We start from the raw sequence: 110,740 nt of genomic DNA, 5'->3' as shown, positions 1-110,740 counted from the left end.
AACAAATACACAATTGCCTATCCAACAGGAAGCGTATTTGATGATTATGTGAAAAATGTACTACAGCCAAAAGGTTATTACTCGGTTGAGCAAGTAAAGCTATATCCGTCGCCAACAGAAGCTTTAATTGCATTACAAAACGGTAATGTAGATTTAGTGTTTGTTGATAACGTAATGCTGGTCAATTATCAAAAAACTTTAAATCTCCCAGTGAGTAGCAGCTATCAAGTGGTAGGTTTTGATAGCCTAGGATTTGCCTTCAAGAAAGGTTCCAAGCTGCGTGATGACTTTAACCTGTATCTTGCTGAGCTCGGACCAGAAAAGTTAAAGGCTATTATTGATCGCTGGACTCAATAAATTGAAATTATTCATATAGATTGGGTTAAAGTGTTTCTTAAGTCGATTATTTCAATCATTTATAAGGAAAAATATGTCCCATCATGACAAGCTAATGGCTGCTTTTGAGGTGTACCAATCAGAGAATGAAAAGTTCCACGGAAAAGGAGTCAAAGCTTCTGCAGCAAGAGCTCGTAAAGCTTTGCAAGAGATTGCTGGTTCTTGCAAAGAGCGCCGTAAAGAAATTACTGCAGAAAAAGAAGCGCTCGAAGGTAAGCCAAAGGGTGAAGGCATGTCACAAGACGCTGCTCGTCACGCTCATATTAGAAAGTAAACTTTTACTAGATAAGCAAAAAGTCACCTACGGGTGATTTTTTGCTTAGAGGTCTACACCTTCTAGTGCGGGGCCTTCAAGATGGCGAGTATCGGCCCATCTCTCGATTGACCAACCATCATCTTGCTGATGTGTAATCCAATTTAGTGAAGCATTTGGCACTGAGGCTACTCGCTCTGTACTTAAAGCTTGCTTGCTAGCAATTCGATACATCATGTCGAGCGTGCCGCCATGACTTACAAGCAAAATGGTTTTTCCTGAATGTTGCACTTGTATTTTGTCTAAAACAGTTTGAACACGCAATGCAAATTGCTGAATACTTTCACCACCTTCGAGTTCATGCTCTAAGTCACGAGTAATATGGGCTTGCCAAATTGCAGGTTGTACTAATGGCGCCTCTTGAATAGAGAGTCCCTGAAGCGCGCCAAAATGGCGCTCTCGTAAAGTGCTATCAACTTTTGCCTCTATGCCAAATAATTCAACAATAGCATTTGCAGTATCAGCCGCTCTTTTAAGGTCGCTGGTATATAAAACATCGAATATGAGATTTGCATTCTTAAGTGCTTGTGCCATTTGGCGAGCTTGCAGAATGCCTTTTGCATTCAGTGGAATATCAGTATGTCCTTGCAGGCGCCTTTCAGCATTCCAGGTAGTTTCGCCATGGCGAATAAGGCAGAGTTTTGTGGTCGGCATATTGCGGTATTCAGTGAAATTATTTTTTCATGGTCCAAGCGCGTGGATTGTGCTCAAAGCCCAGGTGCTCATAGTAGGTATTTGCTTTCGGAGCTGCAAGTAACACAATCATGCAGCTAGGCTTCAAGCGCTTCCGAGTTTCTTCAATGAGCTGCTTTCCTATTCCCTGTCGCTGGTAATTTTCATCTACAGCAAGGTCGGCTAAATAGGCCACATAGGCAAAGTCTGTTAGGCTGCGACTGATGCCAACTAGTTTTTCACCATCCCATGCTGAAATAGTGAGATTCGCATTGGCAAGCATTGCTGCAAAGGTTTCGGCACTATCGATTGGACGGCGCTCCCCAAGAGTGGATCGAATATAGAGGTCGATAGCCTGTTCTGGGCTAATACTTGCGTGCTCGGTATAAGTAATCATTTTCTTACTCTGATGGGTATGTGAGCGAATCGCCATTACTCAGGATCCCAGAGTCTAGCGCTTCTGCTCTGAGACCGCCCCTATTCTCAAAAACGTTCATGAAGTCAGGTCTTTTTAGTAAGTTGGCCGGTCGCTGACAGGGTTCGCATAATTCAGTGCCCTTGAATGCAATGCCCCCTAAATAGAAAATCTTGCCAACTAAGCTATTTAGCTCATCCTCAGAGATGCCACTAATCACAAGATTTCTTCGGGTATCGCCCTCGCCAAAGAGGGTTTGCTGCTTAGCGCGTAATTGGGCATTAGCATTTTCTATCCCTGAGAGGGTAATAAGGGAAATGTGGCGTATTTTTGGCTTGGTCTTAGAGAAGGCGCCTAGACCTAGTGCGTAGCGATCTCCGACAATTCCTTCGCCGGCAATGATCTCCGCTCTTTCAAGCGGCACCATCAGCTCGCCCGCTCGAGGAGCAATATACATGGAGTGAATTTGAGGGAATGCCTTCATGATGACAGGATATTACATAAGAAAAAGCCCCGGTAATTTCGGGGCTTAGTACTTAGGCTACAGCTGCCGTTGCAGTGGGTATTGCGACCGGAGGGCGCTTATTGAGAGCCCTCTGTATCTTTGCCTTCTCTTTGGGCTTAGTGCTAGATTCGAGCAATTTACTAAGTTGAGTAACGGTAAGTGGCCCCCAATTTAGCTTTACCAGTTTTACTCACCATGGGGTCGTTTTTTCTATTTCTTTGATTTTGGCCAACAGCCATATATTTTCCTAGAGTCTTGGAATGATGAACCTCTGAGCATGCTCAGCAGACTCCCCTATGTAGGGCGCGAAATAGTGATCACAGATCAGAATAACAGTTAAGTGATCTAGGCGCTATGATTGAAAGATCTCTATCAGCTTTATCCTTAAAAGGCGTGGTTTACTACATGTCTAGCTCATGATAAATATTCCCAATCTTATTTTTGCCGCCATTATGGGTGGGCTCATGTCATTAAGCATTACTTTAGTAACCACTTTGGTTCGTTTAGGCTTTGCGCAGAATTTCTTTTGGCTATGGCTTGAGCTTTGGGCAGTTGCTTACCCTGTTGCGATTATTTGCATTTTGATCTATCGCCCATTTGCTAGCAAGCTCACTGCAAGTTTAGTTAAGAAGCTGGAGCGATGAGTGGGCGAATAACTTTATTGAATAAGAGATTTTTTATGACGTATTTCAAATATATTGTATTGCTAGGCATGGTTGGCTTGAGTGCTTGCGCTGCGGTTTATACCGATGCATCAGATTCGAATCATGTGACCTTTCTAAATAGTGATGGCGAATCTATTGCCTCACTTACACCAAAGGCCAATGCGTATTGCGCACAATATGGCAAGACTGCATCGTTTAGAAAAAACGATACGCAGTTACTTGCGGTATTTGATTGCAATTGGCCGCAATCAAGCCCACGCTAGAGCTAACCAGCGAGGTCTGATTGATAGATAAGACCTGCATGCTCTCTTAGGGCATGGAACTGAATGGATTCCCAGCGCTGTTGAGCAACATCGAGTTCAGATTTATGGCTAGCTAAAAATACAGAAGCGCCCACAACATCTTCTGCCATACGGTGAATATTCTCCAGCATGAACTTTTTGAGTGCTACAGGATCTTCGGAGCTTACCCAGCGAGCCAAGTTATAACGTGCCGGTAATAAGCGTACTTCCGCCCCGTATTCAGTTTGTAGGCGATGGCTCACCACTTCAAACTGAAGCTGTCCAAATGCCCCAAGCAACATGGTGCCGCCAGTCATAGGGCGAAATACTTGAATCGCACCCTCTTCACCAAGTTGCATTAGACCGGTGCGCAATTGTTTGGAGCGTAATGGATCTGCGGACTCGACCATACGGAAAATTTCTGGAGCAAAAAATGGTAAGCCTGTAAATTGCAATTGCTCGCCTTCGGTTAGCGTATCGCCCAACCGAAGTAGGCCATGGTTTGGCAATCCAATAATATCTCCAGGAAAAGCTTCATCCAAAATATCGCGTCGTTGCGATAAGAAAGATAGTGCATTATTAGTGCGCACTTCTTTGCCGTTACGACAAATCTTCAGTTTCATGCCACGCTGAAAATGCCCTGAGCAAATACGCAAGAAGGCAACACGATCTCGATGAGCTGGATCCATGTTCGCCTGAATCTTAAAGACCACAGCAGAAAATTTATTCTCTGCAGGACTTACTTCGCGCTGTAAAGCTTTGCGTGATCCTGGTGATGGTGCAAGTTCAACTAAAGTATTGAGAATTTCCCGTACACCAAAATTATTAATGGCTGAGCCAAAGAATACCGGCGACTGACGACCGGCTAAAAAGGCTTCCCGGTCAAAGGCAGGCATCGCATTTTTAATTAAATCTACTTCAGCAAGCGCATTATCAAGATCAGTGCCGAGGCGCTCTTTTAGGGCGGGATCATTAATATCAACAATTGCATGAGAATCTTCAGTCACGCGATCCTCACCTGCTTTGAACATGCGCATTTGAGAGTTGGCAATATCAATCACGCCGGCGAAAGATTTGCCCATACCTACTGGCCAAGTAAAAGGAACCACTTCAATGCCTAGTGCAGTTTCAATTTCATCCATCAACTCCATGGGTGGCTTTACTTCGCGGTCCATTTTGTTGATGAAGGTCACAATTGGCGTGTTACGTGCACGACAGACTTCAAGTAAGCGCAAGGTCTGTGACTCAACACCATTAGCAGCATCAATCACCATCAATGCAGAATCAACCGCAGTCAGTACGCGATAAGTATCTTCGGAGAAGTCTTGGTGGCCTGGAGTATCTAGAAGATTAATAATGCAATCGCGATATTCCATTTGCATTACTGAGCTGGCTACAGAAATACCACGCTGCTTCTCAATTTCCATCCAGTCAGAGGTCGCATGTCGACTAGCTTTACGAGCCTTTACACTGCCCGCAATCTGAATTGCTCCCGCGTATAGCAAGAGTTTTTCAGTAAGCGTGGTCTTGCCGGCATCTGGGTGAGAGATGATGGCAAAGCTACGGCGTCTTAAAACTTCTGCGCCGGGAGTGCTGGTGGTGGTATCGATGGTAATTCTGCGCTTAATCTAATTGACAGAATTATAGACGCGTAGAGCCACTTAAAATTGCTCTTCTGGCCTTACAAAGCGCCATTTGCCGGGCGGTAGGGCGCCTAGCGAAATTCTACCCATGCGCACGCGCTTGAGACCTAAAACCCGGAGGCCAACCATTTCACACATGCGACGAATTTGACGCTTGCGGCCCTCGCGCAAAACGAAACGAAGTTGATCTTCGTTTTGCCAGCTGACTTGGGCTGGCTTTAAAACGACCCCATCTAATTCCAAACCATGTTTGAGGCGATCTAAATCTTCAAAAGAGAGTGCGCCTTCCACTCGGACTAAATACTCTTTTTCGATGGGGCTATTTTCACCAATGAGGAGTTTTGCGATACGGCCATCTTGAGTTAAGACCAACATGCCAGTGGAATCAATATCAAGCCGACCTGCGGGCGCTAAGCCGCGGCTATTAAAGCGTGGGTTGCGACCCTTGTCTAAGGGGCTTGCAAAGTAATTCTCGGGAGTGATGAGCGAAGCTGCTGGTTGATACTCTTGTTCGTCATCATAGTGAGAGATGAAGCCGACTGGTTTATTCAAAATGACTGTAATGCGCGATGCCTGCTGTGCTTTAGCGCCAGACTGGAGCTCAATCTTCTGATGACGAAAAGCCCGAGAACCTAGCTCATTGACCACTTCACCATCAACAGTGACTAAGCCTTGCTCAATATAAGAGTCTGCCTCACGTCGGGAGCATAGACCCAACTCAGAGAGTAGCTTGGATACACGTATTTTTTCTTCCATCATCATATTATCGGGCAAATGCCCTATGAAAGACTAGGTTCTGACAATATGAACGCTGCAAGGAGCCTCTTCAGCAATCTTTGTCATAGAGGTTCGCCAAGGCGTTACTTTATTTGGCGGCTTATGAGATGCCCCAATGAGAATCAGTGATGCATCGTTATCTTTGGCAAATTCCACAATTCGACTAGCTGGATCAAGCGCTTCCAATACATGATATGAAATCCGCTCCGGTGGCAATTTCAAAGGCTTTGCCCATTCCATAAGTTGCACGAGATGCCCGCGCACAATACCGCTAGCAGTTTCACTTTCTTGATTGCCTTCAAAAGTCGGAGTACTTGCAATCGTACTGATACAAACAAGCCGGCTTTCGGGGTAGGCCTGCAGTAAGTTCTTTGCAGTTGTTTGCATGCGTACACGCAAGTCTTCATCAGACTGGCGCGTATCAATCGCTGCAATCATCAGAGGCGCATCATCATTACCAATGCTGGGGCGGGGACTCGGGGAGGGCTCGTAACCCGCCGCACGGAACATGCGCTGGAGGTTTTCCCAAAAGCTCAGGGGATCAACTCGATCAGCGCGCTCTGTTAGGATGACGCTCTCATGATCGCGCAAGACTTGACGTAAACGAGTAGCGCTCTGATAGCGATCTGCTGCACGGGGCTCAAGACAACGCAAAACAACTTCTTGTAACCAGCGGGGAATTTCTTTTCGAATGGCACGCGGAGGAAATGCCTGCGCCCACATTCTTTTGCGTAAGCCGTACATCGACTGAGGGTTTCCAAAGGGAAGCTCGCCCGTGAGTAGCTCATACAAGATGACGCCAATAGAAAAAATATCGCTACGATAGTCTGAGCGAATGCCAATCACTTGCTCTGGTGCAATATAGGGTGCCGAGCCAACCCCTTTGCGCATCTCTTCCGCGAGTAAGTCTGGAAAACGCGCATGATGCGATAAGCCAAAGTCAATTAACGTGATCTTTCCTTGATCATCAATCAGAATGTTTTCGGGCTTAATATCTAAATGAATGGCATCTTGCGCATGTAGAGATTGCACCGCTTGCGCTAAATCAACACCAATCTTCACAACCTCATCAATTGTAAAAACTCTACCTTCTTTAATAAAGTCCTCAAGTGGTCGCCCTGCCACGCGCTCCATAGCAATGTAGGGGCGTGTTGCCATATTTCCAGAGCCGAGATACTTGGGAACGTAAGGACTCTTCAGTGAGCGCAGAATAGTGAGCTCAGTTTCAAAGCCAATGAGACTTTCCACGGGCTGATCACGACCTACCCTAGGAATCTTCAGGAGAATAGGGACATCAATCCCTTCTTTGCTTGCGGAGTAGAGGCTGGCCATACCGCCGCGATGCACCTCTGCTCCCAATACAAATCCATCAACTACTTTGCCTTCTTGGAAAATTTCATCAACTGCTTCAATATCGGTATTAATCGACATAGGTAAATTATTTACCTGTAATCAGACGGTTGGCAAGATCTTCTGGTAACCCAGCGCGACGCACTTTTTCAGCTGCTGTAAATTGATCGTATGGAGTTCGGTGAAAGGTAAGCACTTCTAATCCTGGTTCAAATATAGCAAAGCAAGCTTCTGGATTTCCATCTCGTGGTTGACCAAGTGAGCCAACCACGCCAACCCACTGACGATGATGCATCACTGGAATTCCATCGCCGGGGTATGGTGCAAAACGAATCAATTTACCGACAGCGCTTTGATAGAAAAGTGCTTGTTCATGAGCATGGCCAACAAAGGTATACGTCTTTCCTGAGCTTTGTACGCAACGCCAAGCGCTCATGCTGTCAGTAATGTAATTCCAGTCAGCAGGATTGTGAGCTGATGCATGAACAAAACACATCGTCTCCTCTTGAACCATGAGTGGTAATTCTTTTAGAAATCGAATTTGCTGAGGATTGAGCTGAGCCTTAGTCCACTCTATTGCTGCATTTGCGCTTACATTCATTTGCTTGCTGCGGTCTTCAAAGATTGCCTGATCATGATTTCCCAAAACAGCAATTGCTTTTTTATTGGCGACCATTTCACCAATGCGATCAATCACAATGCCGGGGTCAGCGTTATAGCCAACAATATCACCCAAGAAGACCATGCGAGTAACGCCAAGCTCTTGAGCCCGCTCCATGCAGGCTTCAAAAGCTTCTAAATTGCTATGTAGATCAGCAAATAAGCCAATGCGTTCATTCATTCTTTAATGATAGGGCAAAAGTAGCCCTAGCAGAAGTGCTAGTAGGGACTCGCCTCATTGTGAGGCCTGTTTTTAAAGCGCTTATGAACCCAGTAGTATTCGGCTGGCCTGAGTCTAATTTCTTCTTCAAAAATTGTGTTGAGTCGCGCTGTATCGGCTTCAGGATTTTCGGTGGGGAAATTTTCAAGGGGCTTGCTAATAGTGCAAACATAGCCAGCCCCATCTTTTTTGAGAGTAGTGATCATCATGCAGACCTGCGCCCCTGTGATTTTAGCAAGACGCGATACAGCTGTGATCGTATTAGTTTGAATATTAAAGAAGGGAACGAAGGTAGAGTCCTTGAGGCCTAAATCAATATCAGGCGCAATGATAATGAAGCTGCCCTTGCGGATCTCTCGAATGAGCGCAAGCGAGTTTCCTTGGCGATCAATTGAATTTCCACCGAAACGATTGCGCCATTCAATAATCTTCTTATTGAAGAAAGGGCTTTTCATTCTTTGAAAAAAGCCAGAAGTACGAGGCCAACCTTTTTCCTTGGCAAGTGCACTCAGAATAATGCTACCTTCAATGCCAATAAAATGCATGTTCACTAAAATACGTGGCTGTCTATCATTTAGATCAACCTCAGAGCGAACCTCAATCATCTCGGCAAGCTGTTTTTTGCTGCCCAGCCAAATAATACTTTTTTCAACTAAGCTGCGTCCCAGCAGTCGCCAATGCTGCTTTCTAAGTTGATCAACTTCTGTTGCGCTTAGCTCAGGGAAACAGAGCTCCAAGTTTTTCTGGACTACGCGATTGCGATCGTTGGGAATGTGGGCTGCCAGATAGCCTAGGCCATAGCCAATAGAGACTAAAGTCTTGTAGGGCAGCGATACCAGAAATCTAAGAAGTGCTACCCCAGAGTAGTTTGAAAAATTTTTAAACAAAACTCAATTTATTCGGTGTCATAGCGAGATAAAGATTTGGCGTAGCGCACATTCATTTCTTCGGCAGAGCTAGTAGACATACCTAAATCATTGACTAAGCCGGTCTCGAGACGGTAGGTCCATCCATGCACCGTGAGATCTTGTCCTCTAGCCCATGCATCCTGAACAATGGTGGTCTCACATACATTTACTACTTGCTCTATCACATTCAGTTCGCATAAGCGATCTTGACGTTTTGGAGATGGGATCACTTCGCCAAGATAGCGCTCATGTTTTTGATGCACATCCTTCACATGACGCAACCAATTGTCAGCAAGGCCAACCCGTTTATCGGTTAGGGCGGCATGGACGCCAGAGCAACCGTAATGACCCACTACCAAGATATGCTTAACCTTCAATAAATCGATAGCAAACTGAATCACAGATAAGCAGTTCAGATCGGTATGAACCACCACATTGGCAACATTGCGATGTACAAAAAGTTCGCCAGGCAGCAAGTTCACAATATCGTTTGCGGGTACACGGCTATCTGAACAGCCAATCCATAAATATTCTGGCGCCTGCTGTGAAACTAAGCGCTTAAAAAAATTAGCATCCTTAGCGATCATGGCTTCCGCCCATTCGCGATTATTGGCAAATAGCTGGTCTAAGGCACTGGAATTCTTCATAATCATGGTTTGAGTTTAAAGTACTTTAATGATGCCTATTTGGTTAAAGCAAACCCCCACTGGCATTGTTCTTCATCTACATTGCCAGCCGGGCGCAAAGCTGACTAAGGTAGTCGGTCTGCATGACGGCTGTCTCAAGATATCTCTGCAGGCTCCTGCCCTCGAAAACAGGGCAAATGAAATGCTGCTGTCTTGGCTTTCTAAGCAATTGAGAGTGCCGCAAAAACAAATTCAGCTCTTATCGGGACAAAGCAGCCGGGTAAAGCGAGTCGAAATCTGGGGTTCTATCACTCCAGAGCAGATTACTGAAGCCCTAAGCCCCTAGGGTTACCAAAATATTGCGTACAGAATTCCTAAAATTAAAACCCATTTTCCGATGTAATACACGCTGCGATGTTTTGCTTTGAGCTTTTTGGCCTGCGCCCTGAGGTGGTAAAAATATTTAAAAAGAACGTTTACAAATCCTACCTTTTCGCCTTCAACATTTTGGGAAGAGGCTGCGCTCATGATGTAACGCCCAAACCAGCGATTTAATAATTGCACCAATTTAGTGTGAACCGGCCGTTCTACATCGCAAAATAAGACAATTCGTTGGTGATCTGTTTCGTTGGCCGCAAAGTGGATATAGGTTTCATCAAACATCACAGACTCACCATCCTTCCAAAAATAGCGCTCATTATCGACATCAATAAAGCACTTGGGATCATTTGGGGTGACAAGGCCAATGTGATAGCGTAGCGAGCCCGCATAAGGGTCTCGATGCCTTACCAGCGTTGCCCCGGGGGGTAGTGAGGCAAACATTGCTGCCTTGATCGAAGGGATTGATTTAAGGAGGGCAACAGTTTTAGGGCATTGGAGCTGCGCTGACGGCATTTCTTTGCCATACCAATAGAGGTGAAAGCGTTTCCAGCCTGTCCGAAAAAAAGAGTTAAATCCAATATCGTTATATCCCGTAGCAGCTGCTATGGCGCCATCTGCGTTCAAAGCAAGCGCTTCATCACGGATGATCTGCCAATGATCTTGTAGGGGCTTCATTTCGGGAAAATCCGCAACGGGAATAAATGCCCCTGCCTTGGTTTTTGAAAACAAGTAGAGCAGACTATTAATTGGGGCTAAAAGTACTTGGTAGTCTGTTAGAGAGCGAACCAAGCCAAATCGCACCTTTCCTCTAAAGTAAACATAAACAGCCGATACAATAAAGATTAGAAAAATGACGTGACGAAGTTCCATGGAATGTACCAATTAGCGTTAATACCAATATTTTAATTTGTATGGGGTGCCATTTCATCCCTATTTTTGAAATGAATATGCTCCAATGTTGATTGGGGTCAAAAATGCACCCAATGAGTGCTGCAAAGATGATTTGTTAAGGAAATTCGTATGAATAGATTCGTAAAATGGCTTTTCAGCCTGATATTGATTGGTTTGGCAGGCCTAGTGGCGTATACCTGGATTATGCTTAATTGGAGCTACGGGAGTGGAGAGCGTGCTGGCTATGTACAAAAGTTTTCCAATCGAGGTTATGTCTGTAAAACCTGGGAAGGCGAGTTAGCCATGGTTTCAATGCCTGGAACCATGTCAGAAAAATTCCTCTTTACGGTCCGTGAAGATGCTGTGGCACAAAAAATTAACGCTAATTTAGGTAAAAAAGTTGCCCTGAAATATGAGCAGCATATCGGATTGCCTACAAGCTGTTTTGGCGATACCGAGTATTTTGTGTCTGATGTGACAGTTATAGAAGAGTAAAAAATAGGCAATAAAAAAATTTGCTGTAACGCAGCTTTATTTTTGTAATTTTTTGTGGTTAAAATCATGTAAGCGCAAGGTGCGCTGATATCAATATCTATAAGGAGCTTCACTTGAACAAAGCAGAACTAATCGCAGCGATTGCTGACGACGCTGAGATCTCAAAAGCCAAAGCTGAATTTGCATTGAATTCTGCTATTGAGCAAATCATTAAAGCTGTTACTAAAGGCGACTCAGTACAGCTGATCGGTTTCGGTACTTTCTCTTCTGGTAAGCGTGCTGCACGTATGGGTCGTAACCCAAAAACTGGTGAGCCACTCAAAATTGCTGCTGCTAAAACTGTTAAGTTTTCTGCTGGTAAAGCATTTAAAGATTCAGTTAACAAGCGTAAGAAGTAATTCTTGCTTTGTTGAAGAAAAAGCCCGGCATGCCGGGCTTTTTTGTTTTCATGGAGAGTGCAAATTTTTTGCACACCTACCCAAGTTTAGTTTTAGCTTTGTACCAAGCGTCGATGGCGATGAATACTCATCAAAATACCGGCTCCAAATCCCAGAGTCACTAAAGCAGTTCCTCCATAACTGATGAAGGGTAGTGGAACTCCAACTACGGGCAATAAACCGCTTACCATGCCGATGTTGACAAAGGCGTAGGTAAAGAAAATCAGTGTCACAGATGCGCCTAGTAGGCGAGTGAATAGATTAGGTGCGCTAGCAGAAATGGCCAAGCCTCGTTTAATCAAAGCGAAGAAAAGTGCCAACATAACTAAGTTGCCCAATAGGCCAAATTCTTCTGAGAACACAGCAAAGACAAAGTCGGTATGCTTTTCTGGAATAAATTCGAGATGGGCTTGAGTACCCTGAAACCAACCTTTACCAAAAAACCCACCTGAGCCGATTGCAATCATCGACTGAATTGTATGAAAGCCTTTTCCAAGGGGGTCGCTACTCGGGTCAAGCAAAGTGCACACTCGGTGTTTTTGATAGTTATGAACTAGTGGCCACGCAACATCATGCGCGCAAATAGTGCTACCAAAAATAATGATGAGGACGATTCCAAATGCGCCAATACCGATGAACGGCAGGATCCATTTCCACGGTAATCCAGCAAGAATGATCACATACATGCCTGCGGCAAACACCAAGAGCGCGGTGCCTAAGTCAGGTTGACGCGCAATGAGCATCACTGGTATCCCAAGGATAATTGCCGCCACTCCATAGTCCCAAGATTTTTGAATGCCCTCCCGTTTTTGAAAGTACCAGGCCAGCATGAGTGGCATAGCAATTTTCATGAGCTCAGATGGTTGAATTACGAAGCCAATATTGAGCCAACGTCTTGCGCCTTTTTTAATCAGTCCAAATATAGCGACTGCAATCAGTAGCGCAACCCCAACACCATAAATCCATACTGCAGCCATCTCTAGCCACTTTGGTGGAATGCGAGAAACAATCCACATGACTGCGAAAGAAAGTGCTAAATTGCGCAATTCATCCTCAAAACGAACAGGCGTATTTTGACTTGCAGATAAAAAAGTAATAAATCCAATGCCTGCCAACCCAAGCAGAATATAGCCTAGCTGGCGATCGAGCCCGCTGAAAATGCTGAGGAATATTTTCTTTGCTTTATTTATGGCGCTCTTTTCCATTCAGGAATCTCCTTGGGCCATTTACCTTCAAGATAAAAATCTAGCGCCTTACGCGCAATCGGCGCAGCATATTGCGCACCAAATCCTGCATTTTCTACCACCATCGCAATGACGATTGTCGGTTTTTCTGCAGGGGCAAAGGCAACATATAAAGCATGATCACGTAAAAATTCTGCTGTAGATCCGTGGTTATATTCTTTCGAGTTCAAGCTAAACACTTGCGCTGTTCCAGTCTTGCCGCCAACTTGATAGCCCGTACCTTTAAAAACAGAGGCAGACGTTCCAGAATTATTTACCTCGACCATCGCTTTCTTAATGAACTCAATATTCTCGGGTACGAGATCGATTCGATAACTTTCTTTGGGCGTTGTCAGGGTGCGATTTCTTGTAAAGGGGTCTTCAATCGCTTTTACTAGGTGCGGCTTCATGACGATACCGTTATTTGCCATGTTTGCCATCGCATGGGCTAACTGCAAGATGGTAAATGCGTTATAGCCCTGACCAATTCCCAAGGAAATTGTTTCGCCTTCGTACCATTTTTGCTGCTCTGGTTTTTTGAAAGTATTTTTCTTCCACTCGGTGGATGGCAACACACCTTTTGATTCACCTTGTAGGTCGATGCCAGTAATTTGACCAAAGCCAAATGGTTTCATGAAGTCATGCATCATGTTGACACCCATATCACGCGCTAAAAGGTAGTAATAGGTATCACAAGATTCAACAATCGACTTTTGCATATCAACAATGCCGTGCCCACCTTTCTTATCATCACGGAAAGTGTGGTTACCAAAATCAAAATAACCCGGGTCGGATATGGTTTGTGACGGTGTGCGCTTTTTAGTTTCTAAAGCTGCCAGCGCCATAAATGGTTTGTAGGTTGACCCTGGCGGATAAATGCCTTTAAGCGGGCGGTTATAGAGTGGCTTTTGTGGCGAGTCATTCAGCTCTTTCCACGTGACTGAGTCGATGCCCTCCACAAAGTCATTGGGATTGAAGTTAGGCTTAGAAACAAATGCCAAGATATCCCCAGTCTCGGGCTCAATCGCAACAAATGCACCACGGAAATTTCCATAGAGCTGCTCAACTAAGTATTGCAGCTTGATATCAACCGAAAGGACCACATTTTTTCCTGGTACCGATGGTGAGCTAGAAAGTGTACGCACGGGTTTGCCGCCTGCAGTAATCTCCACTTCATCATATCCTGGCCTACCTCGTAATACCGTCTCATAACTTTGCTCGATACCAATTTTCCCAACATACTGAATGCCCGGCAAAAATGAAGTTTGTAGCGCATCAGGATCACCCGCTTTGGAGTTATCAATTTCAATTTGCATCCGCTCGATATCTCGCTTAGAGGCTCGCCCAATATAACCAATCAGATGCGATGCGAGCTCGTTATAGGGATACTCTCGAAAGCTTCGGGCGCGTATCTCGACACCCGGAAAGCGATAGCGATTAACCATAAAGCGGGCTGTTTCAACTTCGGTGAGCATCGAGCGGAGGGGAAAGGTGCCCATTTTGCGAGAATCTTCAAGTGAGCGCTTGAAATTTCTTCGATCTCTGGGAGAAATCAATACGATTTGCGAAAGCTCATCGATTAGTTCATCAACATTGCCTTTAACTTCTTCAGCGTTTACATCTAAGGTCAGCGCTGAGTAGTTTCTGCCAATCACGATTCCATTGCGGTCTATTAAGAGGCCGCGATTGGCGGGTGCTGGTACTAAAGCGATTCTATTGCTTTCTGCCAGCAGCGTGTATTTGCTATGGCTCACTAGTTGCAGCCAGACTAATCTCGTAACCAATAATAAGAAACAGAAGGTGACAAACAAGGTCGCAATATGAATGCGCTCTTGAAACGAGTCGAGATCTGGTTTTTTAAAAGAAACCATTTAGTGCTTTAAAGCGGACGATTGTGATCAACATCAATAGGGCGACGTTGAGGCGATAGCAAGATGCTTGTTGCTAAGGGCCACAGCATTCCCTCAATCAATGCTTGAATAGCGCCGGTCAGCGCCCACCAATAGACTTCACCACTTAAGAACCAATGGACGAGTACCGGGAATAATGAAACTAGCAAGAAGATTGGCAGTAAATGCATCGCTTGGGTGAAAACATTTAAAGCGACGATCCGTCGATGCCAGGAGATGGCTAGATAAGCCACCAATGAGTAGCTAAAAGCGTTAAGGCCTAATAAGTCAGAGTTATGAACATCCATTAACAAGCCAAGGATAAATGCAATGATTACGCCAACGTAGCGATGCTGGTGGATGTTCCAAAATATGATGCAAATAATTAGCCAGTCTGGCACCCAGCCGTAATTACCAATAGGCAAAAGATTGAGTAGTAATGCGCAAAACAGGCTGAAATAAATAAAGACCGCACTTACCGGACGAAGAATATACCCGCTTTGAAAGTCGATCATTGCATGCCTCGCGCACGGGTTTGGCGACGCCCCGGAGTATTGGTTAGCGGTGCGTCAGGCTTGCTATTTGCGGTAGATGCTTTGGCATCCCATTGTGGATCGTAAAGTAATGCGAGAGCCTGTCGGTAGCGGTTTGCTGGTGCAACTGGCACACAGAAAACATTAGAAGAATTTTTATCAGCATTTCGTTCAATGCGACTAATCACAGCTACTGCAAAGCCTGGTGGGTAGACGCCATCAATACCTGAGGTAATCAACACATCGCCTACTTCTAAGTCGCTAGCTACGGGAAGGTAGCGCAACTCGAGTGGGTTACCGCGCCCTGCTCCAAAAACAGCTGCTCTTAAGCCATTGCGTGCAACTTGTACTGGTACCGCAAAGTCACGATCCTCTAATAGAGACACTTCTGCAGAGTGATCGTAGACGCGCACTACTTGACCTAAGATGCCGGAATCACTTGCAATGGGATTGCCCAGTTTAAGACCGTCATTACTTCCACGATTAATCACAATGCGCTGAGAAATTGGATTGGGTGGATTAAAAAGAATTTCGACTGGTAATGTTTCGAATAGAACTTGCTTTTGCAAATCCATCAGCTGACGTAGATTTTGGTTCTCTATGAGCAGAAACTCCGATTGATTGGCAAGCAAAGAGAGCTCCGCTTGCCGCACTTTCATTTCTTGATTTTCTTTTTCTAGAGTTCCGCGACTAGTGAAATATTCTGATGTCGCCTCAAATACATTGCGCGGCATCATCATCACATACTCTAGGGGACGCAATAACCAATTGACGTTATTGCGAATGGGGTCAAGTGCTTTATAACGAAAATCGATCAACATCAATGCGATGCTAATCGAAAGACAGACAATCAGTTTTACTAAAGCCGGAACGCCTTGTCTAAAAAGAGGTGGAGCGCTATGTTGCAATTCCCTAATCGACGCTTAAGTCAATTACTCTTGTGAGAACACGCCGCCCAGCTTGTCCATGCGCTCTAAAGCAATACCGCAACCACGAGCGACGCAAGTGAGAGGATCTTCAGCAACATGAATTGGCAGACCAGTTTCTTCTAGCAATAGACGATCGAGGTCGCGCAATAGTGCGCCACCACCAGTGAGCATCATGCCGCGCTCAGCGATATCAGATGCGAGCTCGGGCGGAATCTGTTCGAGGGCTGCTTTTACAGCAGTAACGATTTGATTTAATGGATCGGTTAACGCTTCCAAAATTTCATTACTGGTAACAGTGAAGCTGCGTGGAATACCTTCAGAAAGATTACGACCTTTCACTTCCATTTCGCGTACTTCAGCACCAGGGAAAGCGGAGCCAATCGTTTTTTTAATCAACTCAGCGGTTTGCTCCCCGATCAACATGCCGTAGTTACGACGAATGTAGTTTGTGATGGCTTCATCAAACTTATCGCCACCAACACGAACAGAGCCTTTGTAAACCATGCCACCTAGTGACATCACGCCAACTTCAGTTGTGCCGCCACCAATATCAACGACCATAGAGCCGGCCGCCTCGGAGACTGGTAGACCTGCACCAATCGCAGCGGCCATAGGCTCTTCGATTAAAAATACTTGTGATGCGCCAGCACCTAATGCGGATTCGCGAATAGCGCGACGCTCAACTTGGGTGGAGCCACAAGGAACGCAAATAATGATGCGAGGGCTTGGCTTGAGTAGCTTGCTCTCATGCACCATTTTGATAAATTGCTTGAGCATTTGCTCAGTAATGGTGAAATCGGCGATAACGCCGTCTTTCATTGGGCGAATAGCCTCAATATTTCCAGGAACCCGTCCCAGCATGGCTTTTGCTTCTTTTCCAACGGCCAAAATGGTTTTTTTGCCATTTGGACCGCCTTCAGTACGAATTGCCACAACTGAAGGTTCATCAAGCACAATACCTCGTTCACGCATGTAAATTAAGGTGTTAGCGGTGCCTAGGTCGATGGCCAGGTCATTAGAAAAGTAGCTGCGAAAAAAACCAAACATGATGTAGTGGGAAAATAAGTAAGTGTTAAAAAATATATTTATGAATGATACTCTAGCGCCCCATGAAACTTAACGATGTCCAGCGCATTGCGCACCTTTCCAACCTTGACTTAAGTCAGGCAGAAGCCGAGGCGGTATTGCCTCAATTACAGGCAGTTTTTGCTTTAGTCGAGGAGATGCAGGCTGTCGATACCACCGGTCTCGACCCCTTGGCGCACCCAATTCTATTTTTGCGCGATTTGGCGCAACCCTTGCGCAATGATGCGGTGACCGAGGTAGATCATCGCGCTGAAAACATGCAATCTGCCCCTGCTACTCAGGATGGCTACTTCTTAGTTCCACGGGTGATCGAATGAGCTGGCATCAAACCCCCATTGCATTAATGGCTAAAGCATTAGCCGCTAAAGAGGTCTCCAGTGTGGAGTTGACGCAGTACTTTCTGAGTCGCATTGAAGCCGGAAAGCACTGGAATGCATATCTTGATGTAAGTGCTCACTTAAGTTTAGACCAAGCTTCTAAAGCAGACAAAATTATTGCCTCTGGCAAGGCTGGAAAGTTAACGGGCATCCCGGTTGCCCATAAGGATGTCTTTGTGACACGTGGCTGGAAGTCGACAGCCGCTTCCAAAATGCTCGAGGGTTACCTCAGTCCATTTGATGCGACTGTAGTCTCAAATCTCGGAATTCCCGATGAGCTAAACCCAAATGGCGCTGGCATGGTTTGCCTTGGCAAGACCAATATGGATGAGTTCGCAATGGGCTCCTCCAATGAAAATTCAGCCTATGGACCAGTCTTAAATCCTTGGAATTCAGAATATGTTGCTGGCGGCTCATCTGGAGGATCTGCAGCGGCAGTGGCAGCGGGATTAGCTCCCATTGCAACAGGTACAGATACTGGAGGCTCCATACGTCAGCCAGCAGCTTTTTGCGGGCTGACTGGTATCAAGCCTAGTTATGGGCGTGTATCTCGTTACGGGATGATTGCCTATGCCTCCTCTCTGGATCAGGCGGGTCCAATGGGAAAAACAGCTGAAGATTGCGCTTTATTGCTGTCGGCGATGTCCTCGCATGATCCCCGCGACTCAACCTCGCTGGCTGATTCTGGAGAAGACTATGGGCGCTATCTCAATCAGTCTTGGAAAAAAGGGGGTGCTAACTCAGCGAAGCCTTTAGAAGGATTGAGAGTGGGCCTGCCAAAAGAATTCTTTGCAGAAGGGCTTGCACCAGAAGTAGCCAATGCAGTCAACGCTGCAGCAAAAGCTTTACAAGAATTAGGCGCAGAGTTGCTTGAGGTGAGTTTGCCAAAAACGAAGCTATCAATCCCGGTGTATTACGTTTTAGCTCCAGCTGAAGCCTCAAGCAATTTGAGTCGTTTTGATGGTGTGCGTTACGGACATCGAGCAAATGAATATCGTGATTTATCTGACATGTATAAGAAATCACGTACGGAAGGATTTGGCGCAGAAGTAAAGCGTCGCATCTTAGTTGGCACTTATGTACTTTGTCACGGCTATTACGATGCTTATTATTTGCAGGCTCAAAAAATACGTCGCATTATTGCTGCGGACTTCCAAGCAGCATTTGAGCAATGCGATGTCATCATAGGGCCAGTGGCTCCAGATGTTGCATGGCGCTTAGGCGAAAAATCAAAAGACCCTGTACAAATGTACTTAGAAGATATTTATACACTCTCCACCAACTTAGCAGGGCTGCCCGCAATGAGCGTTCCTTGTGGCTTCAACGCGAGTAATTTACCGATTGGCATGCAGTTAATTGGCAACTATTTTTCTGAGGCGCGCCTGCTTCAAGTAGCACATCAATATCAACAAAACACTGATTGGCATTTGCGGCAAGCAAGCGAGGTGGCATGATGCAATGGGAAATCGTTATTGGTCTTGAGACCCATGCGCAGTTACAAACACAATCTAAAATCTTTAGTGGGGCTAGTACACGTTTTGGTGCCGGCCCAAATACCCAAGCCTGCGCAGTTGACTTGGCTTTACCTGGGGTATTGCCAGTATTAAACCGTCAAGCGGTTGAGCATGCTATTCGTTTTGGCTTGGCAGTAAATGCCAAGATTTCGCCAGCAAGTATTTTTGCGCGCAAGAATTATTTCTATCCTGACTTGCCAAAGGGTTACCAGATTAGTCAGATGGACCTTCCCATAGTCGTTGGTGGTCATTTGGAAATATTAGTTGGTGATCAAATCAAAGTGGTGGAGCTCACACGCGCCCACATGGAAGAAGACGCCGGTAAGTCGGTTCATGAAGAAGGCTTCTTAGGCCCCCACGGTGAGGCATCTAGTGGTATCGACTTAAATCGTGCCGGCACCCCATTGTTGGAAATTGTGACAGAGCCAGTGATGCGTAGTGCTGCTGAGGCGGTGGCTTATGCAAAAGCACTTCACACTCTCGTGGTCTGGTTGGGAGTATGCGATGGCAATATGCAAGAAGGTTCTTTCCGATGTGATGCGAATGTATCTGTTCGCCCTATAGGTCAAAAAGAATTTGGCACCCGTTGCGAGATTAAGAACTTAAATTCCTTCCGCTTTTTAGAAGAGGCGATTCAATACGAAGTGCGTAGACAAATTGAATTGATTGAGGATGGTGGCAAAGTTGTCCAAGAAACCCGCCTATACGATCCCGATCGTCAAGAGACTCGCAGCATGCGCAGTAAAGAAGACGCAAATGACTATCGATATTTCCCGGATCCAGATTTATTGCCAGTAGTGATTGATGATGCTTGGATTGCGGATGTCCGCAGCAAGATGCCAGCGTTACCGGCACAACTTCGTGAAGAGTGGCAAAGCGAATTTGGCTTAAGCGCCTACGATACGCAATTGCTTACGCAAGATCGCGACACTGCCAAGATATTTGAAGAGCTACTAGCGATTGTTGGTAAGTCTTTGGCAAAGGCTGCGGCTAACCTGATAGCGGGTGAGCTTGCTTCATCGCTCAATCGCGCTGGAATTGCTACTGCAGATGCGCCACTAAAAGCAGAACATTTGGCACCGCTATTAACTCGCGTATCAGACGGCACGATCTCCAACAAAATTGCAAAAGAAATCTTCGCAATTTTGTGGGAAGAGGCTATCGCAGGCAAAGCCATCAGCACTGTTGATCAAGTGATTGAAGCTAGGGGTTTAAAGCAGATTAGCGATAGTGGCGAACTTGAGGCCATGATTGATAAGGTTTTGGCGGCTAACGAGAAGTCGGTTGAAGAGTTCCGCTCTGGCAAGGAAAAAGCATTTAACGCCTTAGTTGGTCAGATCATGAAAGCCTCGCAAGGCAAGGCTAATCCAGGGCAAGTGAATGAGCTTCTGCGTAAAAAGCTGAACTAAAAAATTAAATTAGAAAATAAGCGAGAAAGACACAGATGAGCGCAATCGATCCCAAGCAAGCCGAGCAAGAAGAATTGGTAGCGGAGTGGTTGCGAGCTACCCCAGGTTTTTTTGAGCGTTATGCCAATCTCTTAAATGAGATTCGTTTAAAACATCCTCACGAGGATCGTGCAATCTCTTTGCAAGAACGCCAGATGACTTTGTTGCGCACACAAAATCAAGAGCTCAATCGTCGCTTGAGTGAGATGCTGCATTTTGGAAGTCGTAATGACAAAACCCAGCAAAGCTTAGTGGCTTGGTTATTACGTTTAATGCGGGCCAACACCAAGGCGGATGTGGAATCTGCAGTGACTGCAGGTTTGGCTGAAGTGTTTGAAGTCGAGTCAGCAAAACTCTTGTCACCCAATACTGCATTTGGCCCATGGATTGATACGCCATTATGTGGCTCAGCCAAAGAGCTGGCTGCAGCGAGTGTGGATTTGCTGGCAACCCAAGTGACTATTGATCCTGAGTGGCAAAGTATGGTGGCTATTGGTCTACCGCTAGGTAAAAGTATTGGCGTAGCGCAATCGCCAGCAGTACTTTTGTTGGCAAGCAAAGACGAGTCCCGTTTTACTGCCGATATGGGCGCGTTCTATTTGCGTCAGATTGCTGAACTCACCGCTACAGCTTTGGATCGTACCCAGGCTTATGAGCCAAGCGCCAGCTGATCTGCATCCCCTGGTGCTGGAATATTTGCATGAGCTGCATGTATTGAGACAGCTCTCACCGCATACGCTTAAAGCCTACCGTATGGATCTCAGTGAGTTGCAGGCGCTGGCAGCAGATGATGCTATTGACTTATTAAAGGTAAGCAATGCTCATGTACGTCGCTGGGCAGGTCGCTTACATTCAAAGGGAAAGTCATCTCGCACGATTGCAAGAGCGCTTTCTGCTTGGCGTGGCTGGTATGACTGGTTGACCGAGAAAGATGCGCGTCGAGATACGCAGGCGGGAAGGTTGACTGCAAATCTAGTGGCTAATCCTGTTGATGATGTAAAGGCACCCAAACGTTTAAAGTCTTTACCTAAAGCACTTTCAGTTGAGCAGGCACTCTCTTTAGTAAATCAAGCCGTAAAAGAGGCTGAAGAAAAAAAAGATCTAGAGACTGTGCGTGACGCAGCGATCATTGATTTGCTCTATTCCTCGGGCCTACGTTTATCAGAACTTCTTGGCATTGATGTAATGCAAAGCAAAGATCGCCAACAGGAGTCTGCCGGGTGGTTGGATTGGGATGCTGCAGAGGTCACGGTTTTGGGTAAAGGCGGCAAACGTCGCTCAGTTCCCATAGGTGGGCCAGCAATGCAATCTCTCAAAGTCTGGCGTGCAGCTCGAGACCTGCTTGCGCAGGCAGATGTATCAATGGCTTTATTTATTTCTGCAACAGGCGCTCGCTTATCTCCCCGGACGGTTCAGGCGCGTTTACGGACTTTGGCGATGAGGGCGGGCCTACCAACCCATGTTCATCCACATATGATGCGTCATAGCTTCGCTAGCCATGTATTGCAGTCCTCTCAGGATTTGAGGGCGGTGCAGGAGATGCTAGGGCATGCCAGCATTGCAAGCACCCAAATTTACACCTCCTTAGATTTCCAGCACTTAGCGCAGGCATACGATAAGGCTCATCCTCGTGCAAAAGCCGGCAAAGCTTGAGGAACTCGGTAAGATAGAAGGTTTCCCGTTTGGGGAATGTATTTATAGCTTTTAATAGGATCAAAAATGGCGTTAATTCCGGTAACAATTCTCACAGGCTTTTTGGGGAGCGGCAAAACCACTTTGCTCAAACATATCCTGACTGCAGAGCATGGCAAAAAAATTGCTGTGATTGAGAACGAGTTCGGCGAAGAAAATATCGATAACGACATCTTGGTTCAAGACAATCAAGAGAATATTGTGCAAATGAGCAATGGCTGCATTTGCTGCACCATCCGTGGGGATCTGGTTGAAGCCCTGAATGAGCTTTGGGAGCAACGTAGGGACAAAAAAATTAGTTTTGAGCGCGTGGTTATTGAAACCACTGGAGTGGCTAATCCAGGCCCAGTCGCTCAAACCTTCTTTATGGACGATGACGTAGCGGACCACTATGTTCTGGATGCCGTAGTCACTTTGGTGGATGCCAAGCATGGCCCGCAGCAACTGACTGAGCATGAAGAGGCGCAACGCCAAGTAGGCTTTGCAGATCAAATTTTCATTACCAAGACGGATTTGGTGACGCCCGCCGAAGTGGACGCCTTGCGTAATCGCCTAATGCATATGAACCCGCGCGCACCGATTCAGGGGATCTCTAAAGGAGTTGTTCCATTAGATGCCGTTTTGGATCTTAAGGGCTTTAATTTAAATGCGAAGCTCGATATTGATCCTCACTTCTTGGAGCAAGATGATCATGACCATGCTACTTGTGGTCATGATCACAGTCATGACCACCACGATCACAGTAGCTGTGGCCATGACCATAGCCACGATCATCATGGTCATGCGGGGCATACGGACCGCATCCAATCCTTCGTTTTTCGTAGTGATAAACCCTTTGACCATAAAAAATTAGAGGACTTCCTGGGCGGAATTTTGGAGGTCTTCGGGGAGAAGATGTTGCGCTACAAAGGCGTCCTCTATGTGAAGGGTAGCAACCGAAAAGTCGTGTTCCAGGGCGTCCATCAGATGATGGGCAGTGATATGGCTGGTTTATGGGGTGCAGAACCCAAGCAAACCCGCATGGTCTTTATCGGGATAGATTTGCCCAAGGACACCCTGCTGGCTGGGCTTGAAGGCTGTTTGGTCTAGGAAATTTAAAGTACAATCCCGCGCCACGGCCAAGATTAATAAATATTGGCTAAAAGGGTAGTAAAACTTTGGCAGAATGAAGCAATAATGATTTAGATCCATGGAAAGAATGAAATGACGGTAAAAACACCAACGAAATCTACGGCTGCAGCAAAAGCCCCTAGTAAAGCGGCAAGCGCAAAAGTTGCCAAAGGTGCCCCTTTAACAGAAGCTGAATTACTCAAGATGTCCGAAAAGGACTATATGAATGCCGGCCAGTTAGATTTTTTCCGTCAGAAGTTATTGACCTTAAAGTCTGACATTCTGAAGAATGCTTCAGAAACGACAGAGCATTTACGCGAAAACATTTTGGTTCCCGATCCTGCGGACCGTGCAACGATTGAAGAAGAGCATGCTCTTGAGCTACGCACACGTGATCGTGAGCGTAAGCTATTGAAAAAAGTAGAGCAGGCTTTAGCCCGCATTGAATCGGGTGATTACGGTTGGTGTGAAGAGACTGGTGAGCCAATTGGCTTGAACCGCCTCATTGCACGCCCAACGGCTAACCTATCTCTAGAGGCGCAAGAGCGCCGTGAACTACGTCAAAAGTTGTTTGGCGATTAATTACTACACCGAATATAAAAGTAGCAATGACTAAGCAATCCCCATCCATTAGCGAAATCCCTCCTTTATTAAAGGCAGAGATTTTGGCCGAGGCCCTGCCTTACATTCGTGCTTATCACGGTAAAACGATTGTGATTAAGTACGGCGGAAACGCGATGGTCGAAGAGCGCCTCAAAGAAAGTTTTGCGCGCGATGTCATTTTGCTTAAGCTGGTTGGTATGAACCCCGTAGTAGTACATGGCGGCGGCCCGCAAATTGATGAAGCTCTCAAGAAGATTGGTAAGACTGGTACCTTTATTCAAGGTATGCGCGTCACCGATGAAGAGACCATGGAAGTGGTGGAGTGGGTTCTCGGTGGCGAAGTTCAGCAAGATATTGTGATGTTGATTAATCACTTTGGTGGTCAGGCAGTCGGTTTGACTGGCAAAGACGGCGGCTTGATTCGCGCAAAGAAGATGCTGGTTGCCGATGAAAAAAAGGCTGGTGGAACTATTGATTTAGGTTTTGTTGGCGAGATTGAGGCGATTAACCCTGCAGTTGTAAAAGCATTACAGGACGACGCCTTTATTCCCGTGATCTCTCCGATTGGATTTAGCGAAGAGGGTCAGGCCTATAACATTAATGCCGACTTAGTGGCTGGCAAGATGGCAGAAATTTTGCATGCAGAGAAATTAGTCATGATGACCAATATTCCTGGAGTGATGGATAAAAGCGGTAAGCTTTTAACGGACCTGACTGCACGTGAAATTGATGGTCTATTTGCTGACGGTACTATTTCTGGCGGTATGTTGCCAAAGATTTCTTCTGCATTAGATGCCGCAAAGAGCGGCGTCAATTCAGTACATATCATTGATGGACGAATTGAGCACTCCCTATTGTTGGAGATTCTGACAGAGCAAGCATTTGGAACAATGATCCGTTCCCGTTAAGAGTTGAACAAGAGATATAAATATGCGTGATTCTTTTGACCCTAGCGCCTCAGAGATTGAGACGACAACTGCCGAAGAGGGCAAGACACGCAAGCGCCCACGTCCGGGGGAGCGCCGCCTACAGATTTTGCAAGTGTTGGCAGAGATGCTGCAAAACCCCAAAGGTGAGCGTGTAACGACTGCGGCATTAGCTGCAAAAATTCAAGTCTCAGAAGCGGCGCTCTATCGACATTTCGCCAGTAAGGCGCAGATGTTTGAGGGCCTGATTGCATTTATTGAGCAAACGGTTTTTGGTCTGATTAATCAGATTAACCAAAAAGAAGAGTCTGGGCTTGCGCAAGCGCGTGGCATTTTGCAGATGCTTTTATTCTTTGCAGAAAAGAATCCTGGCATGACGCGCGTGCTTTTGGGTGACGCTCTATTGCAAGAAGACGATCGCTTGCAAGAGCGTATTACACAAGTACTTGATCGTGTTGAGGCATCTTTAAAGCAGGCACTGCGTATCGCACAAACTCAAGGTGGTTCGTGGGCAAATGTATCTCAAGATGAAGTCAGCATCCGTGCGGCGATGTTGATGAGTTATGTTTTGGGCCGTTGGCATCGCTTTGCTCGTAGCGGCTTTAAAAAGCTTCCAACTGAAGCGTCTGACATCAGTCTTCGCATTCTTCTATCCGAATGAGCGAGCTAAATCTCTCTAGAAATACTATCCATTTTGCCGAGCCCTTGCCTTTGCAAAGTGGCGCCATTTTATCGAGCTACGATTTAGTTATTGAAACTTACGGCAAGCTCAATGCCGATAAAAGTAATGCTGTTCTAGTTTGTCATGCACTCAATGCATCACACCATGTAGCTGGTCCTAATCCAGATGATGCAAAAGATATCGGCTGGTGGGATAACATGATTGGGCCAGGCAAGCCGGTAGACACCAATCGCTTCTTTGTGATTGGCGTTAATAATCTAGGTTCTTGCTTTGGATCTACTGGTCCCATGAGCATCAATCCTGCCACTAGCAAGCCGTATGGCGCAGACTTCCCAGTGATTACGGTAGAAGATTGGGTAAACACCCAGGCGCGCTTAGCCGATAAGTTAGGCATTCGCCGTTTTGCTGCAGTAATGGGTGGAAGCTTAGGCGGAATGCAGGCATTGGCCTGGTCTATTCAATTCCCAAAACGCCTTGCTCATTGCTTGGTAATCGCCTCGACGCCAAAACTGAGCGCACAGAACATTGCATTTAATGAAGTAGCACGTAATGCGATTTTGTCAGACCCCGACTTTCATGGTGGTAATTACTACGAGCATGGCGTAGTGCCAAAGCGCGGCCTAAAACTCGCTCGCATGGTAGGCCATATTACCTATTTATCTGACGATGACATGGCAGAAAAGTTTGGGCGCGAGCTGCAAAGACCCCATGGCGAATCCCAGGATTATCGTTTTAGCTTTGATGTTGAGTTTGAGGTTGAAAGTTATTTACGCCATCAAGGCGATAAGTTTTCCACTTACTTTGATGCCAACACTTATTTGCTGATTACGAGAGCGCTAGATTATTTTGATCCTGCTCGTCGTTATGAGGGTAGCTTAAATCGCGCCCTAGCTGAAGTCCAGGCTAGGTTCTTGGTAGTGAGCTTCTCTACAGATTGGCGTTTCCCACCTAATCGCAGTCGTGAGATTGTGGAGTCTTTACTTAGCAATAAGAGTGAAGTTAGTTATGCAGAAATTGATGCCCCGCATGGGCACGATGCTTTCTTGTTAGATGACCCTCGTTATCACAATCTAATTCGTGCTTATTTCGCACAAATGCTAGAGGCAAAATCATGAAGCGCGCAGACTTTGCTGCAATAGCGAACTGGATTGAGCCCAATAGTGAAGTGCTTGATCTCGGTTGTGGTGATGGCAGTTTCTTAGAGTATCTGCAAAAGCAAAAACCAGTTCATGCCTATGGGGTTGAGATTGATGATGCGCGCGTACTTTCTTGCATACAAAAAAGTTTGAATGTGATTCAGCAAAACTTAGAGGGTGGCCTAGCCTTGTTTGAGAACAATAGCTTTGACACAGTTGTGCTCTCACAGACCTTGCAAACGATTCATGAAACTGAAAAGATTTTGCGTGAAGTGGTCAGGGTTGGTAAGGAATCAATTGTTTCTTTCCCGAATTTTGGCCATTGGTCACATCGCCTAGCGGTTGGCTTTGGCCGCATGCCCGTTTCTAAGAGCTTGCCATACCAGTGGTACAACACGCCAAACGTGCGCGTTCTCACAGTGGCTGATTTTGAAAAGCTGGCCTCGAGCTTGGGCTTGCAGATTTTGGATCAATGCATCTTGCATGAAGGGCGACAAGTTACTTTGATGCCTAATCTTTTTGGAAGCCTAGCGCTGTTCCGCGTTCGACGTGCTTAGTACGATTGAGTCCTGGCTGAAAGATTTTCGGGTTTATCTCGAATGGCCTTGTCTCCGAATGCTCTTCTTGGGCTTCTCTGCAGGCTTACCGCTGCTACTGATTTTAGGAACGCTGAGTTTCTGGCTTAGAGAGGCTGGCATAGATCGCAGTACGATTGGTTACCTCACTTGGGTTGGTTTGATCTACGCGTTTAAGTGGATGTGGGCTCCTTTAGTGGACCGGCTATCCATTCCTTTGCTATCTACATTGTTTGGTAGAAGGCGTAGCTGGCTACTTTTTGCGCAGTTGCTAATTGTTCTTGGCTTAGTTGGTATGGCCAGCGTTGACCCTAAGGTTCAACTTACGCCGATTGTGTGGTGCGCACTCTTGGTTGCCTTTGGCTCTGCCACGCAAGATATTGCTTTAGATGCTTTTCGGATTGAGTCTGCCGATAGCGATCATCAAGCAGCATTAGCTGCTACGTATCAAACAGGCTATCGACTCGCTTTAATTTGGGCTGGGGCTGGCGTTCTTTGGTTGGCTGCTCGCGCTGAGTCAGGCGCTACTGGCTATGATCCAACTGCCTGGCAATTTGCCTATCTTTGTATGGCACTCTCGATTGGTGTGGGGGTGATCACTACCTTGTTTAGCAAGGAGCCTATTCGTATTGAGCTTGCCAAAGCCCGTAATGCAAAGGCATGGCTACATCAAACTTTGATTGAGCCATTTGCAGATTTTATTCGGCGCTATGGGTGGCACGCCATTTTGATTTTGTCATTAATTGCCATCTATCGTATTAGTGATGTGGTGATGGGGATTATGGCAAACCCGTTCTATGTTGATATGGGCTACACCAAGGATGAAGTTGCGGCAGTTAGCAAGGTCTTTGGCGTAGTGATGACCTTGGTCGGCGCCTTTGTTGGCGGAGTTCTGACCTTGCGTTTTGGCGTGATGCGTATTTTATTTCTGGGCGCGATTTTATCGGCTGTCAGCAATTTATTATTTGCTTGGCTTGCCACTCAAGGCCATGACTTGCATGGATTGATCTGGGTCATCTCTGCTGATAATCTGAGTTCCGGAATTGCAACGGCAGCATTTATTGCGTTCTTATCAGCTTTGACGAATATTCAGTATTCTGCAACGCAGTACGCATTGTTTAGTTCGATGATGCTCTTATTGCCAAAGTGGCTTGCTGGTTTTTCAGGCGTCTTTGTAAATCACTTTGGCTACTCAAGCTTTTTTATAAGTACTGCGATTATTGGTGCGCCAGTTTTAATTCTGATTTGGCTCGCCATTCACTTCAAAGTAGTCGAGTTTAAAAAGCACGATTCACAGATCGCTAAATAGACCAGTCATAATCTACTGTGAGTGGCGCATGATCTGAGAAGCGCTCATCTTTATAGATAGCCGTACGTTTAGCGCTAGCTGCAATACCCGGGGTTGTGAGGTGATAGTCGATGCGCCAGCCTACGTTCTTTGCATACGCTTGACCGCGGTTGCTCCACCAGGTATAGCAGGCATTAGTCGCTTCAGGCTCTAGCTTTCGGTAGACATCCACGTAGCCAACTTTGCTAAAGAGGTTTGTTAACCAAGCACGCTCTTCCGGTAAAAAGCCCGAATTCTTTAGATTGCCTTTCCAGTTCTTGAGGTCAATCTCGTTGTGGGCAATATTGACGTCGCCGCACAGCACAATCTCACGCCCTGATTTCTTGAGTTCTACTAGGTGCGGTAAGAAAGAATCGAGATAGCGATACTTAGCTTCCTGCCTCTCTGGTGAGCTTGAGCCTGATGGCATGTATACGGAAATGACTGAAAGCTTTTTGAATCGAGCTTCGACATAGCGACCTTCCGCATCAAACTCCGCATTGCCATAGCCATAGAGCACCTCATCTGGCTTATGTGGGGTGTAGATGCCACAACCGCTATAGCCCTTTTTCTCAGCATGATGAAAAAAGCCGTGCAGGCCATCTGGATTAAGGATGGCATCTTCCAGATCATCCTGCTGAGCCTTGAGCTCCTGCATGCAGACAAAGTCCGCCTTTTGCTTTACAACCCAAGGCAGGAAGCCTTTTTTGACCGCTGAGCGGATACCGTTGAGGTTGGCAGAAATGATGCGTAACATATAGGCCTATGAGCTCAAAAAATTCTAATCAAGATAACTTTATTCAATTTGCCCTTGAGGCAAATGTTTTGTCGTTTGGGGAGTTTAAAACTAAAGCTGGACGCCTTTCACCTTATTTCTTTAATGCCGGTGGGTTCAACGATGGTGCCCGCTTAAGTGCACTAGGCCGCTATTACGCCAAAGCCTTGCAAGCATCTAGCATCCAGTTCGATATGCTCTATGGACCTGCCTATAAAGGAATTACGTTGGCCGCAGCTACCGCGATCGCTTTAGCTGATACGGGTCGCAATGTACCTTATGCCTACAATCGCAAAGAAGCGAAAGATCATGGCGAGGGCGGTTCATTGGTAGGCGCTCCCGTAAAAGGTAAGGTAGTAATTATTGATGATGTGATTTCTGCTGGTACGTCTGTTCGAGAGTCTGTGAAACTCATCCGTGATGCGGGCGCAGAGCCAGCAGCAGTATTAATTGCCTTGGACCGCATGGAAAAGTCGGGTACTGCTACTGAAATTGGTGATAAGTCAGCAGTCCAAGCAGTGGAGCAAGAATTTGGCTTGCCAGTGGTGGCAATCGCGAACTTAACAGACTTGATGGCCTTCTTAACCGCCTCAAGCAATGCGGAGCTCACTAGTTATCTGCCAGCAGTAAAAGCCTACCGCGAAAAATACGGTATTTAATTCAATATCAGTTGCTGGAGCTACATAGCTCCGTTCTTAGATTTTTACTTCGCCTTCGAACACAGTGATTGCTGGTCCTGTCATGATGACGGGTTGGACCACTTCATTGATGACACCACTCCAAGCAATTTGTAAGTCGCCACCACGGGTGTGCACCTTGACCGGGGAGTCTAACAAGCCACGACGAATGCCTGAGACCACTGCCGCGCAGGCACCTGTGCCACAAGCGAGGGTCTCACCAGCGCCACGTTCATAGACGCGCAATTTGATTTGATTGCGATTGAGAATTTGCATATAACCTGCATTCACTCGTTTGGGAAATGCAGCATCCTTCTCAATTGATGGACCCTCTTCGAGTACGGGTGCGCTATCGACATCACCTACTACTTGAACTGCGTGAGGATTGCCCATCGACACGACGCCGATCCAACTGTCGTGTGCGGCAGGGGTTTTAATAGGTAGCGCGTAGAGTATTTCATGAAACTCTTGTTTACTGGCTAAGACACCCGCATCAAATGGAATCTTGCTATGTTCAAAAATTGGCGAACCCATATCCACTTCCACCTGACCATCCTCATGAGATTGAAGTGTTAGTACGGTATGCGCTACTTCAACGCGTAAGGGATTCTTCGTGGATAGGCCTTGGTCGAGTACAAAGCGTACAAAGCAACGTGAGCCATTACCGCATTGCTCAACTTCACCACCATCAGAATTAAAAATGCGATAACGAAAGTCAGCTTCAGGGCGCGTGGCTTTTTCAACGAGCAATATTTGATCAGCACCAATGCCAAGCTGACGATGAGCTAATTTTTGCCATTGCTCGCGCGTGATATTGCCAAGGTCTTGATCAATCCCATTGAGCACAATGAAATCATTGCCAGCACCATGCATTTTGGTGAAGCGTAATGTGCGCGCGGACTTATTTACATTCGTGCTCAAAAGAATTCCAATTAGTTATAAAGGCTTGGCTCGCCGGACGGCCGATGCTTAAAGCGTTTATGTACCCAATAGTACTCTGCCGGCCTTTCTCGAACAAGGTCTTCAATGTATTTATTCAGGCGTGCAGTATCAGCTTCCACATTATCTGTTGGGAAGTTGGGAAGTGGGGCACTGATATTGCAGATATAGGCTTTACGATCAGGACCCAAAGTGGTGGTCATGAGGCAGACTTCTGCGCCACTGAGTCTAGCTAAGCGCGAGACTGAAGTAATCGTATTGGTTTGAATGCCAAAGAAGGGTACAAAAACAGAGTCGCGTGGACCAAGATCAATATCGGGCGCAATAAAAATAAAGTTCCCCGTTTGAATCTCTCGAATTAAATCACGAAGGCGGCTTTGTCTCTCAATCGATTTGCCCCCGAAACGATTTCTCCATTCAATCATTTTTTGATTGAAGAAGGGGTTCTTCATGTTTTGATAGAGACCAGCACCACGTGGCCAGTCATGCTCACTTGCTAAAACGGAGAGAGCCATAAAGCCACCTTCAAGTCCAACAAAGTGGGGATTAATAAGGAGTCGTGGCTTGCGATCACCTAAAGTAATAGCAGAGTTGATCGTGACGATATCAGTAATTTGTTTGCCACTACCAAGCCAAATACGACTTCTCTCGATTACGCTACGCCCAAATAACTTCCAGTGCTCTAGCGCAAGTGCATCTATTTCATCTTTGCTCAGATTGGGAAAGCACAGACTTAAGTTAGTTGTGACAACCTTGGCACGCTCATTAGGTATGTGTGCTGCTAGCCAGCCGAGAGCATAGCCAGTCTGAATAGTGAGACCATAAGGTAAAAATGCAAACAGGCGTAGTAAGCTCAGCGCTAGAAAATTGAAAACATTTTGTAAGCAGGTCATGAGAATAAATTATAAATTTATTAACTAATTGCTTGGTGGTAGCTCTGCTCCGCTCGGATGTTTGTAGCGGTTATAGGCCCAGATGAATTGATTTGGTGCGACAAGGATTGCATTCTCAATGGCAAGATTGAGTTCAGCCGCCGCTAGTGTGGAGTCTTCAGAAAGCGGCTCTAATCTCTTGGCTTGCATGAGCCAGCCTTTACCCAGCCCTTTACGTTTGGCGGTAAACATGACAACTGGTGTGTTGTTACGATTCGCTAAGCGTGCTGGCAGCGGAGTTGTATACGCTAAGCGCCCAAAGAAGGGTACCCATACGCCCTCACCGCCACTCGGAACTTGATCTGGGAGAATGCCAATCGCTTCTCCACGAGTGAGGGCGCGCGTCATTTGACGAACGCCGTTCAGATTGGTCGGTACGAAGTGCATATTAGGGTAGGCCCGACCCTCTTCCACTACTTCATTGAGCCATTCTTGACGGGAGGGGCGATAGAGGATGGTGGCTGGGAAATGCTGAGCCAATACCCTGGGGATGATTTCAAAGCCACCCAGATGCGGTGTGAGCATGACCAGGCCATGACCTTCATTGATGGCTGCCTCAACTAGATCCCAGTCTTGTATTTCAACCAGGGAAAGTGCTTTTTGGGGATTTCGCCAAATCCACAGGCTATCTGAAAAGAGTTGTCCTGAGGCTGCCACGGCACTCCAGAGTTGGAGTGGTAAATGATGGCTTTTAACAACGGCCTCATATTGAGGGCGAAACAGTGTTCGATATTGCCCCGATCCTAAATAAGCCAAAATTCCCAAAACAGCCCCAATTACCTGAACCAGGAATAAGGGCAAAACTGCAATTGCTGCGAGGGTTAGCTTGAGAAGGAGTTTGCGCACCCTCCAATGATATTCAATGCCAGCGCTAGGGCCAAATTTCCAGCGATGCTTGATGAATAAGGCGTTTTTCGGATAGAATTGAACCATCGCTGAGTTAAGGCAACTTGCAGGGCGATTCATAAATACTGCTAAAGCGTCGCCGTTGTAGTTCCTGGCACGTCGAGTTGTCCCAAAGATCGTGTTAATTTTTAAAGGAATATGCAATGGCAAATGATTACTTCTTTACCTCAGAATCCGTCTCTGAAGGTCACCCCGATAAAGTAGCAGACCAAATCTCTGATGCCATCTTGGATTCGATCCTGGCTCAGGACCCAACTGCGCGTGTTGCTGCGGAAACTCTGTGTAATACCGGGCTAGTAGTTTTGGCTGGTGAGATCACTACAAACGCCAATGTGGATTACATCCAAGTTGCTCGTAATACTTTGCGTGAAATTGGTTACGACAACACTGACTACGGCATCGATTACAAAGGTTGTGCCGTATTGGTCGCTTATGATAAGCAAAGCCCCGACATTGCTCAGGGTGTAGATAAGGCGCATGACGATGGTCTAGACCAAGGTGCTGGTGATCAAGGCTTGATGTTTGGTTATGCCTGCGATGAAACTACAGAGCTCATGCCTCTACCAATTCATTTGTCGCATCGTTTAGTGGAGCGTCAATCTCAATTACGCCGTGATGGCCGTTTGAACTGGTTGCGCCCAGATGCCAAGTCTCAAGTGACCTTGCGTTATGTGGATGGCAAGCCTGATTCAATCGATACCGTAGTTCTTTCAACACAACATGATGAAGATATTTCTCTCGAGAAGTTGCGTGAAGCAGTGATCGAAGAAATCATCAAGCCTGTATTGCCTAAGCATTTGATTAAAGGCGCTATTAATTTCTTGGTGAATCCAACAGGTCGATTTGTTATTGGTGGTCCGCAAGGCGATTGTGGTCTGACTGGTCGTAAGATCATCGTGGATACTTATGGTGGTGCGGCTCCTCACGGTGGCGGCGCATTCTCTGGTAAGGATCCTTCCAAGGTTGACCGTTCTGCTGCCTACGCTGGTCGTTACGTGGCAAAGAACGTAGTTGCTGCAGGTTTGGCAAGCAAGTGTTTAATTCAGATCTCTTACGCAATTGGTGTGGCAAAACCAACTTCAGTGATGGTAAGCACCTTCGGCACTGGCAAGATTTCTGACGAGAAGATTGCGAAACTAGTATCGGAACACTTTGACTTGCGTCCAAAGGGTATCGTCAAGATGTTGAATCTCCTGCGCCCGATTTATCGTAAGACCGCTGCTTATGGGCACTTTGGTCGTGAAGAGCCAGAATTTACTTGGGAGCAGTGCGATAAGGCGCCTGCATTGCGTGCAGCCGCTGGCTTGTAATCTGCCTCCTAAGTAGCAAATTTGCAGTATGTATTTGTATTAAGGCGAAATATGGCGAAATTGATTACAATTTCGCCATACCTTCAAGGAGCGTTGCAAGGAATGCTGAGAACCAGTATTTCCCCAGGCTTGAAGGGAGTGGACTCCTAGGTAATCCCAGAGTTTGCTAATTGCAACTGCGCTCGCTAACCCATGATTCAATGGCTAGCGAGTTTCTACTCCAGCATTGGATCGTATTTAGCTGGAGCATTCATGAGTACCGTTTCCGATTTAAATAACTTTGTAGCAACCCGTTGCGCTATTGCCGACATTTCTTTGGCTGACTTTGGCCGTAAAGAAATCGCCATTGCTGAAACTGAAATGCCAGGCCTGATTGCGATTCGCGATGAGTTTGCAGCGCAACAGCCATTGCGTGGTGCGCGCATCACCGGCTCATTGCATATGACCATTCAAACTGCAGTTTTGATCGAGACGCTTGAGGCGCTTGGCGCTGAAGTGCAGTGGGCATCTTGCAATATTTTCTCTACACAAGACCACGCTGCTGCAGCGATTGCCGCTAACGGCACACCGGTGTTTGCGATCAAGGGCGAAACGCTTGAGCAATACTGGGATTACACCCACCGTATTTTTGAGTGGGCTGATGGCGGCTTCACCAATATGATTTTGGATGACGGTGGCGATGCGACTTTATTATTGCACCTAGGAGCACGTGCTGAAAAAGATCAGGCTTGCTTGAATCACCCAACGAGCGAAGAAGAAACCATTTTGTTTGCAGCCATTAAAAAGAAATTGGCGCAAGATCCAACTTGGTATTCCACTCGTTTGGAAAAAGTTAAAGGCGTTACGGAAGAAACTACTACTGGTGTACATCGCCTCTATCAGATGTTTGCTAAGGGTGAATTAAAGTTCCCGGCTATTAACGTAAATGACTCTGTTACCAAGAGTAAGTTTGATAACCTCTATGGTTGCCGTGAGTCTTTAGTGGATGCGATCAAGCGTGCTACCGATGTCATGGTTGCCGGTAAGGTTGCCGTTGTTTGTGGTTATGGCGACGTAGGCAAGGGCTCGGCGCAAGCTTTGCGCGCTTTGTCTGCTCAAGTTTGGGTGACTGAAGTTGATCCTATCTGTGCCTTGCAGGCAGCAATGGAAGGTTACCGCGTTGTCACAATGGATTACGCTGCAGATAAGGCGGATATCTTTGTTTCAGCAACTGGTAACTACCATGTGATTACACACGACCATATGGTCAAGATGAAGAATCAAGCCATCGTTTGTAACATTGGCCACTTTGATAACGAGATTGATGTTGCTGGTATCGAGAAATACAAATGGGAAGAAATCAAGCCACAAGTAGATCACGTGATTTTCCCGGCAATCAATGGCAATCCTGAGAAGCGCATCATTATCTTGGCCAAGGGCCGCTTAGTTAATTTGGGTTGCGGTACAGGTCACCCATCTTATGTCATGAGCTCTTCATTTGCGAACCAAGTAATTGCGCAGATCGAATTGTGGAATGCCGTTGGTACAGATAAATATCCAGTTGGTGTGTATACCTTGCCTAAGCATTTGGATGAGAAGGTTGCGCGTTTGCAGCTCAAGACATTGAATGCTCAGTTAACTGTATTGTCAGATCAGCAGGCGTCTTACATTGGTGTGACCAAGGAAGGTCCTTATAAGACCGATCACTACCGTTATTAATCAGCTCCTTGCTAGATATTGTTCAATAGAGAAATAGAGACACAGGCCCAAAATCATGGAATTAAGCGTTGAATTCTTCCCTCCAAAAACACCTGAAGGTGAGAATAAGTTACATCTCGTGCGCGAGCGTTTTAGTGAAATGCTCAAGCCTGCTTTTTATTCCGTGACTTTTGGTGCTGGTGGCTCTACTCAATCTGGCACATTAAAAGTGGTGAGCGACATTCATGCTGCAGGTGCAGCGGTTGCTCCCCACTTATCTTGTGTTGGAAGCTCACGTGAGAGCGTGCGCGAGATGTTGAAGCAATACCAAGCTTTAGGTATTAAGCGTATCGTAGCTTTGCGTGGCGACCTACCATCTGGTATGGGTCAATATGGTGAGTTCCATCATGCTAATGAATTGGTTGAATTCATTCGTACAGAAACCGGTGACTGGTTTCACATTGATGTCGCTGCATATCCGGAATGCCATCCTCAGGCTAAGTCACCGGCAACCGATGTGGATTTTTTTGTGCAAAAGATGAAGGCTGGAGCAAACTCCGCAGTCACGCAATATTTTTATAACAGCGATGCCTATTTTCGTTTTGTAGATGAGGCATATGAATTGGGCGTTACTCAGCCGGTTATTGCCGGAATTATGCCGATTACCAATAGCACTCAGTTGCTACGTTTTTCTGATGCCTGCGGCGCAGAGATCCCGCGTTGGATTCGTTTGCGTTTGCAGTCTTATGGTGATGACACTGCCTCTATTCGTGCTTTTGGTGAAGAGGTGGTTACTGATCTTTGCGACCAGCTTCTAGTTGCAGGAGCGCCTGGACTGCATTTCTATTCGCTAAATCAGGCTGATGCCGTTTTAGCCATTGCAGATAATTTAAGCCTCAATCAGTAGTTACTAAGCCTGACTCTGTCAGCATGGCATCTAAAGGCTCATCATGCGTTTGAGCTTGCCACTGTGCATCATCTAACTTTTGCCAATCAAAGCCAATTCCTATACACAGTAAGTTTGGCTTGGCTTTACGCAATTGCGCCAAAGTGCGATCAAAGTAGCCGCCCCCATACCCCAGTCGCCAATGATGGTTTTTATCTCCTGCCTTAGACTGTGACCAGCCAACGCAGGGAATCAAAATACAGTCTGGAATGATTTGAGGTCTGCGGGGGTTATTAGGGTCGGGCTCTAGTACGCCGTGGCGACTTGGAATAAGTAGATCGCCCTCTTGCCAGACATAAAAATCTAAATGTTTATCGGGGCGCGCAAAAGGGAGCGCTAGCACTTTGTCTATCTTAGTGTCCGCCCAAGCTAAAAGAGCCGGCCTGAGGTCAAGCTCATCTTGTATGGGGCAATATAAGGCAACAGATTGAATCTGAGCATCATGCTTGGCCAGTAAATGGGTAAGACTGGTCACAATAGCTTCTTGTACTTTGGCATAGCCTGCGCTACCCACAAACTGTTTTCTTTGGGCTAGTAAGTGCTGCCGTAACGATTTTGGAGAATTGCCGTGCATATCATCCATTATCAGGCGAAAATTAAGAGATATAGTAAATCGATAAGGCAAGATAGTGAAAAAGAGGGTTGATGTTCTTGGTGGCTGGAAAAATACCGTGGGCGGAATTTTATTTTTGGCCCTGCTCATTTCTACGCCCAGCATTTCTGCAGAGAAGGTTAAGAAAACAAGCCCAGCCAAAGAAAGCAGAGTTTCAGCATTTGAAATCACTGAAGGCGACCGCACTTTTATTGAGTTACGCGAGGCAGCCAAACGAAATGATGTTGCTCGAGCACAGACATTAGCAGCCAGCCTCTCCAATTATCCCTATGACGACTACGTAGCCTATTTTCGTATTAAGCCCCAGCTATTTGATAGTGCTGGTGCCGCGCGCGCCGATAGTAATGCGGATTCTCAGGTGGCGACTTTTTTAAATCAATATCAAGGTTCGGCTCTGGCTGATCGGATGCGTAATGATTGGCTGCTCGTTTTGGGTAAGCGAAAAGATTGGTCACGTTTTGATGCTGAATACCCTAAGTTTGTCCTAGATGATGACACTCAGGTGAAGTGCTATTCACTACAGTCAAAACTGGCTCAAGGTGAGAACCCAACCAAAGTAGCAATTGATGCACGCGCAATATTATTGGATCCACGTTATTTCGGTCAGGCTTGCCAAGAATTGGTGCCTGCCTTGGCTGGTGCAGGAGGTATGACACCGAGCGAAGCAAAAGCAATTGGTCGCGCTGCCAGTGAGATGGGTTTTGACACTATGTCACGTCGCTTAGGTGGGGAAGATCCGATTGCCGAGATTGTGAAGGCTGCTAAAGCCGATCCCGCAAAAGCATTTAAAGATTTTTCACAAAATGCATCTCGCTATAGTAAAGAGAATCAGGCTATAGCTTGGGGTGTCATTGGTCAGTTCCTTGCAAAGAAATTAGATCCTAATGCAGATGATGCCTATCGTTTTCAACAAGAGTTAGGTTATAACGAGCTGCTCTCTGCTGAAGGTCAGGAATGGAAGGTCCGTGCAGGCTTGCGCGCTAAGGATTGGACGCTAGTAAAGAATGCGATTGAAGGTATGAATCCTGCGGTTCGCAGTAAAGATCCCGCTTGGACTTATTGGTATGCGCGTGCATTGAAGGTGGATGGACAAAATGAAAAGGCACGCGAGAACCTTGAACTCGTTGCCGATCAATATAATTTTTATGGACAGCTTGCACGAGAGGATTTAGGTAAATCAAATCATGTGCCTGCACGCACTAAGGTTAGTGATGCAGAAATCGAAGCGATGTCTCAGCGTAAAGGCTTTATCAGGGGCGAGCGTTTCTATGCCATGAATTTGCGTTTTGAAGGCAATCGTGAGTGGAACTGGGAATTGCGTAATATGACTGATAAGCAATTGCTGGCATCTGCTGAGTACGCCAAGCGTATTAGTCTATATGACCGTGTTGTCAATACTGCAGACCGCACTAAGCAAGAGCATGACTTCAGTTTGCGTTACCCTACACCCTATCGTGATGAGCTATCGCCGATTGCAAAGCAAATTGATTTGAACTTGGCTTGGACCTATGGGTTGATTCGTCAAGAATCACGCTTCATTATGAATGCCTCCTCTTCTGTGGGCGCATCAGGATTGATGCAGGTGATGCCGAATACAGCAAAGTATGTGGCAAAGAAGATTGGCATGAACTCTTATACTAATGACAAGCTTGCTGATACCAACACCAATCTCACCTTGGGTAGCAATTACTTGAATATGGTCTTGGTAGATCTGGATGGCTCTTGGGTTTTGGCTTCTGCTGCTTATAACGCTGGCCCATCGCGCTCAAAAACTTGGCGGGAAAAGCTGACTAGCCCAACAGAGGGTGCAATTTTTGCTGAAACGATTCCGTTCAATGAAACCCGAACTTATGTAAAAAACGTGTTGGCTAATGCAACATACTATTCATCGGTAATGCATGGTCAGACACAATCTTTAAAACAGCGTTTGGGGGTGATCACTCCTAAGGCGGCAAACGCCTCTGAGTTGCCCTAGTAGTTTAACGAGATGGGATTTTTATGAAATATGACATTCTGTTAATTGGCGGTAACGGTTTTGTAGGCAGAGTTTTGGCTGCCCAATTGCAGGCAGAGGGCTATTCAGTATTGCTACCCACTAGGCACTTGGCATCCGCTCGTGAATTACGCATGTTGCCAAAGATATATTTAGAAGATGCTGATGTGCATGAGTTTGATTCTTTACAAGTGCTTTGCTCACGCATTAAACCTGGTGGTGCAGTGATCAATTTGGTTGGCGTCCTGCATGACAAGCCCGCTGAGCCATACGGAAAAGTATTTAAAGCAGCTCATGTGGAGCTCCCTAAAAATATTATGACCGCCATGCAGTTACATGGTCTTAAGCGTTACCTGCACATGAGTGCATTGGGTGCGGATTCAAATGGCCCATCAATGTATCAGCGCAGTAAGGGCGATGGAGAGGCCGTAGTAAAAGCTAGTAATCTCGACTGGACTATTTTTAGACCCTCAGTCATTTTTGGTGCGCAGGATCAATTTATTAATTTGTTTGCCAAGTTAACGAAATTATTTCCGGTGATGCCTTTGGCAAACTCAGCAGCGCAGTTTCAGCCGGTGAGTGTGGATGATGTGGCCACTGCATTTACAAGGGCTTTAAAAATGCCATCGACGATTCGTCAGTCTTATGATTTAGTAGGGCCCACGGTCTACACCATGAAAGAGATTGTGGAATTTGCTGCGCGTAAAGTCGATACAAAATGCGTGATCATTCCCGTACCGGATTTTGTTGGTTATCTTCAGGCTTTGGCATTTGAGTTTTTACCGGTTCCGACCTTAATGTCACGCGACAATATTGCCTCCATGCAGTTGCCCAATATCCTGCCGCTAAATAGGGTAGATGCCCTGAGTAAAGTTTTTGGCATGAGTCGTCGCACACTAGAAGGCATGAAATAAATCGATGAAGATCTATGCAGTCGGTGGCGCTATTCGGGATACCCTCATGGGTTTGCCGGTGCACGACATTGATTACGTCGTAGTGGGTTCTAGCGTAGAAGAGATGATTGCTCAGGGATATCGTCCTGTAGGCAAAGATTTCCCAGTCTTTCTACATCCTGAGACTCAAGCTGAATATGCCTTGGCTCGTACGGAGCGTAAGACGGGCAAGGGCTATAAAGGCTTTTTGTTTTATGCCGACCCGACTGTCACTCTAGAACAAGACTTAGAGCGGCGTGATCTGACGATTAATGCAATGGCCCAAGAGGTGGGATCTGATGGCAAGTGGGTGGGGCCTATTCTAGATCCCTACAACGGTCAGCACGATTTGGCATCAAAAATTTTCCGCCATGTATCTGATGCGTTTGCAGAGGACCCTTTGCGTCTATTGCGTATCGCTCGTTTCGCTGCCCGCTTTCCGGAGTTCATGGTCGCGCCAGAAACCATGGATGCTTTGCAAGTCATTGTTCGATCTAATGAATTATCAGCACTCTCAGCTGAAAGAATTTGGCAGGAGTTGGCTAGAGGCTTTGCTGCTAGTAAGCCAATGCGAATGTTCCAAGTTTTGTTAGATGCAGACGCAGCTAGAGTGCTGTTGCCGACGAAGCTAGCAAATAATTTAGCTAAAGAAGAATTTCGCGAGCAACTCATTGCACACTTGCATGCAGCAGATAACCGCCTTGAAGATCGCTGCGCTGTTACGCTCATGAACTTGTCTGCTAGTGAAATTCGGTCATGGGCAGCGTCCGTCAAAATGCCAAATGAAGTGCGTGACTTCAGTGAAATATTTAGTGAGCTCTATTTGTTAATTGAGAGTAGGGCAAAGGCTAAAAATAGCGCATTTCAGCCTGCCGATATGTTGACTTGGTTTAATCGTGCGGATGTTTGGCGCAAGCCTGATCGTGGCCAGGCTTTACTGAATTTAGCTAAACGCATCGGCCTGAATGTCGACACTTTAATTTTGGCAATGCAAAATACTCAGGTAATTAATACAGCCGAAATTATTGAAGGGATTCCTGCAGAAGAGCGATCCAATGGTGAAAGTATTCGCCATGCAGTAGATGTCGCAAGACTCTCAGCCATTACTGCAGCATTCACTATTTGATTAACTTAAAGCCGGTTTCTGCCTCGAAGGCCAGGCAAGTCTTCTAATGAATGGTCTGGCAATATGTCAGATAGTTTCTTTGAGAATGCGAAGACCTTAAAGAGCTCACCCATCTCCGCTTCGGACAACAGTTTTTGTAGAGAGTTTGAAATGGGTAAAAAAGTTTCTGGATTGCTGGGGTCGCCAATCTCTAATGCGATATCGCCAATACCCGCATCAAGCAAGTAACTTGCTTGATTGCTGAGATAGACATCATCAACTTCTTCCTCTAGCGCATTGCGCGCAATTTGTGACCACTCCACGTGGGTAGTCACATCACATAGCCCTGGAAGATAAAATGGATCCTGAATTGCATGATGGCGATGGTGTGCCATTAAGGTGCCCTCGAGACGTTGAGGGTGATAGTACTCACTCTCTGGAAACCCATAATCAAATGTGAGGAAGAGGCCAGTATCTAGGTGATTGGCTACTTGGCGCATCCAAGCATTAGCTGGTGCGTGGAGTTCGGAAACGTAGCCTTCAGAAAAACTTCCATTCACCAAGGTTTCTGGAAGTAGGGCTTGTTCAACGGGCCCTCCTATTGACCAAGTAAGTCTGCCATCAACAACGGAAACACCCTGCCAATACCAGAAGCCATTCTGAAAAATGATGGCATCACAAGGAATGGCGTCAATAACTTCGTTAGCCAAAATAATACCTTTGATGTTGCTGGGTAAGGAGCTGAGCCAACGGTATTGGGTGGATAAATTGAGTTCCTTGGAGAGATGTTGAAGTCGCTCTTCTTGCCTTTGGGCTAGGTCGGGTGAGATCTCGATAATGTCGTAGTGATCCAAGGTGAAATCAAGTTCGTGAAGTCGGCTCAGAATGGATTCGGCTAACTTGCCTGTACCGGCGCCAAACTCCAGAATCTGGGTGGGGAGCCCTTGATTCTGAAGACCCTCCAAAATAGGTAGAAGCGTCTCCACAATGGCAGCGCCAAATAGGGGGGAGAGCTCAGGCGCGGTCGTGAAATCACCACCAGCACCCAATTTATGGGCCCCAGCGCTGTAATAGCCCATTGCAGGCTCATAGAGAGCCATTTCCATATATCTTGAAAAGGGTATCCAGCCGCCGTGTGTGGTGATTTCCGCCATTATTTTCTGGCTTAGAAGCTCGGTATGAGCCGTTTCAAGGCTGGTCAAGGTAATATCCATAGCTCGCTAGTCTAAGAGAATTTAGGTAACTTGAGTTCAAACCCACAACCCCAAGAAAACAAAGCAGTTTTAGTGACTGGCGCTGCTAAGCGTCTCGGTCGAGAAATTGCCTTGGAGTTTGCTTGTCAAGGCTGGGATGTCGCCGTCCACTATAGCCAGTCGGAATCCGAGGCTCAAGCTACCGTAGCCCAAATCCACCGGCTAGGGTGTAAAGCCATCGCGTTTAAAGCCGACCTTGCCAGCGAAGCACAAGTGAACTCATTATTTGCCGCAGTTGCTGCCAAGTTCAATAATTTGCAATGCCTGATCAATAATGCCTCGATCTTTGAATATGATCGTGCTAATTCGGATGCTCCACTCAGTAGCAAAACTTTACAAGACCACATGCAGGTCAATTTAGCTGCGCCCATATTGCTATCGCGGTTGATGTTTGACTATCAAAAGGGACAGTCAAAGAAAGTAAGTGAGGGTGATTTATCAATCCCTTCAGTAATTCAGTTGCTTGATCAAAAATTAATTAATCTCAATCCAGATTATTTGTCCTACACATTATCCAAGGCTGCACTCCTCACTTCGGTTGAGATGCTGGCGGTAGATTTTGCTCCACACTTGCGAGTGATTGGTTTAGCCCCCGGTATTACGCTCACTTCTGGTGATCAAACCGACGCAGGTTTCACGAAGGCGCACCAGATGACGCCTTTAGGAAAATCATCAACACCTAGTGATATTGCAAAAGCAGCGGTATTTTTAGCCAGCTCGCATGCGATCACAGGCACAACCTTATATGTAGATGGTGGACAACATCTGCTGCCATCATCGCGCGATGTGATGTTTAAAACAAGCTAAGAATTTAATACAGAATAAAAAGTTAAAAAAAGTAAATAAAAATTATGCAAGCCATTCTTTCTTATCCAGCACTTGCTGATTGCCGCCGCTTATTTCTGCGTGACTATGAAATCTATATCAATATTGGTGTCCATGATTTTGAGAAAAAAGCTGAACAGCGCGTCATTCTCAATGTAGATCTCTATATCCCTCTGAATATGAATACCCCTTCTAAAGATTTATTGGAAGAAGTAGTTGATTATGACTTTATGCGTGAAACCATTAAGGCACGGTCTTCCCAAGGCCATATCCATCTACAAGAAACCTTTTGCGATGACATCGTCAAAGCAATGTTATTGCATCCTAAGGTCATTGCTGCTCGCGTCAGTACGGCCAAGCCCGATGTTTACCCTGATTGTCACTCTGTTGGTGTTGAGGTGTTTCGGATGAAGCAGGCTTAAAGAAACTCGAGAAAAGAATTTAGTAGCTATGAGTGATATTCGCAAAGTCGTCTTAGAAGAAAACAAGCTTGAGAAAAAGCTGTGCCGTTTAGTTGGTCAAGCGATTGGCGACTTTGGCATGATCGAAGATGGCGATAAAGTGATGGTGTGTTTATCTGGCGGTAAAGATAGTTATGCCATGCTCGATATTCTGTTGAAGTTGCGCGAGCGTGCCCCAATTGATTTTGAAATTGTTGCCGTCAACTTAGATCAAAAGCAGCCAGGCTTTCCGGCGGAGATTTTGCCGAATTATTTAAAAGCTTTGGGTATTGAGTACCATATTGAAAATCAAGATACCTATAGCATCGTTAAGCGTGTCATTCCAGAAGGAAAAACTACTTGCGGACTTTGCTCTCGATTACGTCGTGGCATTTTGTATCGTGTAGCAGATGAGTTGGGCGCTACTAAGATTGCCTTAGGACACCATCGTGATGACATCTTAGAGACATTAATGCTCAATATGTTCTTTGCTGGCAAGCTGAAAGGCATGCCACCGAAATTGCGATCTGATGATGGTAAGCACATCGTCATTCGCCCTCTAGCTTACGTTCCTGAAAAGTTACTGGAGCGTTATGCAGTAGACATGAACTTCCCAATTATTCCGTGTAATCTGTGTGGCAGTCAGCCCAATCTTCAGCGTGGCGCCATGAAAGAGATGTTGCGAGAGTGGGAGAAAAAACATCCAGGGCGCGTCGAGAATCTCTTTCGCTCAATGCATCACATCGTGCCATCCCATTTAATGGATGGTGAGGCCTTTGATTTTAAGAATCTCGGGATTTCTACGGAACTATCGGGTATTGCCGCAAGATCCGCTGGCGATAAGGCAATTGACGAGACAGAAATCGATGAAATAGCCTGTGGAACGCTCATGCAGGGGTCTTATAATCCTTCTTTATGAACATCGTTATTTTGGCTGCTGGGCAGGGAAAGCGGATGAAGTCCGCACTACCCAAGGTTCTTCAAACCTTGGCTGGGAAACCCCTTCTCCAGCATGTCCTCAATACAGCATTAGAACTTCAAGGCAAAAGCGCTAAAACTGCTCCGATTGTTGTAGTTGGTCATGGCGCCGCGGATGTTAAAGAATTTCTTCATATCGCCAGCATGCAAGATTCTCGCTTTGGCAAAGTGGGTACAGTATTGCAGGCGGAGCAAAAAGGAACGGGCCACGCTTTATTGCAAGCCTTGCCCAAGTTGGATGTGAATGAACCTACTTTGGTTCTGTATGGTGACGTTCCCCTAACAAGTAAGAAGACGCTCTCTAAATTAGAAAAATTGGCTGATGGTGTGCGCGGTGAAGATTCTGCATTAGCGCTTCTAACTCAAAACCTCAACAATCCAGCAGGCTATGGCCGTATCGTGCGTGATATCGACGGGTCTGTAAAAGAGATTGTTGAAGAAAAAGATGCGTCGCTTGAGCAAAAGCGTATTCAAGAAATCAATACCGGCATCATGGTACTGCCAACCAATTCACTCAAGAAATGGTTAAAGTCTTTGCGTGTAAGTAATGCCCAAGGTGAATATTATTTAACTGATGTGATTGCAATGGCAGTCAAGGATGGTGTTCCTATTCGCACTGCACAAGCTGATAACGAATATGAGACTGTTGGTGTTAATAGTCGCGATCAGTTGGCTGCATTAGAGCGAGTACATCAACTCAATCAAGCACATGTATTAATGGATGCCGGTGTTTCTTTGGCGGATCCAGCGCGGATTGATGTTCGCGGAACTCTAGAGTGCGGTACAGATGTCTTTATTGATGTCGGTTGTGTATTTGAGGGTTGCGTCACTTTGGCTGCAGGAACAAAAGTAGGCCCGTACTGCATTATTCGCAATAGCGTAATTGGTAAGGGCGTCATCATTCACCCATACAGTCATATTGATGGTGCGCAAGTTGGTGCAAATTCACTGATCGGCCCTTATGCGCGTTTGCGCCCTGGCGCAGATTTATCTCACGATGTACATATTGGCAATTTTGTCGAAGTCAAGAACAGTAAGATCGCTGCAAGCAGTAAAGCAAATCACTTGGCTTATGTGGGTGACTCCATCGTGGGCTCCAGAGTCAATATCGGTGCAGGCACAATTACTTGCAATTACGATGGTGTGAATAAACACCAAACCATTATTGAGGACGATGTCTTCATTGGCTCTGATACGCAGCTGGTTGCCCCAGTGCGTGTTGGCCGCGGCGCTACTTTAGGGGCAGGCACGACCCTGACCAAAGATGCTCCACCCAATCAGCTCACGGTATCACGAGCCAAGCAAATCTCTTTACAGTGGCAGCGCCCGGTAAAGAAAGAAAAGAAAGTAGTCACCAAGAAGGTAAGCACCAAAAAATCCGTTAAGGCTAAAAAATAATGTGCGGAATTGTTGGCGCAGCATCGCGTAAGAACATTGTTGAAGTTTTAATTGAAGGCTTACGTCGTCTTGAGTACCGCGGCTATGATTCTTGTGGCTTTGCTGTAATGAATGGTGATGATGCCAAGCATCCGATTGAACGTGCACGCACTACTGCTCGTGTCTCTGAGTTAGCGGAGCAGGGTAAAGAATTTCATGGCACCTTAGGGATTGCGCATACCCGTTGGGCAACGCACGGTAAGCCTGATACACAAAATGCACATCCCCATATTTCTGGGGGATTGATTGCCGTAGTTCATAACGGCATTATTGAAAACTACGAATCACTCCGCGCTGAGCTTAAATCGGCAGGTTATGTATTTACCTCAGAAACGGATACCGAGGTGATTGCGCATTTAATTCATCAAGCTTATATATCTAGCAAACAACAAGATTTAGTCGCTTCAGTCCGTTCTGTGTTGCCAAGACTGCATGGCGCTTATGCGATTGGCGTGATTGCACAAGATCGCCCAAATCTGTTGGTAGGCGCGCGAGTAGGTTCGCCCTTGGTTGTAGCGCTTGGCGAAAATGAGAACTTCCTCGCGTCTGACGCCTTAGCGCTTGCTGGTCGAGCAAACTCCATGATGTATTTAGAGGAGGGCGATCTTGCTGTTCTCAAGGCAGAGAGTGTTGAGATCATTGATCAGGCAGGAAAGACTGCGCAGCGAGATCAAAAACCCATGCCTGCTCAGGCTGATTCAGTAGACCTGGGGCCATATCAGCACTACATGCAAAAAGAAATTTTTGAGCAACCCAGAGCAATTGGTGACACGCTTGCCAATATTGCTAGCTTTGGTCCGGAACTATTTAATGCTGATCCAGAGCAGTGGAAAAAGTTTGATCAAATTTTGATCTTGGCCTGTGGTACTAGTTACTACTCTGCATGTGTTGCTAAATACTGGTTAGAAGATTTAGCCGGCATTCCGACTCAGGTGGAGATCGCTAGTGAATATCGCTATCGCACAACCGTCCCCAATCCCAACACATTAATTGTGGTGGTCTCCCAATCCGGTGAGACTGCAGATACTTTGGCAGCTTTGCGCCACGCACAGTCTTTAGGGCATCAATACACCCTGGCGATTTGTAATGTAGCGAGTAGTGCCATGGTTCGCGAAACGAATTGGAATTTCTTGACTAAGGCCGGTACTGAGATTGGCGTGGCTTCTACCAAAGCATTTACAACTCAGTTAGTCGCCCTTTATCTATTGGCTGTTTCATTGGCTAAGCGCGCAGGAAAAGTAAGCCCCGAACGTGAGAAAGAGCTCTTGCGTGACTTACGCCATTTGCCAAAAGCTTTGCATGCCGTGTTAGCTCTTGAACCTCAGATCATTGCTTGGAGTACAGCATTTGCTAAGTGCGAAAACGCTTTATTCCTAGGGCGCGGCATGCACTATCCGATTGCTCTTGAGGGGGCTCTCAAGCTAAAGGAGATTTCATATATTCATGCCGAAGCCTACCCAGCAGGTGAGTTAAAGCACGGACCCTTAGCGCTGGTTACTGACAAGATGCCGGTGGTCACCGTAGCACCTAAAGATGATCTCTTGGAAAAGCTCAAATCCAATATGCAAGAGGTTAAAGCCCGCGGTGGAAAGCTTTATGTTTTTGCTGACCAGGATTCCGAGATTGCTAGTAGTGAAGGTATCAATGTGATTCGTTTGCCTGAACACTACGGCAATCTTTCGCCAATCTTGCATGTAGTTCCCCTTCAGCTCCTGGCTTATCACACCGCTTGCGCCTTGGATACGGATGTCGATAAGCCACGCAACCTCGCAAAGAGCGTTACCGTGGAGTGATCCCAACGGGGGTAGTAGAGCTTCAAGGTTTTGCTGTCAAATTCGAAGTAGTCATCAAAACTCAATCGCTAATGATTGGGGCTTACTCCGATTATCAAAAGGAGCTCTCAGACAGCATTATTCAAATGAGAGATCAGGAAAAGATGACCTTTAAAAGGATCTCAGAGACTCTTACCCAAAAAGGCTATCGCTCGCCTAGAGGATTCGATTTGAGTGCTGAAAGCGTGTTCTCAGTCTATAAAAAACGCAAAATTAGAGACGCTAGATTAGGTGCTCAGCCAAAACAGTTTGTTACTGGGTTAAGAGTAATTGGATAGTTCCAATTGGAACTTATATCGGATAAGCTCCTAAGTTGATGAAAAAAAAGCCCCCCAGACTCCTTTTTGCGCTCTGGCTATCAATTGCCGTTCATCTTGGGCTAATTCTGTGGTGGGCTACCTATGAGGGCTTTATCTTTGCTAAACCCAAAGATGTAAATCTCAACATTATTGAGGTTCGACTAGAAGATCCTATTGCTAAAAATAGTAATGATCTAAATCCTATTCTAGGAAGCGATAAACAACCGGCATCATTAGCGGCACCATCAGCCCCAACTTCGGAAGAGTGGGCATTCGCATCCAAATACACATTAAAAAATAGCAAAGGATATCGCCACTCTTTCGGTCAGCAAGTACGAAGTCTGATGGGCGCAGCTGTAGAGGGTCCGGACCAAGGGCAAGTCAGATTTAGAATAGAAATTGCTCCAAATGGAACTCTTGTCAAAGTTGAAACGCTTTGGAAAACTTCTGATAAAGCGGAGCAATTGGCTAGAAGGGCGATGAAGTCTATGCCTGCTTTGCCACCCACGCCAACAGGCAAATCACTCATCTTTGAAAGAACGATTTCATTTACGCCATTTGCTACAGATGATGCGCCAGTCTATAGAGACGACTGTCTGCCCGATACACCAGCGTTTAGCAATCCATTTGCCTGGGATGGCAAATCATCCCAAGAAATCAAGAAGAACAAGCCTGCTGAAAAGCTCAGCCCCGAAGCGTTGGCTGAATGCCTAAAGCAGTTACCTCAAGATTCTATTGATGGCATTACTGCTGAAGCTCAACGGCAACTAGACATATGGAGCTCGGGCAAACTTAATCAAAGAAAGTAGGTTTCTATACATACGTGTATGCGTATATATGCGTAATGTCGGTTTAAGCGACATTCCTATAATCGGATAACCCACAACACTAAAGGCTTCTATGGCTTGGATCATTACCAAATACTTATTGACCGCAGGAATAGTTGTATTCATTTCTGAGGTTGCCAAAAGAAGTGATCGACTGGGTGGATTTATTGCGGCATTGCCACTGATGACACTTTTAACTCTAGTGTGGCTTTATTTTGAAAACCAGCCAGAAGAGAAAATAGCCAATCACGCTTATTACACCTTTTGGTACGTGATCCCTACATTGCCGATGTTCTTATTTTTTCCTTATCTTCTGCCACTGATTGGATTTTGGTTGACGTTGGGCGTATGCGTAGTTCTCACCGTACTTCTATTCGGCTTATTTTCTATCTTGATGAAAAACTTTGGACTTAATCTACTGTAATTAAACTTATCGTTCTCAATGGAACCCCTTGAGCGCACGCATAATCTCGGCGTATGATGACTCATCATAAAAAATAAAAATTAAAGAGATCGTTATGGAGACAGCCCAGTTAGATTCAAAACCAAGTTACAGCCTTTGGCAATTAGTCCTCTATATGCTCAAGCTCGGCACTTGGGGCTTTGGTGGTCCTGTAGCTCTAGCGGGCTATATGAATCGTGACCTCGTAGAAAAATATGGGTGGATCACCGAAGCAGACTACAAAGAAGGTATGGCTTTAGCGCAAATGGCACCAGGTCCAATGGCGGCTCAGTTAGCCATTTATATGGGCTATGTTCACTACCGCATTCTGGGGGCAACGCTGGCGGGAATTGCTTTTGTGGTCCCCTCATTTTTAATGGTGGTTGCTCTAGGCTGGGCATATGTTGCTTACGGTGACTTAGCGTGGATGCGCTCCGTGTTTTATGGTGTTGGAGCCGCAGTCATTGGAATCATTGCGATTAGCGCTCAAAAGCTCACTAAGAAAACTGTGGGTAAAGATAAGTTACTTTGGGCAATATTTTTAGTGATGGTAATAAGTACCGTCATCACTCAATCTGAAATTGCTTCTTTGGTATTTGCGGCAGGCTTTATTACCTTATTCGTTAAAGCACCACCTAAATGGTTTAAGAGTGGTGGACTGAATGGACTTGCTGTTACTCAAGTACCAGTATTTACGAGTATTTGGGGTAGCTTCGATTTGTCCTTATTAAGTCAAATAGCTATCTTCTTTACCAAAGCGGGGGCGTTTGTATTTGGTTCAGGCTTAGCCATCGTTCCATTCTTATATGGCGGGGTCGTAGTGGAACATCAGTGGTTAACTGAAAAGCAGTTTGTCGATGCTGTTGCTGTTGCGATGATTACCCCCGGACCTGTAGTCATTACGGTAGGCTTTATTGGCTATCTCATTGCCGGTTTTACAGGTGCCAGTGTTGCGGCATTAGCCACCTTTGTGCCTTGCTACTTGTTTACCGTTATCCCAGCGCCGTACTTTAAGAAGTATGGCAAGAACCCAAGTCTGATTGCTTTTATTGACGGAGTAACTGCCGCCGCAGTTGGCGCAATTACAGGTTCAGTCATTGTGATTGCTCAGCGCTCCATTGTGGACGTTCCGACTGCTGTATTGGCTATTGTGACTACTGTATTACTGTGGAAATATAAGAAGTTAACTGAGCCAGTGGTTGTTATTGCTGCCGCTGTTGCTGGAATGATTCTTTATCCAATGTTTCATTAATTGATAGAATTTCAAATGAAGAAAATTATTTCCTTAGCCTTACTAACCCTGTTCGCATCTACAGCCAGTATTGCTCAAGAAGATCGCAAAATTGAGCAAGCTATTAAACATCGCAAAGCCGCCTTTACATTAATGGCGACTTACTGGAGTCGCATTCTTCAGACGGTAGATGGCTCGAGACCATATGACCCAAATGCGGTCATTGTGGATGCCAAAAAGGTGGAGTACCTCAGCCAGTTACCTTGGGAAGGTTTTGTGGCGGGTAGTGAGAGGGGTGACACCAAAGCTAAAGATGATATTTGGCTAGAGGAAGACCAATTTAAGAAGATGGCTAAAGATCTAGAGACAAAAACAGTGAATCTAGTAAAGGTCGCAGAACTCAAGGACCAAAAGAAGTTAAAAGTTGCGTTTGAGCAGGCAAGAGATAGCTGTAATGCGTGTCATAAAGAGTTCAGAAAGAAATAACTAGTGACCCCCGTTCAGAACTCGGACGTTACGGTCGAGTAATTTATTGCGGGGGGGGTAGTGCTTCCTCCATTTAATGAGTTATTGCAATTAGTACGAACTAGTACTAAAATAGTACGCATACAGACTAAATTGAGGTAAACCTATGAATCATCTATCGCTTGTTAAGGAGTTGGTTCAGGCATACCAGGCATTTGAGGCACATTCGGCTGCACATATCAAGGAGATGGGTTTAACCATGACTCAGTTCGATATTATTGCGACCCTAGGTAATCAGCCGCCGATGACCTGTAAGGAGTTGGGTGAAAAGACGCTGATTTCTAAAGGAACCATGACGGGTGTCCTGGAAAGACTTGAGGCTAAAGGGCTCATCGAAAAATTGATGAATGACGAAGATGGCCGTAGCTACAAGATTGGCCTCTCAAAAACAGGTGATAAATTATTTAAGAAGGTATTTCCGGAGCATGTTGAGCATCTCGGCAAAGCTTTCAGAAAGCTCAGCAAGCAAGAATTAGAACAAGCGGTAACAGTTTTAAAAGAAGTTAAAGCAATATTTAACTAAATAAAGATTTCACCTACCAGCATCACAAAAAATTTTATTTTTTAAAGGAAAACATCATGACTAAAGTAGCTGTTGTATTTCATAGTGGTTATGGCCACACTGTTAAACAGGCTGAAGCCCTCGCTAAGGGTGCTAATGGCACATTAGTAGCTATTGATGCTGAAGGTAACATTACTGATGCACAGTGGGAAACCTTAAATACTGCTGATGCCATCGTATTTGGATCACCAACCTACATGGGTACAGTGAGTTGGCAGTTCAAGAAATTTGCAGATGCAAGTTCTAAGCAATGGTTTTCACAGCAGTGGAAAGATAAGGTTTTCGGTGGCTTCACTAACTCTGCCACGATGAATGGTGATAAGCATTCCACCTTGCATTACTTCTTCACTCTCGCTATGCAACATTCTGGCATTTGGGTGGGCACTGGTTTAATGCCTTCAAACTCCAAAGCTGCGAAGCGTGATGATGTGAACTATGTAGGTTCGTCCGCTGGTGCAATGATGCAAACACCTTCAGATGCAAGTGCAGATGAGGTGAATGTGGGCGATTTAGAAACGGCACGCCTCTATGGCGAGCGTATTACCAAGATTGCTGGCCAACTAAAAGCAAATTAAGAATTAGTAATCGAAAAAATTGGGGAAATGATGAAGCAGCTCATTGGTATACAAGGTAATGATCAAGGTCACTGGGTTGGCGATGGCTTTCCTGTGCGCACTTTGTTCTTCTATCAAGACTTAGGAAAGCAGATGAGCCCATTCTTGATGCTGGACTATGCGGGTCCCGCGGAGTTTCCCCAGACAGCTGAACGTAAGGGCGTAGGCTCGCACCCCCATCGCGGTTTTGAAACGGTTACGATTGTTTATGATGGAGAAGTAGCGCACAAGGATTCTACTGGTCAGGGCGGCATTATTGGTCCTGGTTATGTGCAGTGGATGACGGCTGGCTCTGGCATCTTGCATGAAGAGTTTCATTCTGAAGGGTTTGCTAAACGTGGTGGAACTCTAAACATGGTGCAATTGTGGGTCAATTTGCCGGCCAAACTCAAAATGACCAAGCCAGCTTATCAGGCCATTCTGGATAAACAAATCCCTAGAGTTGATTTGAAGGAGGGATCGGGGCAAGCCCGCATCATCGCTGGAGAGCTAGATGGTTATCAAGGACCTGCGCATACCTTTACACCGATGAGTGTGATTGACCTGAAGCTAAAAAAGGGTTCAATCAGTATCCCTGTATCTGAGGGTTGGAATGCATCTCTAGTCGTACTTAAGGGCGCCATTGAAGCAGGTGAGGGAGTGGTGGCCAAGGATGCACAGATGTTGATGTTTAGCAATCAAGGTCAGGACATTCAAGTTAATGTGCTCGAAGACTCTATTGCCTTGCTACTGAGTGGGGAGCCCATTGATGAGCCCATTGTTGGTTATGGCCCCTTTGTTATGAATACCAAAGAAGAGATAGCTCAGGCAATGCAAGATTTTAATAGTGGGGGCTTTGGAAGAATTGCCCACTAAGAAGATGCTTGAACTGTAAAAAAATCCGTTTGACTTCTATGTTTAGCTGTGTACAAAATTCATTATTTAAATCAAGGTGTTACACAGACTGGTTTAGAAAAGTGTGTTCAAATATCTGTTGTAGAAAAGGATATTTGTCCCACTTCATGTTTGACTCAAAAGATTTTTATACTTTGCGTTTGCTTTCGCTACTGTCTGCGGGGCTTCTTTCTGCCTGTGCGGTAGGTCCAGACTTCAAGCAGCCAGATGCTCCAAATACATCTAGATATACCGAAACTACAATCCCTCAGAAATTAGCTACTGCACCTGGGGTACCTGGCGGAACTGACCAAGAGTTTATTGAAGGCGCAGATATTGAGGCTCAGTGGTGGGAGTTATTCAAGTCTCCAGAGCTTGATGTATTGATTAAAAAAGCTTTGCAGCAAAATCCAAACTTAGGTGCTGCAGATGCTGCACTACGTGCGAGCCAAGAAAATGTGAGCGCACAAATTGGTGGGCAGTATTTCCCAGCCATTGGTTTAAATGGCGGTGCCACACGGCAATTACAGCCTGCTGCAATTTATGGCTTACCTTTTGGATCCGACACTTACAACCTCTATAACGCTTCTGTAAATGTCACTTATAAGTTAGATGTCTTTGGTGGCGCTCGCCGTGCAGTTGAAAGTGCTAGAGCAAAAGAGGAAATTGCGCAGTTTCAGTTAGAAGGTGCCTACCTTTCTTTGACCGCCAATATCGTTACCGGCGCAGTGCGAGAAGCTGCTTTGCGTGCACAAATGCAGGCAACCGAAGAAATTTTGAAGGCACAAACGAATTTAGCTGAGGTAACAGAAAAGCAATTGGCAATTGGTACGGTTTCTCGAGTGGATGTGACATCACAAAGAACGTTAGTATCTAACTCGCAAGTCGATTTATTTACCTATGAACGCAATCTTTCGTTTGCGCGTAATCAGCTGGCAGTATTGGTGGGCGAGTTACCTAGTAATGCCAACATTACCAAGTTTGACTTGAAATCTTTGCATTTGCCAGAGAAGCTGCCACTCTCAGTGCCATCGAGCTTGGTGCGTCAGCGTCCAGACGTGCGTGCAGCAGAGGCGCAACTCAAGGCCACCAATGCTTTGGTAGGTGTTGCTACTGCCAATTTATTGCCACAATTTAATATCACTGGCGCTATAGGTTCCGCAGCATTAACAAGCTCAGCCTTGTTTGGGCCGAATGCCACTCTATGGTCTATTGCTGGTGGCATCTTCCAGCCACTCTTTCAGGGCGGACAGTTATTGGCGCAACGCCGTGGTGCAATGGCTAATTACGAACAGGCAGTTTTTCAATATCAAGCTACTGTGCTCAAGGCTTTTCAAGAAGTGGCTGACTCCTTGCGTGCTTTAGAAACTGGTGCTCAAGCATTAAAGTCTGCATCAGATGCTGAACGCTACGCTTATGAAACTTTAGATTTGGTACAGCAGCAATACAAGCTGGGTACTGCCAGCTATTTGGCTGTCCTCTATTACCAAAATCAATATCAAATTGCTAAGGTCAAATCCGTTTCTGCGCAAGCAACCCGATTCTCTGACACGGCAGCATTATTTGCAGCATTGGGCGGCGGTTGGTGGAATCGTACCGGCCCAGCCTTTCAACCAAAAGCCATAGCGAACAAAGATCAAAATGAAACTTCTGGAAACAATTAAAACCAAAGTAACTGCTATTGCAGTTGCCTTATGGGCTTGGATGCTTGCGAAGGCGATCGAGTGGAAACTTCGCGAGAGACTCATTGCTCTTTGGGAAAAAATAAAGGGATTTTGGCTACGCTTGCGCGAACGGTTCATACGTAGCAAGATCAATGCAAAACTGCAGTCTATGACCCCCTTGGGTCGACGCATGACCATTATGTTGTGCGGTGTATTTTTGTTATTGGGCTTGATATTTGGATTCAATCAACTCAAGACCTTCATGATTAAGTATTTCATTGCTGGCATGGGCCTACCACCAGCAACAGTTTCTACGATGGTTGTGGAAACTTCAGCATGGCAACCCAAGTTATCTAGTGTTGGTAATGTGCGTGCATTTCGTGGTGTCGAGCTCAGCACTGAAGTTGGCGGCCTAGTACAACATGTTTCAATCAGATCAGGCATGGATGTTAAAGAGGGCGAGTTACTGATTAAGTTAAATGATGCATCTGATGTTGCTCAACTGAATTCTTTAAAAGCAATGGCAGATTTGGCTCAAGTAATAAATGAGCGTGATAGACAGCAGTTAGAGATTCAGGCGATCAGTAAGAACGTATTTGATACTAGCAAAGCGGATGCAAAGTCTAAGCAGGCTCAGGTAGAGCAGCAAACGGCTTTAGTTGCTAAGAAAAATTTAAAGGCCCCTTTTAGTGGGCGCGTTGGTATTGTGATGATCAACCCGGGTCAGTTTGTGAACCCAGGTGATAAGTTGCTTACCCTTCAAACCTTGGATCCGATTTTTGTGGACTTCAATCTTCCGCAAAGTAACGCTGAACAGATACAGGTTGGACAAGAAATTGTGGTGACTACCGATGCATTCAAGGGTGCAAGCTTCACTGGCAAGATTACTGCTGTCAGTCCGAAGGTCGATTCAAATACACGCAATATTCAGATAGAGGCTCAGTTAGCTAACCCAGATAAAAAGATCTTACCGGGCATGTTTGCTAATGTGAATATCAAGTTAGGCGATCAGTTGAAAATGCTGACCTTGCCACAAACGGCTGTGACCTATAACCCCTATGGCTCAACAGTTTTTATTGCCAAGCCAACTGGTAAAAAAGATAAACAGGGCAAGCCAGCACTTGAGGCTCAACAAGTTTTTGTCACTACTGGACCAACGCGTGGAGATCAGGTGGCGATTCTCAAAGGAATTGATGAGGGTGCGACAGTGGTCACTAGCGGCCACCTGAAGCTCAAAAACGGTACACCCCTGATCGTAAATAACAAGGTGTTACCAGCCAATTCACCAAACCCACAGCCACAGGAATAAGTCCTAGATGAATTGGACTGATATATTTATTCGTAGACCAGTGCTCTCACTGGTAGTGAGTGCACTCGTGCTGGTATTCGGTTTGAAAGCGGTGGGATCCTTGCCGGTGAATCAATACCCGCAAACCCAAAATGCCATTGTTACGATTACGACGGCCTACTATGGCGCTGATCCAGAGACTATTGCAGGATTTATTACTCAGCCCTTAGAGACAGCGATTGCTCAGTCTCAGGGCATTGATTATTTATCATCCATGAGCGTGAGTGGCCTTTCAACCATTACCGCTACTCTCAAGCTGAACTACGATTCGAATGCGGCATTGACGCAGATCCAGACCCAAATTAGCTCTGTCAAGAATCAACTGCCACCACAAGCCCAGCAACCTGTGCTGACTGTACAAATTGGTCAATCGACTGCCGCCATGTACATGGGTTTTTATAGTGACGATATTCCAAACAACGCGATTACCGATTACTTGTTGCGGGTAGTGAAACCAAAGCTGGATTCGATAGACGGTGTCCAGAACGCTGAAATTACTGGTGGCAGAAAGTTTGCTTTGCGCGCTTGGCTCGATCGCGAGAAGATGGCTGGGCTTGGTGTGGGCGCAGATGATGTCTATAGCGCTATGGCAGCCAATAACTACTTATCTGCAGTCGGTAGCACTAAAGGCGATATGGTTGCAGTGGATTTAGTGGCCGGCACTGATCTCCATACGCTTGATGAGTTCCGCAAGTTGGTTATCAAAAAAGATGGCATCAATATTGTCTATTTGGATCAAGTGGCCAGCGTGACTATGGGCTCCGAGGATTACAACACCAACGTCGCATTTAGCGGCAAGAGGTCCGTATTTATTGCGATTAAGGTGGCACCGCAGGCGAACTTACTCGATGTAGCTGCGCGGGTTCGTGCCGCAGTGCCTGATATTCAGAAGCAGTTGCCAACTGGCATGTCTGGAAAGGTGGTGTACGACTCTACTAAGTTCATTACTACCTCGATTGATGAAGTTGTAGCCACATTATTAGAAGCGCTATTAATTGTGACAGTAGTGATCTATCTTTTCTTAGGTAGTGCTCGCGCAGTTGCAGTACCGGTAATTGCGATGCCACTTTCTTTGATTGGTACATTCTTCCTAATGCAGGTCTTGGGTTACTCTATTAATTTACTGACGCTACTTGCTCTGGTATTAGCAATTGGCTTAGTGGTCGACGACGCCATTATTGTGGTCGAGAACGTGGACCGCCATATGAAGGAAGGCAAGTCTCCATTGGAGGCTTCTTTAATTGCTGCGCGTGAGTTGGGCGGGCCCATTTTGGCTATGACCATTGTGCTCATCGCAGTGTATATTCCGATTGGATTTCAGGGTGGTTTAACTGGCGCACTTTTTACCGAGTTTGCCTTTACCTTAGCAAGTGCGGTGGCAGTATCTGGATTGATTGCCTTGACGCTTTCTCCGATGATGTGTTCACGTATCTTTACTGAAGAACAAGAGGCCTCACCGTTTGTTCAAAAGATTGACCGTATTTTTGAAAAAGTTCACCACAGTTATCAAACTACTTTGCGTGAGCTTTTGAGCACTTGGCAGGTCATTATTGTGATGGGTGTGATTTTGCTAGGTGGGGTGGCTTATCTTTACTCCACCGCGCGTTCTGAATTAGCGCCAACAGAAGACCAGGGTATTGTGTTGATGCAGGCTTCGGGCCCGCCTAACAGTACAGTCAATCAGATGCAGACTTACGCTGATCAGATTTATCAAATATCAGCAGCGGAACCTGAGTATGAGCAGATGTTCCAGATCACCAGTCCAACGAGTAGCTTTGGCGGTGTCTTGCTTAAAGATTGGGATCAGCGCAGTCGCAATGCCACTAAGTTCCAGGAAGATATGCAGAGTAAGTGGAATTCGATCGCCGGTGCTCGCGTCGCCGCTTTCCAGTTTCCGGCATTGCCTGGTGCACAGGGCTTACCTGTGCAAGTAGTGATTAATACCACCGAGTCTTACGAATTGTTAAATGAGGTATCCCAAGCAGTTTTAGATAAGGCACGTCGTAGCGGCAACTTCTTTTTCGTTGACTCTGATTTGAAGATTGATAAACCACAGGATGTTTTGGAAATCGATCGTGAAAAAGTAGCTGCACTGGGAATGACTCAGCAGCAAGTAGGTAGTGCGCTATCTGCTGCTTTGGGTGGTGGCTATGTTAATTACTTCTCTGTTGCTGGACGCTCTTATCGCGTTATTCCACAAGTAAAGCAAGTGGACCGCTTAAACCCGGACCAAATCCTTGATTACTACATACGTACCCCGAGTGGACAGATGATTCAGGCTCGTACCATCGCAACAATTAAGCAAAGAGTAGTACCGCAGTCAATTAATCACTTTCAGCAGCTCAACTCGGCGACGATATTTGGCGTGAGCACCCCATTTATTTCTCAAGCAGATTTACTAGAGTTTATGCGTCAAACTTTGAAAGAGGTTGCGCCCAACGGTTACACCATGGATTACGCTGGCCCGTCCCGGCAGTTCATGGCAGAGTCGGGTGGTTTCTTGGTGACGATGTTCTTTGCAATCTTAATTGTGTTCTTGGTCTTGGCTGCGCAGTTTGAAAGTTTCCGTGACCCCATCGTCATTTTAGTTTCAGTACCACTCGCTTTATTTGGCGCGCTGATTTTTATTAATTTGGGGTTCACAACCTTAAATGTGTATACACAAGTTGGACTGGTTACGTTGATGGGGCTGATTAGTAAGCACGGTATTTTGATTGTGGAATTTGCTAATGAGCTACAAGAGGCTGGTCGCAGTAAGTTGGACGCCATCGTAGAAGCTAGTAGTGTACGTTTACGTCCGATATTAATGACGACTGCCGCAATGGTATTAGGCGTAGTACCTCTAGTGATTGCCTCTGGAGCGGGAGCCGCTGGCCGTCAATCGATGGGTATCGTGATCTTTACTGGTTTATCAATTGGTACGCTGTTTACACTTTTTGTAGTGCCTGCGATGTACTTATTTATTGGCGCCGATCACCATCAGAAAAAATTCAAGCAACAATAAGCTATTAGTAGCAGCAAAAAAAGAAAGGGTGAACTTGCTTCACCCTTTTCCATTGGAGACTCTCAATACTTATGCTCTGAGGGCTTTGCCTTATTTCACAATATTAAGTTCTTTTTCTGCAACCACGCTGTACTTAGTTTCTGCTTCTATGCGCTGCATCCATGTATCAATATTGTGTAAAGTGGGGCGAGGACCAGTTTGATCTGGAAAGGTTTGATTCAATAAAATCCAACGGCTTACGCAAAGTGCTAGCGGAATATCCCCAATACTGAATGTGTTTCCAGAGCAATAGTGCTGGCTTGCTAACTGTTGATCCAACAGGGTGAATAGTGCATTGCTATCTTGATAAGCCTTAAGAATTGCTTCCTTGTTTCGCTCATTTTCAGGCGTACGAGTTAGCCCCAAAAAGGCGATGCGTAAGGCTGGCCACATCGTTCCGAGTTGCCAGTCCATCCATTTCTCAGACTGATATTGAGAGGCAATATCGCTGCTTAGGCGCCTCGATTGATCATACTGACGAACTAGGTATCGCAAGATCGTGTTGGATTCCCAAAGCACAAGGTTACCGTCTTCTAAGGTTGGTACCAAGCCATTTGGATTAAGTGCTAGAAATTCAGGTGTACGATTTTTCCCAAAATGAAGGCCAGCATCAATGCGTTCAAAATCTTTACCTTCTTCTAGCCCCAACTCTGCAAGGCACCACAATACTTTTTGTACATTAATAGAACTTTTTCTTCCCCATAAGCGCATCATTTCAATTCCTATTTGAGTATTTTTAAAGTGATGAATCTAAACCCATAAATTTGCTGTGTGCAAATATGAGTGGATGACTTGCTGGAGCGTGCTTTAGGTTGAGGACTTTGGCAACAATGATGTTATGGTCGCCTCCGGTATGCACTGATACGGTCTCACATTCAAAGTAAGCGCAGCATCCTTCAATTTGAGTAAGCCCGCTTGCTGCAATTTTGTGAGGGATATTAACAAATTGATTTTCTTTCACGGTAGCAAAGTGCATCGCCATGGCTTCTTGCGAGCGTTCTAGTACATGAATTAATTGTTTGTGACCCACTTCAAAATTGGGCATCAAGTTTGAATGCTTCTTAAGGCTCCACAAAATCAGTGGTGGCTCCAAGGAAACCGTATTGAAAGAGCTGATGGTGATGCCATGAGCATGCTGGTTCGCATCTAGGCAGGTAATCACTGTGACCCCGGTTGCAAAGGAGGAGAAGCCCTTGCGGAGCTCTTGGGAGTTAAATGGGGTCATCTTGCTTATTTTTTTGGTGGCTTACTTTGTTGCAGCCGGAATGGTAGTGCCTGGAATCGGGATGAGAATTTCGTTCTCTTCAGCTTTTACGCATTTAAAGCGATATTCCTTACCGGCCTTAGAGAGGAAGCTGGCGCCTTGGTAAAAGTCATTCCTACAAGTTGTGCTGGCAAAATCCATCACATCTTGTGGCGTTGCGCTGGAAGTGATTAGACGCATATTACCCATAGACATATTAATTTGGCTCGATGAGCAGCCAACGAGCGCTAGACCACAAGTTATAGTTAATAGTAGAATTTTTTTCATGGAAACCTCCATAATCAGCAATGCTCGTTAGGATAAACCTATTATGTATTTGCTGTGGAGAATGCAGCGCTTTTAAAAGGAAGAGACATGTTTAAGGCTATTTTGGTAAATAAAGATGATCAAGGTTATCGGGCTGAGCTTGCTCAAGTCGATGAACTTAGCTTGCCTGAGGGCGATGTCAAGGTTAAGGTGCTCTACTCCACGCTGAACTACAAAGATGGCTTGGCAATTACTGGTAAAGGCCCGGTAGTGCGTAGTTTTCCGATGGTGCCCGGGATTGATTTTGCGGGAGAGGTTTTAGAGAGTGCTAGCCCAGAATTTAAAGTTGGCGACATGGTGCTGCTCAATGGCTGGGGCGTTGGTGAAGGTCATTGGGGCGGCTTAGCGCAGCAAGCACGTGTGAAGTCAGAGTGGCTCATTCCCTTACCCAAGGGCTTTACTGCTAAGCAAGCTTTGGCTATTGGTACTGCTGGTTACACCGCAATGCTGTGCGTGATGGCTTTACAAAAGCATGGCTTGAAGCCCAGTGATGGCGAGGTATTGGTGACTGGCGCTGCAGGTGGGGTCGGTAGTTTTGCCATTACTCTTTTGAGTAAGTTGGGCTTTACCGTGGTTGCCAGTACCGGGCGTATCTCTGAGGCTGATTATTTGAAGAAATTGGGCGCTAGTGAAGTGATTGATCGTGCTGCACTGTCGGCTCCTGGCAAGCCTTTAGCAAAAGAGCGTTGGGCGGCAGTGGTGGATAGCGTTGGTAGTCATACATTGGCTAACGCCTGCGCTCAAACCAAGAGCGATGGCGCAGTTGCCGCTTGCGGTCTTGCTCAAGGCATGGATTTTCCATCGACTGTTGCGCCATTCATTTTGCGTGGCGTAACTTTGTATGGCATTAATAGTGTGACAGTAGCAAAAGCAAAGCGTATTGCGGCTTACGAGCAGTTAAGTAAGTTGGTAGATCTCAAAACTTTAGAAGAGATCTCTCACGAAATTCATTTAGAAGATTCTATAAAGTATGCTGCAGAGCTGATGGCTGGCAATGTGCGCGGCCGTTTAATTGTGGATGTAAACAAATAAGCATTTCGGAATGAACAGTGCTTATTGTGGAGCTTGAGGTTTTCGTGCTTTCAGTTTTTCTAAAACCTCAAGCTTATTTGAGTTAGAAAGTTCAGACCAGTCGGCAATCTCAGGGAGCGTGCGATAGCAACCACGGCAAAAACCATTGTCGGGGTTGATGTCACACCAGTTGATGCAAGGTGATGGAACTGTTATCAAAGCAAACCTAAAATAAAAATAGATGAATACTAAAAACCAATCCAGCGATCTGAGCTCTATTCATTATCCCCTAGCAGATGCTTTACCGGAAGCGGGCAGCTCTATAGAGCTTGCACCTGGTGTGCGCTGGCTGCGGATGCGCTTGCCGTTTGCTTTGGATCACATCAACCTATGGTTGCTACGGGATGAGTTTGAAGGCGTTCAAGGCTGGACTATCGTGGATTGTGGCATTGCTAATGATGAGACAAGAGCAGCCTGGGATCAGATCTTTACTACTCAACTAGAAGGCTTGCCAGTGTTGAGGGTGATTGTGACCCATATGCACCCAGACCATATCGGACTCTCTCAATGGCTTTGTGAGAAGTGGCAAGCACCACTCTGGATCTCTATGACAGACTATTTAACTGCGCAATGGCTTAGCCATAAAGAAGGTGGAGCTGCGGTTGGTGCACGCGCTGGCGGTGGGGGCTCTGCAGACCACTTTCAAAAGCATGGACTCATTGCAACAGAAGATCTAGAAAAAATTCGTGCTCGCTCGAATTACTACAGCAATATGGTTCCGGGTGTGCCACGGCAATATCGCCGCATCATTGATGGTGAAATGATTTTGATTGGCGGACATGAGTGGCAAGTGATCATGGGATTTGGTCATGCACCTGAGCATGCCTCATTATTTTGTAAAGATTTGGGAGTATTGATTTCTGGAGACATGCTGTTGCCGCGCATTTCTACTAATGTCAGCGTTTACGATGCAGATCCAGATGCGGATCCCTTGGGTCTGTATTTGAGCTCCTTGGATCGATATCTACCTCTGCCCGACGACACTCTAGTGCTGCCATCTCATGGCAAGCCCTTTACAGGAATGAAGCCGCGGATTGATCAGTTGAAAGCGCATCACGATGAGCGCTTGGCAGAAACTCTTGGAGCATGTGAAAAACCGGCAACTGCTCGTGAGATAGTGCCGGTTTTATTTAGGCGTGAACTAGATATTCACCAAATGACATTTGCTATGGGCGAGGCTATTGCCCATCTGAATTACCTACTTCGTCGAGGAAAGTTGAGTCGCCAGCTTTCCGACGACGGCGTGTTGCGGTTTTGCGTGGTTTAGAAGCTTTTGTTTCGGAATCTTTAGGGGCTTCACCAGTGGCAGCAGTGGCGCTTGCTGAAACGGCATCCCCAAAGGATTTGAGTGCCATCATGGTGGCATGCTGCACTTCTAGCCCCTGAATGGTGGACTTTAAAATATTGAGGTTGAGGTTAAGCCAGTTTTCAACGCTTTTCAAATCTTTGATGCGCTTTTCAAGTTCGTCGGTATCAAGTCCTGGAAATGCTGAGCCAAACCCCCCAGCAGCCTTTGAGGCGTCCGTGGTAAAGGGAAATTGCCCTGGCGTTTGCCCTCCCACTCCCTGACCCCACATGGTTTTCATCATTTCAAGGCTTTGATTGAATTCTGGGATAGTTCCAAACATAGCGGTGGCTCCGGGTCAGATAAAAGTGGCTTATTGCCAATACAATAGAGGATTCTAGAGATTATTCCCGGTTACGCAATGCAATCTAATGGTTTATCCCAGCCTTATACCCGTGGTCAGGCACTTCCTGAGCTACTAAAGCAGCGCATTCTGATTTTGGATGGCGCTATGGGCACCATGATTCAGCAATACAAGCTGAGTGAGGCGGATTACCGCGGATTGCCTGCTAGCAAACGCTTTGAGAGTCATCCAGGTGACATTAAGGGCAATAACGAACTCTTGGTGCTCACTCAAGCTCAAATTATTAGCAAGATTCATGAGCAGTATTTAGATGCCGGTGCAGACATTATTGAGACTAATACCTTTGGCGCTACTTCAGTTGCGCAAGAGGATTACAAGATGGCTGATTTGGCTCGTGAGATGAATGTGATCTCCGCTCAATTGGCCCGCGCTGCTTGTGAAAAATACTCTACGCCAGATAAGCCACGTTTTGCAGCTGGTGCAATTGGACCTACACCAAAGACCGCAAGTATTTCTCCGGATGTAAATGATCCGGGTGCGCGTAATGTGACGTTTGACGTATTGCGAGCTTCCTATCGAGAGCAGATTGAGGGTCTCTTTGAGGGCGGTGTTGATTTATTTTTAGTCGAAACTATTTTCGACACACTCAATGCCAAGGCTGCATTGTTTGCTTTAGATGAGTTCTTTGAAGAAACCGGTGAGCGTTTGCCGGTGATGATTTCAGGTACGGTCACGGATGCTTCTGGTCGAATTTTATCCGGTCAAACAGTGGAAGCATTTTGGAATAGCTTGCGCCACATTAAACCACTCACCTTTGGCTTGAACTGCGCCTTAGGTGCAGCGCTGATGCGCCCTTACATTGCTGAGCTATCCCGCATCTGCGATGTTGCAGTATCTTGCTATCCCAATGCCGGTTTACCCAATCCCATGAGTGACACAGGTTTTGACGAAACTCCGGACATTACTTCTAGCTTGGTTGATGGTTTTGCAAAAGATGGCTTGGTAAACCTAGTGGGTGGTTGCTGTGGAACTACGCCAGATCATATTCGTGCAATCGCTAATGCAGTTGCGCAGCGTAAGCCGCGACCCTTCTATCGCGAGAGTACGGAGTTGTCAGCATGAGTAAGACTGTAAAAGTAATGCCACCAATGAAGCTCTCAGGCCTAGAGCCTTTTAACGTTACAGCCGATGTTCGCTTTGTCAACATTGGCGAGCGTACTAACGTAACAGGCTCCAAAGCATTTGCGCGCATGATTTTGAATAATCAATTTGATGAGGCTTTGGTAGTTGCAAGGCAGCAAGTTGAAAATGGTGCTCAAGTGATTGACATCAATATGGATGAGGCGATGTTGGATTCTGAAGCGGCGATGACACGCTTTTTGAATTTGATTGCCTCAGAGCCAGATATTGCTCGTGTACCGATCATGATTGACTCCTCTAAATGGAGTGTCATTGAGGCGGGTCTAAAGTGCATTCAGGGCAAGCCGATTGTGAACTCGATTTCACTCAAAGAGGGTGAAGAGCCGTTTAGAAAACAAGCACGCTTGATTCGTCGTTACGGCGCAGCATCTGTAGTGATGGCATTTGACGAAGTAGGTCAAGCAGATACTTTCAAGCGCAAAACAGAAATTTGTCAGCGCTGCTATCAAATTCTAGTTAATGAAATCGGCTTTCCAGCAGAAGATATTATTTTTGATCCCAATATCTTTGCAATTGCTACCGGCATTGAAGAGCACGATAACTATGCAGTCGATTTTATTAATGCTACACGCTGGATAAAAGAAAATCTGCCAGGCGCGAAAGTGAGTGGCGGTGTTTCGAATGTTAGCTTTTCATTCCGAGGTAACGATCGCGTACGTGAAGCTATTCATACTGTCTTCCTGTATCACGCTATTCAAGCTGGTATGGATATGGGCATCGTTAATGCGGGGCAGCTTGGCGTCTATGCTGACTTGGATCCTGAATTGCGTGAGCGTGTTGAGGATGTGGTGCTCAACCGCTTTAAAGAAAAAGACGGTAAGACCCCAACTGAGCGCTTGTTGGATATCGCTGACCAATTTAAGGGCGGCGGCGCAAAGCAAGTAGAAAATTTGGTGTGGCGTGAAGCTCCGGTGCGTGAGCGTTTAACCCATGCTTTGGTACATGGAATTACCACCTTTATTGAGGGTGACACTGAAGAGCTGCGCGCGCAAATTATGGGTGCAGGTGGTCGTCCAATCGAGGTCATTGAAGGCCCCCTGATGGATGGTATGAACGTCGTTGGAGACTTATTTGGCGCCGGTAAAATGTTTTTGCCTCAAGTGGTTAAGAGCGCACGCGTGATGAAGCAAGCAGTTGCAATTCTAATTCCTTATATTGAGGAAGAGAAGCGTCTACACATTGCCTCTGGCGGCGAAGCAAAAGCTAAAGGCAAGATTGTGATGGCGACTGTTAAAGGTGACGTGCACGATATTGGTAAAAACATTGTGACGGTGGTGCTGCAATGTAATAACTTTGAAGTTGCTAATATGGGTGTGATGGTGCCCTGCTCAGAAATTCTGAAGCGGGCCAAAGAGGAAAAAGCAGATATTGTTGGCTTGTCTGGTTTGATCACGCCATCTCTAGAAGAGATGACCTACGTTGCTCAAGAGATGCAGCGTGATGACTATTTCCGTGAGCGTCAAATTCCGCTCATGATTGGTGGCGCTACAACATCCCGTGTGCATACCGCAGTCAAGATTGCGCCGCATTACGATGGACCGGTAGTCTATGTGCCTGATGCCTCCCGCTCTGTGTCTGTAGCATCAAGCCTTCTATCAGATGAAAGCGCCAAGAAATTTATTCAAGATCTACGCGATGACTACGTACGTATTCGTGAGCAGCATGCCAATAAGAAGGCATCTCCAACTATTTCACTAGAAGCTGCACGTAAGAATCGCGAGTTGATTGATTGGACTCATTACGTGCCTGAGAGGCCTAAGTTTATTGGGCGTCGTGTTTTCAAGAATTTCGCTTTGAGTGACATCGCTAAATACATTGATTGGACACCATTTTTTCAGACTTGGGATTTGGCTGGTAAGTTCCCGGCAATCTTGGATGATGAAGTTGTTGGTGTAGAGGCGCGTAAGGTATTTGAAGACGGCCAGGCGCTATTGGATAAGTTGATTAAGGGTCAGTGGTTACAAGCTGATGCTGTAGTAGCTTTCTACCCGGCAAACGCGATAGGTGATGATATTGTTTTGTACAGTGATGAATCGCGCGAGCATCCATTATTTGTTTGGCATAACTTGCGTCAGCAGGCTGAGCGACCAGTTATCGATGGAGTCCGTCGGCCTAATCGCTGCCTAGCAGACTATGTAGCGCCGAAAGATTCACATGTGGCTGATTATCTGGGTTGCTTTGCTGTGACAACTGGCCACGGGGTCGAGAAAAAAGTGGCTGAGTTCCATGCGAAGCATGATGACTACAGTGCAATCATGTTGCAATCTTTAGCCGATCGTCTAGCAGAAGCATTTGCAGAGTTGATGCATCACCGTGTTCGTACCGATCTTTGGGCTTATGCGACTGATGAGATTCTGACGAACGATCAGATGATTAATGAAGAATATCGCGGCATTCGTCCGGCCCCAGGATATCCAGCTTGCCCTGCACATGAAGTGAAAAAAGATCTATTGCGCGTCATTGGTTCAGAAGATATTGGTATGACCTTGACCGAATCGATGGCCATGAATCCAGCTTCTAGTGTCAGTGGTTTTTATCTGGCGCATCCGGACGCACGTTATTTCAATGTGGGTAAGTTGTCAGCAGATCAGATTGAAGATCTTGCTAAGCGCCGTAATGAGCCCATTGAAGACATTCGTCGTCAGTTGGCAAGCTCGATAGACTAAATTGAATTTAGCTGGAGTGGGATGTAGCCTTTAAACGCCCCACATCACCGGTTCATCTTTGGCTTTAGCTTGTTTCATAAGCTCTAGAAAGGGGTAAGCGCGCTGGCCTAGCCTATCGGCAAGCTTTCGTTTTTCAGTGCTTTCTTGGGTCGTTGCATTACTTTTAGCCCGCTCTTCCAAGTCTTTCAGAATAGCAGTTTCTAGGTCGATGATGAGGGTTGGTAGTTGCTCCACCGTCAAAATTCCTCTGGGCTCTAATGGACGGCCCAAAATGTCAAAGATTCGCTGGGTGAGATCAGCTAGCATGATGACGTCAGGGCCCGCTTTGGAGCGAAATTGATAGATCATTTCAATAGCTTACCACCTGATAAACTCACTTATCTATGTTGTTAACTAATAAAAATCGTTTAATTGAAATGCTGAGTGCGGCTCTTCAGGGTCTTGCCCAAGAGCGTGGTTTGGGCGATACCCCCGCGCCTCGCTTAGAGCGTCCTAAGGCGGTAGACCATGGGGATGTCGCTTGCAATATTGCACTTCAGCTTTCCAAGGCTTGGAAGTTAAATCCTAGGGAATTGGCACAAGCTCTGCTTGAGCGTTTAGAGCAGCAGCCTGGCTATAGCGATCTCATTGCCTCCTGCGAAATTGCAGGGCCTGGCTTTATTAATTTTCGCCTCAGCAATGCCGCTAAAACTGTTGTGGTGCAAGAAGTCCTCACCTCGGGATCTCAGTTTGGTCAGCTAGCGTCAGAGTCAGCCCCAGTTGCTAGCGCCATGATTGAGTTTGTATCTGCTAATCCTACTGGCCCACTACATGTGGGTCATGGTCGACAAGCTGCGCTAGGCGATGCGTTAGCAAATCTATTGGCAACTCAGGGTATTAAGGTGCGCCGCGAGTTTTATTACAACGATGCTGGAGTCCAGATTGCAAACTTGGCGCTCTCAGTGCAAGCTCGATTAAACGGACTTAAACCAGGTGATGCCACTTGGCCGGAGAGTGCTTATAACGGTGAATATATTGCGGAGATTGCGGCTGCTTTTAAGGATTCATCTCAATATCAAGATGATCTTGAAGCCATTCGTCAATTTGCTGTTGCGTATTTACGCAATGAACAAGATATTGACTTAAAAACATTTGGCGTGAAGTTTGACTGCTATTACTTAGAGTCCTCCTTGTATACCGATGGCAGTGTTGCAAAAATTGTCGAAGAGCTGCAGAGCATTGGCAAGACCTATGAGTCTGAGGGCGCGCTTTGGCTCAAGACAACAGATGATGGCGATGATAAAGATCGCGTCATGCGTAAGTCTGATGGTAGCTTTACCTACTTTGTGCCTGATGTTGCCTATCACACCAGTAAATGGAATCGGGGCTTTAAAAAAGTAATTAACGTCCAAGGGAGTGATCACCACGGCACTATTGCCCGTGTTCGCTCGGGCTTACAGGGTGTGGCACAGAAGCGTGGTTGGAATATTCCGAAAACCTACCCTGACTACGTATTACACAAGATGGTGACGGTGATGCGGCACGGCGAAGAAGTCAAAATTTCTAAACGTGCCGGTTCCTATGTGACTGTGCGTGACTTGGTTGAGTGGTCTGGAGGTGTTACACCAGAGATGACAGCTGATGAGCGTGAACTAGCCCTTCAGCGTGGAAGAGATGCCGTGCGTTTCTTCCTTATCTCCCGTAAAGCTGATACAGAGTTTGTCTTTGATGTTGATTTGGCATTACAGCAGAATGATGAGAATCCCGTGTTTTATGTGCAATATGCCCATGCGCGTATTTGTTCAATTCTGACCCAATGGGGTGGAAAAGTATCAGACCTAAAAGACGCAGACCTCTCCCTGTTGCAAAGTAAAGCCTCGGATCATTTGTTGCGTCGTTTAGCTGAATATCCAGAAATGCTTACTGATGCGGCTGCAGATTTAGCGCCACATGCTTTAGCTTTTTACTTGCGTGATTTAGCAGGAGACTTTCATACTTTCTATAACGCAGATCGCGTCTTAGTAGATGATCCCGCATTAAAATTGGCGCGCCTTGCATTGCTCCTAGCAACGCGTCAAGTGCTTGAAAATGGATTAAAAGTATTAGGTGTATCAGCACCCGCTAAGATGTAAGCTGTAGTAATTGCCAGCGCTTAAGAAGTAAAAAGAAGGATGGGGATACGATGAAAAAAAATAATCAATACACTAGCTTTACGCCAAAGACCCAGTCTTCGAGCCCGGAGTATGGCGGTACTATTCTTGGCTTTATCTTAGGGTTGGGTGTTGGCCTTGGCGTCGCTTTTGTGATTGCCTTCTACCTTTCCAAAAATACGCCGCAAGAGCGCCCTGGAGTCAGAGCCCCCAATCTCCCTTTAATCATTAAGCCGGGATCAGCGCCGGCAGAAGGTGAGGTGACTGCTCCAGCAGAGGCTCTAGATTTGAATAAACCACTACAAGGCAAGTCAGCTGCACCCGTAGCGAGTGCGCCAGATCCAATTGCTGATGTGGCTAATGGTAAAAAGCCGGCAGAACCAGCTCCAGCAGCAAAATCGGATGCAATTTATTTCTTACAGGTAGGTGCCTTTAATAAGCGTGCCGATGCAGATGCACAAAAAGCGAGTTTAGCGATTCAAGGTATTCAATCTCAATTAAGTGAGATTAATAGTGAGGGCAATACGCTTTGGCGTGTACGTGTTGGCCCATACAACAGTGTTGACGAAAGCAATCCCGTGCGTGATAAGCTCAATGGCATGGGCATTAAACCGAGTGTCATTAAATCTAGCAAATCATGATTACATTATCTAAATCTAAAAGAACCCTTTTATCTGCCACTATTCTCGGCTTAGCATTTTCTTTTTCAGGCCTTGCTACTGCACAAAGCCCTAAGATTGAAGAGGGGTTTGATTATCGTATTTTACCTACCCCTCAGCCAGTTGAGGCCAAAGGCAAGGTCGAGGTTATCGAATTCTTTTGGTATGGTTGCCCGCATTGTTATGATTTTGAGCCAGAGCTCAATGCATGGCTTAAGCGCCAAGCAAAGGATGTGACATTCCGTAAAGTGCCTGTTGCTTTCCGTGATGATTTCATGCCGCACAGTCAGCTGTTCTATGCCTTAGAGTCCATGGGTAAGAGCGAGGCGATGAATGACAAAGTCATGTATGCCATGCACAAAGAAAATAAGCGCCTCATGACAGAAAATGAGATCGCCGATTGGGTGGCCTCACAAGGTATCGATCGCAATACTTTCTTGGCTGCCTATCGCTCATTTGCCGTTGTATCAAAAGCTCGTGCTGCAAGACAGATGGCTGATGCTTATCGCATTGATGGCGTGCCAACGATTGTGATGCAGGGTCGCTATGTAACATCCCCATCTATTGCTGGAACCAAGGCAAAAGCAATTGCTGTAATGGAGTACTTGGAGCAAAAAATCCGCAAGGATAAGTACAAGTAATTCTGGATCTTATATTTTGACGAAGCGTCGGATAATCCAGAAGTAAAGCGGGTAGGGCAGGATTCTGAGGAATTTTAAGAATCCTGAAAACCGCTTAGGGAAGTGAATATCAAATTCTCCAGCCTGAAGTCCTGCAAGGATTTTTTGAGCGGCCTCATCGGCAGTGATGAGCGCTGGCATCTCAAAATCATTCTGTGCAGTAGCCTCTGTTACAACAAATCCTGGTGAAATCATATGCACGCTTACGCCCTGCGGAAGTAAGTCGTAATACAGGGTTTCACAGAAATTAATAATTCCTGCTTTACTTGGCCCATACGCTAAGGCTTTAGGTAGTCCACTATATCCCGCGACGCTACCAACGATAGCAATATGACCAGCATGCGCTTTGAGCATATCAGGCATAACAATGCTGACTGCCCGCATGGGGCCGAGCAGATTGGCATCAATTGTTTTCTGTGCAATATCAAATTCAAAATTATCAGCACGTAAGGGGGTGTATACGCCCGAGACAAACAACAGTAGATCTAAGCCACCCCAAGCCTCTAGGATTCTTCGGTAGGCAGAGGCCAACTGCTCTTGGTGAGTGACATCTAGTGGGAGCGCCAAAGCCTGTTCTGGCGTAGCAGATTGTGCGAGAGTATCTAGCCGCTCGGCACGACGGCTAGAGAGGGCGACTTTTGCGCCCGCCTTGATAAAAGCTTTTGTGCAGGCCTCGCCAATACCGCTGGAAGCCCCAATGACCCAAATTCGTTGATTAACAAATGAATCTATCCCTTTTTGTTTCATGGGCGTAGTGCATCACTTGAATGAATGACATCTTTATGTTTGAGGGTGTATTGCACTACATCAATATTCTTTTCAGAAAATCCAGCGGCGCAATACATGAGATAAAAATTCCAGAGCCTAATAAATGCCTCATCGAAACCAAGGCGATAAATTTCTTCAATCTTGTGATTGAAGCTATCACGCCATAGGCATAAGGTTTTGGCATAGTCAGCGCCAAAGGCAAACTCTGCCTCAAGCTCTAAACCTGCACTAGCCGCAGCAGCTTTAAATTTAGTAGGAGAGGGGAGCATGCCTCCTGGAAAAACATACTGCTGAATAAAGTCGGTACTTTGGCGATAGCGATCAAATAAATCATCTGCAATTACGATAGTTTGGATGCAAGCCCGACCACCTGCTTTGAGTCGTTTTGCAACTGTTTGAAAGTATTCAGTCCAATGGTTTTCACCAACCGCTTCAAACATTTCAATAGAGGCGATGCCATCAAATTGCTCTTGACAGTCCCGATAGTCTTGCAACCGAACCTCAAATTGCTTTGTATTGGGGATTTCTGCAGAGATTTTTTTAAGTCTAGAGTCTGCAAACGCCTTTTGTTCAGTCGACAATGTCAGACCCGTGACTTGATTGCCATTGCGTAAGGCTTCTTCCATAAAGCCGCCCCAACCACAACCTATCTCTAGGAGTTGATCCCCTTCCTTAGCGTGGATGGAGTCTAAGATACGTTTAATTTTTGCACGCTGAGCGTCCATGAGTGATTGCTTATCACCCTCAGAGAACCATGCACTCGAGTAGCTCATTGTGGGGTCTAGCCAGAGTGTGTAGAAGGCGTTACCCAAGTCATAGTGCGCATGAATATTTTTACGGCTTCCGGATTTAGAGTTGTCTCTAAACCAATGTCTCAGACGATAGGCTATGGATCCAAGCCAGCTACCATAAATTGCTTTCTCTAGGATAGTGCGATTTCGAATGGCTAGCTCTAGAACCGCTTTGAGATCGGGTGTATTCCATTCACCCCGGATATAGCTTTCGGCAAAGCCGATATCACCATGAGATAAAACTTGTTTAAATACAGACCAATCTAAAACTTGAATTTCTGCATGAAGTTGGTCTGAGTTATTGCCAAACTCTCTTACTTCATTATTGGGAAGGGTGAGTACTAGATGCCCGCTGCGTAATTGAGCCAAAAGACCCAGTAGGGCCACTGTGCTTGCATTACCTTGCTGCAGTTTAGATTTTCGCCTTTCAGGGCGAGAGAAGGTGAGGCGAGAGAGCAGTGTTTGACCGGGGCGATTCATCGAGTAACTTCAAGTTCTGGTGGTTTAGGTTTTGAGTGAAAGGGTACACCTTTTAGCCATAATTTCAATGCCTGCCAGTGAATTCGACCAATGACACCCAAGCTCATAAGAGGGTAGCGCAGAAAGGCAAGATAGAGAGCGCTTTTAGTCAATGGCTGAGCTAGACCGCTAATACTGGTATTAATTAATGGAGCGCCGTCCTCGTGCAACTCAATCCGACAAACAATATTCCGCTTTGAATTGCTATCTTGGGGAAACAAAAAACGGAAGTGGTACTCCCCCCGGACGTCACAAAAAGGCGAGACATGAAATACCTTGTTGCTAATAAGCGTCTCTCCAGATTGCAGGGCTTTGCCGGAGTCATGATGAAGTAGATAGCAGTGCCGTTCGCCAAAGGTGTTATTCACTTCAGCGAGTACCGCATGAACTTGCCCATTAGTTCGGGTGCAGATCCAAAAGCTGACCGGATTAAAGACATAGCCGAGCACTCGCGGAAAAGTGTGTAGCCAAATCTCACCATCATCATGATGAGCGTGATTTTCTTTAAGGATCGATTCGATCCAGGACAGGCTGTTCTCATTGCCCAATCCATGGTCTTGGTCAAAAAAGGAAAAAAGTCCGAATTGTTTATCTTTCAGACCATGCTGACTGAGTAATGATGGATCATTTCTGCGTGCACGCATCGGAATGGATACAGTAAATACGCCGTAGCCAAACGCATTAATAGCGGGGCGAAAGCGTCGATGCTTTACAGCTCCAAAGTTAATCGTTGGCAAATTCATTTACTGAGAATCTTTAATGGGGTTTGATTTAGCTCGATGAGAAATGCTCTCCATGAGATCCATTGCTACCAATTCGCCTGAGCGCAGACCATCCTCATGAAAACCAAATCCTGTCCATGCTCCGCAATACCAGATCGAAGCATTGCCCTGAATTAAAGGGAGCTCCTTTTGTGCCTGCACAGCGCGCATATCAAAGACGGGATGTGAGTAATGGATTTCTTCATGCACCAATTTTGGATTGGGATCCGTCAATGGGTTCAAGCTCACAATAATTTGTGTGCCCTCGAATGCTTGGGGTAGGGGTTGTAGGCGGTTGATTAAATAATTCACGCTTACGTGTTGTTGCGAGGTCGGTGTTGCTCCAGATTTTGCGGTGTAATTCCAAGCAGCCCAGCAACGTTTAGTAGCGGGTAAGAAGTTGACATCTGTATGCAAAATTGCGCGATTTTTCTGGTAAGGAACCGATGCCAAAATATTGCGCGCGCCTTGTTCAATGCCATGAACCAACTCTAAAGTCTGATCGCTATGACATGCCATTACCACTTCATCAAACTGGTACAGCCCAGAGGATGTAATCACTTCGACTGGAGAGCCATCTGTTTTTTTCGCATTGACTCGAGAGACAGACTCTCGTACAAATTGCACTTGATGTTTTTCCAGTGCCGCTACCAAAAGTTTTACGTACTCGCGGGAGCCGCCTTTAACGGTCAGCCATTGCGGGCGATTTTGGATTTGGAGAAGACCATGGTTATGACAGAAGCGGACCATAGTCTGAATCGGAAACTCTAGCATCTGCTCAACAGAGCATGACCAAATAGCGCCAATCATTGGCAAAAAATAATTTTCTCTAAAGCTAGTGCTAAAACGATTGCGATCTAGAAAATCTTTAATGCGCTCATCTGGTTCTGAGTATTCTAGTTTGGCAGTAATTTGTTCTTCTGCGAGTCTAGTAGCGAGACGATTAAAGCGCAAGATGTCATAAGCCATTCTCCAGAATGATGGCGAGAACAAATTAGACCTTTGGCCAAAGAAGGAGTTGAGGTCGTTACCAGCCCATTCAATTTTTTTACTACGTCCTGTTTTTACTCCCGCATCAATAGATACTGAAAAAGACATTTCTGATGGCGCAATCGGAACCTGAATTTCTTCAAACAGACGAACTAAGCGAGGATAGGTTTTTCGATTAAATACTAAAAATCCAGTATCGACTCCATAGGTCATCTGGCCGTGAGGAGCCTCTAGTGTGAGATCGACAGTATTACTATGGCCACCAATATGCTTGCCACCTTCAAATAGGGTGATCTCCAAATCTGGATGCTGCCTTAATGCGTATGCACATCCTAGGCCAGAGATGCCAGCGCCAATGATGGCAACTTTTTTCTTACTCACTAAATTTTTTCTCCAAGAAGTTTCTCTATCTCACTGGTAATACTGGTGCTTGTTGGTTTTGTCATACTGCCAAACGAATCGACTACATTTCCATTTCGATCAATGAGGTACTTATAAAAATTCCACTTCGGTGTTGTCCCCGTTTTAGCTATCAGCATTTTAAATAGTGGATTTGGATTACTTCCGCTAACTGAGCTCTTGGCGAACATAGGGAATTTCACGTCATAGGTATTTTTACAGAAGTCTGCGATATCTTTATTACTACCCGGCTCTTGTTGGCCAAAATCGTTTGATGGAAATCCTAGTACAACTAAGCCGCGGTCTTTGTATTTGGCATACAACTTTTCAAGACCCTCGTATTGGCTCGTGAAGCCACAAAAACTGGCCGTATTAACAACCAAAATAACTTTGCCTTGGTATTGGCAAAGGCTTTGAGGTGCCTCATCCTGCAATCTTGGGAAGGTGTGCGATAGAAGTGTGCTGCAACTGCCAGCTGCGGGAGCTGCCTTTGCAAACGGCATTGCTATAAGCAAGAAAAGTAGTGCCAGTAAGTAACGCGGCATAGGGTGAATCATCTTAAGCCTTTGGGTGGGACGGGGATGCCCCAAGTCTAAGACATTCTGGCAAATATCGTTGAATTTAGCCCAATGCCATTAATATGACGCTATGAGTTCTTTACCCCCACCTTCTTTTGAATCTAAAGTCTGCGTTCCGACTGAGTTGGAGGCTCGTATTGCGGCGCTTCCGAGACCCTTGGTATTTACGAATGGCGTCTTCGATATCCTGCATCGAGGGCATGCCAGCTACCTAGCCCAAGCTAGGGCAATGGGCGCTAGCCTTGTAGTAGGGGTGAATTCAGATGCCTCGGTCAAAATGCTAGGCAAGGGTGATGACAGGCCTATTAATACTGAATCTGATCGCCAGGCTTTATTGGCAGCGCTTGAGAGTGTCGACTTGGCGGTGTTATTTACAGAAGAGACCCCGGTGAATCTGATTGCCAAGATTCATCCTGATATTTACGTTAAGGGAGGAGATTATGAAATCGACTCCCTGGAGGAGACTCGCCTCGTGAAAACTTGGGGTGGTGTAGCAGTTGCTATCCCATTTTTATATGAGCGCTCTACAACAACGCTATTGGGCAAGATCCGAACAAGTTAAGGTGTTTGGCGGTTTATAGGTTTTGCAAGAGCCAAGCCCAAAGCCCGCGTAGTACCAAGCCCTCAATGGGTTCTACTGGTAGCGCTGCTAGCTCTGGAAACTGTTTAATTTCATTTGCCAAAATTTTGGCATTGCCCCCATCAAGCCAAATTCGCTCAACGGGATGATGCATCGCTTTGGCTAAGTAGGCTGCCCGCAGTATTGCCCCCATTTGCGCAGCATCACAACCGCCTGTAATCGCCTCATCAGTAGTGAAGCCAAAGCTCGCTTGAGCTTCAGGCTTATTAGCCCGAACTGCCAATGGAAGTTGGGCTGTATTTTGTTGCAGGCTTTCTTGCATCAGGTTTAAGCCTGGCAGGATCCAGCCACCGTAATGGACGCCATTGCCGCCTAGTAAGTCAATGGTAGTGGCCGTCCCAGCATTAATCACCAGCGTATTGGTGCTGGAGAGAGCTCTTGCGCCAATCAGTGCAGCCCACCGATCTGCTCCCAATTTGCTGGGGTCTTGATAGAGTGTTCGCAAGCCTTGATACGGACTGCTGCCTGTGAATTGTTTCCACTCAAGATCTTGCCATTGCGGAAAGAGCTTGCGTAAATTTTCAATAGCAGCATCACCTGCTACGCAACAAAAGCCAATAGCATCTGGTTTAGGTAAGGTTTTAGAAATATAGGCAGACAGCTCAGCGCGTAGTTCGGGTGACTGGAAAGATTTGGTGCCGATCGACCCAGAATATGCCCATAGTTTTTTATTGCGGTCTGCAATGTTTTGTGTAGATTCGACTGCGGCCCACTTGAGCCGAGTGTTGCCAAGATCAAATACTAAATACAGACTCATGATTGAGCTCGCAAAGAAACATCGCCCGCATGAATGACGATAGATTTGTCATGCTGAAGAAGAACAAGAGCGCCAGAGTGATCTACTCCGGAAGCGATACCAATGATGGGCTCTTGGCCGGCGCCTGATATGCAAACAGGCTGGCCATTAAAGGCGTCCCAATTTGACCAGGAATCTTTAAAATAGCTAAACCCATGTTGTTCAAATTGGGTTAAATGCCTTTCAAATGACTCAATCAGCTTTAGCCAAATGAACTCCGTATCTGGTATCGGTGCATGATGAGATACGAGTTGATCCAAAGCGGCAGCACCTAAAGCAGTTTGATTTTCTGATTTCTGTTGAATCAATTCTGCATTACGTAAGTTCAGTCCTAGGCCAATCACCATCCAAGTGGGCGCACTTGGACTGGTTTGTCCGCCTTCAATTAGGATGCCGCCAAGTTTGGCATTGTTCAGTAGTAAATCATTGGGCCACTTCAGCCTGAGACCTTGTTGGTGAAGAGTAGTTTCATGGATGCCTAAGGCTCCAGCAATGCCTGAAATAACCGCCAGTCCAATGACTAGACTCAGTCCGCTCAATTCATGGGGGCGTTTATTGAATGGGTAGGCTAAGGAGAAGCACAGCGCATCTCCAGGATTGGAAAGCCAAATTCTTCCGGCCCTACCCTTGCCGGAAGTCTGATCGTGGGCAATACGAGCTACCGGATCAATTAATTCACCGGCACGCCAACGGGCTAATAAATCATCATTAGTTGATTTGGTGGTGGCAACACGTTCGAGGATGCAATTCGGACTCATTTTTCTATTGTAGAAAGATCTAGGCTGGCTGACCTAGAATAAGGGAATGCAACACGAAGAACAGCGTCCTCGCAAGTTTGTTTGGCCTCTCCAGGCAATGCCTTTGGCTCGGGCTATTAGCTTGAGCTATGCGCTTTTAATCATTTATGTCAGCCTGAATCCCTTCGATTTCAGTTTTGATAATGGGATCGCCCCATGGGCATGGTTGGATGCGCCTTTACCCCGCTTTATTACGCTATTTGATGTGTCAGTCAACGTCTTGGCCTATATCCCTCTTGGGTTTCTGCTGGTCTTTGCCTGCTACCCACGTTGGCGTAATTTTGTTGCCTTAAGCGTCGCCTTGAGCTTTAGTGCTGCATTGGCTTTTAGTGTTGAGTCGCTACAAACTTGGTTGCCCACCCGCATTCCGAGCCAAATGGATTGGTGGGCCAATGTGTTGGGCGGTTTGATGGGCGGCTTGTTAGCCATTCCATTAGGTCCCCAGTGGCTTTCTGGGAGCGCAGTTCGTCGCTGCTTTGACCAATGGTTTGGCTTGAACTGGGCTGCTTGTGCCTTATTTCTACTTTTCCCCTGGGCTCAGATCTATCCACAGAGCTCTTGGTTAGGTACGGGGGTGTGGGGGCATGCAATTTTTGCCTCCGTTGATTGGGGCACTATGGTGGTAAATCATGTCATCCAGGAATCGATTATTACGGCGGTCTGTTGGCTTGGTACAGGGCTCTTACTGTCATTGGGGATGCGCGAAAAAGCGCCCCAATGGAAAATCTTAAACAGCCTCCTTTGCTTCACTGTTTTAGTCAAGATTGCCTTTACGGCATTGCAGTTCGGTGCGGAATTTGGCTTGTTGTGGCTCACGGCGGGGGCTATTTGGGGGATGGTGCTAGGCAGTCTATTGCTTAGATGGACTCTCCAATTTTCTTTACCCAGTAAAGCTTGGCTTGCAATCGCCTGTTTAGTTACTGCCACCCTGGTGATTAATTTCCTGCCAGACAACCCGTATTTCATTTTGACATTACGGCATTGGTATCAAGGTCGGCTATTACACTTTAATGAATTAATGCAATGGGTTTCAGTAGTATGGTTGCCATTGGCATTATTTTGGGTCATCCGAAATAGAGCCACCTTTAATTTAAAACCTTGATTGAGATGACATATGAGTTTTAAGCACCATGTTTTTTTCTGCCTAAACCAGCGCAGTAATGGCGAAGATTGTTGCGATCGTCATAATGCTTTTGCTCTTTTTGAATACGCAAAAAAGCGTGTCAAAGAATTGGGCTTATCTGGCCCCGGAAAAATTCGCATTAATAAAGCAGGATGTTTAGACCGTTGTGCCGATGGCCCGGTGGCGGTCATTTATCCAGAGGGCATTTGGTACACATTTATTGACACTGAAGATGTGGAAGAAATCATCCAGTCACACTTAATGCAAGGACGCCCAGTAGAGCGTCTGCAGTTAGCTTGAAAAGATTTCAGAAAGTTTCTTCATGAACAGTCGTACAAAAATAATTCAGATTGATGGCGTTGTGGGTCAAATCGAAATGTCGATTGATCTACCAGATGAATTAAAAAATAATCCTGATTTTTTGGTGAGAGGTTTAGCTTTAGTTGCGCATCCACACCCACTGATGGGCGGAACGATGGATAACAAAGTGGCGCAAACCATGGCACGTGCTTTTAATCAATTGGGGTACGTTAGTGTGCGTCCTAATTTTCGCGGAGTAGGGGCTACTGCCGGTGTACATGATGATGGCATTGGTGAGATGGAAGACCTACTATACGTCACTGATTGGATGCGCACGCCTTCAAGCTGGAATCAATTTGAGGCGACTGCTCAACAGGCATGGGTACAGACTGCCAATACTTTGCCTTTAGTGGTTTCTGGATTTTCATTTGGCAGCTTCGTTGGAACCCATTTAGTGCAGCGCTTGGCAGAGCTAGGGCGCGCAGCTGAGCGGCTCGTCATGGTGGGTAGTGCGGCTGGAAAATGGGTCTTAGCACCTGTGCCTGCTGATACGATTTTGATTCATGGTGAGGTGGATGAAACTATTCCTTTGATCGATGTCTTAGATTGGGCGCGCCCTCAAGAGTTAACAGTACAAGTGGTACCAGGTGCCGATCATTTTTTCCACCGACGTTTACATTGCATACGTAACATCATTACTAGCGCTTGGTTGGGTATGCCTGATCATCGCAATCAATAGAGTTAATAGAAAAGTTAAAAGAATATGACTGAAGATAAAAAATCCCTCATTGAATACCCATCAGAGTTTCCGATTAAGGTAATGGGCAAAGCCAATCCAGAATACTTGCCCGCAATCTTGCACATTGCCCGCCAATTTGACCCCACGTTCGATGAGAGCAAGGTTGAGCAGCGACCCTCTAAAGATGGAAATTACCTAGGTATTACATTGCCAATCACTGCTACTAGTCGAGAGCAGTTAGATGAGTTGTACCGTACTTTATCGACGCATCCCTTGGTTAGTGTTGTCCTCTAAATTATCCGCATGAGTTTTTTAGTAAAACATTTAGGGATAGCTGAATACGAGTCAACTTATCAAGCGATGCGAGATTTTACGCAGCAGCGAGATGGCGATACCCCAGATGAAATTTGGATTCTTGAGCATCCCCCAGTTTTTACTTTGGGTTTAGCGGGAGATGCGAGCAACTTGCATTCTCCCAGCAATCAAATCCCATTAGTGCAGGTTGATCGTGGCGGTGAGATCACGTATCACGGACCTGGACAAATCGTGGTGTATTTACTGCTCGATCTGAGGCGTTTGGGCATTTTTGTAAAAGAGCTTGTCAACCGAATTGAGCAGGCTTTAATTGATACATTGGCAGATTTTGCTATTCAGGCAGAAAGACATGCTGGCGCACCTGGTATTTATCTTGCTCAGGAGGATTCAATACAGGCAGGGTATCGAGGTGCCAAGATTGCCGCCCTAGGTCTCAAGGTCTCCAAAGGGTGCTCTTATCATGGACTTGCTCTAAATGTATCGACCGATTTAGCTGCTTTTGCCCGAATTCACCCATGTGGTTATGAGGGCTTAAAGACGATCGATATGGAAACTCTTGGGATCAAGGACAATATAGACATTATTAGCCAAACCCTTTTGGGGCATTTGCAAAAGCAACTGATTTCATCATGACCACCAATAAGCCGGATCTCGATTCCACTGTCACTAGTAGCAATAGTCGACAGGATCTTAACTACGACGCCTCGCGCAAGCAGAAGTCGAGCGAGAAGACTGCACGTATTCCAATCAAGATTATTCCCTTGGAGCAAGTGCTCAAAAAGCCCGATTGGATTCGAGTAAAAGCTGCTTCTGGAAATTCTCGCTTTTCTGAGATTAAAAAGATTCTTCGAGAAAATGAGTTAGTCACCGTTTGCGAAGAAGCAAGTTGCCCCAATATTGGTGAGTGCTTTGGTAAAGGTACGGCTACCTTCATGGTCATGGGTGATAAATGTACACGCCGTTGCCCATTTTGTGATGTAGGTCATGGTAGACCAGATCCACTAGATACAAAAGAGCCGGGTAATTTAGCGCGCACGATTGCTGCTCTAAAATTAAATTATGTGGTGATTACTAGCGTAGATCGCGATGATTTACGTGACGGTGGCGCGATGCATTATGTGGACTGTATTTCTCAGTCACGCGATCTCTCCCCGAATACATGTATTGAAGTATTGGTACCAGATTTTCGTGGCCGCTTAGATAAGGCTTTAGATATTTTTTCTGAGCATGCGCCAAAAGGCCTACCTGATGTCATGAATCACAATCTAGAAACCGTACCGCGTTTGTATAAACAAGCGCGTCCTGGCGCAGACTACGCACACTCATTGAAGCTGCTGAAAGACTTTAAGGAGCGCTTTCCACATATTCCAACCAAAAGTGGTTTGATGGTGGGATTGGGCGAGACGGACGAAGAGATCTTAGCGGTGATGCGTGATATGCGTGAGCACAATATTGATATGCTGACGATTGGTCAGTACCTAGCACCGTCTGGTCACCATCTCCCAGTGCAGCGCTATGTCCATCCAGATGTCTTTAAGCATTTTGAAGAAGAAGCTTATGCAATGGGCTTCTCACATGCTGCTGTGGGCGCGATGGTGCGCTCTAGCTATCATGCAGATGAGCAAGCACACAGTGCAGGTGTTACCTAAACTTATGCTTCAAAAGTTTGGCGTAGTTCTGGCACTTGCATTTCTACTTTCTGCTTGCAGTCCTAAATTAGATTGGCGGACTGTGCAGTCTCCACAAGAGGGTTATAGCGCTCTCTTTCCAGGTAAGCCTGAAAAGATTGAGCGACGACTGCCATATCAAAGCCAAGAAATTCCACAAACCTTGGAAGCAGTCAAAATTGAGGATGATATTTATTCGGTGAGTTCGATTCGTTTGAGTCAAGAGCAAGCTAGCCTAGCGCCTAATTTATTAGAGCAGGTGCAAGGTAACTTATTGAATCGCGCAAATGTAACTCTGGGGAGTGCCGTTAGTGTTGATGCGCTTTATCGGACTGCAAATAAACAGCGTGCCGCCACTAAAGATTATTTTTTAGAATTTAAATCTTCGGGCAGGGTAGAGCAGTCAATGCGGGTTCGTTGGATCACCAGAATGACACCAGATAATGGGGTTTGGATTTATCAGATTTCGGTTTTGCATACTGCACCAGTACGAGTGGATGCCAAAACGTTTTTCTCTGAAGACGCGTACTTAAGTTTCTTTGATGAGTTTCATCCGGAATAGTTTCCAGATGAAAAAATTCTGATTAAGACTTTTCTAGGGCGGCTACCTTAGCTTCAAGAGCCTCTAACTTCTCTCTAGTCTTTGCCAAAACTTTAGATTGCAGCTCAAACTCTTCGCGAGTAACCAAGTCCATTTTCTGAAAACCTTGATTCATCATGGCGCGCACATTCTTTTCAATCTCTTGCGCTGGTGAATTGCGAATGGCATCACCAACCTTGTTCTGCATATCGCTAGCAATACGCTGGATTTGTTCTAGGATTTCGCCTGGTTTTTGCATAATGCTGACCGCCGTTCTATTGAAATTTGCTTAAAAGATACAGAGGGTATTTTAAGTTGTTGAGCTAAAAACAGGCAAAACCAACTAAAAAATGCTGCATATGCACCTAAATGAACGAAAATAGTGCATATCTAAGCACCAAAATTGTGCATAAGCCTTATTTAGGTGAATTGTGACAAATCCATTAGCCTCCCAGCCTTCATGATCTCTTCATGCAATAAAGCATCTATCCCTTTTTTATGACCACTAAGGAGTTTCATATGAAAACGATTCAAAAGTCAGCCATCGCTCTTGCAGCTTCTGGCTTATTCGCAACAGCAGCATTTGCACAGACAGCTCCTGCAGCTGAGGCTCCAGAAGCCAGCCCTATTACAGCCAACGTAACAGTGGTGAATGACTACCGTTATCGCGGTCTAACTCAGTCAAACTTTAAGCCAGCCATCCAAGGTGGATTTGATTACGCTCATGAGAGTGGCTTTTATATTGGTAACTGGAATAGTTCTATCAGCTGGATTAGTGATGGTTATGGTGCTTCTGGATATCCTAACAAAGCTACAGTTTCCTCGCAGGTAGAAATGGATTTTTACGCTGGCTTTAAGAAAGAATTTATCGGCGAAGGCTTTGCAAGCGATGTTGGAGTCTTGCAGTACTTTTATCCTACATCTGGATTGCCAGGCATGGGATTGAATGCTAGAGCATCAGCTGCATCAAATACTGCAACATTAAGTGCCGCAGGATCACGTCAATCTGCTGGTGTGAATCCAAACACTACAGAACTTTATGCGGCACAGAACTTTACATTCGGCCCAACAACAGGTTTTATAAAATTGTCGTATGCATTAACACCACTTTTTGGAATATATAACAGCACAGGTTCTATGTATCCTGATTTGACAATTAATCACGATACAGGCTTTTATGGTATTACATTAAACGGCCATGCAGGCTATCAGAAGGTTACGAATAACTCTGGGAACTATAATTTTAGTTATGCAGACTGGAAACTTGGTTTAACTAAAGATTTTGGAGGCGGTTTATCTGGTGCTATTGCCTATGTTGGTACAAATGCCAAAAGTATCTCGGGCACCCCAATTTATGCAACGCCACAAAATGCTAATGCTGGAAAAGCTGGCGGTTTAATTTCCTTAACAAAAACTTTCTAATTCCTTCCTCTGAACGGAGAAACATATGAAATTAATTACCGCAATCATCAAGCCCTTCAAGCTTGACGAAGTGCGCGAAGCTCTCTCGGAAGTGGGAGTTTCGGGCATCACAGTCACTGAAGTTAAAGGCTTTGGTCGTCAAAAGGGTCACACTGAGTTGTATCGCGGTGCTGAGTATGTAGTTGACTTTTTGCCGAAGGTAAAAATTGAAGCTGCTGTTGAAGATGGCATCTTGGAGCGAGCGATTGAAGCAATTGAAAAATCTGCTCGTACTGGAAAAATTGGCGACGGTAAGATTTTTGTCTCCCCAGTTGAACACGTCATTCGCATTCGTACCGGTGAAACCGGCGCGTCAGCACTTTAAAGAGAGGTTCAAAATGTTAACTTGGATGAAACGACTCCTAGCTGGAAGCGCAATGGCCTTGGCTATTGGCGCAACTAGCGTGATGGTAGCTTCACCGGCTTTTGCTGATGAGGCTAAGCCAGTTGCCGCTGCGGCTGCGGCTGCAGTTGCTGCTGCTCCTGCATTAGTTCCTAACAAGGGTGATACAGCTTGGTTATTGGTGTGTACAGCACTAGTAATCTTGATGACATTGCCTGGTTTGGCTTTGTTTTATGGCGGCTTGACACGCAGTAAGAACATTCTCTCTGTACTCGTACAGTGTATGTTTGTATTTGCATTGATCACAGTGTTGTGGTCCCTTTATGGATACAGCTTTGCATTTACTGAAGGTGGCGCATTCATTGGTGGACTTGATCGTTTGTTCTTGCAAGGTATTACTCCAGATTCAGTTGCCGCAACATTTAGCAAAGGCATTGTGATTCCTGAGTATGTATTTATGGCCTTCCAAGCTGCATTTGCAACGATTACTTGCTGCTTGATCATTGGTTCATTTGCCGAGCGCGCAAAGTTTTCTGCAATTGTGTTGTTTGTCATTCTTTGGTTCACTTTCAGCTACATACCAATCGCTCATATGGTTTGGTTCTGGCCTGGTCCTGATGACATCAAAGATGCTGCATCGCTTGAGGCAATCACAGCGCGTGCTGGTTGGCTGTGGCAGAAGGGTGTTCTAGACTTTGCTGGTGGTACCGTTGTCCACATCAATGCTGCGATCGCAGGTTTGGTAGGTTCATTCGTGATCGGTAAACGTTTGGGTTACGGCAAAGAAGCAATGAAGCCACACAACTTAGTGTTCGTGATGATTGGTGCTTCACTATTGTGGTTCGGTTGGTTTGGTTTCAATGCTGGCTCTGCTCTCGAAGCAAACGGCAGTGCAGCCTTGGCATTCGTAAATACATTATTGGCAACCGCTGCAGCAGTATTGAGCTGGTCAGTTGCTGAGTGGGTTCACAAAGGTAAGCCTTCCATGTTGGGTGGTGCATCTGGTTGCGTAGCAGGTTTAGTGGCAATTACCCCAGCTGCAGGTTTCGTTGGCCCAATGGGTGCGCTCGTAATCGGTGCGGCTGCTGGCGTTATCTGCTTGTGGGGTGTTTCTGGTCTCAAGAAGCTTTTGGGTTCAGATGACAGCTTGGACGTATTCGGTGTGCACGGCGTTGGCGGTATCTTGGGCGCTTTGTTAACTGGTGTTTTCGCAGACCCAGCTTTAGGTGGAACAGGCATTTGGGATTATGTAGCGAATGCTGCAGCCCCTGATTACTCTATCGCTAGCCAATTGTGGATTCAGAGCCAAGGCGTGATCGTGACCTTAATTTGGTCTGGCGTAGTTTCTTATATCGCCTTCAAATTGGTTGATATGGTGGTTGGCCTGCGCGTTAAGGAAGATGAAGAGCGCGAAGGTTTGGATATCAGCTCCCACGGTGAGTCCGCTTACGAGTCTTAATTAGCTTTTTTACCCCTTACTGGGCGGCTTTAGTTAGCTGCCCGGTTTTTAAGCGCGGGATCCTCGGATTCCGCGTCTTTCTTTTAAAAAATCTTACAATGGTGAAATGGTTCCACATCTCATCACTGCCCTAAGCGGCCCCCTTCTCGATCTTGAGTCAAAGGTATTAGAAGCAACCCCAACGATTGAGCGCTGGTTTAGGCTTGAGTGGCAAGAGCATACCCCGCCGTTTTATTGCTCAGTTGACTTGCGTAACGCCGGCTTTAAGCTTGCACCAGTTGATACAAACCTCTTCCCAGGTGGTTTTAACAACCTATCACCCCAAATGTTACCTTTAGCGGTGCAGGCGGCAATGGCGGCAATCGAGAAGATTTGCCCTGAGGCAAAAAATTTACTATTGATACCTGAGCGACACACTCGCAATACTTTCTACTTACAGAATATTGCGCGTTTATCTTCGATCCTGCGTCAAGCGGGACTTAATGTCCGCCTAGGCACCTTGTCTGATGAAATTAAAAAGCCAACTTGGATTGATCTGCCTGATGGCAATCGCCTCTTGATGGAGCCTTTATCTCGTTTGGGTCTGAAGAAGCAACGTCTTGGGTTAAAGGATTTCGATCCTTGCTCAATTTTGCTGAACAATGATTTATCAGCAGGCATTCCTCCGATCTTAGAAAATCTGCATGAGCAGTATCTCTTGCCGGGTCTGCATGCTGGCTGGCACGTCCGCCGTAAGTCGAAACACTTTGCTGCTTACGATGAGGTCGCTAAAAAGTTTGCAAAGGTAGTTGATATTGATCCCTGGATGATCAATCCTTATTTTGCAAGCTGCTCTGATGTGAACTTCCATGAGCGTAAGGGTGAAGAAGAATTGCAGAATGCTGTCGAGAAAGTTCTTAAGAAGACTGCCAAGAAGTACCGTGAGTACGGGATTAAAGAAAAACCATACGTAGTTGTCAAAGCAGATGCTGGTACATATGGCATGGGTGTGATGGTGGTAAATGATCCGGCCCAGCTCAAAGACCTGAACCGCAAAGACCGCAATAAGATGAGTGTTGTAAAAGAAGGTCTTGAGGTAAGTGATGTATTGATTCAGGAAGGTGTCTATACCTTTGAGAAGGTCAATGAAGCTGTTGCGGAGCCGGTGGTGTACATGATTGATCGCTATGTGATTGGTGGCTTCTATCGAGTGCATACTGACCGCGGCCCTGATGAAAATTTGAATGCTCCAGGGATGCATTTTGTACCTTTAGCATTTGAGCAAAACTCTATCCCAGATCTGGGCGCAAAGCCTGGCAGTGCACCGCCAAATCGTTTTTATCTATATGGCGTCGTTGCTCGTCTAGCCCTGCTGGCGGCCTCTCTAGAGTTAGAGCGCTCTGATCCGAATGCTGAATCTGCTTAATCTATTCGGATGCTGACATGAACCTGCTTTTCATTGCGGATCCTTTGGAGTCTTTTAAGGTTAGTAAAGATTCCACCTTAGCAATGATGCGAGTTGCGCAAGAAGCAGGGCATCAACTTTGGTTTTGCGAAAGTCGCAATATCCTTTGGAGAAATGATTTTGTAGTGGCAGATTGCTCCTCTCTCGATATCAAACCAAGCGGTAGAACATGGTTTGAATTGGGCGCTGTAGAAGAGCGCCCACTAAATACCTTTAACGCAGTCATGATGCGCACTGACCCGCCATTTGATATTGAATATCTTAATGCCACCTGGCTACTGTCTGCTGCTGTTCGTCAGGGTGCGAGAGTATTTAATAGCCCAACTGCTATTCGGGATCATTCCGAAAAGATATCGATCACTGAGTTTCCGGAACTCATTCCACCAACTTTAGTAACGCGCGAACTCAGTGCGATTGAAGTGTTTCATCAAGAGTATCAAGATATTGTGATTAAGCCCCTTGATGGTATGGGTGGTATGGGTGTGTTTCGTGTTGGGCCAGATGGCATCAATCTGGCAAGTATTGTTGAGACCCTTGGCGAGAATGGCGCACGTACTTTGATGGTGCAAAGATTTTTGCCGGAGATTATGCAAGGTGATAAACGGGTATTGCTGATCGGCGGTGAGGTGGTGCCATTTTCTCTAGCTCGCATCCCACAGGGTAGTGAAATCCGAGGTAATTTGGCTGCTGGGGGTAAGGGCGTAGCAATGCCTCTGACGGATGCTGAGAGAAAAGTTGCGGAGCGTTTGGCCCCCATTTTGAATGCCCGGGGCTTATTCTTGGTAGGATTAGATTTAATTGGTGCATATGTCACAGAAATTAATGTGACAAGCCCAACTTGTTTTGTAGAAATTACTGAGCAAAGTGGATTTGATGTCCCAAAATTTTGGTTAACCGCGCTTGAAAAGGCATTGGCATAAGCATGGTTGGAATCGTCATAGTTGCCCACACCCCAGTAGCAAGTGCGATGCTTGGATTTGCTGAGCATGCTTTCGGTGTGATGCCGGAGAGAGTGAGGGCTGTCGACGTTCCACCCTACGAAGATATCAAAGTCAGTTTCGACCGAGTCTTAAAAGCAGCCTACGGAGTTAATACGGGTCAGGGCGTTTTAATTTTGACTGATGTGATGGGTGCCACTCCGGCCAATGTGGCATCAAAGCTTGAAGCCCTAGGCCCGCTGTCGGGCCTGAATGCCCCCGTAATTGTTTTAGCGGGACTCAATTTGCCTATGCTGATGCGATGTATTTCTCATCGCGGCGAGGGCTTAGAAGAGTTGGCCCATAAAGCGCTTCAGGGCGGTCAAAATGGCATTCTGCGTTTAGGTTCTAAAGCCCCTCAAGCCACTACAGAGAAATAGGATTCCCGATGCCTGTTGCTGAAATCGAAATTATTAATAAGTTGGGCTTACATGCTAGAGCATCAGCCAAGCTATCCCAGCTTGCTGCTGAGTTTCCTTGCGAAATCTTCTTATCTCGCAATGGTCGTCAAATCAACGCCAAGAGCATTATGGGTGTCATGATGCTGGCCGCTGGGATTGGAAGTACGGTCACTCTAGAAACTGTTGGGGAAAAAGAAGATGAGGCAATGCAGGCTTTAACTGCATTGATCAATGATCGATTTGGTGAGGGCGAATAAGGATGACTTTTGCTTTGCACGGAATTGCAGTCTCCAAGGGAATTGCTATTGGGAAGGCTGTACTGATATCACGTGCTGCATTAGAGGTTAGTCATTACTTAGTTGAAGCAGGTAAAGAAGAGGATGAGGCTCAAAAATTATTAGATGCTTTTGAGCAGGTGCGCCAAGAATTGGAGCAATTGCGTCAAGGCTTGCCTAAAGACGCGCCACAAGAAATGGCTGCATTCTTAGATGTCCACAGCATGATTCTGGCAGATCCAGCTTTAGCGCAGAAGCCTATTAAATTAATTCGCACTCAGAGGTTAAATGCTGCTTGGGCTTTAACAACCGAACTGAATGATCTTTTAGAGCAGTTTGCAGATATTGAGGATGCCTATTTAAAAGAGCGTGCCAACGATATTCGTCAGGTAGCAGAGCGTGTAGTCAAGGCTTTGAATGCCCAGAAAAAGGACTCTCTACGCGATGCTGATTTTTTGCCTGCGACCGATATTGGCGTTGAGTCCATTATTGTTGCTCACGATATCGCTCCTCATGACATGTTGCGTTTCAAAGACCATGCCTTTACAGGATTTGTAACTGACCTTGGCGGTAAAACCTCTCATACCGCTATTGTTGCGCGTAGTATGGAAATTCCGGCTGTAGTCGGTGTGCGACATGCTAGTGAAATGATTCGGCATGGCGATTGGTTGATATTAGATGGAGAGCATGGGGTTGTCGTTGTTGCGCCCGATGAACAACTCCTTGCCGAGTATCGCAAGCTACAAGCCCAAGCATTAAAAGAGGCCCGCAAGCTAAGGCAGTTAAAACATTCTAAGACAGAAACAACTGATCGTGTCGAGATTGAGTTATTTGCCAATATTGAATTGCCCGAAGATGCCATTCAGGCGGTAAAGTTGGGTGCTGTAGGTGTTGGTTTATTCCGCTCTGAATTTTTATTTATGGATCGCAAGCAAGCCTTGCCTGACGAAGAGCGGCAGTACGAAGAATATCGTCGCGTAGTCGATTTAATGCATGGATTACCCGTCAATATTAGAACCATTGATGTTGGCGCCGATAAGGCCCTAGGTGGAGGTGGTGATATTTCTCAAACTGGTGCATCACCGCTTGGGTTACGAGCGATTCGCTGGTCTTTGACAGAGCCTGAAATCTTTTTGACGCAACTCAGGGCAATTTTGCGCGCATCGGCTCATGGTCAGGCACGCATCATGATTCCGATGCTGGCTCATGCCAAAGAAATCGATGAAACATTGAGGTTAATTGAAAAAGCAAAGCAACAATTACATCAGCGTGGTCAGGCATTCAATCCCAATATTCAAGTTGGCGCAATGATTGAAATTCCGGCAGCTGCCCTGATGCTACCGTTGTTTATCAATCGATTTGATTTTCTTTCTATCGGTACGAATGATTTAATTCAGTACACTTTGGCAATTGATCGCGCAGATCATGCAGTCGCACACCTATACGACCCTTTGCACCCTGCAATTCTGAATTTGCTGTCTAGCATTATCGATCAAGCCAAGCGCGCTGATGTGCCGGTTGCTGTTTGTGGGGAGATGGCTGGTGACCCTGCGTTAACAAAACTATTACTTGCCCTTGGGCTGACTGATTTCTCTATGCATTTCAGTCAACTATTGTTAGTCAAGCGTGAGATATTAAAAGCAAATGTAGGTCTATTAAAAGCGCGTGCCCCTAGGGTACTTCGTGCTTATGAGCCTGAAGAGCAGGCTAAAGCATTGGAGTATTTGCTCTCTTAATTCCTTAGTGTTGGGAGCCGCACACTTTACAGGCGGGATTACGAGCAATGCGAATCTCATCAATCTGAGTATTCATGGCATTCCACAGCAACATTCTTCCAACGAGAGTCTGACCAAAGCCAATCAATACCTGAAGAGCTTGGGCCGCTTGCATTGCGCCAATAATGCCAACGAGAGGGGAAAAGATGCCCATACTAGCGCAGCTGACTTCTTCAAACTGTTCTTCCGGAGAGAAAAGGCAGGCGTAGCAGGGGGATGCCTCACTGCGAAAATCAAAGACATTGAGTTGACCATCAAATTTGAGGGCAGAACCAGAGACGAGTGGAGTCTTATGGATAAAGCAGGCTTGATTGATCAGCTGGCGAGTAGCAAAGTTATCCGTGCAATCTAAAACGAGATGAACTGCTGGCAAGAGTGTATTTAGTAAATCTTCCGAAGCCTTTTCTGAGATTGCATTGATCGTGAGGGCGGGATTCAGACTTTGTAAAAATTGTTTCCCAGATTCCACTTTAGTCTTACCTATCGAGTTCTGGGTATGCATGATTTGTCGCTGCAAATTAGTGAGCTCGACTTGGTCGTGATCAACTAGCGTTATCTCTCCTACGCCAGCAGCAGCTAGATAAGGTGCGGCTGCGCTGCCTAGTCCACCAGCACCAATGATGAGTATGTGCGAGCCAAGCAACTTTTCTTGGCCAGCAACATCAATTTCTTCTAGTAATAAATGCCTCGAGTAGCGAAGCAGCTGCTCATCGTTCATGTATTGGCCTAATGCTAAAACTTACTCTAGCTTAGAGGCTGAGCGTTTTACAGGCTCACCATTAATAAATGCGACTGCCTGAGTCAGCATAAAATCATCTGCACTGCCAAGCTCGACAGGCTTCTTCGACTTTTCTTTTTCTTTCTCTTCTGGAGTCTTCTTGGCATTTTTTTCTTCAATACGTTGTAACTCTTCTAAGCGACGTTTTTCTCGCTCGGAGGCTAGCTTTTCCTCCGAAGATTGCTTATTACGCAAATGCTTCTCGCTGTCGATCTCGCGAGTGATCAATACATCGTCAGGATCGCCATCTTTATTTTGATCAACTGCAATATCAGGTTTGATGCCATACGCTTGAATGGATTTGCCACTTGGTGTGTAGTAATACGCCGTAGTGATTTTCAATGCCGAGTCATTGGTGAGGGGGCGGACTGTTTGTACCGAGCCTTTACCGAAAGTCGTTTTACCAATAATGGTTGCACGTTTGTAATCTTGTAATGCGCCAGCCACAATTTCAGAGGCTGATGCTGAATAAGCATTTACTAAAACTACCATTGGCAATTTTTTATACATCGCTGGTACACCAGCTAAAGGATCACCAGGCTCACTGAGGCGATACATCGCTGGTGTCGCATTAAAGACCTGCTTAGAGTCAGCTGTCTGCCCTTTGGTGGAAACGATGACAGCATCCGCTGGCAAGAAAGCAGCAGCAACACCGACTGCACCCTGTAGCAAGCCACCACCATTGTTTCTGAGATCAAGAATAATCCCCTTCATTTTAGGATCTTGATTTGCAAGCTCAGTTAACTTCTTAGCAAGATCAGGAATAGTACGTTCTTGAAAGCTCGTTACTCTGACCCAAGCAATGTTGTTATCCAAAATTTTGGCTTTGACGGATTGCACTTTAATTTCAGCACGGGTAATGGTTACCGGAAAGCTACGCTCTTCACTTTTACGGAAGACGGTCAAAGTAATTTTTGTACCAGGTGTGCCGCGCATGGTGCGCACTGCTTTATCTAAGGACATGCCACGAACCGGTTTATCGTCCAAGCGAGTAATGAGGTCACCAGCTTGGAGCCCAGCGCGTGCTGCAGGACTATCTTCAATTGGATTGAGTACTTTAACAACGCCATCTTCCGAGGTGATTTCAATACCAAGTCCAGCAAACTTACCGCTGGTTTGCTCTTGCATTTCAGAGAAGTCTTTTTTATCAAGATAGGTGGAGTGAGGATCAAGGCTGCTCACCATACCCTTGACTGCATCGGTTAGCAGTTGTTTATCTTCGATTGGTTCAACATACTCACGCTTGATTTGCGCAAAGACATTCGATAGTGTGCGCAACTCATCCAAAGGGAGCGTAGCGCCCTGTTGAGCTGTAGCTGAAAGCTGGATAGTGGCTGCAACCCCGGCGATGAGGCCGACAGAGACTAGGGCAAAGTTCTTGAAAAATACGCGCATATTTCTGTTTTACCTTAATCCAAATAAAAATGCTGAATAGGTTTGAGATTGTCATCAAGCTCGTAAACAAGCGGGATGCCATTGGGGACATTGATTTCCATGATGTCCTGATCAGAAACCTGGTCGAGATACTTAATTAAAGAGCGAATGCTATTACCGTGTGCGACAAGTAATACGCGCTTACCTGCTTTGAGGGCGGGTGCGATTGATTCATTCCAAAGGGGTAATACACGCTCGACGTTGTCTTTAAGACACTCCCCCAAGGGAATGTCGGAATTACTCAGTTTTGCGTAACGTGGATCATTTTGAGGATTGCGCTCATCATCCTTTTCTAGGAGCGGTGGGCGAACATCATAGGAGCGACGCCAAATATGAACTTGCGCATCTCCGTACTGTTGGGCAGTTTCGGCTTTATTTAGACCTGTGAGGGCGCCATAGTGACGCTCGTTCAGTCTCCAACTGTGTACCACTGGCAACCACATGAGGTCCATGGTGTCTTGAACATGCCATAGGGTGCGAATGGCTCTTCTGAGTACTGAGGTGTAAGCCACATCAAATTCATAGCCAGCTTTACGGAGGTTTTCACCTGCAGCAAGGGCCTGTTCAGTCCCCTTGGGGGTTAAGTCAACGTCCGCCCAGCCAGTAAATCGGTTTTCAAGGTTCCAGGCGGATTCGCCATGACGAATAAGGACAAGTTGTTTCATAGAGCCATTCTATAATCCGGTGATGAACTTTCTCACACAAATTGATAATTTAGCGCTTATTGCCCTTCTACTAGTTACGGGCGCAGCGCTCTTCCTACCTACATTATCTACGCTTATTAGCGGAAAAGGCTTATCGCCTACCGAAGCGACTATCTGGATCAATCGTCGCAAAGCAGTCGTTTTGGACTTGCGTCCAGCATCCGATTTTAAGATTGGCCATTTACCAGGATCAAAGCATATTTTGGCTGAGCAAATTCCATCTGGAATAGACAAGCTCAAGCTAGATCGTAACAATCCCATCATTTTGGTCTGTGAGTCTGGTGCGAACGCTCGCAAGCTGGTCCCAGAGCTTAATAAGCTGGGGTTCCCAGAAGTTGCAGTCCTAGATGGCGGGGTTCAAGGCTGGCAAGCTGCAGCTTTGCCATTGGTTAAATAATTTAGCGAGTCTCAGATATGCCACCAGTCACGATGTACAGCACCCAAGTGTGTCCATATTGCGTTATGGCAGAGAAGCTTCTGCACAAGAAGGGTGTTGCTAATTTAGAGAAGATTCTGATTGATCGGGATCCTGCGCAGCGCGAGATCATGATGACCCGTACTGGTCGTCGTACAGTGCCACAGATTTATATTGGTGAGACTCATGTTGGCGGTTATGACGACCTAGTTGCTTTAGATCGCGCTGGCCAACTTGATCCACTGCTAGCTTAAAAATTTACTCAGAAAGTTTCCATGACTGAACAAACTACTTCCACCCCAGATACTACTGATAATTCAAAAGAGCCTGGCTTTCGTATTCAACGAATCTACCTCAAGGATCTATCTCTCGAACAACCGCACGCACCCCAAATTTTATTAGTTGCAGCCGAGCCTCAAGTTGAGGTTGAAGTCGATGTTGCAGTTACTCGCTTGGGCGATGAAATTTTTGAGGTTGCATTAATTGCAACGGTCACTGCTAAGGTAGAGGGCAAAGCGCTCTTCTTAGTTGAAGCAAAACAAGCGGGTATTTTTGAATTTAGTAATATTCCTGTAGAGCAAATTGATCCCATGTTAGGTATTGCTTGCCCAACAATTTTGTATCCTTATTTGCGCTCAAATATTGCCGACACCATCAGTCGTGCAGGTTTCCAGCCAATCCATTTGAATGAGATTAATTTCCACGGTATGTACGAGCATCGCATGATGCAGGCTGCCCAAGGAGCTGCAACGGAGAGTAGCTCAGCCGATGAAAGCAAAATCATTCTTCCTCACTAAGCTGGCTTTTAAAGTCCACAGATCATGAAAGTGACGCTGCTTGGAGCTGGCTCATGGGGCACAGCTATGGCAGCGCAAGCTGCACAATATCTTCAGCCGGGCGATGTTTGTCTATGGTCTCGAAGCGTTGAGCAAATTGAAGATATGCAGCACTCAGGCGCAAACACGGCCTATTTGCCTAGTGTCGTCTTGCCTAAGGGTTTGCAATTGGAGGTGAGTTTTGAGCGGGCCATCGAACGCCTTTCTGAAAATGATCTTTTGATAATTGCTACCCCGATGTCCGGTTTATCAGAAACAGTGGCGCAGGTATTGCGCCTTGCAAAACATCCCCTCAATATTGTTTGGTTGTGCAAGGGCCTGGAGCCCAGTACTACCTTATTGCCACACCAAGTAGTGGAACGCGAAGATCAACTACACAGCCATGGCATACGTCATTCTTATGGCGCTCTATCAGGACCTAGTTTTGCCCAAGAAGTTGCTAATGGTATGCCTTGCGCATTAACCGTTGCTAGTCAATCCAATACCTTGTGTGACATTGTTCAGGGTGCCTTCCACCATGGCAATATGCGCATCTATGCCAGCGATGATTTGATTGGTGTCGAGCTAGGCGGCGCCATTAAAAACGTTTTAGCGATTGCGGCTGGTATTGGCGATGGCTTAGACCTTGGCTTAAACGCACGTGCCGCAGTATTAACTCGCGGCCTTGCAGAAATGATGCGCTTAGTAAAAGTGGCCGGCGGCAGACCAGAGACCTGTATGGGATTAACTGGCGTGGGCGATTTGATTTTGACGGCTACGGGAGACCTCTCCCGTAATCGCCGTGTTGGTTTAGCACTAGCAGCAGGAAAACCCTTGCCTGAAATTTTGGATAACTTAGGACATGTTGCTGAGGGTGTCTTATGCGCCTCAGCTGTTGGGAGTCTCGCTACGCGTTTGGGTGTTGAGATGCCAATTACCACCATGATGGGCGAAGTCTTATCTGGAAAACTTTCACCACAGGAAGCAGTTAAAAAACTGATGGGGCGCGATCCCAAGCTTGAAGTTTAGTTTTTTAACTTCCGCCAAGTAATCCGTTTTGGCGCCAAGCCTCATAAACCACAATCGCCACCGTATTCGAGAGATTTAAGCTACGACTACTATCTTGCATTGCTAAGCGCATTTGGTTGGGGCTTGGAATTGAGTCTCTGACTTCTTCAGTGATGCCTTTGGTTTCTGAACCAAAAACAAAATAATCCCCAGGCAAATACGTACCATCATGAAACTTGCCGGAACCCTTGGTGCTTAAGGCAAAAAGACGCTCAGGCTGTGGCTGTTCATCAGCTAGAAATCGTAACCAGTTTTGATGCACTTTGACTTTAGCAAACTCATGGTAGTCCAGGCCAGCTCTGCGTAGTTTGGCATCTTCCATCGGAAAGCCAAGTGGCTCGATGAGATGAAGCTTTGCGCCTGTGTTTGCACATAGGCGAATGATGTTGCCCGTGTTGGGTGGAATTTCTGGTTCGAACAAAACGATATTAAACATGTGTTGAGCTTTATATTAACTTCTTGAGACTGGATACAGCGTTCGTAGAAGAACCCAATTAGTAACATGAGATGCCCCATTGTCCTTCAATACGCGAGCGATTTCATTTAAGGTTGCACCACTAGTCATGACATCGTCAAACACAATGACTGTAGCCGATTCTAGTTGCCCTTGAAATCGAGGGTTGATATAAAACATATCTTGAATAGCAATTTGACGATTAGTACGATTTTCCTTGGCCTGATGCTGGGTATGGTGATGTCGTCTTAAGATGTGTGGGTTTTTATGTATATCTTTGTCACAATCAATCCGCCTAGCCAACTCCCAGCTTTGATTAAAGCCGCGAGCACACAATTTCTCTGGACTCAATGGCACTGGTAGTAAATAGTCTGCCCGTAAATCATTCAAGACCTGAACCATCAGTTGATTCCATGCTGATGTCAGTCCATGTGCGCAAGCAAGACGTCGCTGATATTTGAACAGGTGCAAGGCAGACTGCAATTTACCTTCGTAGCGATCAAGACAGTGAGTTTCATCAAAGTAGGGTGGATTGGTGATGCACTCTCGGCAACGTTTTTCTGTCAGCTCGCTCACTTCAAGAGTAATGCCGCATTGCTGACAGCATTCGTAATTGGATAACTGATCTGCTTCTAATTGGGCCAAGCAATCAACGCAGAGATTGAGTCGCTGAAATGCTCCGCAAACAATGCATGCGCTTGGTAGTAGGTGAGAACAAATTACTTGGAAAATATTCTCTATTGGATGCATGGGTCGCTGAGTATACTGAGCCAATGACCCAATCAATCAGATGGCTTCAGGATGAAATTGCAACACGCATGTTGCAAAAATTAGACATCGTGAAATTAGAACCAAAAGACATTTTGCTGATCCCAGATTTCCTTGGGGTGCATAGTTCGTTTCTGACAAAACGCTTTCCAGGAGTTCGATTTCACACTGCCCCAGAATGCGAGCTATCGGGTTTTAATTTATTTAAATTGAGAGTGGCTCGTTTTTGGAATTCAAGAATGAAGTCGGCATCTGTTGTATCTCTCGATGACTACAAGAAAACAGGTCGCATTAATCTTCCTAGTAATTCCGTAGATTTAGTAGTGAGCGTTCTCTTGATTCAAGATTTAGTTGACCCTATGCATTTTTTGCAGGAGTGCCGGCGAGTACTCAAAGAAGGTGGATTACTGACATTTAGCTACCTGGGCCCAGATACTGCCAAAGAGCTCAGATCCGAACTCTTGGCGCAACAATTACCCGTTCAAAACTTGGCTAGCCCATGGGATATGCACGATATGGGAGATGCCCTACTGGGTGAGCGTTTTTCTGACCCAGTGATGGATATGGAGTTCTTGGGATTGGATTACAGCTCTGACAGCATCCTTCTGTCAGACGCAATTGCTCTCAATTTGCTTGATGCCAACTACCAAAATAGCGCTATAGCTACTCAATTGCCTCAAAAACTGACTTTAGAGGTGGTTTATGGGCATGCCTGGGCTTTGGGTAAGAACCTCGCCAAGGCACAAGATGATGTCGCTTATATTGGTTTAAATCAAATCGGGCGCAAGACTAGGAATGATTCTGCTTAAGTGTAAGTGTTCACTATCTTTTAAACCATTATCAAGATTGAGAGTGGCATAGTTAGTCCGGTTTGTTCTTGAGCCTAATTAACCCTATAATTAGCGCTAGTTGAATTGCTTGATACCGTTTTTTTGGGCTTTCTGAGGCGTATTTCTGCAGAAGCTCACGACAATAAACAGAGAATAAGATGAATTTATTTGGAAAAGTCACTAGGGCTTCGCTCTATTTTGTAGCAGCCTTTGGCACTGCATTTGCACGTGCGGCTGAAGATATGCAGGGTGGTCCAGCAGTAAATCAGCTGAATTTCACTGCCCCAGCCACAAAAATCATGGCAGAGATTCATTGGTTGCATTGGATGATGTTGGTCATTTGCGCTTTGATATTTATTGGCGTTTTCGGCGTCATGTTTTATTCAATCTTGAAGCACCGTAAATCTTTGGGCGCCAAATCTGCGTCATTTCACGAGAGCACCACTGTTGAGATTATTTGGACAGTGATTCCATTGCTGATCGTGATTGGCATGGCTTTGCCAGCAACTAAGACAGTTGTGGCAATGAAAGACACCACTAATTCTGATATCACTATTAAGACTACTGGTTATCAGTGGAAGTGGGGTTACGACTACATCAAAGGCGAAGGCGAAGGAATTAGTTTCTTGTCTACTTTGGCTACTTCCCGTGAGTCCATTAACAATCTTGCCCCGAAATCAAATACCTATTTGATGGAAGTGGACAACGAGATGGTTGTGCCAGTGGGTAAAAAGATTCGCATCATTACAACGGCGAATGATGTGATCCATGCTTGGGCAGTGCCAGCATTTGGCGTGAAGCAGGATGCAATTCCTGGTTTCGTTCGTGACACTTGGTTTCGTGCAGAAAAAATTGGCACTTACCGTGGTCAATGTTCAGAGCTATGCGGCGCACAACATGCTTTTATGCCGATCGTAGTGAAAGTCGTCTCCCAAGAGGACTACACCAAATGGGTAGATGAGAAGAAAAAAGAAATGGGTTCCGCTTCGGATGATCCAGCTAAGGTTTACACCTTGGATGAGCAGAAAGAGCGTGGCGCCAAGGTTTACGCAGCTAACTGCGCAGCATGCCACCAGCCAAACGGCAAAGGTGCCGGTGCCTTCCCAGCATTAGATGGCAGCAAGATGGTGCTTGGGCCAAAAGCAGCTCAATACAACATCCTAATTAATGGCAAAGGTGCAATGCCTAAGTGGGCTGGCGTGATTTCTGATGGCGATATTGCTGCAGTGATGACTTATACCCGTAATGCATGGAGCAACAAAACGGGTGAAGTGATTCAGACCCAAGATATTGTTTCTGCACGTGCTGGCAAGTAATTATTTTAAGAATTTATACAGATCAAACTAAACCGGAGTAATCCATGAGCACCATTTCAACTACCCACGATCACGCACACGACCATGCGCATGATGACCATACGCCACATGGCTGGCGCCGTTGGTTGTTTGCAACTAACCATAAAGATATTGGTACGATGTACCTGATCTTCTCGTTTATCAGCTTGCTCGCTGGTGGTGTAATGGCTTTGGGTATTCGTTTGGAGTTGTTCCAGCCAGGTCTGCAGTTTTTACGCCCAGAGTTTTTCAACCAGTTAACCACTATGCATGGACTGGTGATGGTGTTCGGCGCCATCATGCCGGCCTTTGTTGGATTTGCGAACTGGATGATTCCTTTGCAAATCGGCGCATCTGACATGGCGTTCGCTCGTATGAACAACTTTAGCTTCTGGATTTTGCCAGTGGCTGCTTGCTTGTTATTTGGTTCATTCTTGGCTCCTGGTGGTGCTCCTGCTGGTGGTTGGACTTTGTACGCTCCACTTACATCACAGATGGGCCCAGGTTTAGATATGGCCATCTTTGCACTTCACTTGTTAGGTGCTTCTTCAATCATGGGCTCGATCAACATCATCGTGACTATTTTGAACATGCGCGCTCCTGGTTTGACTTTAATGAAGATGCCAATGTTCTGCTGGACATGGTTGATTACTGCTTACTTGTTGATTGCTGTTATGCCAGTGTTGGCAGGCGCGATCACTATGGTTTTGACAGATCGCCACTTTGGCACTTCTTTCTTCTCTGCAGTTGGCGGTGGTGATCCAATTATGTTCCAGCATATTTTCTGGTTCTTTGGTCATCCAGAGGTTTACATCATGATTCTTCCAGCATTCGGAATCGTGAGCGAAATCATTCCAGCATTCTCAAGAAAAACATTGTTTGGTTATAGCTCAATGGTTTATGCAACTGCATCCATTGCGATCTTGTCATTCATTGTTTGGGCGCACCACATGTTTGCAACTGGTATGCCGGTAACTGGTCAGTTATTCTTTATGTATGCCACGATGTTGATTGCTGTTCCAACAGGCGTAAAGATTTTCAACTGGGTTGCAACTATGTGGAAAGGTTCCATGACCTTTGAAACCCCGATGTTGTGGTCAGTTGGATTTATATTTGTATTTACTATGGGTGGTTTTACCGGTTTGATTTTGGCAATGGCCCCAATTGATATTGGCTTGCAAGATACGTATTACGTTGTTGCTCACTTCCACTATGTCTTAGTAGCCGGTTCCTTGTTTGCGATGTTCGCTGGTTTCTACTACTGGTGTCCAAAGTGGACTGGCTACATGGCTAATGAGACTCGTGGCAAGATCCATTTCTGGACTTCCATGGTTTTCTTTAACGTCACTTTCTTCCCAATGCACTTCCTGGGCTTAGCAGGTATGCCACGTCGTTATGCTGACTACCCAACACAGTTTGCTGACTTTAATACGATCGCATCGATTGGCGCACTCGGATTTGGTTTGTCTCAGGTTTACTTCTTGCTGTTTGTGGTTCTGCCTGCTTATAGCGGCAAGGGTGTAAAAGCTTCAATGAAGCCATGGGATGGTGCCAAAGGTTTGGAATGGACAGTGCCATCACCAGCACCACACCACACATTTGAAACGCCTCCAAGCACTGCAGAGTTAAATGCTGCAGGAATCTAAACTAGCCGAACACAAATCCCAGTCTGCCAGTAATCGCAGATTGGGCTTTATTCTTTTCAGTGTTGTTCTAGTATTCTTTTTAGGCATCCTGATTAAACGAGGCTTATTAGCTTAAAGCCCTCCGAATACTCATGTCTACTATTGCCTCCGTTAACCGCCAAATCTTGCTCAAGCTTTTGATAGCTTCAGTCATGATGTTTGGTTTTGGTTACGCACTAGTACCAATGTATAAAGCTTTGTGTGAGGTGACCGGCATTAATGTGGTCACTAGTAAGAATGACTATGGCATTCGAGCCTACAGTGCAAATAAGGTTGGCAATACTCAGGTTGACTATTCTCGTAAGGTGACTATTGAGTTTGACTCTAATAGCCGTGGTCCTTTTACATTTCGCCCAGTGAAGAACTACCTCGAAGTACATCCAGGCGAAATGACAGAGATCGTTTATGAGGTCACTAATAATTTAAACCGCTCTGTTGAAGCTCAAGCAATTCCAAGTTATGCGCCGAAAAGTGCCATGGAGTTCTTCACCAAACTAGAGTGTTTTTGTTTTCAGCAGCAAACTATGACTGCCCATGAAATGAAGAAGATGCCGGTGGTATTTGTAATTGACGCAGGTCTACCTGCTGATGTCAAAACAATTACTTTGTCATATACCTTCTTTGAATTGGGAGTTGGTCAGCAACCAGCTGGCTCAACAACACCTAAATCAAAATTAGCATCATGAGTAAGAAAAGTTCATTTATGCAATCTATGATCGCGGTCTTGTGGGCTTTTTTAGGTGTGCGTAAAAAATCAGGTTTGCAGGAAGATGTTGCTTCATTAAGTTTTGTCCACATTATTATTGCGGGAGTTTTAGGCGCCTTGATTTTTATGGCCATACTCCTTTTGATAGTTAAAGCAGTTGTGTCCCATTGATTATTTTTTGATTGAATAGAGAGAATAAGATGTCATCCAATTCAACCCCTTACTATTTTGTTCCTGGACTATCTAGTCATCCAGCTGCGGCAGCGCTAGGTTTGCTTGCTTTTGCTGCCGGTATGTCTGGCTGGGTAAACCACGCAGCTTGGGGCGGCCCAGTAACTGCAGTTGGTGTGCTTTGGGTGTTATTTGTTCTTTACAACTGGTTTGGAGACACCATTGCCGAATCCAACTCAGGTAAGAATGGCGTAAACGTCGATATTTCTTATCGTTGGTCCATGGCTTGGTTCATCTTCTCGGAGATTATGTTCTTCGGCGCATTCTTTTCTGCATTGTTCTATGCGCGTAATATTGCGATGCCTTGGATGGGTGATGTAGAAAGTAAATTACTCTGGCCTGATTTTCAGGCTGTTTGGCCTAATGATGGCCCTGCTGGTTTAGTAGAGAAATTTACCACTATGGGTCCATGGCCCATTCCAACTATTAATACTTTATTGCTCTTGTCTTCTGGTGTGACAGTAACTTACGCTCATCATGCCATTCGTGAAAACCACATGAAGAAAGCGATCAATGGCTTGGCCGCTACCGTTGGTCTTGGCATTATCTTCTTGGGCTTTCAGATGTACGAGTACTACCATGCATACCATGCCTTGAACTTGAAGTTAACTTCAGGTATTTATGGCTCAACCTTCTTTATGTTGACTGGTTTCCATGGTTTCCACGTATTCCTTGGCGGCTTGATGTTGGCGATTGTTCTCCGTCGCATGATGCGCGGTGACTTTACCGCTGAAAATCATTTTGCGTTTGAGGGTGCTGCTTGGTATTGGCACTTTGTTGACGTAGTTTGGCTTGGTCTGTACATCGCTGTTTACTGGATGTAGGGAAATAAAAATCGGGGCGTTAAGCCCCGATTTATTTTCAGTCCTGAGTCTTGGTGGGGCGCTTAGTTGGTTCCTACTCGAACGCCGGTAGCTTCGATATATCCAAAGTAGTGGGCGATCAATATTCCCAAGAAGAGTACGATTGACAGTCCAATACGTAACATCAGCGACTGAACCATTCTGGAGCTTCGACCCTTATCTTTCATCATGAAATAGAGTGCTGAGCCTAAGCTTCCAACAATGATTAGCAGTGCAATCGGAATAACCCATTTCATCTCAAAGTACCTTTGTGAATATTTTTTCTAGCTTAATTACTAGTCGTAAAGTTGCTACATTATCAGCCCTTGTGGTGATTGTAATTGGCTGCGGTGCTGGTATTTGGCAGTTAAACCGAGCAGAGCAAAAGATTCGCTTGGGTGAATCTTTAAGTGCCAGACTGCAAATGCCCGTTCTGAATGCTAATGCCGCCAGCTTGACCCTAGAGCAGGCTACAGAGCGCCGCATTCTAGCTCGTGGACGTTTTATTCAAGATGCGGCAATTTGGCTGGATAACCGTCCTCGCCCCATTCCCGAGGGCGCTACTGGCGTTGCAGGACAATCCGGCTTTTATGTGATGATGCCTTTGAAATTAGATGGCCAAGAGCTTGTACTTTGGGTGAACCGAGGTTGGGCTCCTCGTAACAACGAAAATCGTATTGACTTACCCCCAGTTAAAACGGTCAGTGAAGTGGTGACTGTTGAGGGTGTTGCTTTCCCTCACCCCGGAAGGGTTTATGAGTTGGGAAAAAAGGATGCTACGCAAACAAGCCCTCGGATTGAGCAAAACTTTGATTTGGGGCTTGAGGCTCAAAGCCATGAATGGAAGCAACTTCCGTTCATTGTTCGAGAGTCTAGTTCTTCGAAAGAGGATGGTTTACTAAGAAATTGGCCCTCCCCGACAAACGGAGTCGATCGCCATTATGCTTATGCATTCCAGTGGTTTGCTTTGGCACTGACTGGATTTTTATTTTGGCTCATTAATGGGCTCATGAAATATCGGCGAGAGCTTGCTGTGAATGGAGATAGAGGGTGAGTGATAAAGAATTATTGATTCCAGCATCACAAACAGATGCGTCTGCAATTAACACGCAAACTCGACGTGGGCGTATTCAGATGCTGCTATTGTTGCTTGCCTGTGCGGCACCAGTAATCGCCTCCTATTTGGCGTACTACGTTTTTAAGCCAGAGGGTGGAAAGACTAACTTTGGGGCCCTGGTTCAGCCTGTGCAAGATATGAATCCCGCATGGTTTGATATTCCCTTCAATGGAAAGTGGACTTTGCTTGTGGCAAGGCCAGCTGGGGAATGCACCATTAAAAATGAATCTTGTCTCGAGGCTCTATTTTTAATGCGTCAACTACGTATTGCTGTTGGTCGTGAAAGTAGTCGAGTTCAGCTCGTTTGGGTCAATACTGATGGCAAAGCAGTAGATCCGGAAGTATTACTGGCATACGATCAAAAGACGGCGGGGTTTCAGATTGTAGATTTACCAGTAGATCCTAAATTAAGAGCAGAATTTAATGCATGGCTTAATCGTGATGGAGCTGGTCAGAAGATTCAGCTGATTGATCCAAGTCCAGCCAAAATGATGATTTTTCCGGTGACGAATTCACCAAAAGAATTTGGCAGCATTAAAAAAGATCTTGAGAAGCTCTTGCGCCTCAATCGTAAGGGTGAAAAATTGCAATGAGTAGCGTGCTATTGCTCGCAGAGTTGGCTGCAATCGCAATTGTCTTTGCAGGCCTGCCTTTGACCTATCTCTGGACTAGGCCAGCTTATAACTTTTTCCAAAAGCTAAATTGGGTCTTGGTTTTCATGACCTTTGACTTGATTGTGTTTGGCGCTTTTACTCGTTTAACAGACTCTGGTCTGGGATGCCCTGATTGGCCTGGTTGTTATGGCACATCAAATCCATGGCATGCGATTGGTGAGATCCAGCAAGCTGAAGCTAACATGCCTACGGGCCCAGTGACTGTCATCAAAGCTTGGATTGAAATGATTCATCGCTATTTAGCAATGACAGTTGGAGCACTGATTTTGATTCAGGTAGCAGTTGCCTGGAGCAAGCTTCGCAGTCTAGGTAAGAAACCATTATTGGGCAGTCTAGGTTTGCTGATTTTGGTATGCATCCAAGGCGCATTTGGTGCCTGGACAGTGACGCTGAAATTGCAGCCTATTATTGTGACGATTCACTTGATGCTGGCTTTGGTTTTGCTGGCCTGTTTAACGACTTATGCACAACAAGAGTGGATGGGTACATCTTCTTCAGCTGATCGCCTACAGAGCAAGCCCCTCTCTGCGAAGTTACTGTTACTTGCAGCAATCATCTTATGTATGCAAATCTTTTTAGGTGCATGGGTGAGCACTAATTACGCTGTGCTAGCCTGCCCTGATTTTCCGACTTGCATGGATCGTCTTTGGCCAGAAACGGCTTGGCAAGAAGGATTTGCCCTGTGGCGTGGCTTAGGCTTGAATGCTCAAGGCGAATCTATTACACCTGTCGCTTTGCAAACCATCCATTGGGCGCATCGTGTTTTTGCTATGGTTGCTGTGATAGTTCTTGGTGCTTTAGGAATGAGTGCCCTCAGCCTAGGTGATGCCAAATCATTAGGAATGGGTAGGATTGCTAAACTATTGTTAGGCTTACTCATTCTTCAGGCTCTGACTGGTATTTCTAATGTGGTCTTTCAGTGGCCTCTCCTCGCTGCCTTAATGCATACCGCAGGTTCTGCTGCATTGGTGTTCTGTTTAGTGCGTTTAGCCCAATGGTCCTCTTGGACTGCCCCCATTCACATTAAGATGTCTACATCATTATGAGTAGTCCAACTTCCCCCAATCCTGTAGCGATGCCACGTTGGCGTCAATATTGGGTTCTCACCAAGCCCCGCGTCACGCAGTTGGCAGTATTCTGTGCAGTTATTGGTATGTTCTTGGCTACCCCGGGCATGGTGCCTTATTCAGTTCTGATTGGCGGCATTGTTGGGATTTGGTTGTTGGCAGGAGCCGCTTTTGCAATGAATTGTTTAATCGAGCAAGCCGTCGATGCCAAGATGAAGAGAACTGCTTGGAGGCCGTCCGCAACTGGTGAAGTGACGCCTTTTCATATTACCGTTTTCTCAATTATTCTTGGTGGTTTGGGAATGGTCATCTTGTGGATCTTCTGTAATCCATTAACCATGTGGCTTACCGTGGCCACTTTTGTTGGTTACGCGGTGATTTATACCTGGTTGCTCAAGCCTGCTACACCACAAAATATTGTCATTGGCGGTCTCTCGGGTGCTATGCCGCCTGCCTTAGGTTGGGCGGCAGTTACCAATACTTTGTCAGCAGAAGCTTGGCTCTTGGTATTGATCATTTTCGTTTGGACTCCCCCGCACTTTTGGGCTCTTGCTCTATATCGTCGCGATGATTATGTGCAAAGTGGTTTACCAATGCTGCCAGTGACACACGGAGAGCGTTTTACTTTGCTCAATATTTTGCTATACACATTGATTTTGATTGCAGCCACTTTACTGCCATATATTTATGGCATGAGTGGCCTGCTCTATTTGATTTCAGCAATCATTTTGGGCTTGATATTTCTGGCATATGTCATTGCCTTGTTTGTGTCTTACAGCGACGCGCTAGCGAAGAAGACCTTCCGTTTTTCAATTACGTATTTATCTTTACTTTTTGCAGCGCTATTAATTGATCATTATTTTGTTTGAGATGAAGATGCAATTACAAAAAATTTACTTTTCTATTGCACGCCTATTGATGTTGTCGCTGATCGGTGTATCTCTGCTAGCTTGCAGTCCTCAGCAGAGCTTTAAGAACGTCGATATTACGGGTAGTAAGGCCTTTGGTACTGACTTCAGTTTGCTCGACCCTGACGGAAAGGTGAGAACGCTTGCTGACTTTAAAGGCAAGGCTGTTTTGATGTTCTTTGGTTATACGCAGTGTCCTGATGTTTGCCCTACGACGCTCACTGAGATGCAGCAGGTCATGACTTTATTGGGGCCTCAGGCAGATAAGGTGCAAGTTCTGTTTGTAACTGTGGATCCAGAAAGAGACACTGCAGCCATCTTAAAACAATATGTACCGGCATTTGATTCACGTTTCTTGGGCTTGCGCCCGGCTGATGAAGCAGCTTTAGAAAAAGTGACTAAGGACTTTAAGGTCTACTACCAGAAGGTGCCTGGCACAAGTTCCGGGTCATACACCATGGATCACATGGCAGGAAGTTATGCCTTTGATCCGGAAGGGCGTTTACGTCTATATATCAAGCATGCGCAAGGTGCTGAGACCTTGGCGCAAGACTTGAAGGAACTTCTGAAGTAAAAGCTTCGAAGGGAAGGCTGATTAAGCTGCTTCGGTTTGCAAGAGACTGCGCATTTTTTTGAGCGCAGCAGTTTCAATCTGACGAACACGCTCTGCAGAAATGCCGTATTCGCTGGCGAGATCATGCAATGTCTTTGTTCCATTGCCATCTGCATCCATTGCTAACCAACGTGATTGCACAATATTGCGGCTTCGCTCATCTAGCGCCATGAGTGCTTGATCTAGCTGAGGCCCATGTAATGCATCGGTCGCAGTAGCAGCCATCATTTCAGTAGGCTCTTGACTGCTATCAGCCAACCATTGAATTGGTGCATAGGCTGATTCATCATCGGTGTCATCGCCTTCCAGGGCAACATCGCCACCAGCAAGGCGCATTTCCATTTCTTTTACGTCAGAGCCTTTGACATCCAGCGCTTTCGCTAAAGCCTCAACCTCATTTGGTGTCAGGGCGGCTAGAGTAGGCTTGTTACTACGCAGATTGAAGAACAATTTACGCTGTGCTTTTGTTGTTGCAACTTTGACTAAGCGCCAATTTTTGAGAATGTACTCATGAATCTCTGCCTTAATCCAATGGATAGCATAAGAGACTAAGCGTGCGCCTTGGTTAGGGTCATAGCGTTTGACAGCCTTCATCAAACCAATATTGCCTTCCTGAATTAAATCAGCATGGGGAATTCCATAGCCTAAGTATTGACGAGCAACAGAGACCACTAAACGGAGGTGCGAGAGAACTAAAGTCTTCGCAGCATCGACATTTTCAGTGCGACGAAATTCTTGCGCGAGGTGTAGTTCCTCTGCCGCGCTGAGCATCGGTACACGATTCACATAGGAGATGTAAGAGTCGAGTGTGCCAACCCCTAGGGAAGGCAACATCGGAAAGGCAAGCGAAGCCGCAGCAGTCTGCGCTGCTGGCAGTGTTTGCCTTGCTTGCAATTGCGGTTTGTATGCTTTCTTTGGAACCATTTTGTTTATATTTTAGGTATTAATAGAATTCTATTTTAGCACTCTTGTCAAGAGAGTGCTAATGGTTTTTTAATTCTATAAGTCTATGATTTAATTGAATAATTCAGAAGAATATTGTGCGGCTGTGAAGGGGGCTAAATCATCAATTCCCTCACCTTTACCTAGTGCTAAAACCGCTGGTTTTGGCTCATCATGGAGGGTGTGGGCGAGTGCACAAATCACCCCACCTTTAGCGGTGCCATCCAATTTAGTCACAATTAAGGCAGAAAGCCCTAAAGCAGCATGAAAGGCCCTGACTTGACTTAAACCGTTTTGACCAGTATTGCCATCAAGAATGAGCAAAGTCTGGTGAGGCGCCCCAGGAAGGGCCTTACCGATGACTCTTTTAACCTTCTTTAATTCTTCCATCAGGTGGTCTTGAGTGGCTAGTCTGCCAGCGGTATCAATAATCAGAATATCGCTTTTGCGAGAAATCGCCGCATGAATAGCATCGTGTGCTACTGCCGCCGCATCACCGCTTTCTTGCATGATGACATCGACCTGATTGCGACCACCCCATTCAAGCAGCTGGTTGCGAGCCGCAGCTCGGAATGTGTCGCCGGCTGCCAGCAAGACGGACTTACCTTGAGATTGAAAAAGTTTGCAGAGTTTGCCGATCGTCGTAGTCTTACCGGCGCCATTGACGCCAATTACTAGCCACACCTCTGGTGTGGTCTTTTGTTCATGGACATACAAGGGATTGGGGTTAGGCTCAACAGATTTCAGGAGCATCGCCACTTCTTCAATCAGTAGTTGCTTGAGTTCTTCAGAACTACTAGCCCTTTCTGATTTGGCGGCCTTCCGGAGCTTACCAATCAATTGTTCAGTCGTAGGCAGACCCACATCGCTCAGAATGAGAGATTCTTCTAGGGCATCAAACCAGGCTTCATCAGTCTGACTGGATTGGAATAGGGATCCGAGAGTTTTACGTAGGCCGAACATAATCGATACAATTTAATCCTTGCATCTTATCAATTAAATTCTCGGGATAGGTGATCTTACAGATGCGTTCCACTTTATTAAGCTTTTCTCTCTGTTTAGTGCTCGGCTGTTCTAGTGTTTTAGCAGCCCAAGAAGTGGGCCTTGCAAATACCCACGAATTTCAACTCTCTAATGGCCTCAAGTTAATTGTGCGTGAAGATCATCGCGCACCTACGGTTGCGCATATGGTTTGGTATCGCGCTGGCTCTATGGATGAGGTGAATGGTAAGACTGGGGTAGCTCATGTGTTAGAGCACATGATGTTTAAGGGTACCCATAAAGTAAAGTCAGGTGAGTTCTCTCGCTTAGTTGCGGCAGTTGGTGGTCGAGAAAATGCTTTTACCTCTCGTGATTACACAGCTTACTTTCAACAAGTTGAAAAGTCTAAGCTAGATGAGGTGATGAGATTGGAGGCTGATCGTATGTCCAACCTCAATTTTGATGATGCAGAATTTCTGAAAGAAATTCAGGTGGTGATGGAAGAGCGTCGTCTGCGTACGGAAGATAATCCCAGTAGCTTGCTCAATGAATCGCTCACTGCCACCGCATATATGAGCTCTCCTTATCGACATCCGGTAGTTGGTTGGATGAATGATTTAGTCAATATGAAAGCTATAGATGCTCGCGATTGGTATCGCAGCTGGTACAAACCAAATAACGCAACTGTAGTCATTGCAGGCGATGTTGATCCTAGAGCCATTCTAAGAGCAGTGGAAAAATATTACGGAGCTGCTTTGGCTAGAGAGTTACCGGAACGTAAGCCCCAGATTGAGCCTGTGCAAAAAGGTACTAAGCGAGTGCAGGTAAAAGCGCCTGCTGATAGCGCACAACTAGCAATGGCTTGGAAAGTTCCCAAATTAGAGGTAGGGAGATTGGATGATGATGAGCCTTATGCGTTAGAGCTGTTGTCTGCTGTACTGGATGGTTATGACAACGCACGCTTAAATCGTACCTTGGTAAAGCAAGAGCGCGTAGTAAATGATGTTAGCGTCGGTTATGACATGATCTCTAGAGGACCTGAACTATTTTTCATTAGCAGCAACATGGCTAAAGGCAAGACAGTGGAGCAGGCGGAGAGCAGTATTCGTAAAGCCTTGAAAGAGGTTATTGATAAAGGAATCTTAGAGTCAGAACTTAAGCGGGTGAAG

Annotated in this window: 124 protein-coding genes and 1 riboswitch (2 of these 125 cut by a window edge); of the genes, 81 read left to right on the top strand and 43 right to left on the bottom strand. The window is 45.9% G+C overall.

From position 1 onward, the window contains the following. On the top strand, window positions 1-357 hold the final stretch of the coding sequence (locus ICN27_RS10290) for a transporter substrate-binding domain-containing protein (RefSeq protein ID WP_215308618.1). It extends 396 nt beyond the left edge of the window; the window shows 357 of its 753 coding nt (coding positions 397-753); the start codon falls outside the window, past its left edge; it ends in the stop codon at window positions 355-357. Between the two features lie 73 nt (window positions 358-430). Continuing rightward, window positions 431-670: a hypothetical protein gene (locus ICN27_RS10285; protein ID WP_215308617.1), complete on the top strand. Its 240-nt coding sequence runs from the start codon at window positions 431-433 to the stop codon at window positions 668-670. A 45-nt stretch (window positions 671-715) separates the two neighbouring features. Here ICN27_RS10285 and ICN27_RS10280 read toward each other — a convergent pair whose 3' ends face one another. Genes ICN27_RS10280 through ICN27_RS10270 form a run of 3 tightly spaced genes read right to left on the bottom strand, consistent with a single transcriptional unit; the run spans window position 716 to window position 2,280 of the window. Then, a complete protein-coding gene (locus ICN27_RS10280; RefSeq protein WP_216269933.1) occupies window positions 716-1,363 on the bottom strand; it encodes a histidine phosphatase family protein in 648 nt (215 codons plus the stop codon). Between the two features lie 19 nt (window positions 1,364-1,382). Beyond that, window positions 1,383-1,814 carry a GNAT family N-acetyltransferase gene (locus ICN27_RS10275; RefSeq protein ID WP_255535111.1) on the bottom strand — a complete coding sequence of 144 codons (432 nt, stop codon included), beginning with the start codon at window positions 1,812-1,814 and terminating at the stop codon, window positions 1,383-1,385. Beyond that, a complete protein-coding gene (locus ICN27_RS10270; protein WP_255535110.1) occupies window positions 1,783-2,280 on the bottom strand; it encodes an MOSC domain-containing protein in 498 nt (165 codons plus the stop codon). Before ICN27_RS10270 ends, ICN27_RS10275 begins: the two co-directional genes overlap by 32 nt. 437 nt (window positions 2,281-2,717) lie before the next feature. Here ICN27_RS10270 and ICN27_RS10265 point away from each other — a divergent pair, with 437 nt between their 5' ends. After that, the gene (locus ICN27_RS10265) at window positions 2,718-2,945 is read left to right on the top strand and encodes a DUF2798 domain-containing protein (protein ID WP_216269932.1); all 228 of its coding nucleotides are present in this window, start codon (window positions 2,718-2,720) and stop codon (window positions 2,943-2,945) included. A 35-nt stretch (window positions 2,946-2,980) separates the two neighbouring features. Then, on the top strand, window positions 2,981-3,229 hold the full coding sequence (locus ICN27_RS10260; RefSeq protein WP_216269931.1) for a hypothetical protein: 249 nt from the start codon (window positions 2,981-2,983) through the stop codon (window positions 3,227-3,229). A gap of 2 nt (window positions 3,230-3,231) precedes the next feature. Here ICN27_RS10260 and ICN27_RS10255 read toward each other — a convergent pair whose 3' ends face one another. Genes ICN27_RS10255 through can form a run of 6 tightly spaced genes read right to left on the bottom strand, consistent with a single transcriptional unit; the run spans window position 3,232 to window position 9,458 of the window. Then, a complete protein-coding gene (locus ICN27_RS10255) occupies window positions 3,232-4,857 on the bottom strand; it encodes a peptide chain release factor 3 (RefSeq protein ID WP_216269958.1) in 1,626 nt (541 codons plus the stop codon). Window positions 4,858-4,908: 51 nt separating this feature from the next. Continuing rightward, on the bottom strand, window positions 4,909-5,646 hold the full coding sequence (locus ICN27_RS10250; RefSeq protein ID WP_216269957.1) for a pseudouridine synthase: 738 nt from the start codon (window positions 5,644-5,646) through the stop codon (window positions 4,909-4,911). A gap of 33 nt (window positions 5,647-5,679) precedes the next feature. Then, window positions 5,680-7,098, bottom strand: coding sequence for a serine/threonine-protein kinase (locus tag ICN27_RS10245; protein ID WP_216269930.1), 1,419 nt, complete (start codon window positions 7,096-7,098; stop codon window positions 5,680-5,682). Window positions 7,099-7,105: 7 nt separating this feature from the next. Continuing rightward, a complete protein-coding gene (locus ICN27_RS10240; protein ID WP_215308610.1) occupies window positions 7,106-7,858 on the bottom strand; it encodes a metallophosphoesterase in 753 nt (250 codons plus the stop codon). A gap of 38 nt (window positions 7,859-7,896) precedes the next feature. Beyond that, window positions 7,897-8,784 (bottom strand): lipid A biosynthesis acyltransferase, encoded by an 888-nt coding sequence (locus ICN27_RS10235; protein WP_216269929.1) that lies wholly within the window; start codon window positions 8,782-8,784, stop codon window positions 7,897-7,899. An 8-nt stretch (window positions 8,785-8,792) separates the two neighbouring features. Beyond that, entirely contained in the window at window positions 8,793-9,458 is a 666-nt protein-coding gene (can, locus tag ICN27_RS10230; RefSeq protein ID WP_215308608.1) for a carbonate dehydratase, read from the bottom strand. Between the two features lie 22 nt (window positions 9,459-9,480). Between can and ICN27_RS10225 the strand changes: the two genes are divergently transcribed. Further along, entirely contained in the window at window positions 9,481-9,777 is a 297-nt protein-coding gene (locus tag ICN27_RS10225; protein WP_215308607.1) for a DUF167 domain-containing protein, read from the top strand. 2 nt (window positions 9,778-9,779) lie between these two features. On the opposite strand, the gene ICN27_RS10220 is transcribed toward ICN27_RS10225, so the two are convergent. After that, a complete protein-coding gene (locus ICN27_RS10220; RefSeq protein ID WP_216269928.1) occupies window positions 9,780-10,682 on the bottom strand; it encodes an aspartyl/asparaginyl beta-hydroxylase domain-containing protein in 903 nt (300 codons plus the stop codon). A gap of 150 nt (window positions 10,683-10,832) precedes the next feature. Here ICN27_RS10220 and ICN27_RS10215 point away from each other — a divergent pair, with 150 nt between their 5' ends. Together ICN27_RS10215 and ICN27_RS10210 are read left to right on the top strand one after the other, a co-directional pair. After that, window positions 10,833-11,198, top strand: coding sequence for a hypothetical protein (locus tag ICN27_RS10215; RefSeq protein WP_215308605.1), 366 nt, complete (start codon window positions 10,833-10,835; stop codon window positions 11,196-11,198). A 95-nt stretch (window positions 11,199-11,293) separates the two neighbouring features. Beyond that, window positions 11,294-11,596, top strand: a complete 303-nt coding sequence (locus tag ICN27_RS10210) for an HU family DNA-binding protein (protein ID WP_256442663.1) — start codon at window positions 11,294-11,296, stop codon at window positions 11,594-11,596. 92 nt (window positions 11,597-11,688) lie between these two features. Here the strand turns inward: ICN27_RS10210 and rodA are convergent, their stop codons facing one another. The 5 genes from rodA to ICN27_RS10185 are packed head-to-tail and all read right to left on the bottom strand — an operon-like array spanning window position 11,689 to window position 17,256. Further along, on the bottom strand, window positions 11,689-12,840 hold the full coding sequence (gene rodA, locus ICN27_RS10205; protein ID WP_216269927.1) for a rod shape-determining protein RodA: 1,152 nt from the start codon (window positions 12,838-12,840) through the stop codon (window positions 11,689-11,691). Then, window positions 12,822-14,729, bottom strand: coding sequence for a penicillin-binding protein 2 (gene mrdA / locus ICN27_RS10200; protein ID WP_215308603.1), 1,908 nt, complete (start codon window positions 14,727-14,729; stop codon window positions 12,822-12,824). Before mrdA ends, rodA begins: the two co-directional genes overlap by 19 nt. Before the next feature lie 8 nt (window positions 14,730-14,737). Further along, on the bottom strand, window positions 14,738-15,262 hold the full coding sequence (mreD, locus tag ICN27_RS10195; protein WP_215308602.1) for a rod shape-determining protein MreD: 525 nt from the start codon (window positions 15,260-15,262) through the stop codon (window positions 14,738-14,740). Then, window positions 15,259-16,188, bottom strand: a complete 930-nt coding sequence (gene mreC, locus ICN27_RS10190; RefSeq protein ID WP_215308601.1) for a rod shape-determining protein MreC — start codon at window positions 16,186-16,188, stop codon at window positions 15,259-15,261. Before mreC ends, mreD begins: the two co-directional genes overlap by 4 nt. 24 nt (window positions 16,189-16,212) lie before the next feature. Further along, the gene (locus tag ICN27_RS10185) at window positions 16,213-17,256 is read right to left on the bottom strand and encodes a rod shape-determining protein (protein WP_046330974.1); all 1,044 of its coding nucleotides are present in this window, start codon (window positions 17,254-17,256) and stop codon (window positions 16,213-16,215) included. Between the two features lie 62 nt (window positions 17,257-17,318). On the opposite strand from ICN27_RS10185, the gene gatC reads away from it, so the two are divergent. From gatC to ICN27_RS10125, 12 genes are all read left to right on the top strand, one after another. Continuing rightward, window positions 17,319-17,612, top strand: coding sequence for an Asp-tRNA(Asn)/Glu-tRNA(Gln) amidotransferase subunit GatC (gene gatC, locus ICN27_RS10180; protein ID WP_215308600.1), 294 nt, complete (start codon window positions 17,319-17,321; stop codon window positions 17,610-17,612). Continuing rightward, window positions 17,609-19,126, top strand: coding sequence for an Asp-tRNA(Asn)/Glu-tRNA(Gln) amidotransferase subunit GatA (gatA, locus tag ICN27_RS10175; RefSeq protein ID WP_216269926.1), 1,518 nt, complete (start codon window positions 17,609-17,611; stop codon window positions 19,124-19,126). The genes gatC and gatA overlap by 4 nt, the downstream gene beginning before the upstream one ends. Next, a complete protein-coding gene (gene gatB, locus ICN27_RS10170; RefSeq protein WP_216269925.1) occupies window positions 19,123-20,595 on the top strand; it encodes an Asp-tRNA(Asn)/Glu-tRNA(Gln) amidotransferase subunit GatB in 1,473 nt (490 codons plus the stop codon). Before gatA ends, gatB begins: the two co-directional genes overlap by 4 nt. A gap of 35 nt (window positions 20,596-20,630) precedes the next feature. Continuing rightward, entirely contained in the window at window positions 20,631-21,305 is a 675-nt protein-coding gene (locus ICN27_RS10165; RefSeq protein ID WP_216269924.1) for a DUF484 family protein, read from the top strand. Next, window positions 21,286-22,287 (top strand): tyrosine recombinase XerC, encoded by a 1,002-nt coding sequence (locus ICN27_RS10160; protein WP_215308596.1) that lies wholly within the window; start codon window positions 21,286-21,288, stop codon window positions 22,285-22,287. Before ICN27_RS10165 ends, ICN27_RS10160 begins: the two co-directional genes overlap by 20 nt. Before the next feature lie 66 nt (window positions 22,288-22,353). Further along, window positions 22,354-23,415, top strand: a complete 1,062-nt coding sequence (locus ICN27_RS10155) for a GTP-binding protein (protein WP_216269923.1) — start codon at window positions 22,354-22,356, stop codon at window positions 23,413-23,415. A 225-nt stretch (window positions 23,416-23,640) separates the two neighbouring features. Continuing rightward, on the top strand, window positions 23,641-24,018 hold the full coding sequence (dksA, locus tag ICN27_RS10150; protein ID WP_215310404.1) for an RNA polymerase-binding protein DksA: 378 nt from the start codon (window positions 23,641-23,643) through the stop codon (window positions 24,016-24,018). 26 nt (window positions 24,019-24,044) lie between these two features. Further along, entirely contained in the window at window positions 24,045-24,947 is a 903-nt protein-coding gene (gene argB / locus ICN27_RS10145) for an acetylglutamate kinase (RefSeq protein ID WP_215308594.1), read from the top strand. 22 nt (window positions 24,948-24,969) lie between these two features. Continuing rightward, complete coding sequence (gene slmA, locus ICN27_RS10140; protein WP_215308593.1) at window positions 24,970-25,626, top strand: nucleoid occlusion factor SlmA; 657 nt, start codon at window positions 24,970-24,972, stop codon at window positions 25,624-25,626. After that, window positions 25,623-26,762, top strand: coding sequence for a homoserine O-acetyltransferase (locus ICN27_RS10135; protein WP_216269922.1), 1,140 nt, complete (start codon window positions 25,623-25,625; stop codon window positions 26,760-26,762). Before slmA ends, ICN27_RS10135 begins: the two co-directional genes overlap by 4 nt. Next, a complete protein-coding gene (metW, locus tag ICN27_RS10130; protein ID WP_215308591.1) occupies window positions 26,759-27,340 on the top strand; it encodes a methionine biosynthesis protein MetW in 582 nt (193 codons plus the stop codon). The genes ICN27_RS10135 and metW overlap by 4 nt, the downstream gene beginning before the upstream one ends. Further along, on the top strand, window positions 27,333-28,667 hold the full coding sequence (locus tag ICN27_RS10125; protein WP_370624506.1) for an MFS transporter: 1,335 nt from the start codon (window positions 27,333-27,335) through the stop codon (window positions 28,665-28,667). The genes metW and ICN27_RS10125 overlap by 8 nt, the downstream gene beginning before the upstream one ends. Here the strand turns inward: ICN27_RS10125 and ICN27_RS10120 are convergent. After that, on the bottom strand, window positions 28,660-29,442 hold the full coding sequence (locus ICN27_RS10120) for an exodeoxyribonuclease III (protein ID WP_216269920.1): 783 nt from the start codon (window positions 29,440-29,442) through the stop codon (window positions 28,660-28,662). The genes ICN27_RS10125 and ICN27_RS10120 overlap by 8 nt on opposite strands. 8 nt (window positions 29,443-29,450) lie before the next feature. Here ICN27_RS10120 and pyrE point away from each other — a divergent pair, with 8 nt between their 5' ends. Further along, entirely contained in the window at window positions 29,451-30,119 is a 669-nt protein-coding gene (gene pyrE, locus ICN27_RS10115) for an orotate phosphoribosyltransferase (protein WP_216269919.1), read from the top strand. Between the two features lie 36 nt (window positions 30,120-30,155). Here pyrE and dapF read toward each other — a convergent pair whose 3' ends face one another. The 3 genes from dapF to ICN27_RS10100 are packed head-to-tail and all read right to left on the bottom strand — an operon-like array spanning window position 30,156 to window position 33,064. Continuing rightward, entirely contained in the window at window positions 30,156-31,010 is an 855-nt protein-coding gene (gene dapF / locus ICN27_RS10110; RefSeq protein WP_216269956.1) for a diaminopimelate epimerase, read from the bottom strand. A gap of 59 nt (window positions 31,011-31,069) precedes the next feature. Continuing rightward, entirely contained in the window at window positions 31,070-31,969 is a 900-nt protein-coding gene (locus tag ICN27_RS10105; RefSeq protein ID WP_216269918.1) for a lipid A biosynthesis acyltransferase, read from the bottom strand. 24 nt (window positions 31,970-31,993) lie between these two features. Next, entirely contained in the window at window positions 31,994-33,064 is a 1,071-nt protein-coding gene (locus ICN27_RS10100) for a lysophospholipid acyltransferase family protein (RefSeq protein WP_216269917.1), read from the bottom strand. On the opposite strand from ICN27_RS10100, the gene metK reads away from it, so the two are divergent. The 3 genes from metK (at window position 33,058) to metF (ending at window position 36,808) form a co-directional block, all read left to right on the top strand. After that, a complete protein-coding gene (metK, locus tag ICN27_RS10095) occupies window positions 33,058-34,224 on the top strand; it encodes a methionine adenosyltransferase (RefSeq protein WP_215308585.1) in 1,167 nt (388 codons plus the stop codon). The two genes, ICN27_RS10100 and metK, sit on opposite strands and share 7 nt — an antisense overlap. A gap of 79 nt (window positions 34,225-34,303) precedes the next feature. Further along, window positions 34,304-34,415: riboswitch (S-adenosyl-L-homocysteine riboswitch) on the top strand. Window positions 34,416-34,476: 61 nt separating this feature from the next. Beyond that, on the top strand, window positions 34,477-35,922 hold the full coding sequence (gene ahcY, locus ICN27_RS10090; protein WP_215308584.1) for an adenosylhomocysteinase: 1,446 nt from the start codon (window positions 34,477-34,479) through the stop codon (window positions 35,920-35,922). 55 nt (window positions 35,923-35,977) lie between these two features. Further along, window positions 35,978-36,808, top strand: coding sequence for a methylenetetrahydrofolate reductase [NAD(P)H] (gene metF, locus ICN27_RS10085; RefSeq protein WP_215308583.1), 831 nt, complete (start codon window positions 35,978-35,980; stop codon window positions 36,806-36,808). Here the strand turns inward: metF and ICN27_RS10080 are convergent. After that, a complete protein-coding gene (locus ICN27_RS10080) occupies window positions 36,798-37,421 on the bottom strand; it encodes a 5-formyltetrahydrofolate cyclo-ligase (RefSeq protein WP_255535108.1) in 624 nt (207 codons plus the stop codon). The two genes, metF and ICN27_RS10080, sit on opposite strands and share 11 nt — an antisense overlap. 55 nt (window positions 37,422-37,476) lie before the next feature. Here ICN27_RS10080 and ICN27_RS10075 point away from each other — a divergent pair, with 55 nt between their 5' ends. From ICN27_RS10075 to ICN27_RS10065, 3 genes are read left to right on the top strand one after another with little or no spacing between them, the layout of a single operon-like run. Beyond that, window positions 37,477-39,435, top strand: a complete 1,959-nt coding sequence (locus ICN27_RS10075; protein WP_370624505.1) for a transglycosylase SLT domain-containing protein — start codon at window positions 37,477-37,479, stop codon at window positions 39,433-39,435. A 23-nt stretch (window positions 39,436-39,458) separates the two neighbouring features. Further along, on the top strand, window positions 39,459-40,367 hold the full coding sequence (locus ICN27_RS10070; protein WP_216269915.1) for a complex I NDUFA9 subunit family protein: 909 nt from the start codon (window positions 39,459-39,461) through the stop codon (window positions 40,365-40,367). A gap of 4 nt (window positions 40,368-40,371) precedes the next feature. After that, complete coding sequence (locus ICN27_RS10065) at window positions 40,372-41,511, top strand: polynucleotide adenylyltransferase (RefSeq protein ID WP_216269914.1); 1,140 nt, start codon at window positions 40,372-40,374, stop codon at window positions 41,509-41,511. Between the two features lie 5 nt (window positions 41,512-41,516). Here the strand turns inward: ICN27_RS10065 and ICN27_RS10060 are convergent, their stop codons facing one another. Then, a complete protein-coding gene (locus ICN27_RS10060; RefSeq protein WP_216269913.1) occupies window positions 41,517-42,704 on the bottom strand; it encodes a class I SAM-dependent methyltransferase in 1,188 nt (395 codons plus the stop codon). A 30-nt stretch (window positions 42,705-42,734) separates the two neighbouring features. Between ICN27_RS10060 and ICN27_RS10055 the strand changes: the two genes are divergently transcribed. The 15 genes from ICN27_RS10055 (at window position 42,735) to ICN27_RS09985 (ending at window position 59,644) form a co-directional block, all read left to right on the top strand. After that, window positions 42,735-43,550, top strand: coding sequence for an SDR family oxidoreductase (locus ICN27_RS10055; RefSeq protein ID WP_216269912.1), 816 nt, complete (start codon window positions 42,735-42,737; stop codon window positions 43,548-43,550). 44 nt (window positions 43,551-43,594) lie between these two features. Beyond that, a complete protein-coding gene (locus ICN27_RS10050; RefSeq protein WP_216269911.1) occupies window positions 43,595-43,990 on the top strand; it encodes a dihydroneopterin aldolase in 396 nt (131 codons plus the stop codon). Between the two features lie 28 nt (window positions 43,991-44,018). Next, window positions 44,019-44,927, top strand: a complete 909-nt coding sequence (ttcA, locus tag ICN27_RS10045; protein ID WP_216269910.1) for a tRNA 2-thiocytidine(32) synthetase TtcA — start codon at window positions 44,019-44,021, stop codon at window positions 44,925-44,927. Further along, a complete protein-coding gene (glmU, locus tag ICN27_RS10040) occupies window positions 44,924-46,384 on the top strand; it encodes a bifunctional UDP-N-acetylglucosamine diphosphorylase/glucosamine-1-phosphate N-acetyltransferase GlmU (protein WP_215308575.1) in 1,461 nt (486 codons plus the stop codon). Before ttcA ends, glmU begins: the two co-directional genes overlap by 4 nt. After that, entirely contained in the window at window positions 46,384-48,216 is a 1,833-nt protein-coding gene (gene glmS / locus ICN27_RS10035) for a glutamine--fructose-6-phosphate transaminase (isomerizing) (protein ID WP_216269909.1), read from the top strand. The genes glmU and glmS overlap by 1 nt, the downstream gene beginning before the upstream one ends. A 355-nt stretch (window positions 48,217-48,571) precedes the next feature. Continuing rightward, the gene (locus ICN27_RS10030; RefSeq protein WP_216269908.1) at window positions 48,572-49,363 is read left to right on the top strand and encodes an energy transducer TonB; all 792 of its coding nucleotides are present in this window, start codon (window positions 48,572-48,574) and stop codon (window positions 49,361-49,363) included. A 91-nt stretch (window positions 49,364-49,454) separates the two neighbouring features. Then, on the top strand, window positions 49,455-49,805 hold the full coding sequence (locus ICN27_RS10025; protein ID WP_216269907.1) for a DUF3147 family protein: 351 nt from the start codon (window positions 49,455-49,457) through the stop codon (window positions 49,803-49,805). A 94-nt stretch (window positions 49,806-49,899) separates the two neighbouring features. Further along, entirely contained in the window at window positions 49,900-51,075 is a 1,176-nt protein-coding gene (locus ICN27_RS10020) for a chromate transporter (RefSeq protein ID WP_216269906.1), read from the top strand. A gap of 15 nt (window positions 51,076-51,090) precedes the next feature. Continuing rightward, window positions 51,091-51,540 carry a cytochrome c gene (locus tag ICN27_RS10015; protein ID WP_216269905.1) on the top strand — a complete coding sequence of 150 codons (450 nt, stop codon included), beginning with the start codon at window positions 51,091-51,093 and terminating at the stop codon, window positions 51,538-51,540. 145 nt (window positions 51,541-51,685) lie between these two features. Then, a complete protein-coding gene (locus tag ICN27_RS10010; RefSeq protein WP_216269904.1) occupies window positions 51,686-52,102 on the top strand; it encodes a MarR family winged helix-turn-helix transcriptional regulator in 417 nt (138 codons plus the stop codon). 56 nt (window positions 52,103-52,158) lie between these two features. After that, window positions 52,159-52,716, top strand: coding sequence for a flavodoxin family protein (locus ICN27_RS10005; protein ID WP_216269903.1), 558 nt, complete (start codon window positions 52,159-52,161; stop codon window positions 52,714-52,716). Between the two features lie 30 nt (window positions 52,717-52,746). After that, window positions 52,747-53,610, top strand: a complete 864-nt coding sequence (locus tag ICN27_RS10000) for a pirin family protein (protein ID WP_216269954.1) — start codon at window positions 52,747-52,749, stop codon at window positions 53,608-53,610. A 146-nt stretch (window positions 53,611-53,756) separates the two neighbouring features. Continuing rightward, window positions 53,757-55,292: an efflux transporter outer membrane subunit gene (locus ICN27_RS09995; protein WP_216269902.1), complete on the top strand. Its 1,536-nt coding sequence runs from the start codon at window positions 53,757-53,759 to the stop codon at window positions 55,290-55,292. A gap of 169 nt (window positions 55,293-55,461) precedes the next feature. Beyond that, complete coding sequence (locus ICN27_RS09990; protein WP_216269953.1) at window positions 55,462-56,601, top strand: efflux RND transporter periplasmic adaptor subunit; 1,140 nt, start codon at window positions 55,462-55,464, stop codon at window positions 56,599-56,601. 7 nt (window positions 56,602-56,608) lie between these two features. After that, complete coding sequence (locus ICN27_RS09985) at window positions 56,609-59,644, top strand: efflux RND transporter permease subunit (RefSeq protein WP_215308570.1); 3,036 nt, start codon at window positions 56,609-56,611, stop codon at window positions 59,642-59,644. 90 nt (window positions 59,645-59,734) lie between these two features. Here ICN27_RS09985 and ICN27_RS09980 read toward each other — a convergent pair whose 3' ends face one another. The 3 genes from ICN27_RS09980 to ICN27_RS09970 are packed head-to-tail and all read right to left on the bottom strand — an operon-like array spanning window position 59,735 to window position 61,214. Continuing rightward, on the bottom strand, window positions 59,735-60,397 hold the full coding sequence (locus tag ICN27_RS09980; protein ID WP_215308569.1) for a glutathione S-transferase family protein: 663 nt from the start codon (window positions 60,395-60,397) through the stop codon (window positions 59,735-59,737). 22 nt (window positions 60,398-60,419) lie between these two features. Beyond that, entirely contained in the window at window positions 60,420-60,908 is a 489-nt protein-coding gene (locus ICN27_RS09975) for a flavin reductase family protein (RefSeq protein ID WP_216269901.1), read from the bottom strand. A 21-nt stretch (window positions 60,909-60,929) separates the two neighbouring features. Continuing rightward, window positions 60,930-61,214, bottom strand: a complete 285-nt coding sequence (locus ICN27_RS09970; protein ID WP_216269900.1) for a hypothetical protein — start codon at window positions 61,212-61,214, stop codon at window positions 60,930-60,932. A gap of 87 nt (window positions 61,215-61,301) precedes the next feature. Between ICN27_RS09970 and ICN27_RS09965 the strand changes: the two genes are divergently transcribed. Further along, window positions 61,302-62,285, top strand: coding sequence for an MDR family oxidoreductase (locus tag ICN27_RS09965; protein WP_215308566.1), 984 nt, complete (start codon window positions 61,302-61,304; stop codon window positions 62,283-62,285). 21 nt (window positions 62,286-62,306) lie between these two features. Here ICN27_RS09965 and ICN27_RS09960 read toward each other — a convergent pair whose 3' ends face one another. Then, window positions 62,307-62,483: a DUF1289 domain-containing protein gene (locus tag ICN27_RS09960; protein ID WP_215308565.1), complete on the bottom strand. Its 177-nt coding sequence runs from the start codon at window positions 62,481-62,483 to the stop codon at window positions 62,307-62,309. 22 nt (window positions 62,484-62,505) lie between these two features. Here ICN27_RS09960 and ICN27_RS09955 point away from each other — a divergent pair, with 22 nt between their 5' ends. After that, window positions 62,506-63,591, top strand: coding sequence for an MBL fold metallo-hydrolase (locus ICN27_RS09955; protein ID WP_215308564.1), 1,086 nt, complete (start codon window positions 62,506-62,508; stop codon window positions 63,589-63,591). On the opposite strand, the gene ICN27_RS09950 is transcribed toward ICN27_RS09955, so the two are convergent. Beyond that, window positions 63,503-63,952: a PhaM family polyhydroxyalkanoate granule multifunctional regulatory protein gene (locus ICN27_RS09950; protein ID WP_215308563.1), complete on the bottom strand. Its 450-nt coding sequence runs from the start codon at window positions 63,950-63,952 to the stop codon at window positions 63,503-63,505. The two genes, ICN27_RS09955 and ICN27_RS09950, sit on opposite strands and share 89 nt — an antisense overlap. Before the next feature lie 78 nt (window positions 63,953-64,030). On the opposite strand from ICN27_RS09950, the gene ICN27_RS09945 reads away from it, so the two are divergent. Together ICN27_RS09945 and metH are read left to right on the top strand one after the other, a co-directional pair. Then, window positions 64,031-65,095: a homocysteine S-methyltransferase family protein gene (locus tag ICN27_RS09945; protein WP_215308562.1), complete on the top strand. Its 1,065-nt coding sequence runs from the start codon at window positions 64,031-64,033 to the stop codon at window positions 65,093-65,095. Further along, complete coding sequence (metH, locus tag ICN27_RS09940; RefSeq protein WP_216269899.1) at window positions 65,092-67,839, top strand: methionine synthase; 2,748 nt, start codon at window positions 65,092-65,094, stop codon at window positions 67,837-67,839. The genes ICN27_RS09945 and metH overlap by 4 nt, the downstream gene beginning before the upstream one ends. A 30-nt stretch (window positions 67,840-67,869) precedes the next feature. Here the strand turns inward: metH and ICN27_RS09935 are convergent, their stop codons facing one another. Continuing rightward, the gene (locus ICN27_RS09935) at window positions 67,870-68,187 is read right to left on the bottom strand and encodes a DUF1840 domain-containing protein (protein WP_216269898.1); all 318 of its coding nucleotides are present in this window, start codon (window positions 68,185-68,187) and stop codon (window positions 67,870-67,872) included. A gap of 35 nt (window positions 68,188-68,222) precedes the next feature. On the opposite strand from ICN27_RS09935, the gene argS reads away from it, so the two are divergent. The 3 genes from argS to ICN27_RS09920 are packed head-to-tail and all read left to right on the top strand — an operon-like array spanning window position 68,223 to window position 71,268. Beyond that, entirely contained in the window at window positions 68,223-69,950 is a 1,728-nt protein-coding gene (gene argS / locus ICN27_RS09930; protein WP_216269897.1) for an arginine--tRNA ligase, read from the top strand. Window positions 69,951-70,000: 50 nt separating this feature from the next. Beyond that, window positions 70,001-70,609, top strand: coding sequence for an SPOR domain-containing protein (locus ICN27_RS09925; RefSeq protein WP_215308558.1), 609 nt, complete (start codon window positions 70,001-70,003; stop codon window positions 70,607-70,609). Beyond that, entirely contained in the window at window positions 70,606-71,268 is a 663-nt protein-coding gene (locus ICN27_RS09920) for a thiol:disulfide interchange protein DsbA/DsbL (RefSeq protein WP_216269896.1), read from the top strand. Before ICN27_RS09925 ends, ICN27_RS09920 begins: the two co-directional genes overlap by 4 nt. Before the next feature lie 9 nt (window positions 71,269-71,277). Here ICN27_RS09920 and ICN27_RS09915 read toward each other — a convergent pair whose 3' ends face one another. The 5 genes from ICN27_RS09915 to ICN27_RS09895 are packed head-to-tail and all read right to left on the bottom strand — an operon-like array spanning window position 71,278 to window position 76,080. Then, entirely contained in the window at window positions 71,278-72,054 is a 777-nt protein-coding gene (locus tag ICN27_RS09915; RefSeq protein ID WP_216269895.1) for an SDR family oxidoreductase, read from the bottom strand. After that, window positions 72,051-73,346 carry a cyclopropane-fatty-acyl-phospholipid synthase family protein gene (locus tag ICN27_RS09910; RefSeq protein ID WP_216269894.1) on the bottom strand — a complete coding sequence of 432 codons (1,296 nt, stop codon included), beginning with the start codon at window positions 73,344-73,346 and terminating at the stop codon, window positions 72,051-72,053. The genes ICN27_RS09915 and ICN27_RS09910 overlap by 4 nt, the downstream gene beginning before the upstream one ends. Continuing rightward, window positions 73,343-74,128, bottom strand: coding sequence for a DUF1365 domain-containing protein (locus ICN27_RS09905; protein ID WP_216269893.1), 786 nt, complete (start codon window positions 74,126-74,128; stop codon window positions 73,343-73,345). Before ICN27_RS09905 ends, ICN27_RS09910 begins: the two co-directional genes overlap by 4 nt. Beyond that, window positions 74,129-75,517 (bottom strand): FAD-dependent oxidoreductase, encoded by a 1,389-nt coding sequence (locus ICN27_RS09900; protein WP_216269892.1) that lies wholly within the window; start codon window positions 75,515-75,517, stop codon window positions 74,129-74,131. Continuing rightward, a complete protein-coding gene (locus ICN27_RS09895) occupies window positions 75,517-76,080 on the bottom strand; it encodes a glutathione peroxidase (RefSeq protein WP_370624510.1) in 564 nt (187 codons plus the stop codon). Before ICN27_RS09895 ends, ICN27_RS09900 begins: the two co-directional genes overlap by 1 nt. Before the next feature lie 103 nt (window positions 76,081-76,183). On the opposite strand from ICN27_RS09895, the gene rfaE2 reads away from it, so the two are divergent. Further along, window positions 76,184-76,675, top strand: coding sequence for a D-glycero-beta-D-manno-heptose 1-phosphate adenylyltransferase (rfaE2, locus tag ICN27_RS09890; protein WP_216269891.1), 492 nt, complete (start codon window positions 76,184-76,186; stop codon window positions 76,673-76,675). A gap of 13 nt (window positions 76,676-76,688) precedes the next feature. Here the strand turns inward: rfaE2 and ICN27_RS09885 are convergent, their stop codons facing one another. Then, complete coding sequence (locus tag ICN27_RS09885; RefSeq protein WP_215308551.1) at window positions 76,689-77,510, bottom strand: type III pantothenate kinase; 822 nt, start codon at window positions 77,508-77,510, stop codon at window positions 76,689-76,691. After that, entirely contained in the window at window positions 77,507-78,307 is an 801-nt protein-coding gene (locus ICN27_RS09880; RefSeq protein WP_216269890.1) for a biotin--[acetyl-CoA-carboxylase] ligase, read from the bottom strand. Before ICN27_RS09880 ends, ICN27_RS09885 begins: the two co-directional genes overlap by 4 nt. A 46-nt stretch (window positions 78,308-78,353) precedes the next feature. Between ICN27_RS09880 and ICN27_RS09875 the strand changes: the two genes are divergently transcribed. Genes ICN27_RS09875 through ICN27_RS09845 form a run of 7 tightly spaced genes read left to right on the top strand, consistent with a single transcriptional unit; the run spans window position 78,354 to window position 83,052 of the window. Further along, the gene (locus ICN27_RS09875; protein WP_216269889.1) at window positions 78,354-79,448 is read left to right on the top strand and encodes a VanZ family protein; all 1,095 of its coding nucleotides are present in this window, start codon (window positions 78,354-78,356) and stop codon (window positions 79,446-79,448) included. Between the two features lie 12 nt (window positions 79,449-79,460). Next, entirely contained in the window at window positions 79,461-79,769 is a 309-nt protein-coding gene (locus tag ICN27_RS09870; protein ID WP_215308548.1) for a ferredoxin, read from the top strand. A gap of 22 nt (window positions 79,770-79,791) precedes the next feature. Next, window positions 79,792-80,508, top strand: a complete 717-nt coding sequence (locus tag ICN27_RS09865) for an alpha/beta hydrolase (protein ID WP_216269888.1) — start codon at window positions 79,792-79,794, stop codon at window positions 80,506-80,508. A 24-nt stretch (window positions 80,509-80,532) separates the two neighbouring features. Further along, window positions 80,533-80,802: a YbeD family protein gene (locus ICN27_RS09860; RefSeq protein ID WP_215305480.1), complete on the top strand. Its 270-nt coding sequence runs from the start codon at window positions 80,533-80,535 to the stop codon at window positions 80,800-80,802. Between the two features lie 9 nt (window positions 80,803-80,811). Continuing rightward, on the top strand, window positions 80,812-81,456 hold the full coding sequence (lipB, locus tag ICN27_RS09855; protein WP_215308546.1) for a lipoyl(octanoyl) transferase LipB: 645 nt from the start codon (window positions 80,812-80,814) through the stop codon (window positions 81,454-81,456). Continuing rightward, complete coding sequence (lipA, locus tag ICN27_RS09850; RefSeq protein ID WP_216269887.1) at window positions 81,453-82,472, top strand: lipoyl synthase; 1,020 nt, start codon at window positions 81,453-81,455, stop codon at window positions 82,470-82,472. The genes lipB and lipA overlap by 4 nt, the downstream gene beginning before the upstream one ends. Window positions 82,473-82,476: 4 nt before the next feature. Then, entirely contained in the window at window positions 82,477-83,052 is a 576-nt protein-coding gene (locus ICN27_RS09845; protein WP_216269886.1) for a hypothetical protein, read from the top strand. A 22-nt stretch (window positions 83,053-83,074) separates the two neighbouring features. Here the strand turns inward: ICN27_RS09845 and ICN27_RS09840 are convergent, their stop codons facing one another. Then, a complete protein-coding gene (locus ICN27_RS09840) occupies window positions 83,075-83,329 on the bottom strand; it encodes an accessory factor UbiK family protein (protein WP_215325890.1) in 255 nt (84 codons plus the stop codon). Window positions 83,330-83,589: 260 nt separating this feature from the next. Here ICN27_RS09840 and ICN27_RS09835 point away from each other — a divergent pair, with 260 nt between their 5' ends. The 8 genes from ICN27_RS09835 (at window position 83,590) to ptsP (ending at window position 91,166) form a co-directional block, all read left to right on the top strand. Further along, window positions 83,590-84,492, top strand: coding sequence for a TorF family putative porin (locus ICN27_RS09835; RefSeq protein ID WP_215308542.1), 903 nt, complete (start codon window positions 83,590-83,592; stop codon window positions 84,490-84,492). Window positions 84,493-84,517: 25 nt separating this feature from the next. Then, window positions 84,518-84,856 carry a P-II family nitrogen regulator gene (locus ICN27_RS09830; RefSeq protein ID WP_011903792.1) on the top strand — a complete coding sequence of 113 codons (339 nt, stop codon included), beginning with the start codon at window positions 84,518-84,520 and terminating at the stop codon, window positions 84,854-84,856. Window positions 84,857-84,869: 13 nt separating this feature from the next. Beyond that, complete coding sequence (locus ICN27_RS09825) at window positions 84,870-86,333, top strand: ammonium transporter (RefSeq protein WP_215308541.1); 1,464 nt, start codon at window positions 84,870-84,872, stop codon at window positions 86,331-86,333. 106 nt (window positions 86,334-86,439) lie between these two features. Beyond that, window positions 86,440-87,738: a glutamate--cysteine ligase gene (gene gshA / locus ICN27_RS09820; RefSeq protein ID WP_216269885.1), complete on the top strand. Its 1,299-nt coding sequence runs from the start codon at window positions 86,440-86,442 to the stop codon at window positions 87,736-87,738. Between the two features lie 17 nt (window positions 87,739-87,755). Further along, a complete protein-coding gene (gshB, locus tag ICN27_RS09815; RefSeq protein ID WP_216269884.1) occupies window positions 87,756-88,697 on the top strand; it encodes a glutathione synthase in 942 nt (313 codons plus the stop codon). Window positions 88,698-88,699: 2 nt separating this feature from the next. Then, window positions 88,700-89,134, top strand: coding sequence for a PTS sugar transporter subunit IIA (locus ICN27_RS09810; RefSeq protein ID WP_215308538.1), 435 nt, complete (start codon window positions 88,700-88,702; stop codon window positions 89,132-89,134). A gap of 8 nt (window positions 89,135-89,142) precedes the next feature. Further along, complete coding sequence (locus ICN27_RS09805; protein WP_015422104.1) at window positions 89,143-89,412, top strand: HPr family phosphocarrier protein; 270 nt, start codon at window positions 89,143-89,145, stop codon at window positions 89,410-89,412. A gap of 2 nt (window positions 89,413-89,414) precedes the next feature. Further along, on the top strand, window positions 89,415-91,166 hold the full coding sequence (ptsP, locus tag ICN27_RS09800) for a phosphoenolpyruvate--protein phosphotransferase (protein ID WP_216269883.1): 1,752 nt from the start codon (window positions 89,415-89,417) through the stop codon (window positions 91,164-91,166). Window positions 91,167-91,170: 4 nt separating this feature from the next. On the opposite strand, the gene ICN27_RS09795 is transcribed toward ptsP, so the two are convergent. The 3 genes from ICN27_RS09795 to gpmA are packed head-to-tail and all read right to left on the bottom strand — an operon-like array spanning window position 91,171 to window position 94,082. After that, window positions 91,171-91,923: a molybdopterin-synthase adenylyltransferase MoeB gene (locus ICN27_RS09795; RefSeq protein WP_216269882.1), complete on the bottom strand. Its 753-nt coding sequence runs from the start codon at window positions 91,921-91,923 to the stop codon at window positions 91,171-91,173. 21 nt (window positions 91,924-91,944) lie between these two features. Beyond that, window positions 91,945-93,378: a S41 family peptidase gene (locus tag ICN27_RS09790; protein ID WP_216269881.1), complete on the bottom strand. Its 1,434-nt coding sequence runs from the start codon at window positions 93,376-93,378 to the stop codon at window positions 91,945-91,947. Window positions 93,379-93,392: 14 nt separating this feature from the next. Continuing rightward, on the bottom strand, window positions 93,393-94,082 hold the full coding sequence (gene gpmA, locus ICN27_RS09785) for a 2,3-diphosphoglycerate-dependent phosphoglycerate mutase (protein WP_215308534.1): 690 nt from the start codon (window positions 94,080-94,082) through the stop codon (window positions 93,393-93,395). A 22-nt stretch (window positions 94,083-94,104) separates the two neighbouring features. On the opposite strand from gpmA, the gene ICN27_RS09780 reads away from it, so the two are divergent. From ICN27_RS09780 to ICN27_RS09765, 4 genes are read left to right on the top strand one after another with little or no spacing between them, the layout of a single operon-like run. Beyond that, window positions 94,105-94,518 (top strand): rhodanese-like domain-containing protein, encoded by a 414-nt coding sequence (locus ICN27_RS09780; protein WP_215308533.1) that lies wholly within the window; start codon window positions 94,105-94,107, stop codon window positions 94,516-94,518. Between the two features lie 17 nt (window positions 94,519-94,535). After that, window positions 94,536-94,790: a glutaredoxin 3 gene (grxC, locus tag ICN27_RS09775; RefSeq protein ID WP_215308532.1), complete on the top strand. Its 255-nt coding sequence runs from the start codon at window positions 94,536-94,538 to the stop codon at window positions 94,788-94,790. A gap of 21 nt (window positions 94,791-94,811) precedes the next feature. Further along, window positions 94,812-95,333, top strand: coding sequence for a protein-export chaperone SecB (gene secB / locus ICN27_RS09770; protein ID WP_215308531.1), 522 nt, complete (start codon window positions 94,812-94,814; stop codon window positions 95,331-95,333). Window positions 95,334-95,357: 24 nt separating this feature from the next. Continuing rightward, window positions 95,358-96,380, top strand: a complete 1,023-nt coding sequence (locus ICN27_RS09765) for an NAD(P)H-dependent glycerol-3-phosphate dehydrogenase (protein ID WP_216269880.1) — start codon at window positions 95,358-95,360, stop codon at window positions 96,378-96,380. Between the two features lie 4 nt (window positions 96,381-96,384). Here ICN27_RS09765 and trmL read toward each other — a convergent pair whose 3' ends face one another. After that, window positions 96,385-96,855, bottom strand: coding sequence for a tRNA (uridine(34)/cytosine(34)/5-carboxymethylaminomethyluridine(34)-2'-O)-methyltransferase TrmL (gene trmL, locus ICN27_RS09760; protein ID WP_215308529.1), 471 nt, complete (start codon window positions 96,853-96,855; stop codon window positions 96,385-96,387). 15 nt (window positions 96,856-96,870) lie between these two features. Next, on the bottom strand, window positions 96,871-97,623 hold the full coding sequence (locus ICN27_RS09755) for a ComF family protein (RefSeq protein WP_216269879.1): 753 nt from the start codon (window positions 97,621-97,623) through the stop codon (window positions 96,871-96,873). A 23-nt stretch (window positions 97,624-97,646) separates the two neighbouring features. Between ICN27_RS09755 and ICN27_RS09750 the strand changes: the two genes are divergently transcribed. From ICN27_RS09750 to ICN27_RS09720, 7 genes are all read left to right on the top strand, one after another. Continuing rightward, entirely contained in the window at window positions 97,647-98,450 is an 804-nt protein-coding gene (locus ICN27_RS09750; protein WP_255535105.1) for a methyltransferase domain-containing protein, read from the top strand. A gap of 179 nt (window positions 98,451-98,629) precedes the next feature. Continuing rightward, window positions 98,630-99,787, top strand: coding sequence for a cytochrome c oxidase subunit II (gene coxB / locus ICN27_RS09745; protein ID WP_216269877.1), 1,158 nt, complete (start codon window positions 98,630-98,632; stop codon window positions 99,785-99,787). Between the two features lie 44 nt (window positions 99,788-99,831). Beyond that, the gene (gene ctaD / locus ICN27_RS09740) at window positions 99,832-101,451 is read left to right on the top strand and encodes a cytochrome c oxidase subunit I (protein WP_215308527.1); all 1,620 of its coding nucleotides are present in this window, start codon (window positions 99,832-99,834) and stop codon (window positions 101,449-101,451) included. Next, entirely contained in the window at window positions 101,435-101,566 is a 132-nt protein-coding gene (locus ICN27_RS09735) for a cytochrome oxidase small assembly protein (protein ID WP_216269876.1), read from the top strand. The genes ctaD and ICN27_RS09735 overlap by 17 nt, the downstream gene beginning before the upstream one ends. Before the next feature lie 16 nt (window positions 101,567-101,582). Beyond that, the gene (locus ICN27_RS09730) at window positions 101,583-102,176 is read left to right on the top strand and encodes a cytochrome c oxidase assembly protein (protein WP_215308525.1); all 594 of its coding nucleotides are present in this window, start codon (window positions 101,583-101,585) and stop codon (window positions 102,174-102,176) included. A gap of 17 nt (window positions 102,177-102,193) precedes the next feature. Continuing rightward, window positions 102,194-102,367, top strand: coding sequence for a DUF2970 domain-containing protein (locus tag ICN27_RS09725; RefSeq protein ID WP_370624504.1), 174 nt, complete (start codon window positions 102,194-102,196; stop codon window positions 102,365-102,367). Window positions 102,368-102,396: 29 nt separating this feature from the next. Next, window positions 102,397-103,251: a cytochrome c oxidase subunit 3 gene (locus ICN27_RS09720; RefSeq protein WP_215308523.1), complete on the top strand. Its 855-nt coding sequence runs from the start codon at window positions 102,397-102,399 to the stop codon at window positions 103,249-103,251. A gap of 62 nt (window positions 103,252-103,313) precedes the next feature. Here ICN27_RS09720 and ICN27_RS09715 read toward each other — a convergent pair whose 3' ends face one another. Beyond that, window positions 103,314-103,526 (bottom strand): twin transmembrane helix small protein, encoded by a 213-nt coding sequence (locus ICN27_RS09715; RefSeq protein WP_215308522.1) that lies wholly within the window; start codon window positions 103,524-103,526, stop codon window positions 103,314-103,316. Between the two features lie 14 nt (window positions 103,527-103,540). On the opposite strand from ICN27_RS09715, the gene ICN27_RS09710 reads away from it, so the two are divergent. Genes ICN27_RS09710 through ICN27_RS09690 form a run of 5 tightly spaced genes read left to right on the top strand, consistent with a single transcriptional unit; the run spans window position 103,541 to window position 107,609 of the window. Further along, window positions 103,541-104,323 carry an SURF1 family protein gene (locus ICN27_RS09710; RefSeq protein WP_370624503.1) on the top strand — a complete coding sequence of 261 codons (783 nt, stop codon included), beginning with the start codon at window positions 103,541-103,543 and terminating at the stop codon, window positions 104,321-104,323. Continuing rightward, the gene (locus ICN27_RS09705; RefSeq protein ID WP_215308521.1) at window positions 104,320-104,979 is read left to right on the top strand and encodes a hypothetical protein; all 660 of its coding nucleotides are present in this window, start codon (window positions 104,320-104,322) and stop codon (window positions 104,977-104,979) included. The genes ICN27_RS09710 and ICN27_RS09705 overlap by 4 nt, the downstream gene beginning before the upstream one ends. Beyond that, complete coding sequence (locus ICN27_RS09700) at window positions 104,976-106,106, top strand: heme A synthase (protein WP_215308520.1); 1,131 nt, start codon at window positions 104,976-104,978, stop codon at window positions 106,104-106,106. Before ICN27_RS09705 ends, ICN27_RS09700 begins: the two co-directional genes overlap by 4 nt. Continuing rightward, window positions 106,103-106,996 carry a heme o synthase gene (gene cyoE / locus ICN27_RS09695; protein WP_216269875.1) on the top strand — a complete coding sequence of 298 codons (894 nt, stop codon included), beginning with the start codon at window positions 106,103-106,105 and terminating at the stop codon, window positions 106,994-106,996. The genes ICN27_RS09700 and cyoE overlap by 4 nt, the downstream gene beginning before the upstream one ends. Window positions 106,997-107,045: 49 nt before the next feature. After that, window positions 107,046-107,609 carry an SCO family protein gene (locus ICN27_RS09690; RefSeq protein ID WP_370624509.1) on the top strand — a complete coding sequence of 188 codons (564 nt, stop codon included), beginning with the start codon at window positions 107,046-107,048 and terminating at the stop codon, window positions 107,607-107,609. Window positions 107,610-107,630: 21 nt separating this feature from the next. On the opposite strand, the gene rpoH is transcribed toward ICN27_RS09690, so the two are convergent. Both rpoH and ftsY read right to left on the bottom strand, forming a co-directional pair. Further along, window positions 107,631-108,572, bottom strand: a complete 942-nt coding sequence (gene rpoH, locus ICN27_RS09685) for an RNA polymerase sigma factor RpoH (RefSeq protein ID WP_216269873.1) — start codon at window positions 108,570-108,572, stop codon at window positions 107,631-107,633. A gap of 90 nt (window positions 108,573-108,662) precedes the next feature. After that, window positions 108,663-109,553, bottom strand: a complete 891-nt coding sequence (gene ftsY / locus ICN27_RS09680) for a signal recognition particle-docking protein FtsY (RefSeq protein WP_216269872.1) — start codon at window positions 109,551-109,553, stop codon at window positions 108,663-108,665. A gap of 62 nt (window positions 109,554-109,615) precedes the next feature. On the opposite strand from ftsY, the gene ICN27_RS09675 reads away from it, so the two are divergent. Then, on the top strand, window positions 109,616-110,740 hold the 5' portion of the coding sequence (locus ICN27_RS09675) for a pitrilysin family protein (protein WP_216269871.1). 261 nt of this gene lie beyond the right edge of the window; the window shows 1,125 of its 1,386 coding nt (coding positions 1-1,125); the start codon lies at window positions 109,616-109,618; its stop codon lies off the right edge, out of view.

It is taken from the genome of Polynucleobacter sp. Nonnen-W13, assembly GCF_018881735.1.
Taxonomy (GTDB): Bacteria; Pseudomonadota; Gammaproteobacteria; order Burkholderiales; family Burkholderiaceae; genus Polynucleobacter.
The sequence above is the reverse complement of the archived record's forward strand: the minus strand, read 5'-3'. Positions and strand labels throughout refer to the sequence as shown.

Bases quoted from the DNA above. Each gene is read 5' to 3' on its own strand.
- ICN27_RS10285 (WP_215308617.1), top strand. From the start codon at position 431: ATGTCCCATCATGACAAGCTAATGGCTGCTTTTGAGGTGTACCAATCA.
- ICN27_RS10280 (WP_216269933.1), bottom strand. From the start codon at position 1,363: ATGCCGACCACAAAACTCTGCCTTATTCGCCATGGCGAAACTACCTGG.
- ICN27_RS10275 (WP_255535111.1), bottom strand. From the start codon at position 1,814: ATGGCGATTCGCTCACATACCCATCAGAGTAAGAAAATGATTACTTAT.
- ICN27_RS10270 (WP_255535110.1), bottom strand. From the start codon at position 2,280: ATGAAGGCATTCCCTCAAATTCACTCCATGTATATTGCTCCTCGAGCG.
- ICN27_RS10265 (WP_216269932.1), top strand. From the start codon at position 2,718: ATGATAAATATTCCCAATCTTATTTTTGCCGCCATTATGGGTGGGCTC.
- ICN27_RS10260 (WP_216269931.1), top strand. From the start codon at position 2,981: ATGACGTATTTCAAATATATTGTATTGCTAGGCATGGTTGGCTTGAGT.
- ICN27_RS10250 (WP_216269957.1), bottom strand. From the start codon at position 5,646: ATGGAAGAAAAAATACGTGTATCCAAGCTACTCTCTGAGTTGGGTCTA.
- ICN27_RS10245 (WP_216269930.1), bottom strand. From the start codon at position 7,098: ATGTCGATTAATACCGATATTGAAGCAGTTGATGAAATTTTCCAAGAA.
- ICN27_RS10240 (WP_215308610.1), bottom strand. From the start codon at position 7,858: ATGAATGAACGCATTGGCTTATTTGCTGATCTACATAGCAATTTAGAA.
- can (WP_215308608.1), bottom strand. From the start codon at position 9,458: ATGATTATGAAGAATTCCAGTGCCTTAGACCAGCTATTTGCCAATAAT.
- ICN27_RS10225 (WP_215308607.1), top strand. From the start codon at position 9,481: ATGATGCCTATTTGGTTAAAGCAAACCCCCACTGGCATTGTTCTTCAT.
- ICN27_RS10220 (WP_216269928.1), bottom strand. From the start codon at position 10,682: ATGGAACTTCGTCACGTCATTTTTCTAATCTTTATTGTATCGGCTGTT.
- ICN27_RS10215 (WP_215308605.1), top strand. From the start codon at position 10,833: ATGAATAGATTCGTAAAATGGCTTTTCAGCCTGATATTGATTGGTTTG.
- rodA (WP_216269927.1), bottom strand. From the start codon at position 12,840: ATGGAAAAGAGCGCCATAAATAAAGCAAAGAAAATATTCCTCAGCATT.
- mrdA (WP_215308603.1), bottom strand. From the start codon at position 14,729: ATGGTTTCTTTTAAAAAACCAGATCTCGACTCGTTTCAAGAGCGCATT.
- mreD (WP_215308602.1), bottom strand. From the start codon at position 15,262: ATGATCGACTTTCAAAGCGGGTATATTCTTCGTCCGGTAAGTGCGGTC.
- ICN27_RS10185 (WP_046330974.1), bottom strand. From the start codon at position 17,256: ATGTTTGGTTTTTTTCGCAGCTACTTTTCTAATGACCTGGCCATCGAC.
- gatC (WP_215308600.1), top strand. From the start codon at position 17,319: ATGAAACTTAACGATGTCCAGCGCATTGCGCACCTTTCCAACCTTGAC.
- gatA (WP_216269926.1), top strand. From the start codon at position 17,609: ATGAGCTGGCATCAAACCCCCATTGCATTAATGGCTAAAGCATTAGCC.
- gatB (WP_216269925.1), top strand. From the start codon at position 19,123: ATGATGCAATGGGAAATCGTTATTGGTCTTGAGACCCATGCGCAGTTA.
- ICN27_RS10165 (WP_216269924.1), top strand. From the start codon at position 20,631: ATGAGCGCAATCGATCCCAAGCAAGCCGAGCAAGAAGAATTGGTAGCG.
- ICN27_RS10160 (WP_215308596.1), top strand. From the start codon at position 21,286: ATGAGCCAAGCGCCAGCTGATCTGCATCCCCTGGTGCTGGAATATTTG.
- ICN27_RS10155 (WP_216269923.1), top strand. From the start codon at position 22,354: ATGGCGTTAATTCCGGTAACAATTCTCACAGGCTTTTTGGGGAGCGGC.
- dksA (WP_215310404.1), top strand. From the start codon at position 23,641: ATGTCCGAAAAGGACTATATGAATGCCGGCCAGTTAGATTTTTTCCGT.
- argB (WP_215308594.1), top strand. From the start codon at position 24,045: ATGACTAAGCAATCCCCATCCATTAGCGAAATCCCTCCTTTATTAAAG.
- slmA (WP_215308593.1), top strand. From the start codon at position 24,970: ATGCGTGATTCTTTTGACCCTAGCGCCTCAGAGATTGAGACGACAACT.
- ICN27_RS10135 (WP_216269922.1), top strand. From the start codon at position 25,623: ATGAGCGAGCTAAATCTCTCTAGAAATACTATCCATTTTGCCGAGCCC.
- metW (WP_215308591.1), top strand. From the start codon at position 26,759: ATGAAGCGCGCAGACTTTGCTGCAATAGCGAACTGGATTGAGCCCAAT.
- ICN27_RS10120 (WP_216269920.1), bottom strand. From the start codon at position 29,442: ATGTTACGCATCATTTCTGCCAACCTCAACGGTATCCGCTCAGCGGTC.
- pyrE (WP_216269919.1), top strand. From the start codon at position 29,451: ATGAGCTCAAAAAATTCTAATCAAGATAACTTTATTCAATTTGCCCTT.
- dapF (WP_216269956.1), bottom strand. From the start codon at position 31,010: ATGCATGGTGCTGGCAATGATTTCATTGTGCTCAATGGGATTGATCAA.
- ICN27_RS10105 (WP_216269918.1), bottom strand. From the start codon at position 31,969: ATGACCTGCTTACAAAATGTTTTCAATTTTCTAGCGCTGAGCTTACTA.
- metK (WP_215308585.1), top strand. From the start codon at position 33,058: ATGGCAAATGATTACTTCTTTACCTCAGAATCCGTCTCTGAAGGTCAC.
- ahcY (WP_215308584.1), top strand. From the start codon at position 34,477: ATGAGTACCGTTTCCGATTTAAATAACTTTGTAGCAACCCGTTGCGCT.
- metF (WP_215308583.1), top strand. From the start codon at position 35,978: ATGGAATTAAGCGTTGAATTCTTCCCTCCAAAAACACCTGAAGGTGAG.
- ICN27_RS10080 (WP_255535108.1), bottom strand. From the start codon at position 37,421: ATGCACGGCAATTCTCCAAAATCGTTACGGCAGCACTTACTAGCCCAA.
- ICN27_RS10070 (WP_216269915.1), top strand. From the start codon at position 39,459: ATGAAATATGACATTCTGTTAATTGGCGGTAACGGTTTTGTAGGCAGA.
- ICN27_RS10065 (WP_216269914.1), top strand. From the start codon at position 40,372: ATGAAGATCTATGCAGTCGGTGGCGCTATTCGGGATACCCTCATGGGT.
- ICN27_RS10060 (WP_216269913.1), bottom strand. From the start codon at position 42,704: ATGGATATTACCTTGACCAGCCTTGAAACGGCTCATACCGAGCTTCTA.
- ICN27_RS10050 (WP_216269911.1), top strand. From the start codon at position 43,595: ATGCAAGCCATTCTTTCTTATCCAGCACTTGCTGATTGCCGCCGCTTA.
- ttcA (WP_216269910.1), top strand. From the start codon at position 44,019: ATGAGTGATATTCGCAAAGTCGTCTTAGAAGAAAACAAGCTTGAGAAA.
- glmU (WP_215308575.1), top strand. From the start codon at position 44,924: ATGAACATCGTTATTTTGGCTGCTGGGCAGGGAAAGCGGATGAAGTCC.
- glmS (WP_216269909.1), top strand. From the start codon at position 46,384: ATGTGCGGAATTGTTGGCGCAGCATCGCGTAAGAACATTGTTGAAGTT.
- ICN27_RS10030 (WP_216269908.1), top strand. From the start codon at position 48,572: ATGAAAAAAAAGCCCCCCAGACTCCTTTTTGCGCTCTGGCTATCAATT.
- ICN27_RS10025 (WP_216269907.1), top strand. From the start codon at position 49,455: ATGGCTTGGATCATTACCAAATACTTATTGACCGCAGGAATAGTTGTA.
- ICN27_RS10020 (WP_216269906.1), top strand. From the start codon at position 49,900: ATGGAGACAGCCCAGTTAGATTCAAAACCAAGTTACAGCCTTTGGCAA.
- ICN27_RS10015 (WP_216269905.1), top strand. From the start codon at position 51,091: ATGAAGAAAATTATTTCCTTAGCCTTACTAACCCTGTTCGCATCTACA.
- ICN27_RS10010 (WP_216269904.1), top strand. From the start codon at position 51,686: ATGAATCATCTATCGCTTGTTAAGGAGTTGGTTCAGGCATACCAGGCA.
- ICN27_RS10005 (WP_216269903.1), top strand. From the start codon at position 52,159: ATGACTAAAGTAGCTGTTGTATTTCATAGTGGTTATGGCCACACTGTT.
- ICN27_RS10000 (WP_216269954.1), top strand. From the start codon at position 52,747: ATGAAGCAGCTCATTGGTATACAAGGTAATGATCAAGGTCACTGGGTT.
- ICN27_RS09995 (WP_216269902.1), top strand. From the start codon at position 53,757: ATGTTTGACTCAAAAGATTTTTATACTTTGCGTTTGCTTTCGCTACTG.
- ICN27_RS09990 (WP_216269953.1), top strand. From the start codon at position 55,462: ATGACCCCCTTGGGTCGACGCATGACCATTATGTTGTGCGGTGTATTT.
- ICN27_RS09985 (WP_215308570.1), top strand. From the start codon at position 56,609: ATGAATTGGACTGATATATTTATTCGTAGACCAGTGCTCTCACTGGTA.
- ICN27_RS09980 (WP_215308569.1), bottom strand. From the start codon at position 60,397: ATGATGCGCTTATGGGGAAGAAAAAGTTCTATTAATGTACAAAAAGTA.
- ICN27_RS09975 (WP_216269901.1), bottom strand. From the start codon at position 60,908: ATGACCCCATTTAACTCCCAAGAGCTCCGCAAGGGCTTCTCCTCCTTT.
- ICN27_RS09970 (WP_216269900.1), bottom strand. From the start codon at position 61,214: ATGAAAAAAATTCTACTATTAACTATAACTTGTGGTCTAGCGCTCGTT.
- ICN27_RS09965 (WP_215308566.1), top strand. From the start codon at position 61,302: ATGTTTAAGGCTATTTTGGTAAATAAAGATGATCAAGGTTATCGGGCT.
- ICN27_RS09955 (WP_215308564.1), top strand. From the start codon at position 62,506: ATGAATACTAAAAACCAATCCAGCGATCTGAGCTCTATTCATTATCCC.
- ICN27_RS09950 (WP_215308563.1), bottom strand. From the start codon at position 63,952: ATGTTTGGAACTATCCCAGAATTCAATCAAAGCCTTGAAATGATGAAA.
- ICN27_RS09945 (WP_215308562.1), top strand. From the start codon at position 64,031: ATGCAATCTAATGGTTTATCCCAGCCTTATACCCGTGGTCAGGCACTT.
- metH (WP_216269899.1), top strand. From the start codon at position 65,092: ATGAGTAAGACTGTAAAAGTAATGCCACCAATGAAGCTCTCAGGCCTA.
- ICN27_RS09935 (WP_216269898.1), bottom strand. From the start codon at position 68,187: ATGATCTATCAATTTCGCTCCAAAGCGGGCCCTGACGTCATCATGCTA.
- argS (WP_216269897.1), top strand. From the start codon at position 68,223: ATGTTGTTAACTAATAAAAATCGTTTAATTGAAATGCTGAGTGCGGCT.
- ICN27_RS09925 (WP_215308558.1), top strand. From the start codon at position 70,001: ATGAAAAAAAATAATCAATACACTAGCTTTACGCCAAAGACCCAGTCT.
- ICN27_RS09920 (WP_216269896.1), top strand. From the start codon at position 70,606: ATGATTACATTATCTAAATCTAAAAGAACCCTTTTATCTGCCACTATT.
- ICN27_RS09915 (WP_216269895.1), bottom strand. From the start codon at position 72,054: ATGAAACAAAAAGGGATAGATTCATTTGTTAATCAACGAATTTGGGTC.
- ICN27_RS09910 (WP_216269894.1), bottom strand. From the start codon at position 73,346: ATGAATCGCCCCGGTCAAACACTGCTCTCTCGCCTCACCTTCTCTCGC.
- ICN27_RS09905 (WP_216269893.1), bottom strand. From the start codon at position 74,128: ATGAATTTGCCAACGATTAACTTTGGAGCTGTAAAGCATCGACGCTTT.
- ICN27_RS09895 (WP_370624510.1), bottom strand. From the start codon at position 76,080: ATGCCGCGTTACTTACTGGCACTACTTTTCTTGCTTATAGCAATGCCG.
- rfaE2 (WP_216269891.1), top strand. From the start codon at position 76,184: ATGAGTTCTTTACCCCCACCTTCTTTTGAATCTAAAGTCTGCGTTCCG.
- ICN27_RS09885 (WP_215308551.1), bottom strand. From the start codon at position 77,510: ATGAGTCTGTATTTAGTATTTGATCTTGGCAACACTCGGCTCAAGTGG.
- ICN27_RS09880 (WP_216269890.1), bottom strand. From the start codon at position 78,307: ATGAGTCCGAATTGCATCCTCGAACGTGTTGCCACCACCAAATCAACT.
- ICN27_RS09875 (WP_216269889.1), top strand. From the start codon at position 78,354: ATGCAACACGAAGAACAGCGTCCTCGCAAGTTTGTTTGGCCTCTCCAG.
- ICN27_RS09870 (WP_215308548.1), top strand. From the start codon at position 79,461: ATGAGTTTTAAGCACCATGTTTTTTTCTGCCTAAACCAGCGCAGTAAT.
- ICN27_RS09865 (WP_216269888.1), top strand. From the start codon at position 79,792: ATGAACAGTCGTACAAAAATAATTCAGATTGATGGCGTTGTGGGTCAA.
- ICN27_RS09860 (WP_215305480.1), top strand. From the start codon at position 80,533: ATGACTGAAGATAAAAAATCCCTCATTGAATACCCATCAGAGTTTCCG.
- lipB (WP_215308546.1), top strand. From the start codon at position 80,812: ATGAGTTTTTTAGTAAAACATTTAGGGATAGCTGAATACGAGTCAACT.
- lipA (WP_216269887.1), top strand. From the start codon at position 81,453: ATGACCACCAATAAGCCGGATCTCGATTCCACTGTCACTAGTAGCAAT.
- ICN27_RS09845 (WP_216269886.1), top strand. From the start codon at position 82,477: ATGCTTCAAAAGTTTGGCGTAGTTCTGGCACTTGCATTTCTACTTTCT.
- ICN27_RS09840 (WP_215325890.1), bottom strand. From the start codon at position 83,329: ATGCAAAAACCAGGCGAAATCCTAGAACAAATCCAGCGTATTGCTAGC.
- ICN27_RS09835 (WP_215308542.1), top strand. From the start codon at position 83,590: ATGAAAACGATTCAAAAGTCAGCCATCGCTCTTGCAGCTTCTGGCTTA.
- ICN27_RS09830 (WP_011903792.1), top strand. From the start codon at position 84,518: ATGAAATTAATTACCGCAATCATCAAGCCCTTCAAGCTTGACGAAGTG.
- ICN27_RS09825 (WP_215308541.1), top strand. From the start codon at position 84,870: ATGTTAACTTGGATGAAACGACTCCTAGCTGGAAGCGCAATGGCCTTG.
- gshA (WP_216269885.1), top strand. From the start codon at position 86,440: ATGGTTCCACATCTCATCACTGCCCTAAGCGGCCCCCTTCTCGATCTT.
- gshB (WP_216269884.1), top strand. From the start codon at position 87,756: ATGAACCTGCTTTTCATTGCGGATCCTTTGGAGTCTTTTAAGGTTAGT.
- ICN27_RS09810 (WP_215308538.1), top strand. From the start codon at position 88,700: ATGGTTGGAATCGTCATAGTTGCCCACACCCCAGTAGCAAGTGCGATG.
- ICN27_RS09805 (WP_015422104.1), top strand. From the start codon at position 89,143: ATGCCTGTTGCTGAAATCGAAATTATTAATAAGTTGGGCTTACATGCT.
- ptsP (WP_216269883.1), top strand. From the start codon at position 89,415: ATGACTTTTGCTTTGCACGGAATTGCAGTCTCCAAGGGAATTGCTATT.
- ICN27_RS09795 (WP_216269882.1), bottom strand. From the start codon at position 91,923: ATGAACGATGAGCAGCTGCTTCGCTACTCGAGGCATTTATTACTAGAA.
- ICN27_RS09790 (WP_216269881.1), bottom strand. From the start codon at position 93,378: ATGCGCGTATTTTTCAAGAACTTTGCCCTAGTCTCTGTCGGCCTCATC.
- gpmA (WP_215308534.1), bottom strand. From the start codon at position 94,082: ATGAAACAACTTGTCCTTATTCGTCATGGCGAATCCGCCTGGAACCTT.
- ICN27_RS09780 (WP_215308533.1), top strand. From the start codon at position 94,105: ATGAACTTTCTCACACAAATTGATAATTTAGCGCTTATTGCCCTTCTA.
- grxC (WP_215308532.1), top strand. From the start codon at position 94,536: ATGCCACCAGTCACGATGTACAGCACCCAAGTGTGTCCATATTGCGTT.
- secB (WP_215308531.1), top strand. From the start codon at position 94,812: ATGACTGAACAAACTACTTCCACCCCAGATACTACTGATAATTCAAAA.
- ICN27_RS09765 (WP_216269880.1), top strand. From the start codon at position 95,358: ATGAAAGTGACGCTGCTTGGAGCTGGCTCATGGGGCACAGCTATGGCA.
- trmL (WP_215308529.1), bottom strand. From the start codon at position 96,855: ATGTTTAATATCGTTTTGTTCGAACCAGAAATTCCACCCAACACGGGC.
- ICN27_RS09755 (WP_216269879.1), bottom strand. From the start codon at position 97,623: ATGCATCCAATAGAGAATATTTTCCAAGTAATTTGTTCTCACCTACTA.
- ICN27_RS09750 (WP_255535105.1), top strand. From the start codon at position 97,647: ATGACCCAATCAATCAGATGGCTTCAGGATGAAATTGCAACACGCATG.
- coxB (WP_216269877.1), top strand. From the start codon at position 98,630: ATGAATTTATTTGGAAAAGTCACTAGGGCTTCGCTCTATTTTGTAGCA.
- ctaD (WP_215308527.1), top strand. From the start codon at position 99,832: ATGAGCACCATTTCAACTACCCACGATCACGCACACGACCATGCGCAT.
- ICN27_RS09735 (WP_216269876.1), top strand. From the start codon at position 101,435: ATGCTGCAGGAATCTAAACTAGCCGAACACAAATCCCAGTCTGCCAGT.
- ICN27_RS09730 (WP_215308525.1), top strand. From the start codon at position 101,583: ATGTCTACTATTGCCTCCGTTAACCGCCAAATCTTGCTCAAGCTTTTG.
- ICN27_RS09725 (WP_370624504.1), top strand. From the start codon at position 102,194: ATGCAATCTATGATCGCGGTCTTGTGGGCTTTTTTAGGTGTGCGTAAA.
- ICN27_RS09720 (WP_215308523.1), top strand. From the start codon at position 102,397: ATGTCATCCAATTCAACCCCTTACTATTTTGTTCCTGGACTATCTAGT.
- ICN27_RS09715 (WP_215308522.1), bottom strand. From the start codon at position 103,526: ATGAAATGGGTTATTCCGATTGCACTGCTAATCATTGTTGGAAGCTTA.
- ICN27_RS09700 (WP_215308520.1), top strand. From the start codon at position 104,976: ATGAGTAGCGTGCTATTGCTCGCAGAGTTGGCTGCAATCGCAATTGTC.
- cyoE (WP_216269875.1), top strand. From the start codon at position 106,103: ATGAGTAGTCCAACTTCCCCCAATCCTGTAGCGATGCCACGTTGGCGT.
- ICN27_RS09690 (WP_370624509.1), top strand. From the start codon at position 107,046: ATGTTGTCGCTGATCGGTGTATCTCTGCTAGCTTGCAGTCCTCAGCAG.
- rpoH (WP_216269873.1), bottom strand. From the start codon at position 108,572: ATGGTTCCAAAGAAAGCATACAAACCGCAATTGCAAGCAAGGCAAACA.
- ftsY (WP_216269872.1), bottom strand. From the start codon at position 109,553: ATGTTCGGCCTACGTAAAACTCTCGGATCCCTATTCCAATCCAGTCAG.